104 protein-coding genes, 2 tRNA genes and 1 riboswitch (2 of these 107 only partly in view) are annotated in these 115,343 nt (G+C 37.3%); of the genes, 64 read left to right on the forward strand and 42 right to left on the reverse strand.

The window, feature by feature from the left end; genetic code table 11:
- The 23 genes from rpsS to rplQ all read left to right on the forward strand — a co-directional run.
- Window positions 1-250: the 3' portion of a 30S ribosomal protein S19 gene (rpsS, locus tag ACR30L_RS01095; RefSeq protein WP_435236207.1), read on the forward strand. The gene continues 23 nt to the left of window position 1, outside the view; only the last 250 of its 273 coding nucleotides appear in the window; its start codon lies beyond the left edge, outside the window; it ends in the stop codon at window positions 248-250.
- An 11-nt stretch (window positions 251-261) separates the two neighbouring features.
- A complete protein-coding gene (gene rplV / locus ACR30L_RS01100; RefSeq protein ID WP_435236208.1) occupies window positions 262-597 on the forward strand; it encodes a 50S ribosomal protein L22 in 336 nt (111 codons plus the stop codon).
- A 3-nt stretch (window positions 598-600) separates the two neighbouring features.
- Window positions 601-1,287, forward strand: a complete 687-nt coding sequence (gene rpsC / locus ACR30L_RS01105) for a 30S ribosomal protein S3 (RefSeq protein ID WP_435236209.1) — start codon at window positions 601-603, stop codon at window positions 1,285-1,287.
- 12 nt (window positions 1,288-1,299) lie between these two features.
- Window positions 1,300-1,710, forward strand: a complete 411-nt coding sequence (gene rplP / locus ACR30L_RS01110) for a 50S ribosomal protein L16 (protein WP_435236210.1) — start codon at window positions 1,300-1,302, stop codon at window positions 1,708-1,710.
- Window positions 1,710-1,901, forward strand: a complete 192-nt coding sequence (gene rpmC / locus ACR30L_RS01115; RefSeq protein WP_435236211.1) for a 50S ribosomal protein L29 — start codon at window positions 1,710-1,712, stop codon at window positions 1,899-1,901. Before rplP ends, rpmC begins: the two co-directional genes overlap by 1 nt.
- Window positions 1,901-2,152, forward strand: coding sequence for a 30S ribosomal protein S17 (gene rpsQ, locus ACR30L_RS01120; RefSeq protein ID WP_435236212.1), 252 nt, complete (start codon window positions 1,901-1,903; stop codon window positions 2,150-2,152). Before rpmC ends, rpsQ begins: the two co-directional genes overlap by 1 nt.
- 170 nt (window positions 2,153-2,322) lie before the next feature.
- Window positions 2,323-2,691: a 50S ribosomal protein L14 gene (gene rplN, locus ACR30L_RS01125; protein WP_435236213.1), complete on the forward strand. Its 369-nt coding sequence runs from the start codon at window positions 2,323-2,325 to the stop codon at window positions 2,689-2,691.
- 10 nt (window positions 2,692-2,701) lie between these two features.
- A complete protein-coding gene (gene rplX, locus ACR30L_RS01130; RefSeq protein ID WP_435236214.1) occupies window positions 2,702-3,016 on the forward strand; it encodes a 50S ribosomal protein L24 in 315 nt (104 codons plus the stop codon).
- Between the two features lie 12 nt (window positions 3,017-3,028).
- Complete coding sequence (gene rplE, locus ACR30L_RS01135) at window positions 3,029-3,568, forward strand: 50S ribosomal protein L5 (RefSeq protein WP_435236215.1); 540 nt, start codon at window positions 3,029-3,031, stop codon at window positions 3,566-3,568.
- 10 nt (window positions 3,569-3,578) lie between these two features.
- A complete protein-coding gene (gene rpsN, locus ACR30L_RS01140) occupies window positions 3,579-3,884 on the forward strand; it encodes a 30S ribosomal protein S14 (RefSeq protein WP_435236216.1) in 306 nt (101 codons plus the stop codon).
- A 26-nt stretch (window positions 3,885-3,910) separates the two neighbouring features.
- Window positions 3,911-4,303, forward strand: coding sequence for a 30S ribosomal protein S8 (gene rpsH, locus ACR30L_RS01145; protein WP_435236217.1), 393 nt, complete (start codon window positions 3,911-3,913; stop codon window positions 4,301-4,303).
- Window positions 4,304-4,313: 10 nt separating this feature from the next.
- A complete protein-coding gene (gene rplF / locus ACR30L_RS01150; RefSeq protein ID WP_435236218.1) occupies window positions 4,314-4,847 on the forward strand; it encodes a 50S ribosomal protein L6 in 534 nt (177 codons plus the stop codon).
- Window positions 4,848-4,856: 9 nt separating this feature from the next.
- Window positions 4,857-5,207 (forward strand): 50S ribosomal protein L18, encoded by a 351-nt coding sequence (rplR, locus tag ACR30L_RS01155; protein ID WP_435236219.1) that lies wholly within the window; start codon window positions 4,857-4,859, stop codon window positions 5,205-5,207.
- Window positions 5,208-5,218: 11 nt separating this feature from the next.
- Window positions 5,219-5,719 carry a 30S ribosomal protein S5 gene (rpsE, locus tag ACR30L_RS01160; RefSeq protein WP_435236220.1) on the forward strand — a complete coding sequence of 167 codons (501 nt, stop codon included), beginning with the start codon at window positions 5,219-5,221 and terminating at the stop codon, window positions 5,717-5,719.
- 6 nt (window positions 5,720-5,725) lie between these two features.
- Window positions 5,726-5,902: a 50S ribosomal protein L30 gene (gene rpmD / locus ACR30L_RS01165; protein WP_435236221.1), complete on the forward strand. Its 177-nt coding sequence runs from the start codon at window positions 5,726-5,728 to the stop codon at window positions 5,900-5,902.
- 2 nt (window positions 5,903-5,904) lie between these two features.
- Window positions 5,905-6,339 carry a 50S ribosomal protein L15 gene (gene rplO, locus ACR30L_RS01170; protein WP_435236222.1) on the forward strand — a complete coding sequence of 145 codons (435 nt, stop codon included), beginning with the start codon at window positions 5,905-5,907 and terminating at the stop codon, window positions 6,337-6,339.
- 6 nt (window positions 6,340-6,345) lie between these two features.
- Entirely contained in the window at window positions 6,346-7,674 is a 1,329-nt protein-coding gene (gene secY / locus ACR30L_RS01175; protein WP_435236223.1) for a preprotein translocase subunit SecY, read from the forward strand.
- Between the two features lie 34 nt (window positions 7,675-7,708).
- Entirely contained in the window at window positions 7,709-7,822 is a 114-nt protein-coding gene (gene rpmJ, locus ACR30L_RS01180) for a 50S ribosomal protein L36 (RefSeq protein WP_005417265.1), read from the forward strand.
- Between the two features lie 133 nt (window positions 7,823-7,955).
- Window positions 7,956-8,312: a 30S ribosomal protein S13 gene (rpsM, locus tag ACR30L_RS01185; protein WP_435236224.1), complete on the forward strand. Its 357-nt coding sequence runs from the start codon at window positions 7,956-7,958 to the stop codon at window positions 8,310-8,312.
- 11 nt (window positions 8,313-8,323) lie between these two features.
- Window positions 8,324-8,713, forward strand: a complete 390-nt coding sequence (gene rpsK / locus ACR30L_RS01190) for a 30S ribosomal protein S11 (RefSeq protein WP_019613697.1) — start codon at window positions 8,324-8,326, stop codon at window positions 8,711-8,713.
- Window positions 8,714-8,746: 33 nt separating this feature from the next.
- Window positions 8,747-9,367 carry a 30S ribosomal protein S4 gene (rpsD, locus tag ACR30L_RS01195; RefSeq protein ID WP_435236225.1) on the forward strand — a complete coding sequence of 207 codons (621 nt, stop codon included), beginning with the start codon at window positions 8,747-8,749 and terminating at the stop codon, window positions 9,365-9,367.
- Between the two features lie 25 nt (window positions 9,368-9,392).
- Complete coding sequence (locus tag ACR30L_RS01200; RefSeq protein ID WP_435236226.1) at window positions 9,393-10,379, forward strand: DNA-directed RNA polymerase subunit alpha; 987 nt, start codon at window positions 9,393-9,395, stop codon at window positions 10,377-10,379.
- Window positions 10,380-10,418: 39 nt separating this feature from the next.
- Window positions 10,419-10,799: a 50S ribosomal protein L17 gene (gene rplQ, locus ACR30L_RS01205; protein ID WP_435236227.1), complete on the forward strand. Its 381-nt coding sequence runs from the start codon at window positions 10,419-10,421 to the stop codon at window positions 10,797-10,799.
- A 140-nt stretch (window positions 10,800-10,939) separates the two neighbouring features.
- Here rplQ and oxyR read toward each other — a convergent pair whose 3' ends face one another.
- Complete coding sequence (gene oxyR / locus ACR30L_RS01210; RefSeq protein ID WP_435236228.1) at window positions 10,940-11,845, reverse strand: DNA-binding transcriptional regulator OxyR; 906 nt, start codon at window positions 11,843-11,845, stop codon at window positions 10,940-10,942.
- A gap of 213 nt (window positions 11,846-12,058) precedes the next feature.
- Between oxyR and ACR30L_RS01215 the strand changes: the two genes are divergently transcribed.
- The 5 genes from ACR30L_RS01215 to ACR30L_RS01235 all read left to right on the forward strand — a co-directional run bounded on the left by ACR30L_RS01215 (window position 12,059) and on the right by ACR30L_RS01235 (window position 18,802).
- Window positions 12,059-14,266 (forward strand): hypothetical protein, encoded by a 2,208-nt coding sequence (locus ACR30L_RS01215; protein WP_435236229.1) that lies wholly within the window; start codon window positions 12,059-12,061, stop codon window positions 14,264-14,266.
- 134 nt (window positions 14,267-14,400) lie between these two features.
- The gene (locus ACR30L_RS01220; RefSeq protein ID WP_435236230.1) at window positions 14,401-14,988 is read left to right on the forward strand and encodes a superinfection exclusion B family protein; all 588 of its coding nucleotides are present in this window, start codon (window positions 14,401-14,403) and stop codon (window positions 14,986-14,988) included.
- A gap of 283 nt (window positions 14,989-15,271) precedes the next feature.
- The gene (trmH, locus tag ACR30L_RS01225) at window positions 15,272-15,976 is read left to right on the forward strand and encodes a tRNA (guanosine(18)-2'-O)-methyltransferase TrmH (protein ID WP_435236231.1); all 705 of its coding nucleotides are present in this window, start codon (window positions 15,272-15,274) and stop codon (window positions 15,974-15,976) included.
- 20 nt (window positions 15,977-15,996) lie between these two features.
- Window positions 15,997-17,427, forward strand: a complete 1,431-nt coding sequence (locus ACR30L_RS01230) for a DUF2868 domain-containing protein (protein WP_435236232.1) — start codon at window positions 15,997-15,999, stop codon at window positions 17,425-17,427.
- On the forward strand, window positions 17,420-18,802 hold the full coding sequence (locus ACR30L_RS01235; RefSeq protein ID WP_435236233.1) for a GTPase/DUF3482 domain-containing protein: 1,383 nt from the start codon (window positions 17,420-17,422) through the stop codon (window positions 18,800-18,802). The genes ACR30L_RS01230 and ACR30L_RS01235 overlap by 8 nt, the downstream gene beginning before the upstream one ends.
- On the opposite strand, the gene ACR30L_RS01240 is transcribed toward ACR30L_RS01235, so the two are convergent.
- Window positions 18,797-19,669 (reverse strand): phospholipase A, encoded by an 873-nt coding sequence (locus ACR30L_RS01240; RefSeq protein WP_435236234.1) that lies wholly within the window; start codon window positions 19,667-19,669, stop codon window positions 18,797-18,799. The genes ACR30L_RS01235 and ACR30L_RS01240 overlap by 6 nt on opposite strands.
- Before the next feature lie 81 nt (window positions 19,670-19,750).
- Here ACR30L_RS01240 and recG point away from each other — a divergent pair, with 81 nt between their 5' ends.
- Entirely contained in the window at window positions 19,751-21,823 is a 2,073-nt protein-coding gene (gene recG, locus ACR30L_RS01245; RefSeq protein WP_435236235.1) for an ATP-dependent DNA helicase RecG, read from the forward strand.
- Between the two features lie 57 nt (window positions 21,824-21,880).
- Here recG and glnG read toward each other — a convergent pair whose 3' ends face one another.
- The 4 genes from glnG to ACR30L_RS01265 form a co-directional block, all read right to left on the reverse strand.
- Window positions 21,881-23,281 (reverse strand): nitrogen regulation protein NR(I), encoded by a 1,401-nt coding sequence (glnG, locus tag ACR30L_RS01250; RefSeq protein ID WP_435236236.1) that lies wholly within the window; start codon window positions 23,279-23,281, stop codon window positions 21,881-21,883.
- 12 nt (window positions 23,282-23,293) lie between these two features.
- Window positions 23,294-24,364 carry a nitrogen regulation protein NR(II) gene (glnL, locus tag ACR30L_RS01255; RefSeq protein ID WP_435236237.1) on the reverse strand — a complete coding sequence of 357 codons (1,071 nt, stop codon included), beginning with the start codon at window positions 24,362-24,364 and terminating at the stop codon, window positions 23,294-23,296.
- 110 nt (window positions 24,365-24,474) lie between these two features.
- Window positions 24,475-25,026, reverse strand: a complete 552-nt coding sequence (locus tag ACR30L_RS01260) for a DUF4124 domain-containing protein (protein WP_435236238.1) — start codon at window positions 25,024-25,026, stop codon at window positions 24,475-24,477.
- A gap of 223 nt (window positions 25,027-25,249) precedes the next feature.
- Window positions 25,250-27,424, reverse strand: a complete 2,175-nt coding sequence (locus ACR30L_RS01265) for a glutamine synthetase III (RefSeq protein ID WP_435236239.1) — start codon at window positions 27,422-27,424, stop codon at window positions 25,250-25,252.
- An 886-nt stretch (window positions 27,425-28,310) separates the two neighbouring features.
- On the opposite strand from ACR30L_RS01265, the gene typA reads away from it, so the two are divergent.
- The 6 genes from typA to pyrE all read left to right on the forward strand — a co-directional run bounded on the left by typA (window position 28,311) and on the right by pyrE (window position 36,079).
- Window positions 28,311-30,131, forward strand: a complete 1,821-nt coding sequence (typA, locus tag ACR30L_RS01270) for a translational GTPase TypA (RefSeq protein ID WP_435236240.1) — start codon at window positions 28,311-28,313, stop codon at window positions 30,129-30,131.
- Between the two features lie 120 nt (window positions 30,132-30,251).
- Window positions 30,252-31,118 (forward strand): virulence factor BrkB family protein, encoded by an 867-nt coding sequence (locus tag ACR30L_RS01275; protein ID WP_435236241.1) that lies wholly within the window; start codon window positions 30,252-30,254, stop codon window positions 31,116-31,118.
- Window positions 31,115-31,552 carry a D-aminoacyl-tRNA deacylase gene (dtd, locus tag ACR30L_RS01280; protein WP_435236242.1) on the forward strand — a complete coding sequence of 146 codons (438 nt, stop codon included), beginning with the start codon at window positions 31,115-31,117 and terminating at the stop codon, window positions 31,550-31,552. The genes ACR30L_RS01275 and dtd overlap by 4 nt, the downstream gene beginning before the upstream one ends.
- A 251-nt stretch (window positions 31,553-31,803) precedes the next feature.
- Window positions 31,804-34,590, forward strand: a complete 2,787-nt coding sequence (locus ACR30L_RS01285; RefSeq protein ID WP_435236243.1) for an insulinase family protein — start codon at window positions 31,804-31,806, stop codon at window positions 34,588-34,590.
- A 123-nt stretch (window positions 34,591-34,713) separates the two neighbouring features.
- The gene (gene rph / locus ACR30L_RS01290; RefSeq protein ID WP_435236244.1) at window positions 34,714-35,436 is read left to right on the forward strand and encodes a ribonuclease PH; all 723 of its coding nucleotides are present in this window, start codon (window positions 34,714-34,716) and stop codon (window positions 35,434-35,436) included.
- A 1-nt stretch (window position 35,437) separates the two neighbouring features.
- On the forward strand, window positions 35,438-36,079 hold the full coding sequence (gene pyrE / locus ACR30L_RS01295) for an orotate phosphoribosyltransferase (protein ID WP_435236245.1): 642 nt from the start codon (window positions 35,438-35,440) through the stop codon (window positions 36,077-36,079).
- A gap of 127 nt (window positions 36,080-36,206) precedes the next feature.
- On the opposite strand, the gene ACR30L_RS01300 is transcribed toward pyrE, so the two are convergent.
- The 11 genes from ACR30L_RS01300 to wecB all read right to left on the reverse strand — a co-directional run bounded on the left by ACR30L_RS01300 (window position 36,207) and on the right by wecB (window position 51,606).
- On the reverse strand, window positions 36,207-37,229 hold the full coding sequence (locus ACR30L_RS01300) for a hypothetical protein (RefSeq protein ID WP_435236246.1): 1,023 nt from the start codon (window positions 37,227-37,229) through the stop codon (window positions 36,207-36,209).
- A 139-nt stretch (window positions 37,230-37,368) separates the two neighbouring features.
- Window positions 37,369-37,914 (reverse strand): PEP-CTERM sorting domain-containing protein, encoded by a 546-nt coding sequence (locus ACR30L_RS01305; protein ID WP_435236247.1) that lies wholly within the window; start codon window positions 37,912-37,914, stop codon window positions 37,369-37,371.
- Window positions 37,915-38,574: 660 nt separating this feature from the next.
- A complete protein-coding gene (locus ACR30L_RS01310; RefSeq protein WP_435236248.1) occupies window positions 38,575-41,217 on the reverse strand; it encodes a tetratricopeptide repeat protein in 2,643 nt (880 codons plus the stop codon).
- A gap of 52 nt (window positions 41,218-41,269) precedes the next feature.
- Entirely contained in the window at window positions 41,270-42,631 is a 1,362-nt protein-coding gene (gene prsR, locus ACR30L_RS01315; RefSeq protein ID WP_435236249.1) for a PEP-CTERM-box response regulator transcription factor, read from the reverse strand.
- Between the two features lie 25 nt (window positions 42,632-42,656).
- The gene (locus ACR30L_RS01320; protein WP_435236250.1) at window positions 42,657-43,946 is read right to left on the reverse strand and encodes a hypothetical protein; all 1,290 of its coding nucleotides are present in this window, start codon (window positions 43,944-43,946) and stop codon (window positions 42,657-42,659) included.
- Between the two features lie 7 nt (window positions 43,947-43,953).
- Window positions 43,954-44,709 (reverse strand): polysaccharide biosynthesis protein, encoded by a 756-nt coding sequence (locus ACR30L_RS01325; protein ID WP_435236251.1) that lies wholly within the window; start codon window positions 44,707-44,709, stop codon window positions 43,954-43,956.
- On the reverse strand, window positions 44,706-46,271 hold the full coding sequence (locus ACR30L_RS01330) for an XrtA system polysaccharide chain length determinant (RefSeq protein ID WP_435236252.1): 1,566 nt from the start codon (window positions 46,269-46,271) through the stop codon (window positions 44,706-44,708). The genes ACR30L_RS01325 and ACR30L_RS01330 overlap by 4 nt, the downstream gene beginning before the upstream one ends.
- 2 nt (window positions 46,272-46,273) lie before the next feature.
- The gene (locus tag ACR30L_RS01335) at window positions 46,274-46,885 is read right to left on the reverse strand and encodes an XrtA/PEP-CTERM system exopolysaccharide export protein (protein WP_435236253.1); all 612 of its coding nucleotides are present in this window, start codon (window positions 46,883-46,885) and stop codon (window positions 46,274-46,276) included.
- A 48-nt stretch (window positions 46,886-46,933) separates the two neighbouring features.
- Window positions 46,934-49,012: an XrtA/PEP-CTERM system histidine kinase PrsK gene (gene prsK / locus ACR30L_RS01340; protein ID WP_435236254.1), complete on the reverse strand. Its 2,079-nt coding sequence runs from the start codon at window positions 49,010-49,012 to the stop codon at window positions 46,934-46,936.
- Between the two features lie 149 nt (window positions 49,013-49,161).
- Window positions 49,162-50,412 (reverse strand): UDP-N-acetyl-D-mannosamine dehydrogenase, encoded by a 1,251-nt coding sequence (wecC, locus tag ACR30L_RS01345; RefSeq protein ID WP_435236255.1) that lies wholly within the window; start codon window positions 50,410-50,412, stop codon window positions 49,162-49,164.
- 60 nt (window positions 50,413-50,472) lie between these two features.
- On the reverse strand, window positions 50,473-51,606 hold the full coding sequence (gene wecB / locus ACR30L_RS01350) for a non-hydrolyzing UDP-N-acetylglucosamine 2-epimerase (RefSeq protein WP_435236256.1): 1,134 nt from the start codon (window positions 51,604-51,606) through the stop codon (window positions 50,473-50,475).
- A gap of 503 nt (window positions 51,607-52,109) precedes the next feature.
- Between wecB and ACR30L_RS01355 the strand changes: the two genes are divergently transcribed.
- Window positions 52,110-53,210, forward strand: coding sequence for a GNAT family N-acetyltransferase (locus tag ACR30L_RS01355; protein WP_435236257.1), 1,101 nt, complete (start codon window positions 52,110-52,112; stop codon window positions 53,208-53,210).
- 36 nt (window positions 53,211-53,246) lie between these two features.
- Here the strand turns inward: ACR30L_RS01355 and ACR30L_RS01360 are convergent, their stop codons facing one another.
- A complete protein-coding gene (locus ACR30L_RS01360; RefSeq protein ID WP_435236258.1) occupies window positions 53,247-55,250 on the reverse strand; it encodes an alginate lyase family protein in 2,004 nt (667 codons plus the stop codon).
- 7 nt (window positions 55,251-55,257) lie between these two features.
- A complete protein-coding gene (locus tag ACR30L_RS01365) occupies window positions 55,258-56,739 on the reverse strand; it encodes an exosortase C-terminal domain/associated protein EpsI (RefSeq protein ID WP_435236259.1) in 1,482 nt (493 codons plus the stop codon).
- A gap of 439 nt (window positions 56,740-57,178) precedes the next feature.
- Here ACR30L_RS01365 and ACR30L_RS01370 point away from each other — a divergent pair, with 439 nt between their 5' ends.
- From ACR30L_RS01370 to ACR30L_RS01425, 12 genes are all read left to right on the forward strand, one after another.
- Window positions 57,179-57,994 (forward strand): WecB/TagA/CpsF family glycosyltransferase, encoded by an 816-nt coding sequence (locus tag ACR30L_RS01370; RefSeq protein WP_435236260.1) that lies wholly within the window; start codon window positions 57,179-57,181, stop codon window positions 57,992-57,994.
- A gap of 22 nt (window positions 57,995-58,016) precedes the next feature.
- Entirely contained in the window at window positions 58,017-59,000 is a 984-nt protein-coding gene (locus tag ACR30L_RS01375; protein ID WP_435236261.1) for a sulfotransferase, read from the forward strand.
- A gap of 2 nt (window positions 59,001-59,002) precedes the next feature.
- Window positions 59,003-60,556 carry a lipopolysaccharide biosynthesis protein gene (locus ACR30L_RS01380; protein ID WP_435236262.1) on the forward strand — a complete coding sequence of 518 codons (1,554 nt, stop codon included), beginning with the start codon at window positions 59,003-59,005 and terminating at the stop codon, window positions 60,554-60,556.
- Between the two features lie 33 nt (window positions 60,557-60,589).
- The gene (locus ACR30L_RS01385; RefSeq protein ID WP_435236263.1) at window positions 60,590-61,804 is read left to right on the forward strand and encodes a hypothetical protein; all 1,215 of its coding nucleotides are present in this window, start codon (window positions 60,590-60,592) and stop codon (window positions 61,802-61,804) included.
- A 214-nt stretch (window positions 61,805-62,018) separates the two neighbouring features.
- Window positions 62,019-63,053 carry a glycosyltransferase family 4 protein gene (locus ACR30L_RS01390; RefSeq protein WP_435236264.1) on the forward strand — a complete coding sequence of 345 codons (1,035 nt, stop codon included), beginning with the start codon at window positions 62,019-62,021 and terminating at the stop codon, window positions 63,051-63,053.
- Window positions 63,054-63,270: 217 nt separating this feature from the next.
- Window positions 63,271-64,974 (forward strand): hypothetical protein, encoded by a 1,704-nt coding sequence (locus ACR30L_RS01395; protein ID WP_435236265.1) that lies wholly within the window; start codon window positions 63,271-63,273, stop codon window positions 64,972-64,974.
- A 264-nt stretch (window positions 64,975-65,238) separates the two neighbouring features.
- Window positions 65,239-66,582, forward strand: a complete 1,344-nt coding sequence (locus tag ACR30L_RS01400; protein WP_435236266.1) for an O-antigen ligase family protein — start codon at window positions 65,239-65,241, stop codon at window positions 66,580-66,582.
- A gap of 32 nt (window positions 66,583-66,614) precedes the next feature.
- Entirely contained in the window at window positions 66,615-67,649 is a 1,035-nt protein-coding gene (locus ACR30L_RS01405) for a polysaccharide deacetylase family protein (protein ID WP_435236267.1), read from the forward strand.
- A 48-nt stretch (window positions 67,650-67,697) separates the two neighbouring features.
- Window positions 67,698-68,825, forward strand: a complete 1,128-nt coding sequence (locus ACR30L_RS01410) for a glycosyltransferase family 4 protein (protein ID WP_435236268.1) — start codon at window positions 67,698-67,700, stop codon at window positions 68,823-68,825.
- 8 nt (window positions 68,826-68,833) lie between these two features.
- Window positions 68,834-70,000, forward strand: a complete 1,167-nt coding sequence (locus ACR30L_RS01415; protein WP_435236269.1) for a glycosyltransferase family 4 protein — start codon at window positions 68,834-68,836, stop codon at window positions 69,998-70,000.
- Window positions 70,000-70,881: a sulfotransferase gene (locus ACR30L_RS01420; RefSeq protein ID WP_435236270.1), complete on the forward strand. Its 882-nt coding sequence runs from the start codon at window positions 70,000-70,002 to the stop codon at window positions 70,879-70,881. Before ACR30L_RS01415 ends, ACR30L_RS01420 begins: the two co-directional genes overlap by 1 nt.
- Window positions 70,882-71,339: 458 nt before the next feature.
- Window positions 71,340-72,905 (forward strand): hypothetical protein, encoded by a 1,566-nt coding sequence (locus tag ACR30L_RS01425; RefSeq protein WP_435236271.1) that lies wholly within the window; start codon window positions 71,340-71,342, stop codon window positions 72,903-72,905.
- 100 nt (window positions 72,906-73,005) lie between these two features.
- On the opposite strand, the gene ACR30L_RS01430 is transcribed toward ACR30L_RS01425, so the two are convergent.
- Window positions 73,006-73,986: a sulfotransferase domain-containing protein gene (locus ACR30L_RS01430; protein ID WP_435236272.1), complete on the reverse strand. Its 981-nt coding sequence runs from the start codon at window positions 73,984-73,986 to the stop codon at window positions 73,006-73,008.
- Window positions 73,987-74,301: 315 nt separating this feature from the next.
- Between ACR30L_RS01430 and ACR30L_RS01435 the strand changes: the two genes are divergently transcribed.
- The gene (locus ACR30L_RS01435) at window positions 74,302-75,387 is read left to right on the forward strand and encodes a hypothetical protein (protein WP_435236273.1); all 1,086 of its coding nucleotides are present in this window, start codon (window positions 74,302-74,304) and stop codon (window positions 75,385-75,387) included.
- A gap of 70 nt (window positions 75,388-75,457) precedes the next feature.
- Here the strand turns inward: ACR30L_RS01435 and ACR30L_RS01440 are convergent, their stop codons facing one another.
- Genes ACR30L_RS01440 through ACR30L_RS01450 form a run of 3 tightly spaced genes read right to left on the reverse strand, consistent with a single transcriptional unit; the run spans window position 75,458 to window position 80,295 of the window.
- Complete coding sequence (locus tag ACR30L_RS01440) at window positions 75,458-78,577, reverse strand: multidrug efflux RND transporter permease subunit (RefSeq protein WP_435236274.1); 3,120 nt, start codon at window positions 78,575-78,577, stop codon at window positions 75,458-75,460.
- 8 nt (window positions 78,578-78,585) lie between these two features.
- Window positions 78,586-79,707 (reverse strand): efflux RND transporter periplasmic adaptor subunit, encoded by a 1,122-nt coding sequence (locus ACR30L_RS01445; RefSeq protein WP_435236275.1) that lies wholly within the window; start codon window positions 79,705-79,707, stop codon window positions 78,586-78,588.
- Between the two features lie 9 nt (window positions 79,708-79,716).
- Entirely contained in the window at window positions 79,717-80,295 is a 579-nt protein-coding gene (locus ACR30L_RS01450) for a TetR/AcrR family transcriptional regulator (protein ID WP_435236276.1), read from the reverse strand.
- Between the two features lie 332 nt (window positions 80,296-80,627).
- Between ACR30L_RS01450 and rep the strand changes: the two genes are divergently transcribed.
- Window positions 80,628-82,637 (forward strand): DNA helicase Rep, encoded by a 2,010-nt coding sequence (gene rep / locus ACR30L_RS01455; RefSeq protein ID WP_435236277.1) that lies wholly within the window; start codon window positions 80,628-80,630, stop codon window positions 82,635-82,637.
- 97 nt (window positions 82,638-82,734) lie between these two features.
- Here rep and ACR30L_RS01460 read toward each other — a convergent pair whose 3' ends face one another.
- Entirely contained in the window at window positions 82,735-83,379 is a 645-nt protein-coding gene (locus tag ACR30L_RS01460) for a nitroreductase family protein (protein WP_435236278.1), read from the reverse strand.
- A 59-nt stretch (window positions 83,380-83,438) separates the two neighbouring features.
- Window positions 83,439-84,773: an outer membrane channel protein TolC gene (gene tolC, locus ACR30L_RS01465; protein WP_435236279.1), complete on the reverse strand. Its 1,335-nt coding sequence runs from the start codon at window positions 84,771-84,773 to the stop codon at window positions 83,439-83,441.
- A 103-nt stretch (window positions 84,774-84,876) separates the two neighbouring features.
- Here tolC and nudF point away from each other — a divergent pair, with 103 nt between their 5' ends.
- The 6 genes from nudF (at window position 84,877) to ACR30L_RS01495 (ending at window position 93,724) form a co-directional block, all read left to right on the forward strand.
- The gene (gene nudF / locus ACR30L_RS01470) at window positions 84,877-85,512 is read left to right on the forward strand and encodes an ADP-ribose diphosphatase (RefSeq protein WP_435236280.1); all 636 of its coding nucleotides are present in this window, start codon (window positions 84,877-84,879) and stop codon (window positions 85,510-85,512) included.
- Window positions 85,513-85,690: 178 nt separating this feature from the next.
- Complete coding sequence (gene cpdA, locus ACR30L_RS01475; RefSeq protein WP_435236281.1) at window positions 85,691-86,518, forward strand: 3',5'-cyclic-AMP phosphodiesterase; 828 nt, start codon at window positions 85,691-85,693, stop codon at window positions 86,516-86,518.
- Between the two features lie 41 nt (window positions 86,519-86,559).
- On the forward strand, window positions 86,560-87,129 hold the full coding sequence (locus tag ACR30L_RS01480; protein WP_435236282.1) for a YqiA/YcfP family alpha/beta fold hydrolase: 570 nt from the start codon (window positions 86,560-86,562) through the stop codon (window positions 87,127-87,129).
- A 91-nt stretch (window positions 87,130-87,220) separates the two neighbouring features.
- A complete protein-coding gene (gene parE / locus ACR30L_RS01485; protein WP_435236283.1) occupies window positions 87,221-89,110 on the forward strand; it encodes a DNA topoisomerase IV subunit B in 1,890 nt (629 codons plus the stop codon).
- Between the two features lie 1,026 nt (window positions 89,111-90,136).
- Window positions 90,137-93,424 (forward strand): diguanylate cyclase domain-containing protein, encoded by a 3,288-nt coding sequence (locus tag ACR30L_RS01490; protein ID WP_435236284.1) that lies wholly within the window; start codon window positions 90,137-90,139, stop codon window positions 93,422-93,424.
- Between the two features lie 48 nt (window positions 93,425-93,472).
- On the forward strand, window positions 93,473-93,724 hold the full coding sequence (locus ACR30L_RS01495; protein ID WP_435236285.1) for a hypothetical protein: 252 nt from the start codon (window positions 93,473-93,475) through the stop codon (window positions 93,722-93,724).
- On the opposite strand, the gene ACR30L_RS01500 is transcribed toward ACR30L_RS01495, so the two are convergent.
- Both ACR30L_RS01500 and ACR30L_RS01505 read right to left on the reverse strand, forming a co-directional pair.
- Window positions 93,639-94,118: a GNAT family N-acetyltransferase gene (locus tag ACR30L_RS01500; protein ID WP_435236286.1), complete on the reverse strand. Its 480-nt coding sequence runs from the start codon at window positions 94,116-94,118 to the stop codon at window positions 93,639-93,641. The two genes, ACR30L_RS01495 and ACR30L_RS01500, sit on opposite strands and share 86 nt — an antisense overlap.
- Window positions 94,119-94,169: 51 nt before the next feature.
- Complete coding sequence (locus ACR30L_RS01505; RefSeq protein ID WP_435236287.1) at window positions 94,170-94,517, reverse strand: DUF3024 domain-containing protein; 348 nt, start codon at window positions 94,515-94,517, stop codon at window positions 94,170-94,172.
- Between the two features lie 191 nt (window positions 94,518-94,708).
- Between ACR30L_RS01505 and ACR30L_RS01510 the strand changes: the two genes are divergently transcribed.
- A complete protein-coding gene (locus ACR30L_RS01510) occupies window positions 94,709-95,017 on the forward strand; it encodes an HlyU family transcriptional regulator (protein ID WP_435236288.1) in 309 nt (102 codons plus the stop codon).
- 131 nt (window positions 95,018-95,148) lie between these two features.
- Here ACR30L_RS01510 and ACR30L_RS01515 read toward each other — a convergent pair whose 3' ends face one another.
- The 10 genes from ACR30L_RS01515 to cobT all read right to left on the reverse strand — a co-directional run bounded on the left by ACR30L_RS01515 (window position 95,149) and on the right by cobT (window position 105,372).
- Window positions 95,149-96,162 carry a TonB family protein gene (locus tag ACR30L_RS01515; RefSeq protein ID WP_435236289.1) on the reverse strand — a complete coding sequence of 338 codons (1,014 nt, stop codon included), beginning with the start codon at window positions 96,160-96,162 and terminating at the stop codon, window positions 95,149-95,151.
- 25 nt (window positions 96,163-96,187) lie between these two features.
- Entirely contained in the window at window positions 96,188-96,592 is a 405-nt protein-coding gene (locus ACR30L_RS01520) for an ExbD/TolR family protein (RefSeq protein WP_435236290.1), read from the reverse strand.
- Window positions 96,589-97,578 carry a MotA/TolQ/ExbB proton channel family protein gene (locus ACR30L_RS01525; RefSeq protein WP_435236291.1) on the reverse strand — a complete coding sequence of 330 codons (990 nt, stop codon included), beginning with the start codon at window positions 97,576-97,578 and terminating at the stop codon, window positions 96,589-96,591. The genes ACR30L_RS01520 and ACR30L_RS01525 overlap by 4 nt, the downstream gene beginning before the upstream one ends.
- A gap of 97 nt (window positions 97,579-97,675) precedes the next feature.
- Window positions 97,676-98,476, reverse strand: a complete 801-nt coding sequence (locus ACR30L_RS01530) for an ABC transporter ATP-binding protein (RefSeq protein WP_435236292.1) — start codon at window positions 98,474-98,476, stop codon at window positions 97,676-97,678.
- Window positions 98,477-98,489: 13 nt separating this feature from the next.
- Window positions 98,490-99,527: a FecCD family ABC transporter permease gene (locus ACR30L_RS01535; RefSeq protein WP_435236293.1), complete on the reverse strand. Its 1,038-nt coding sequence runs from the start codon at window positions 99,525-99,527 to the stop codon at window positions 98,490-98,492.
- On the reverse strand, window positions 99,517-100,524 hold the full coding sequence (locus ACR30L_RS01540; RefSeq protein ID WP_435236294.1) for an ABC transporter substrate-binding protein: 1,008 nt from the start codon (window positions 100,522-100,524) through the stop codon (window positions 99,517-99,519). Before ACR30L_RS01540 ends, ACR30L_RS01535 begins: the two co-directional genes overlap by 11 nt.
- Before the next feature lie 59 nt (window positions 100,525-100,583).
- Window positions 100,584-102,452, reverse strand: a complete 1,869-nt coding sequence (locus ACR30L_RS01545) for a TonB-dependent receptor plug domain-containing protein (protein WP_435236295.1) — start codon at window positions 102,450-102,452, stop codon at window positions 100,584-100,586.
- Window positions 102,453-102,598: 146 nt separating this feature from the next.
- Window positions 102,599-102,769: riboswitch (cobalamin riboswitch) on the reverse strand.
- An 80-nt stretch (window positions 102,770-102,849) separates the two neighbouring features.
- Window positions 102,850-103,464, reverse strand: coding sequence for a histidine phosphatase family protein (locus tag ACR30L_RS01550; protein ID WP_435236296.1), 615 nt, complete (start codon window positions 103,462-103,464; stop codon window positions 102,850-102,852).
- Between the two features lie 13 nt (window positions 103,465-103,477).
- On the reverse strand, window positions 103,478-104,344 hold the full coding sequence (locus ACR30L_RS01555) for an adenosylcobinamide-GDP ribazoletransferase (protein WP_435236297.1): 867 nt from the start codon (window positions 104,342-104,344) through the stop codon (window positions 103,478-103,480).
- Window positions 104,344-105,372 (reverse strand): nicotinate-nucleotide--dimethylbenzimidazole phosphoribosyltransferase, encoded by a 1,029-nt coding sequence (cobT, locus tag ACR30L_RS01560; protein WP_435236298.1) that lies wholly within the window; start codon window positions 105,370-105,372, stop codon window positions 104,344-104,346. Before cobT ends, ACR30L_RS01555 begins: the two co-directional genes overlap by 1 nt.
- A 285-nt stretch (window positions 105,373-105,657) precedes the next feature.
- On the opposite strand from cobT, the gene ACR30L_RS01565 reads away from it, so the two are divergent.
- Entirely contained in the window at window positions 105,658-106,557 is a 900-nt protein-coding gene (locus tag ACR30L_RS01565) for a LysR family transcriptional regulator (protein ID WP_435236299.1), read from the forward strand.
- 26 nt (window positions 106,558-106,583) lie between these two features.
- Here the strand turns inward: ACR30L_RS01565 and ACR30L_RS01570 are convergent, their stop codons facing one another.
- Genes ACR30L_RS01570 through rsgA form a run of 4 tightly spaced genes read right to left on the reverse strand, consistent with a single transcriptional unit; the run spans window position 106,584 to window position 111,117 of the window.
- Window positions 106,584-107,645 carry a potassium channel family protein gene (locus tag ACR30L_RS01570; protein ID WP_435236300.1) on the reverse strand — a complete coding sequence of 354 codons (1,062 nt, stop codon included), beginning with the start codon at window positions 107,643-107,645 and terminating at the stop codon, window positions 106,584-106,586.
- A gap of 12 nt (window positions 107,646-107,657) precedes the next feature.
- A complete protein-coding gene (ilvA, locus tag ACR30L_RS01575; protein WP_435236301.1) occupies window positions 107,658-109,193 on the reverse strand; it encodes a threonine ammonia-lyase, biosynthetic in 1,536 nt (511 codons plus the stop codon).
- Between the two features lie 4 nt (window positions 109,194-109,197).
- Window positions 109,198-110,058 (reverse strand): archaetidylserine decarboxylase, encoded by an 861-nt coding sequence (gene asd / locus ACR30L_RS01580; protein WP_435236302.1) that lies wholly within the window; start codon window positions 110,056-110,058, stop codon window positions 109,198-109,200.
- 18 nt (window positions 110,059-110,076) lie between these two features.
- Window positions 110,077-111,117 carry a small ribosomal subunit biogenesis GTPase RsgA gene (gene rsgA / locus ACR30L_RS01585; protein ID WP_435236303.1) on the reverse strand — a complete coding sequence of 347 codons (1,041 nt, stop codon included), beginning with the start codon at window positions 111,115-111,117 and terminating at the stop codon, window positions 110,077-110,079.
- Window positions 111,118-111,219: 102 nt separating this feature from the next.
- On the opposite strand from rsgA, the gene orn reads away from it, so the two are divergent.
- The 6 genes from orn to tadA all read left to right on the forward strand — a co-directional run bounded on the left by orn (window position 111,220) and on the right by tadA (window position 114,479).
- Window positions 111,220-111,765, forward strand: coding sequence for an oligoribonuclease (gene orn, locus ACR30L_RS01590; protein WP_435237858.1), 546 nt, complete (start codon window positions 111,220-111,222; stop codon window positions 111,763-111,765).
- A 170-nt stretch (window positions 111,766-111,935) separates the two neighbouring features.
- A tRNA-Gly gene (locus ACR30L_RS01595) sits at window positions 111,936-112,011 on the forward strand.
- A 39-nt stretch (window positions 112,012-112,050) separates the two neighbouring features.
- Window positions 112,051-112,126 (forward strand) — tRNA-Gly (locus tag ACR30L_RS01600).
- Between the two features lie 435 nt (window positions 112,127-112,561).
- Window positions 112,562-112,996, forward strand: coding sequence for a nucleoside-diphosphate kinase (ndk, locus tag ACR30L_RS01605; RefSeq protein ID WP_435236304.1), 435 nt, complete (start codon window positions 112,562-112,564; stop codon window positions 112,994-112,996).
- 89 nt (window positions 112,997-113,085) lie between these two features.
- A complete protein-coding gene (locus tag ACR30L_RS01610; RefSeq protein WP_435236305.1) occupies window positions 113,086-113,958 on the forward strand; it encodes a prepilin peptidase in 873 nt (290 codons plus the stop codon).
- Window positions 113,958-114,479, forward strand: a complete 522-nt coding sequence (tadA, locus tag ACR30L_RS01615) for a tRNA adenosine(34) deaminase TadA (protein ID WP_435236306.1) — start codon at window positions 113,958-113,960, stop codon at window positions 114,477-114,479. Before ACR30L_RS01610 ends, tadA begins: the two co-directional genes overlap by 1 nt.
- A 41-nt stretch (window positions 114,480-114,520) precedes the next feature.
- Here the strand turns inward: tadA and mltF are convergent, their stop codons facing one another.
- A protein-coding gene (gene mltF, locus ACR30L_RS01620) for a membrane-bound lytic murein transglycosylase MltF (protein ID WP_435236307.1) crosses the window boundary here: on the reverse strand, window positions 114,521-115,343 show its final stretch. Its footprint extends 1,190 nt past the window's final position; the window shows 823 of its 2,013 coding nt (coding positions 1,191-2,013); its start codon lies off the right edge, out of view; the stop codon is at window positions 114,521-114,523.

A 115,343-nucleotide genomic window follows, 5' to 3' on the forward strand; every position in this document is an offset into this window, starting at 1 on the left:
TCCTTTCATTGACCTACACTTGCTGAAGAAGGTAGAGAAAGCGATGGAAAGCGGAGAGAAAAAACCAATTAAGACTTGGTCTCGCCGTTCAATGATCATTCCAGATATGATTGGTCTGACCATCGCTGTCCATAACGGGCGTCAACACGTGCCAGTATTTGTAACCGACGAAATGGTTGGTCAAAAACTGGGTGAATTTGCACCAACTCGTACTTACCGTGGCCATGTCGCGGATAAGAAAGCGAAGTAACAGAGGTATTTATGGAAGCTTTAGCTAAACATTTATTTGCTCGTTCTTCAGCTCAGAAAGCGCGTCTGGTAGCAGATCAAGTACGTGGTCTTCCAGTAGAAAAAGCACTAGAACTTTTAACTTACAGCCCGAAAAAAGCGGCGCTATTAGTTAAAAAAGTTGTAGATTCTGCAATCGCAAACGCTGAGCACAATGAAGGCGCAGACATTGATGAACTAGTAATCAGTAAAATTTGTATTGATGAAGGTCCAACAATGAAACGCATCATGCCGCGTGCGAAAGGCCGTGCCGATCGCATTATGAAGCGTTCTTGCCACATCACAGTAGTGGTATCAGACAGGGGTTAAGCAATGGGACAGAAAGTTCATCCTAACGGTATTCGCCTAGGTATCACTAAGCCATTTAGCTCTACCTGGTATGCCGGCAAAAAAGAATTTGCAGATAATTTATTTAGTGATTTTGAAATCCGCAAATTTCTAACAGAGAAACTGAAAAACGCTTCTTTGTCTAAAATAACAATTGAACGTCCAGCGAAAAGCGTACGTGTGACTATTCACACAGCTCGTCCTGGTGTTGTAATTGGTAAAAAAGGCGAAGACGTTGAAAAACTGCGCACAGCAATTGCCAAAATGGCAGGTGTTCCAGCACAGATTAATATTTCAGAAGTTCGTAAACCTGAACTTGACGCAAAACTAGTAGCAGATTCAATCTCTTCTCAGTTAGAGCGTCGTGTAATGTTCCGTCGCGCTATGAAGCGTGCGGTGCAAAATGCAATGCGTCTTGGCGCACAAGGCATTAAAGTTCAAGTAAGTGGTCGTTTAGGTGGTGCAGAAATCGCACGTGCTGAATGGTATCGTGAAGGTCGTGTACCTCTACATACTCTTCGTGCTGATATCGATTACTCTACTTCAGAAGCGTTGACTGTTTACGGTATCATCGGTGTTAAGGTTTGGATCTTTAAAGGTGAAGTTCTAGGTGGTTTACCACTACAACAAGAACAACCATCTAAACCAAAACGCAAAGGTCGCGGTAAGTAGGAGTATACGCTAATGATGCAACCAAAACGTATGAAATTCCGTAAAATGCACAAAGGCCGTAACCGCGGTCTTTCGAAAGGTGCGGAAGTAAGCTTTGGCGAATTTGGACTTAAAGCAACTGGTCGTGGTCGAATTACTGCTCGTCAAATCGAAGCAGCACGTCGTGCAATGACTCGTCATGTTAAACGTCAAGGTAAAATCTGGATCCGCGTGTTCCCTGATAAACCGATTACCGGCAAACCGTTAGAAGTTCGTCAAGGTAAAGGTAAAGGTAACGTGGAATATTGGGTTGCTCAAACTCAACCAGGTAAAGTTCTTTATGAAATGGAAGGTGTTCCAGAGTCAATCGCTCGTGAAGCATTTGCTCTTGCAGCAGCTAAATTGCCAGTGGCAACAACTTTCGTAACTCGTAAGGTGATGTAATGAAAGCTAACGAACTTAAAGAAAAAAGCGTTGAAGAGCTTAATGCTGAACTTCTTGACTTATTACGTAAGCAATTTGAATTACGTATGCAGTTAAACACAAATCAGTTAGCACAGCCGCATTTGGTAAAAGAAGTGCGTCGTGACATTGCACGTGTTAAGACAGTATTAAATCAGAAGGTAGGTGCGTAATGAGCGAATCTAAAATCCGTACTCTTCAAGGTAAAGTTATCAGTGCTAAAATGGATAAATCCATTACTGTTGCTATCGAACGTAAAGTGAAACATCCGTTATACGGTAAGTTCATGAAGCGTACGACTAAGCTACATGCACATGATGAAACTAATCAATGTACTGAAGGTGACGTAGTTTCTATTAAAGAATGTCGTCCTCTTTCTAAGACTAAGTCTTGGACATTGGTAGAAATCGTAACTAAAGCGTAATCTAATTTTTATTAAATTACTTTAGTTATATATGTATAAGCGGCGTCTATTTTTAGATGCCGTTTTTTTAGACTATCTTTCTAAGAATGTTGGTGGTATGATGCTGCTCCCTGAAAAAAGGGTAAACAACTCTTAGTGAGTAATCAATTGTAATATAGCGGAGCACTGTAATGATCCAAATGCAAAGTGTGCTGGATGTCGCCGATAATTCTGGCGCTCGACGCGTAATGTGTATTAAGGTCCTTGGTGGCTCGCATCGCCGTTATGCAGCAATCGGTGACATTATCAAAGTTTCTGTAAAAGAAGCTATTCCTCGCGGTAAAGTGAAGAAAGGTGATGTTCATTCAGCTGTGGTTGTGCGTACCAGAAAAGGTGTACGTCGTCCCGATGGTTCTGTCATTCGTTTTGATCGCAACGCTGCGGTTATCTTGAATGGTCAAAATCAGCCTATCGGTACACGTATCTTTGGCCCTGTAACCCGTGAACTTCGTAATGACAATTTTATGAAGATTGTTTCACTGGCGCCAGAAGTACTGTAAGGAACCGAAAATGGCAGCAAAAATTAAACGTGACGATGAAGTAATTGTTATTACTGGTAAAGATAAAGGTAAAACTGGGAAAGTTTCTCAAGTTCTATCTAACGGTAAAATAATTATTGAAGGTGTAAATGTTCAGAAGAAACACCAAAAACCAAACCCTCAAGCGGGTGTGGAAGGTGGTATCATCGAACAGAATGCACCAATTGAAGTATCAAATGTTGCGATCTACAACTCGGAAACGGGCAAAGCAGATCGTGTTGGATTTAGACTTGAAGACGGCAAAAAAGTGCGTTTCTTCAAATCTAATAATGAACTTGTGAAGTAACTGGAGTTTACGATGGCGAAACTGCATGATTTCTATAAAGACAACGTAGTGTCTGATTTGCAAAAGCAATTCGACTATACGTCTGTCATGCAAGTCCCTCGAATAGAGAAAATCACCCTTAATATGGGTGTTGGTGAAGCACTGGCTGATAAAAAAGTCCTTGAGAATGCAGCGTCAGATATGGCAGCAATCTCAGGTCAAAAGCCAATGATCACTAAAGCACGCCGCTCTGTGGCAGGCTTCAAAATTCGTGAAGGCTACCCGATTGGTTGTAAAGTAACACTACGTGGTGAACGTATGTGGGATTTCTTTGAGCGTTTGGTAACAATCGCTATCCCTCGTGTACGTGACTTCCGTGGCTTAAATTCGAAATCTTTCGATGGCCGTGGTAACTACTCTATGGGTGTACGTGAGCAAATCATTTTCCCTGAAATCGATTACGATAAAGTTGATAAAGTACGTGGTTTAGATATCACAATTACTACTTCAGCTAAGACTGACGAAGAAGGGCGTGCATTGCTGACTGCCTTTAACTTCCCATTCCGTAAGTAAGGTGTAGGTTATGGCTAAACAATCAATGAAAGCGCGTGAAGAAAAACGTGCGAAGCTTGTTGCAAAGTACGCTGAAAAACGCGCTGCTTTAAAAACAATTATTAACGATGTTAATGCAACTGACGAAGATCGTTGGAATGCAGTGTTAAAGCTTCAAACGCTACCTCGTGATTCAAGCTCAGCACGTCAACGTAACCGTTGTAACGTGACTGGTCGTCCACATGGTTATCTTCGTAAATTTGGCATGAGCCGTATTAAGGTTCGTGAACATATGATGCGCGGAGAAATCCCTGGCCTTAAGAAAGCCAGCTGGTAATCAAATTAATCACGGAGTAAATAGTTATGAGCATGCAAGATCCTATTTCGGATATGCTTACGCGTATTCGTAACGGTCAGGCAGCAAGCAAAGTATCTGTAAAGATGCCTTCTTCTAAGCAAAAAGTTGCAATTGCAGCTGTGCTTAAAGCTGAAGGTTATATTACTGACTTCGCTGTTGCTGGTGACACAAAGCCTGAATTAGAAGTTACTTTAAAGTACTTCGAAGGCAAAAAAGTTATCGATACTTTAAAACGAGTTAGCCGTCCAGGTCTACGTATCTACAAAGGTGCGAACGATCTTCCTAAGGTTATGGCTGGTTTAGGTATCGCGATTGTTTCAACTTCTCAAGGTGTAATGACTGACCGAGCTGCGCGTAAAGCAAGCATCGGCGGTGAGATCATCTGTTACGTATCTTAAGGAGTAATCTATGTCTCGTATAGCTAAGGCACCGATTACTGTTCCTGCTGGCGTAGAAGTTAAAGTAAACGGTCAAGAGATCACTGTAAAAGGTGGTAAAGGCGAATTAGTTCGTACTCTTAATGATGCTGTTGTTGTTACATTAGAAGAAGGCGTTTTAAGCTTTGCACCTGTTGAAGGTGTTGCTGGCGCTTGGGCACAAGCAGGTACTGCACGTGCAAATGTTAACAATATGGTTGTTGGTGTAGCTGAAGGCTTTAAGAAGACTCTTCTTCTTCAAGGTGTTGGTTACCGTGCACAAGTTAAAGGCCAAGAAATTAACCTAACTTTAGGTTTTTCTCATCCTGTTGTTTACACTTTACCAGCTACAGTTACTGCGACGGCTCCTAGCCAAACAGAAATTGTGCTTGAAGGTGCTGATAAGCAACAAATTGGTCAAGTAGCTGCAGAGATTCGTGCATTCCGTCCACCAGAGCCTTACAAAGGTAAAGGTGTTCGTTACGCTGATGAAAATGTGCGTCGTAAAGAAGCGAAGAAAAAGTAAGGTAAGACTATGGATAAGAAAGCATCTCGTCTTCGTCGTGCGACTCGCACACGTAAGAAATTACAAGATCTTGGTGCCACTCGTCTTGTGATAAACCGTACACCTCGCCATACTTACGCGCAGGTAATTACAGCAGACGCACAAGTCGTAGCAAGCGCTTCTACTCTCGAGAAAGAAGTGCGTGCACAAGTTAGCAACGGTGGTAATAAAGAAGCAGCTCAACTAATTGGTAAATTAGTTGCAGAACGTGCGGTAGAGAAAGGAATTACTAAAATTTCTTTTGACCGTAGCGGTTTCCAATACCACGGTCGAGTAGCAGCACTAGCTGAAGCAGCTCGTGAAGCTGGTCTACAGTTCTAAGGGTACTGATGATGTCAAAAGAACAAACTCAAGCCGGTGATCTGAACGAAAAGCTAATCGCAGTTAACCGTGTTTCAAAAGTAGTTAAAGGTGGTCGCATCTTTAGCTTCACCGCACTAACAGTTGTTGGTGACGGAAATGGTCGTGTTGGTTTTGGTTACGGTAAAGCACGTGAAGTTCCTGCAGCTATTCAAAAAGCTATGGAAAAAGCACGTCGTAATATCACCGAAATTCAATTGAAAGGTAACACTCTGCAGCATCCTATCAAGGGCCGTCATTCTGGTTCTAAGGTATACATGCAACCAGCATCTGAAGGTACTGGTATTATTGCAGGTGGTGCAATGCGTGCCGTATTAGAAGTTGTTGGTGTACAGAATGTACTATCAAAAGCTTACGGCTCAACTAACCCAATCAATGTTGTTCGCGCAACGCTTGACGCTCTAGAGAATATGAATTCTCCAGAACAGATTGCTGCTAAGCGTGGCTTAAACGTTGAAGAACTTCTGGGGTAATTCAGCATGGCTACTATTAAAGTAACTCAAACCAAAAGTGCAATTGGCCGTTTACCAAAACACCGTGCAACGTTAACAGGTCTAGGCCTACGTCGTATCGGTCATACTGTTGAGTTGGAAGATACTCCAGCAGTACGTGGTATGGTTAATAAAGTTTACTATATGGTTAAGGTTGAGGGGTAATTATGAAATTAAATACTCTATCTCCAGCAGCTGGTTCAAAACCAGTTGCTAAACGTGTGGGCCGTGGTATCGGTTCTGGGCTTGGAAAAACTGGTGGCCGCGGTCACAAAGGTCAAAAGTCTCGTTCAGGTGGTACAGTACGTCCAGGTTTTGAAGGCGGTCAAATGCCTTTAAAACAACGTTTACCAAAATTTGGTTTTACTTCACGTAAATCTCTTGTTAGCGCAGAAGTTCGTTTGAACGAAATCGCTAAAGTAGAAGGTGAAGTAGTAACTATTGATACGTTGAAACAGGCAGGTCTACTTGTAAATACTGTTAAATTTGCAAAAGTAGTTCTATCTGGTGAGATCTCTCGCCCAGTTACAGTACAAGGTCTTCGTGTAACGAAGGGTGCGCGTGCTGCAATTGAAGCTGCGGGCGGAAAAATCGAGGAATAATAGGTAATGGCTAAGAAACCAGGATCAGGCCCTAAATCTGTACAGGGTAGTAACTTAAGTGAGCTTAAAACACGACTATGGTTTGTTTTAGGTGCAATTTTAGTATTCCGTGCAGGTTCATTTGTTCCAATTCCTGGTATTGACGCCGCTGTCCTAGCTGATCTTTTCCAACAGCAAAAGGGTACCATCATAGAGATGTTTAACATGTTCTCTGGTGGTGCACTTTCGCGTGCATCTATCTTCGCATTGGGTATTATGCCGTATATTTCGGCCTCTATTATTATCCAATTGCTGACTGTTGTTCATCCTCCTTTAGCTGAGCTAAAGAAAGAAGGTGAATCAGGACGCCGTAAGATAAATCAGTACACGCGTTATGGTACTTTGGTACTAGGTACATTCCAAGCAATTGGTATTGCGACCGGTTTGCCTTCTATGATGCCCGGACTTGTTGAAAATGCAGGTTTGAGTTTTTATACAACGGCAGTTGTTAGTCTAGTTACAGGAACGATGTTCCTAATGTGGTTAGGTGAGCAAATAACTGAACGTGGTATCGGTAATGGTATTTCTATCATTATCTTTGTTGGTATTATTGCTGGGTTGCCATCGGCAATCGGGCAAACTGCTGAGCAAGCACGACAAGGTGAAATTCATCTTTTAGTGTTGTTAGCTTTATTGGTTATCGTTTTTGCGACAACCGCTTTCGTTGTTTTTGTTGAACGTGGTCAACGTCGTATCGTCGTTAACTACGCTAAACGTCAACAAGGACGTAAAGTATTTGCAGCTCAAAGCACTCACTTGCCATTGAAACTAAATATGGCTGGTGTAATTCCTGCAATTTTTGCCTCGAGTGTTATCTTATTTCCTGGTACAATCGCGCAGTGGTTTGGTCAGACTGAAGGTTTAGGTTGGTTATCGGATGTTTCTTTGGCGTTACAACCAGGGCAACCGTTGCATATGATGTTATATGCTGCCGCTATTATCTTCTTTTGCTTCTTTTATACAGCGCTTACGTTTAACCCACGTGAAACAGCTGATAATTTGAAGAAAAGCGGTGCCTTTATTCCAGGTATTCGTCCAGGAGAACAAACATCACGTTACATTGATAAAGTGATGACGCGTCTAACATTAGCTGGTGCGTTATATATTACCTTTATCTGTTTGATTCCCGAGTTTATGATGGTCGCAATGAATACACAGTTCTACTTCGGTGGTACGTCGTTATTAATCATTGTTGTCGTAATCATGGACTTTATGGCACAGGTCCAGACTCATTTGATGTCAAATCAATATGATTCTGTCTTGAAAAAAGCTAACTTAAAGGACTACGGTAAATAACCGAGCCTGATAGTTATAATCACGGAGTGTTGCAATGAAAGTTCGTGCATCCGTTAAAAAAATCTGTCGTAACTGCAAAGTTATCAAGCGCAACGGTGTTGTGCGTGTTATCTGTGTAGAGCCAAAGCATAAACAACGCCAAGGCTAATCCAGATTTTGGATATATAATGAGCTTAGGCAGTTAATTCAGTCTAAGCTCTGTTTTGTTTGCTAAATTATCATTTGTCGAGTATCCTACCGGGCTTTTCACAAATGAATCGTTAACTATTAAGGAGTGCATAGTGGCCCGTATCGCTGGCATTAACGTTCCTGATCATAAACATGCTGTAATTGCATTGACTGCAATTTTCGGTATTGGTAAAACTCGCTCACAAAAAATTTGTGCTGCAGCGGGTATTGCTGAAACTGTTAAGCTAAATGATCTGGATGAAACACAAATTGAAGCTCTTCGTACAGAAGTAGCTACATTCACCGTTGAAGGTGATTTACGTCGTGAAGTTTCTATGAGCATCAAGCGTCTAATGGACCTTGGTTGTTACCGTGGACTTCGTCACCGTCGCAGCTTGCCTGTACGTGGACAGCGTTCTAAAACGAATGCTCGTACTCGTAAAGGTCCGCGTAAAGCAATTAAGAAATAGGGTAAGAGATAATGGCTAAGACTCCAACTCGTGCTCGCAAGCGCGTTAAAAAGCAAGTTGCTGATGGTATGGCTCATATCCATGCTTCTTTCAACAACACAATCGTAACTATTACAGACCGTCAAGGTAATGCTCTTTCATGGGCTACTGCAGGTGGTTCTGGTTTCCGTGGTTCTCGTAAATCTACTCCGTTCGCTGCGCAGGTTGCTGCTGAACGTGCTGCTGAAGCAGCAAAAGAGTATGGTCTTAAAAACGTAGAAGTTTTTGTAAATGGACCAGGACCTGGTCGTGAATCTTCGATTCGCGCACTAAACGCGGCGGGTTTCCGTGTAACTAATATTACTGACGTTACGCCGATCCCACATAATGGTTGTCGTCCACCGAAGAAACGTCGCGTTTAATCGCAACTTTCTAAGGCAATTGGAGAAAGAACAATGGCAAGATATTTAGGTCCTAAGCTTAAGCTTAGCCGTCGTGAAGGCACTGATTTATTCTTAAAATCAGGCGTTCGAGCGATTGAATCTAAGTGTAAAATTGATAACGCACCGGGTGTACATGGTGCGCGTAAACCACGTCTTTCAGACTACGGTTTACAACTACGTGAAAAGCAAAAAGTTCGTCGTATGTACGGTGTTCTTGAAAAGCAATTCCGTAACTACTACAAAGAAGCTGCACGTCTACAAGGCAACACTGGTGAAAACCTTCTTCAACTTCTTGAAGGACGTTTAGACAATGTTGTTTACCGTATGGGTTTTGGTGCTACTCGCGCTGAAGCACGTCAACTAGTTAGCCATAAAGCTATCCTAGTAAATGGTAAAGTTGTAAATATACCTTCTTTCAACGTTAAACCTAGCGATGTTATCGCAATCCGTGAGAAAGCTAAAAAGCAATCACGTATTAGCGCTGCACTAGAAATCGCTGGTCAACGTGAAGCCCTTGGTTGGGTTGAAGTTGATACAACGAAGATGGAAGGCGAATTTAAACGTCAACCTGAACGTTCAGATTTATCTGCTGAGATTAACGAACAGTTAATCATCGAGCTTTACTCTAAGTAAAGTTAACTGCTAAGAGAGGACACAAATGCAGGGTTCTGTAATTGATTTTCTAAAACCAAGATTAGTTGATATCGAACAAGTCAACGCTACTAGAGCAAAAGTGACTTTAGAGCCACTTGAGCGTGGTTTCGGCCACACTTTAGGTAATGCACTTCGTCGTATCTTATTATCGTCTATGCCTGGCACAGCGGTAACTGAAGTCGAAATTGATGGTGTACAACATGAGTACAGCACCAAAGAAGGCGTACAAGAAGATATCCTTGAGATTCTTCTAAACCTTAAAGGCCTAGCAGTTAAGCTTGAAGGTAAAAATGAAGTTCTAGTTAGTTTAACTAAATCTGGGGCCGGTCCTGTTACTGCAGGCGACATCATTCATGATGGTGATGTAGAGATAGTCAACCCAGAACATGTGATCTGTAATTTAACGGGCAATGCTGAAATCAGCATGCGTATTAAAATTGAATCAGGTCGCGGTTACGTTCCAGCTTCAACACGTATTCATAGTGAAGAAGATGAGCGTCCAATTGGTCGTTTGTTAGTAGACGCTACTTTCAGTCCTGTAGCGCGTATTGCTTACAGTGTTGAATCAGCGCGTGTTGAACAACGTACCGATTTAGACAAACTTATCATCGATATGGAAACAGATGGAACACTTGATCCGGAAGAAGCAATCCGTCGTTCAGCTACAATTTTAGCAGAACAACTAGACGCATTTGTTGATTTACGTGATGTAAGTGAACCAGTTGAGAAAGAAGAAAAACCTGAGTTTGATCCTATTCTCTTGCGCCCAGTAGATGATTTAGAATTAACTGTTCGTTCTGCTAACTGTTTGAAAGCAGAAACGATTCACTATATCGGTGACCTGGTTCAAAGAACAGAAGTTGAACTTCTTAAAACGCCTAATTTAGGTAAGAAGTCTTTAACTGAAATCAAAGATGTACTTGCATCACGTGGATTGTCTCTAGGCATGCGCTTAGAAAACTGGCCACCAGCAAGTCTTATCGAAGATTAATCAGTCGTCATCCGAATAACGAATAATAAGGATTAGGTTATGCGTCATCGTCACAGTGGACGTCAACTTAACCGAAACAGTAGCCATCGTCAGGCTATGTTTCGCAATATGGCAAGTTCAATTGTTAGTCATGAAATTATCAAGACTACTTTACCAAAAGCAAAAGAACTTCGTCGTGTAGTTGAGCCTTTAATTACAATGGCTAAAACGGATAGCGTTGCTAACCGTCGCTTAGCTTTTGCTCGCACGCGTGATAACGCTGTTGTAGCTAAACTATTTAACGAATTGGGTCCACGTTACGAGTCTCGCCCTGGTGGTTATACTCGTATTATTAAATGTGGCTTCCGCGCCGGTGATAATGCTCCTATGGCATACATCGAATTGGTAGACCGCCCAGTAGTAGCTGAAGACGAAGAGTAAATCTTAGTTTAAAGTTGCATTAAAAAGCCGAACTGATGTTCGGCTTTTTTGTGTCTGAAAGTTAATCTTTAGCTTCAGTTGTTAGTTATAAATTACCCCTGCCACCAATAAACAACTATTAAATTTTTATCTGGTCGTTATTAATTATATTGTTGTAATTTTTTATCTACATTCTCACTGATTAATGCACTTAATTTTTCAAAACAAAGTTTCCGAACACTATTTTTACGGCACAATAACCCAATTTTTCTAGACGGAACTGGTTCACTGAATGGAATATACTTTAAACCTGATTGGTGGCGATTTATGGGAATTGCTAGTTGTGGAAGTAAGGTAAGCGCATTATCCGCGCTGATCATATGGCGAAGTGTTTCTAAACTGGTTGCCTTGAAACTATGGTCTTCAACGGCTCCCGCTGCAACACAAAAGCTCATCGCCTGATCACGTAGGCAATGACCATCTTCGAGCATTAATACTCGTTCACCGTGAAGTTTTTTCAAATCTACAATTTTTTTATTAGCCCACTGATGATTTTCGGATAAAGCTAATTCTAATGGCTCTCTATACAAGTTATAGGTTTGAAACATATCCATATTAGGGAGAATTGCTAAAATTAAGCAATCAAGCTCACCCGCTTCTAGTTGTTTAACTAAGACATCCGTTTGACCTTCATGGAGGTATAATTCTAGATTAGGAAAATGTTCCTTTACTTCTGGAATAATTAAAGGAAGCAAGTAAGGTGCTACAGTTGGAATTAAACCGATATGTAAGTTTCCATCCATCGGTTCTGTATGGCTTTTTGCAATTTCTTTTAATGATTTAGCTTCTAAGAGAATTGTTTTTGCCTTAGCAACAATGTCTAAACCTGCCTTGGTAAAAATTACTTTACGGGATGAGCGCTCCATTAGTTGAATGTTGAGTTCATCTTCAAGTTTACGTATTTGTCCACTCAAAGTTGGTTGGCTAACAAAGCACTTTTCTGCCGCCTTACGGAAATGTTTTAATTCTTCTAATGCAACTAAATATTCTAAATCTCTAAAATTCATAATTTTAAATCCAAAATGAAGGCTTATTTAATTTTACAGATAATTTTCTGTAACTACTATGGCGATTTCTCGCGTTAGTTATGATGTCTATATATTAATGTAATGCACGAATTTGCACATTCAGGTCAATTTATATTGATTTTGTTCTATATTGAGTCTAATTTTATGCTAAATTCATCCTCACTTACTATTTCATTTAAAAAGGAACTTTTTATGCAATTGCATCAAACTTTCACCATAGCATTACTTTCCTCAGTGCTCTTTGCTTGTGGGAGTAGCGAATCAGATAGCATACTTCCAGGAGGAGGGCAAGATATTGATAGTGAAAATGCTGTTGATGCTGTTGATACAGACGATGTAACAAATACCACTGATTATGACGAATCTATAATTTATTTGTCTACTAAATTGTTAAGTTGCCCAAGTGATTGGGCTGAAGATGTTAGTTTATGTTCTGAAACCACAGAAATATCTGCGATTAACTCAGGAACTTTAGCTGTAACGCTTACTCAAGGAGTTAGCCCTTTAGCTAGAGAGATTATATCAGCTGAAACGACAATCGGCTCATTACAAACAGATAGTGCTTTAACAGATGATAATGGTATCGCTTACTTTACTATTGTATCTAATGGGGACGAAGGCGCTGGGCGTATTACACTATCAACAGATGCTGAAGATTCAGAAACAACTTCTTATGTAAATTTTGAAATCGGTGCTTCTAATGTGTCGATGACTATTGATAATAATACAGATGGTATTTCATTGGCTCAAAATTCAACGGCCTTAATTACTGTAAATTTAACTGCAGATGGAGAGGCTTACACTGTTCCAGTAGAAGTTAGTTTTACATCTGCATGTGCAACTGCAGAAACTGCTAATTTGGATACGAGTGTAATAACTAGCAATGGGATTGCTCAAGCTACTTATCAACCTACAAGTTGTGTTGGTGATGATGTTATTACTGCAAGTACTTCTGTTAATGGCTTATCAATGAGCACTACTATTAATGTAGATAGTTCACCTGCCGATAGTATTAGTTTTGTTAGTGCTACACCTTCTAATATTGCTATAAAAGGTACTGGTGGTTCTGGGCGTTTAGAAACGTCACAAGTTTTATTTACAGTGGTTGATCAAAATGGTTCTCCAAGTTCTTTACAAGATGTTGAGTTTGAATTAGATAATGCGCCATCAGGCACAACAATTGATCCTATCACGGCAACAACTAATTCAGATGGTGAAGTTTATACTGTTGTTAGTGCTGGTAAAGTTGCAGGTTCTGTTCGTGTTAAAATTAAACTGGCTGATTCTGACCTTGCAATCTCAAGTGTTTCCTCTGAGCTAAGTGTTTCAACTGGTTTACCTGATCAAGACAGTTTTTCTTTGGCACTTGAAGATCATTCACCAGAAGCTCTCAATATTGATGGCGTAACTGTTTCTGCTAATGTGTTATTAGCTGATAAATTTAATAATGCGGTGCCAGATGGTACGGCTGTATATTTTGTTACGGAAGGTGGTGCTATTCGTGATACTGTGACCGGGACACTTGGTTCTTGTTTAACTTCAGGTAGTGGTTGCTCTTTAGAATGGATTTCGCAAAACCCTAGACCAGATGGGAACAAGCTGACCGATTTTAATTTGGAAGGAGAATGTGGTTATTTTGCTCCTGATCCCTATGGAACAAATACTGGCCCATGTATTAATTCCGGTGGTATGGGACAACCATATGGTGGACGTGTAACCATAACTGCTTTCGCTGAAGGTGAAGAAACTTTTGTGGATAATGATGCTGATGGTTGGTTTACAGAAGGAGATGATTTTTTTGACAAAAACGATTTAGCTGAGGTTTTCTTCGATAATAATGAAGATGATGTTTACAAATGCGATGATAGTAACGATTGCAATGGAAGCGGTGATGAAGAAGAGTATCATGATTTCTCCCCTGTTGATGGCTTATATTCCTCTGTGAACGGCATTTATAATGGACTTATGTGTTCTGATGAAAGTGAAGCGGCTGGAGAGTGCTCAACTGAATTAATTAATGTTCGTGATTCACAAGTATTGATTATGGCTTCTAGCACTCAGTATATAAGATTACAACATGATGGTATTGATATTAGTAGTATTGATATAACAGGTACTGATGTTGAGTCTTATACTGTTAATGCTTATTTTGCAGATATATACAATAACAGGCCGCCAACGGGCACTACAATTAATGTTTCAACGGAGAATGGGGATTTATCTGGAATAACATCATGGGAAGTTGCAAGCAGTAGTGCTTTGGGGCCGTACGGTATTGCATTTACTGTTGTACAAGAAAGTACTCCGAATGCTAAGACTTTCGGTAAACTTAGTATTGAACTTGAAACACCAGAAGGCGGTACGTTAACCATATCATTGAATGTATACGATGCCGGATAGTATTGCTTAATATTTTATCAAGGAGCTTCGGCTCCTTTTTTCTTTCCTATAAAATAATTCCCCTTTTTTAAAATCTCTGGCACAGATCCTGCTGTATACCTGTTATATAACCAGTTTTTGGCGAGGAAGTTTTTATGATGCATTTCATTCAACGAGTTAAACATCAGCAAGGTTTTACAATGACGGTTGCTTGGCTTTGCCTAGTTGGAGCAACATTGTTAATTGTTCCAATGTCTTTATTTAAAAATATAAAATTATTAAATATTTCAGATACATATACACCCTATGTTTTTTTTCTAGTATTGCTTACAGGCTCATATTTATTGACTAAGTTGGTTAATTTACTATTTTCTCATTTCTATAATAAATTTAAAGCGCGTCAACTTTTTGCTGCTCGTAATAAAATGATCCGTCAGTTAGATTTTGAAGAAAAGGCTGTTTTACGTGAGTTTATTATTCAACGTAAAAATGTATTACCATTGCCGATGAAAGAGTTAGCCGTTGCTAATTTGTTACAATCTGGTGTGCTTGTACCTGCTTTTGAGACGCAAGAAATCAAAGGGAGTTCACGTATTATCAAGTTGTCGATTGCTATTGAGGCACGTGAACAATTAACGCATAAAGTCTTGGGATTACCTGTCGGAAAATTGACGGAAGAGGAGGCCGCCATTTTAAAAGCTGCACGTCCTGATTATGCACGTAGTAATTATATCGCGCTATGATTGGTTAGTTTTAACCGATTAGCTCTCAATTTCTATTGAACAGCGAACTTTTATTTCCGATCAATGAGGTTTGTGGTTATCGAAGTTCGCGATCAATTCATTACTTAGCTTTTATTTAACTTTATTCTCTATAAATCGTCTACTAGTCGCTTGTGGTGTTATCACTATTAAGCTTTTCAACCTCCTTTCCTTTCTGTTTCAAGCTCTTTTGTTTTTGTCTTAGCATCTCACATAGGTTTGGGTATAATACTGGTTTGAATTTCATCCTATTTTGAGAACTACTATGTCACCAGAACGCTATGCTCGTATTACACAAATGTTGAATCATCGCCAACCAGAACTGACGGTGTGTATGGAGCAAGTCCATAAGCCGCACAATTTAGCGGCCATAGTACGTACTGCTGATGCTGTTGGTGTGAGTGATGTTCATGCGACTTGGTCTGATAAAGCAATGCGTGTGTCCGGTAAAAGTGCAACGGGTAGCCAAAATTGGGTGACAGTACATTCTCATGACTCTATTTCCGATGCGATTACGGTGATGCGTAAACAAGGTATGCAAATTATTGCTACAAACTTGTCGGACTCTGCGATTGATTTCCGTGAAGTTGATTATACCAAACCGACAGCTATTTTATTAGGTCAAGAAAAAACGGGTATTACCGACGAGGCTTTAGCGCTTGCTGATCAAGATGTTATTATCCCGATGGCGGGGATGTGCCAATCATTAAATGTATCGGTGGCATCAGCACTTATCTTGTATGAAGCACAGCGTCAGCGTCAACTGGCCAATATGTATAATGGAGAGTGTCGTCTTGCTGCTGATGAGGTACACCGTATTTTATTCGAAGGTGGACATCCAATTTTTACGAAGCTGTGTAAAGAAAAGAATTTACCTTATCCGCCTTTAGATGAGATGGGGCAAATAAATGCCGATACAGATTGGTGGAATGCTATTCGATCATCTGTAAAATCGGATAAAAATAAATAAGTTAATTGAAAGGATCCTTTGTGGCGTTATTTGAACAACGTTTATTAGCAGAAGGTATACGTGCGATCGAGGGAGATGTTCCCTCTCTATCGATGAAAGCTTCTAGTGAGTTAAATCAGAGCTTTCAGGAAGCAGTATTAACGCGTGCGCAGGATATCGATAAAACATTACAACTATCGCCATTACTAATGCATTTTAATGCGTTGTCGAAGCGTTTATTTAGTGTGTTAGCAATTCTATTGATTCTCTTAGGCGCCAGCAGTGTTCAACAGCTTTTTTTTACTGAGCAAGGGACACAGATAAACTTTTTCTGGGCATTTGCACTATTTTTTATTCCTAATTTACTTTCACTTAGTGTTTGGCTATTACTTTTTTTTCGTAATAACTTTTTTAATGGTGGTTGGTTATCAAGGCTTAGCCTCTTTTTATTAACTTTCTTTGAAAAGCGATTCAATCCAGCGGCAACACAAAATACTTCTTTTTGGCCTGTCTTTCGTCGTTATTTCCAAATTAACTTCTCAGGTGTGTTAGGACGTTATCAACTGTCGGTCTTGCATCATTTTTTGTGGTTATCTTATTTCCTAGGCGCAACCTTGATGCTGGTGCTGATGCTGGCAACGCATCAAGTCGATTTTGTCTGGCAAACCAGTATTTTATCCCTAGAAAACTTTCAGGGATTAACCAAGGTCTTAGCATACTTACCCGATTTATTTGGCGTTACTGTGCCTGATCCTATGGCTATTCAACATAGTAATATTACGCTTATTAACGCAATGGGCGATGCAGAGCAAAGTCGCTTTGCTTGGTCCAGCTTATTGATTAGTAGTTTATTGATTTACGGGATTATTCCTCGTTTTCTTCTTTGGTTTATCATGCGTATTTTATTGGCTAAAAAGCAAACCTCATTCCAGTTAAATTTTAGTCATCCCTACTATGTTCAATTACGGCAAGAATTAAAGCCGAATGTGACTTCTTTAGGGATAAGTGATCCAGATAATATTAAAATAAAACGCTCGAAACCCTTAGATCAAACATTTGCTCCTAATGCTTTACCAACTCATTTTTTCCCTGTTGCAATCGAATTGTCGCAGGCTGAATTTATACTCTGTGATAATCATGCAAAACAATCTTTACAGTCTAATAGCCATTCCCCGTGCAACATTTGTGATTTTCAAGATCAACAGGCGTTATTACAGGATATTAAAAAAATAGCTGAAAAATCCGTTGTACTTTATGTCAGTATATCTAGAGCACCAGATCGAGGGTTATCCAGTTTTATTACTGACTTAATGAATGAAAGTGATCAGTCGTTTTATCTTTTACTTATTGATCAGCAAGCTAAACCATTAAATTTGCGTCGAAGTGATTGGTATTATTTAGCGCAGAAAGTTGGGATACCTTTAGATAATATTATTCATTTGAAAACAAATAATATGGAAAATTATGAATAGAAAGGGGTTGTCAGTCGCTGTTGTTGGGCATGCTAATGCCGGAAAAACGTCATTAATGCGAACACTTTTACGTGATAGTGAGTTCGGTGAAGTAGCCGATCAGGCTGGAACAACGCGACATGTTGAAGGTAGTGCACTTGAAATTGATGACGTAAATAGCTTTTCTTTATTTGATACGCCTGGGCTCGAAGATTCCATGCGGCTTTTCCATGTATTAAGTCGTTATTTTGAAGGTGAAGATGTTGATGGGCTTGATCGACTAAAATATTTTCTTGAACATTTAAGTGACTATCCTGAGTTCGATCAGGAAGCTAAAGTATTGAATACCTTATTAACTAATGATCTAATTTTTTATGTCATTGATTTGCGAGAGCCGGTACTTGGTAAATATCGCGATGAACTACAGATTCTTAGTTATGCAAGTAAACCTATTATTCCTGTGCTTAATTTTAACCAAGATGAAAACGCAAATTTAGATGAGTGGAAAAGCCAACTTGCCCGTCTTAATTTTCATGCGTTTGTTGATTTTGATAATGTCCATTTCAAATTTGCAGATGAATTAAAAATATACCGCAAAATGCAAACCCTATTAGCGGACAAAGAAGTATTATTAGAGCGTTTTATTACGCAACGTCAGAAACAATGGGATGAGCGTTTACTTGCTGCTGAACATCTTATCGCAAAGCTTTTTGTTGAGTCGGGGAGTTTACGTTTTCGCGCATTAGATAATAATCAACAAATAGAGCAGGCGACAGAACAATTACAAAAGGCTGTTAGAAAAGCTGAAAGTAAAACAGTCGTGCAGTTACTTAAGCTTTATCAATTTCGCAAAGAAGATTTAGAAAATAGTGAGTTGGCCGTTGAACAAGATGGTTGGCAAGTCGATCTTTTTTCCTCCGATAATCTTCAAGAATTTGGTATTAACTTGGGGGGTAATATCGTTAAAGGTGCAGGTGTCGGTGTTGCTATTGACCTTGCTACTGCTGGAATAACGCTTGGTGCTGCTGCATTGACGGGCGGGATTGCTGGCGCGTTGTGGGGAGTTAAAGAACGATATTATGATGAAATATATGCGAAAATTCGTGGGTATCGTTATATATGCCTTAATGATGCAACAATGCAGGTTTTGTGGTTACGTCAAATGACATTGCTTAATCTTTTACAGCAAAGGGGGCATGCAAGCCTATCTAAAATTGACTATCAAGCAATAAACTCTGATAACAGCTTGCCAACTCAATGGTCTAAATGGTTACGGCAGTTACGCAATCATCCTGAATGGTCGTCGCTTAATCACTCTAAATCTGATTTAGATGATAATAAACGTACTGAGTTGATTACGGATGTTGTGACTGAAATGGGCAATATTATTTTATAGCCAATCGGTCAATGAAATACCTAACCCAATCGTATTGGTATATTCATTATATTCAATCAGGCTATTTCCATAGCCGGAAAATACTTGTACATAACCTCTAACATGACTACCTACTGGGAAGCTCCAATCTAGGCTAACGGAGCCTTTACTAAAATCGCTTTCCAAATTATTACGGCTAGTTAAGGTGAATGTATTATTGCCGAGCGTATAAATAGCCGCTAATTTTCCATGCCCGTAATAGTCTAATAAATCAGCATTATCATCTTCATTTGAACTTTCGGGAATTCGATACCAAGGTGTTGCTGTTATTGCTAGGTTATTATTTTCAAAAATAAAATTTCCTTCGATACGATTCCAACTGCGAGATAAGTCGCCTGTTTGCCCATTAGATTGATGTGTAAAGCTTGCCGTTGCAAATTTAAAATCCCAATTATCACTTAATTTCTTATCCGATTGCCAAACAGCAAAAAATTCGGGCTCATAATTACTTTCTCTAAAGGGAGACGAATTATCCGTACTGTAAGCTTGCCAAAAGGAGGTTTGTGTATACCCAAAATAAAAGGCAATAGGGTCATTAAATAGCGGTACACGATCAATAGCAAAGAGGGGAATTTTAAAGCTTACTTGAAACTTCATTTCTATTGATCTTTGTTCCCCTTCTGAATATGCACCCTGGTATACATCGTAGTCTTTGATCATTTCATTATAGGTAAATGGTAATAGGTAATTAGGTTTATGTGGAATGATTGAAAAAGACAGCTCTTTCAGCTTTTCTTCTTCTTTTAGACGCTGATCGATCGAAGAGCTCGCCATAGCTGCACTACTCGTCACTGCTAAAAGAATATATACTGGAAAGAATAAGCGCATAGTTATAGCCTTGATTAATAATGTAATTGCGATAATGTCGAAGATAATAGTGTTTTGTAGTGTAACTGCCTAGGAGGGAAAATGAAATTAGAAAAAGTACCTTTAGATACGCTCAAAGGTGTCGGTGCGAAAGCGTCGGAAAGACTCGCAAAGTTAGGGTTGAATAGTATCGCGGATTTACTTTTTCATTTACCGTTACATTATCAGGATAGAACGCGTCTTTATCCTATGGGCGAACTCAAAGATGGCATGCAGGTGAGTGTGCAGGGAGAAGTTTTCAGTTGTAATGTACAGATGGGTAAACGTCGTATTTTAAAATGCAAAATAAGTGATGGCAGTGGTACGGTGACACTTAATTTTTTCAATTTTAATGCAGCACAGAAAAATAGTTTTCGTGTCGGGCGTAAAGTGAAATGTTTTGGTGAATTTAGACAAGGTTTTCAAGGTTTTGAGGTGACACATCCAGATTATTCATTATTTGATCATATTGAAAATAGTCAAGTGGAAGAATCTTTAACGCCGGTTTATCCTGCCACCGAGGGATTAAAACAAAATAGTTTACGCAATTTAACCGATCAAGCATTAGTTTTTCTTAAACAAAATAAAATAGAGGAATTGCTGCCGACAAATTTATTAGCACACCCGATAAGCTTAACTGATGCGTTATTTTATATTCATCGTCCTCCTCCAGATGCGTCAATTGAGCAGCTAGAAGCAAAAACACATCCCGCCCATCAGCGTTTAATTATTGAAGAGTTATTAGCTCAACAGATTAGTATGTTGTCTATGCGTAATAATGTGCAACAACATAGTGCTAATGCGATCGATTGTTCTGGCGTATTACAAAAACAGCTCTTAGCTCATTTGCCATTTGCGCTAACGGGGGCGCAACAAAGAGTAACTCAAGAGATCCAAGCTGATTTAGTGAAGGCTGTGCCAATGTTACGATTAGTGCAAGGTGATGTCGGATCAGGTAAAACATTAGTCGCTGCATTGGCCGCTTTAAATGTGATTGAATCAGGCTATCAAGTGGCGTTAATGGCACCAACGGAATTATTAGCAGAGCAGCATTTTATTAACTTTACGCAGTGGTTTGAACCATTAAATATTCGTGTTGGCATGTTAAATGGAAAAATGCGAGTTAAAGAAAAACGGTCACAATTAGAGAATATCATTCTTGGGTTATCTAAAATGGTCATTGGTACTCATGCACTGTTTCAAGATAATGTTGAATTTAATAATCTCGCATTAATTATTGTTGATGAGCAACATCGCTTTGGTGTTCATCAGCGTTTAGCGTTACGTGAAAAAGGTCAAAATGATGCACTCGCACCACATCAATTAACCATGACTGCGACGCCTATTCCAAGAACACTCGCAATGACAGCCTATGCAGATTTAAACGTGTCTGTTATTGATGAATTGCCACCAGGTAGAACGCCGGTTCAAACAGTCGCGTTAGCGGAAACTCGGCGTGATGATATTATTCAACGTGTTTATCAATCTTGTAAAAATGAAGGGCGGCAAGTTTATTGGGTGTGCACCCTTATTGAGGAATCCGAGGTACTAGAATGCCAAGCCGCAGAAGATACCGCCAATAATCTTCAACTGGCGTTACCGGATTTACATATAGGATTAGTTCATGGTCGAATGAAAGCGGCTGAAAAGCAATATGTGATGGATGCTTTTAAAGCTGGGGAGCTAGATCTTCTCGTGGCGACGACGGTGATTGAAGTTGGTGTCGATGTGCCCAATGCTAGTCTTATGATTATTGAAAATCCTGAGCGGCTTGGTTTAGCGCAATTACATCAGCTTAGAGGGCGAGTAGGCAGAGGCAGTGTGGCGAGTCATTGTGTTTTACTTTATAAGAGCCCTTTATCTAAAACAGCACAAAGACGGCTACAGATTTTACGTGAAAGTAATGATGGTTTTTATATTGCAGAACAGGATCTTTTAATTCGCGGACCCGGTGAAGTACTGGGGACAAAGCAAACGGGGATAGCAGAGTTTAAAATAACAGACCTAATGCGAGATCAACATTTAATACCTCAGGCTCAACAACTTGCAGTGGACGTTATTCGCTCATATCCGGATTTAATCGAGCCTCTTTGTAAGCGGTGGTTAGGAGATAAAGGAGAATATGTAAACGCTTGATTAAAAGAAAAAATACTAGAGATGATGAAATTTTCTAGTATTTTATCTTTTTGTCGATTAAGGAATATTCAGCTCTTTTAGCTTACGAGTTAAGGTATTTCTACCCCAGCCTAATAATTTTGCCGCTTCCTGTTTTTTACCTTGGGTAAAAGACAGCGCTGCTTTAAGCATAATTCGTTCAAATTCAGGCAAGGCATTAGCCAGCACATCTTTCTCGCCCTGTTTTAATTCAGTTAATGTCCATTGCTCTAAGCTTCTTTGCCATAATGGGCTTTCACTGTTACTTTTTTCTGTTGCTTGGTTACTTAATTCTGGTGGTAGATCGGTGATATGTACTTCTTGACCACTGGCCATCACCATTAACCAACGACAAATATTCTCTAACTGACGCACATTACCAGGCCAAGGAAGCTGACTTAAATACTCTTTTGTTTCCTCGGTAAGCTGCTTGCTTTCTACATTCAATTCAGCGGCTACGTTATTCAAAAAGTGCTGTGCTAGCAAGCTAATATCTTCACGGCGCTCTTTCAGAGGTGGAATATGAATACGGATAACATTTAAGCGATGAAATAAATCTTCACGGAAATCGCCATCTTTGACTTTTTGCTCTAAGTCCTGATGAGTCGCGGCAATAATTCGAACATCTACTTGAATTGCTTGGTGCCCACCTACACGATAAAACTGGCCATCTGCTAAGACTCGGAGTAAGCGTGTTTGCACGTCCAGTGGCATATCACCAATTTCGTCTAAAAATAATGAGCCACCATCGGCTTGTTCAAAGCGTCCCTGGCGATTATTTGCCGCGCCAGTGAATGCGCCTTTTTCATGTCCAAAAAGCTCGGCTTCTATTAATTCCCGAGGAATAGCGGCCATATTCAGGGCAATAAATGTATGGTTTTTGCGTGGGCTATGTTTATGTAATGCATGCGCGACAAGCTCTTTACCTGTACCCGATTGCCCGTTGATTAACACACTCATACTCGAGCGAGACAGTCTTCCTATTACTCGAAAAACTTCTTGCATCGCTGGCGCTTCACCTATTATTTCAGGCATAGAAACAGCAAGTTCAGGCGGCTTTTTCTTTTGCTTTAATTCTAAACTATGGCTAATGGCGCGTTGAATAAGTGCCGTTGCTTCATGAATATCAAAGGGTTTAGGAAGGTACTCAAAGGCACCGCTTTGATAAGCATTAACGGCACTGTCTAAGTCACTGTGGGCTGTCATAATAATAATTGGAATTAATGGAAAGCGTTCATGAATTCGCTCCATTAGTGACAATCCATCAATTCCTGGCATACGCACATCTGAAATAATTACTTCAGGTTGTTCTGTTTGTAATTGTTGCCATAAACATTCCCCATCGGGAAAGCTCGCATATTCAATGTTTTCAGTCTTTAATGTTCGCTCTAATACCCAACGAATTGCATGGTCATCATCGACAATCCAAGCTGTAGCCATTTGCTGCTCTCCTTAAACGTTCATTGGTAAGTAAATTAAAAATTCGGTATGTCCAACAACACTTTGACATTCAATACGGCCATTGTGTTGTTTAATTAGTTCTTGCGCAATTGAAAGCCCGAGTCCGGTGCCATCGCTACGTCCTGTTACCATTGGATAAAATAAAGTATCTTTTAAGCTATCAGGAATACCGGGGCCGTTGTCAATAATGCGTATTTCTGCCGCTACTTTTTGAGGTAAACCATTAATTGTCACTTGATGAGCTGTACGTGTTTTTATGGTGATCTGAGATTTTTGATGCGTATTGGTGCTTAATGCCTGCACCGCATTTTGCATAATATTGAGAAACGCTTGTTGTAGCTGATCGGGTTGCATTTCAATATCTGGAATGCTCGGATCATAATCGACCTTAATTTTGATTAAATCTGGTAGATTCAAACACACTAATTTACGTACTTTTTCAAGTACTAGGTGGATATTATGGTGAGCACGTATACCTGGTTTTTGAGGACCGAGTAAGCGATTAACAAGTGAACTTAAACGGTCTGCTTGCTCTATAATAATTTGAGTAAATTCTTTGAGTTCGGGATCGGCTAATTCATGTTCTAATAATTGTGCTGCGCCTCTTAATCCCCCTAGTGGGTTCTTGATTTCATGGGCAAGTCCTCTCACTAAGTCCTTTGCAACTTTTTGCTGATGATCTTGATAATGTACCTGACTAAATTTACGTTGTTGCTCAATACAGCGCATTTCTAAAATAACGTAATCATCGTCTTTAAAGCTAAGGTGAGTGGCGCTAATCGCAATTAAAATAGGAGAACTATCTATTTTTAAAGTCACTTCATTTTCTGTAAATGAATTTCTATCAACAAATACTTTTTCAATATTACTTGGATTGAAATGATAATACTTGGCAAGTTGCTTTAAATTTAATTGGTAAAGTCGCTGAGTACTTTGGGACAGCAGTAATTCACTCGCAGGGTTCGCATAGACGAGTTTGAGATCTGCATCAATAACAGCAAACGCGGTGTTCGCTTCTTCTAGCAGTGCAAGTGGTAGCGTTTTCTCTTCTTCTGATAACATTATTCATGATTAATTAAGGTAACTTAATATAACATAAGCATTAACTGTGCCATTAATCTTATTGATTCTAAAGGACAATATTTTCTTGCGGAACTATCAAAAAATAGACTCTAATTTGCTCTATTTACGATTGTTCTTTGCATATAAACCGTCACAATTTGTGTTTTTGTGAGTAGATTTCCTGCTTTATCAAGTACGAAAACTTGGATTTGGTGTGTACCTCGGTCAATATTAAGGGCTCGCATCGTTGAAGATAATTGTGGCTCGCCGATTTTTTTACCGTCTAGATATAATTGTAATGTATCATCAATTTTTTTCTCAGGTGTTATCGATACTTGGATATTAATTGTGCCTTCATTACTGTGAATGGTTGTATTTTCAGAGGGGGAAGTGATATCTGCACGATAAGAAATCTTTTTCTGCTCGTTCAGTACTTCTAATTGAATGTCAGCACCTTCGCTTTCTATTTGATTTTTATCGGTATTAATAAATAAATTCTGATTGCGTATATTAACTTCTTGAGAATTACTTTCAGGTGCAGCGGTATCTGAAAAATGGGTTTCTCCATCTTTATCAATCCAATGGTAAATTTTACTTTCCGCTAGGACAGTAGATGAAAAGATAAAAATAAATGTGCTAAACAATAATGTCCAATTTTTCATTGCAGTCATCCTTTGATATAAAAATATTTTTTCTTTTAATATTATTGTTAGCCAAGCTTTATAAGATGGCCACAGAGCACTATAGAGTACTTAATTTAATCACTTTATTCTCATATTGTCCTTAAATAAATAGATATAGTTTGCTCAAAGTAGAAATTTAGTGATAAAAAAAGAGCTTACCAGAAGCTCTTTTTAAATTATTAGGTACTAAATCCGAGAATTATTATTTAATAAATAACATTTCACGATATTTAGGTAGTGGCCATAATTCATCTGCCACTAAACCTTCAAGTGTATCTGCATGCTCTCGAACAGTTGCCATTAATGGTAGAATAGTCTCTGCACAGAAATGCATATGCGCTTCAGTATCTGCAAAATCTTCTTTAGCAATTGCATCGTTAAGTTCTGCAACGGCTGCCATCATGCTGTTTGTTTCAGTTGCGATAGAAATCGTTAGTGAAGTATCAAGTTCAATACCTAAATCAGCCATCGATGAAGATGTTAAGCCTAGTTCAGACAAGTAACTGACTGCAGTTGGGTAGATTTTTGTTGTTGCAATATCCGACACTAGGTTTGCTTCTACATCAATCGTTAGAATGTATTGTTCTGCATAGACTTCGTAGCGACTTTCTAATTCAATTGGAGAGAAAACGCCAGTCTTGTCGAATAAATCAATAACAGATTGATCATGGTAAATAGGTAGTGCATCAGCTGTTGTAGGAATGTTTTTAAGACCACGTTCTTCAACGGCTGCTTTATGCCATTCTTCTGAGTATCCGTCACCACCAAATACTGCATTACCATGAAGTTCCATTAGCTCTTTTAATACGCTAATAACCGCAACACTTTTTTCTGCGCCGCCAGCTAATGCTGCTTCTAGTTTTTCTGCAATCCAATTTAATGAATCAGCAAGCATAGTATTCATTGCAACAAGTGGACCTGATACAGATTGCGAAGAGCCTACTGCACGGAACTCGAAACGGTTACCTGTGAACGCAAATGGTGAAGTACGGTTACGGTCACCTGGATCACGTTCAAAATGTAAAATTTGTGATAGACCTAAATCCATCAAGCCGCCAGTCGCTGATGTTGCGATTTTACCTGCTTGGATATCTTTATATACGTTTTCTAATTGCTCACCTAAGTAAACAGAAAGGATAGCTGGTGGCGCTTCATTTGCACCTAAACGATGGTCATTTGATGCCGTTGCAACAACCGCGCGTAATAAAGGACCGTATTTATGTACACCACGAATTACCGCACCACAGAATAGTAAGAAGTTAAGGTTTGAGTGTGGTGTGCTACCTGGATCTAAAAGGTTACCTTGTGTACTGTTACCCACTGACCAGTTAACGTGTTTACCAGAACCATTGATACCAGCAAAAGGTTTTTCATGAAGTGTGCAAAGGAAACCGTGTTTTTTCGCTGTGCTCTTCATAACAGTCATTAATAATTGTTGATGATCGGCTGCAACGTTTGCTGCTTCGTAGTAAGGTGCAATTTCAAATTGACCAGGAGCTACTTCATTATGGTGAGTTTTAGCTGGGATGCCTAATTTATAAAGCGTATCTTCAAAATCTTGCATGAACACTTGTACGCGTGCAGGGATTGCACCGAAGTAGTGGTCATCAAATTGTTGGCCTTTCGCAGATGGTGCACCAAATAATGTTCTACCTGTTAATAATAAATCAGGGCGTGCATTAGCAAAGTTTTCATCAACAAGGAAGTATTCTTGTTCTGCACCACAACTTGAGTTTAGCGTTGCTATTTCTTCTTCACCCATTAATGAAAGTACTTTTTGTGCTGCATCATTCATTGCTGAATTTGAACGAAGTAATGGGATTTTTTTATCTAGTGCTTCACCAGTCCAAGACATAAATACACTTGGAATCATTAATGTAGCACCATTTTCAGTGTGCATAATATAAGCAGGGCTTGTTGGATCCCATGCTGTATAACCACGTGCAGCATTGGTCATACGTAGGCTACCATTAGGGAAAGAAGAACCATCTGGTTCACCTTTAATTAATAGGCTACCTGTAAATTCAGTAATTGCACCGCCATCAGAGTTAGTAATGATGAAACCATCATGTTTTTCAGCAGTGATATTTGTCATTGGGTAGAAAATATGAGAGAAGAATTTAACTCCTTTACCAATTGCCCAATCTTTCATTGCTGCTGCAACAACGTCTGCTGTTGCTGAATCTAAAGCAGTACCTGTTTGTACGGTTTTCTTAATTGCTTTAAATGCATTTTTTGATAATGCTTCTTCCATTTTTTGAAGGTTAAAAACGTCTTCAGCCCAAATTTTACCTAGTGCTTTAGGTTTATCTACCGCAGTCGGTTGGCGGTTTGTGATTATATCAATTGCTTGAAGACGGGTTTGATTTCCACTCATGTGGGGCTCCTTGCTTATAAAATGTGGGCTCGTGATAGAGCAGCTTTGTTTATTGAAAATAATTAAGAAATTAAATCATAGAAAATAGAAAGCAATTATTAAGCCAGATGCATTATTTTGGGGCTAGTGTTTTTGTATTACTAATTTACAGTGTATAGAATTAATCATAACCATATGAATTATAATTGATTGTTTTTTAATTGTAGGCGTTTTTATATATTTATTTATATCTGTATTTCTCTATTTATCACTCTGTCGCTTAAAAATTATTGGATGTTTGTTGTTTTTTTTGCACTTGGTTGGTGCGGCGAGGGTGAAATAAATTATTTAATAATAATCATTTTTATTTATTTTCTGTTTCCATTGCGTTTTTTGGCTATTTGATGCGTTTATATTTAAATATTAGTTTTTATAGTCTTTGATATAAGTAAAAAATTGCATTTGCCTACGAATTTTTAGACGTAAACAAAAATAAACTTAAATTTTGTGGGTAAATGGTGCAAAGAAATTTTCTCTCACCAAGAAATTGCAACATTTAAAAATATTTAACAGTAAAAATATTTTTAAAAAGACCAATTTAAAGCAAGAGATGAATTTTAGTGGGATAAATCCAAATCAACGCACCTTATTGGTGCTTGCGTGGATCTTTATGGTGCGTGATGGGTCGGCTAAATGAATTAGATTATTTTAATCCCAGAAATTGCTTTATTTGATAAATAATAAGCGACTTATCTTAATTGTGACATACTTAAAACTTTCTATTTTTCTAATAATGGTTACAATGTGCGCGTTATACCAATTAGCTGAGTTCAGTATGGATAAACCCAAATTGCTAAATTCATCTAATTGGTATTTTTTTCATCAATTGAAACTTTTGAGGCGCATCATGTCGTTAGATAAATTAAGAAATATAGCCATTATTGCTCACGTTGACCACGGTAAAACGACCTTGGTTGATAAATTACTTGAGCAGTCGGGAACATTAGACTCTCGTGGTGGTACTGAAGAACGCGTTATGGATTCTAACGATCTAGAAAAAGAACGTGGTATTACTATCCTTGCGAAAAATACTGCAATTGAATGGAACGATTACCATATCAATATCGTTGATACTCCTGGACACGCCGACTTCGGTGGTGAAGTAGAGCGTATCATGTCAATGGTAGACAGTGTGTGTTTAATCGTTGATGCAGTAGATGGTCCAATGCCACAAACGCGTTTTGTAACTCAAAAAGCGTTTGCTTACGGCTTAAAACCAATTGTTGTTATTAATAAAATTGATAAACCTGGTGCACGCCCTGAATGGGTAATGGATCAAATATTTGATTTATTCGATAACCTAGGTGCAACGGATGAGCAGTTAGATTTCCAAGTAGTTTATGCTTCTGCATTAAACGGTTGGGCAAGTACTGAATCTGAAGAAGCAACAGAAAATATGGAACCATTATTCCAAGCAATCGTTGATGGTGTTGCTCCACCAGATGCTGATCGTGATGGTGATTTCCAAATGCAAATTTCACAACTTGATTATAACTCTTATGTTGGTGTTATTGGTGTTGGTCGAATTAAACGTGGTAGCGTAAAAGTTAATCAACAAGTTACTATTATCGGTAGTGATGGTAAAGAGCGTAAAGGTAAAGTTGGTCAAGTATTAGGTTACTTAGGACTTGAGCGTCATGATGTTGCTGTCGCTGAAGCGGGTGATATCATTGCAATTAGTGGATTAGGTGAGTTAAAAATATCTGATACTATTTGTGACCAAAACAATGTTGAAGCAATGGAACCATTAACTGTTGATGAACCAACGGTAACCATGACGTTCCAAGTAAACACTTCTCCATTCTGTGGTAAAGAAGGTAAATATGTTACTTCACGTAACATTCTTGACCGTTTACAAAAAGAATTAGTACATAACGTTGCATTGAAAGTTGAAGAAACTGATGACCCAGATAAATTTAAAGTATCAGGTCGTGGTGAACTACACTTAGGTATTTTGATTGAAAATATGCGTCGTGAAGGTTACGAGCTAGCAGTATCTCGTCCTGAAGTTATTGAACGTATGATTGACGGTAAATTGCATGAGCCAATGGAAACGATGACCGTTGATGTTGAAGATCAACATCAAGGTAGCGTGATGGAGCAACTTGGTATTCGTAAAGCCGAGTTAACTAACATGACTCCAGATGGTAAAGGCCGTGTACGTCTAGACTTTATGGTACCAAGTCGTGGTTTAATCGGTTTCCAAACTGAATTTATGACATTAACATCAGGCTCAGGTTTGTTATACCATAGCTTTGATCACTACGGCCCACATAAAGGCGGTACAATTGGTCAACGCCAAAATGGTGTAATGATCTCTAACTCAACAGGTAAAGCGGTAACTTACTCGTTATTCTTCTTACAAGATCGCGGCCGTTTATTCCTTGGTCACGGTGTTGAAGTTTATGAAGGTCAAATTATCGGTATTCATAACCGTAATAACGATTTAACCGTAAACTGTGTACGTGGTAAGCAATTAACAAACGTACGTGCATCAGGTACAGATGAAGCACAAACACTTTCACCTGAAATTAAATTAACGCTTGAACAGGCGTTAGAGTTTATCGATGTTGATGAATTGGTAGAAGTAACACCTGAAAGTATTCGTATTCGTAAGAAATTATTGACAGAAAACGAACGTAAACGTGCAGCTCGTCCTGCAAAATAATAATCGATTAATAAATTGATTATTAATAAGGTCTTACTTCGGTAAGGCCTTTTTTTTGTGCTAAAACAAGACTAGAGTTAGTGAAATATATTCCCTTTTAAGATAGCCAAAGGAAACATTGTGAAATTAGATAAACAAACAGTAATGGATAAAGGTAAAACAACTTACGACTACTTTGTTTTTTTATTTAAACGTAGTCGAGAGGATAATCTTAAGGTGCCTGCAGGGCATTTAGCCTATGTTACTTTACTTTCTCTTGTGCCGTTATTGGCCGTTATTTTTTATATACTTTCAGCTTTTCCGATGTTTTCAGAGCTGAATCAAATCATCGAAAACCTTATTTATAATAATTTTGTGCCGACTTCTAGTGATGCAATTAAAATGCACATGAGTGGTTTTATTGAAAATACCAAACAGATGAGCATGATGGGGATTGCTTCATTAATCGTTATTGCATTACTGCTTATTTCAACTATTGATCAAACGATTAATCGTATTTGGCGTTGTACTAAAAAACGCTCACTCATTCAGGCATTTACAATTTATTGGACGATCTTAAGCCTTGGTCCCATTATTATCGGTGGCAGTATTGCACTGAGCTCTTACCTTTTTGCTTCATTTCGTGAATCTGGTTTTCTTTCCTTTGGCCAACAACTGCTAAGCTTAATGCCGTTTATCTTCGCTTGGTTGGCTTTTACTGGAATTTATGCGGTGGTTCCACATCAACGAGTGACCTTTCGTCATGCATTAATTGGTGGGCTGGTTTCTTCATTATTATTTACCTTTGCGACGGATCTGTTTCGTTTATATATAACCAATTTCCCCACCCAACAACTCATATATGGTGCATTGGCTGTTATCCCTATTCTATTTGTTTGGACATATTTTATATGGCTAATCGTTTTAATGGGCGCTGAAGTTACCGCAACGTTAGAAGAATTTAATAAAGAAAATGAATTGGTTGTGCAGAAGGAAGATGAATCATGATTGCTTTAATTCAACGTGTTAGCCATGCTCAAGTCGATGTTGGAGGTGAAACAGTTGGGCAGATAGAAGGTGGTTTATTAGTTTTACTTGGGGTTGAGAAAGGTGATGATGAACAAAAATGTCAACGACTTGCTCAGCGAGTGTTAGCTTATCGTATTTTTTCTGATGAAAACGATAAAATGAACCTTAATGTTCAACAAGCAGACGGTCATTTACTCGTCGTTTCACAATTTACATTGGCAGCCGAAACGAAAAAAGGCAATCGTCCTGGCTTTTCAAATGGTGCTGATCCTGCTGAAGCAAACCGATTGTATGAACTGTTTAATACGTATTGTCGAGAAATGGGCATTGTTGTGGAAAATGGTATTTTTGCTGCAGATATGCAAGTTTCCTTGACTAACGATGGGCCGGTTACATTTTGGCTACAAGTGTAGGTTGAAATTTTAAGTCGTTGATAAATAGTTTTATTTTTGTTGTTTAATGATGTTTACTTAGGCTCGTTAGTTTAAGTTCTTTTATTTTTATTGAACTTGTAGCATAGTGAAAGGTCTGATTTATTTACTTTTAACTGCATAAGAGAGCCTAAATGTTCCCAACTAAATTCATTGCTCCATTATTTCCTTGCTTCTGTTTGATTTTCGCTAATGCTTCCTTTGCAGTTTCACATACACCATCTGGGGCCGATATGGAATCGTTTAAGATTACCAATACATCAATAACAAAAAGTCCTAATGATCCGCGTTTATACCAAGTTATTCGTCTCCAGAATGACCTTGAAGTATTGCTTATTTCTGATCCAGATTTAGAAAATAGTGCTGCGTCGTTATCAGTGTCAATTGGTAGTGTTAATAATCCGGATAAACAATTAGGGCTTGCTCATTATTTAGAACATATGCTGTTTTTAGGCTCAGAGCGTTACCCTGTTATTAATGAATACAGCAAGTTTATGAGTCAGCATGGCGGTTATACCAATGCCTATACTGCACAGGACAGAACGGTTTATGGTTTTGAAGTTAATGATGAATTTTTAGGGGAAGCGTTAGACCGGTTGAGTGATGTAATGCGAGCACCATTACTCGATCCTAAATATGCAGAAAAAGAAAGGCATACGGTTGATGCTGAAAATGAAACTTATGTTGATAATGACATGCGAAAGCTCTATGCATTGCAACGTTATACGTTAAATCCAGCACATCCCATTGCACGTTTTAGTACCGGTAATTTAACCACTCTGATTGATAAACCCGATAGTAAATTACAGGATGAATTAGTCCACTTTTTCAATGAAAACTATTCCGCTAATTTAATGAAAGTTGCGCTAACTGGACCGCGTTCTCTTGAGCAATTAGAAAAAGTTGCGAGTCAATATCTTAGTCAAATTCCGAATAAAAACATAGCGCAACCCGTTATTACCACACCAATGTTGACCGATAATCAGCGCGCAATTAAAGTTGAAGTAAAACCAACTGCGGATGTGAAATTATTAGAAGTTAACTTCTTAGTGCCAAGCATGAAAGATAAGTATATGTTTCAACCCGGCGGGTATATTAGCCGTTTATTAGGTTCGGATCATCATGGTGGCTTATCGGATTATTTACAACAAGCAGGCTTGGTTGAGTCGGTGATGAGTGGTTTTTATCCATCGTACAGTAAAGAATATTCTCAGTTTACAATGGACTTTAAATTAACGAAAGCGGGTGTTGATCATCAAGATGAAATTATCGCTAGTATGTTTTCCTTTATCGAGTTAGTAAAGAAAAAGGGCATCAATGAATTGCAGTTTCAAGAGCAAAAGAAAAGTTTAGATACGCGGTTTAAGTTCTTAACCAAACAATCGGGTTTCGATTATGTCATGTCCTTATCTGCAAATATGCAAAGTTACCCAAATCAAGATTTACTTTTCTTTCCATATCGTCTTGATAGTTTCAATAAAACATATATTACTGCGCTACTCGATGAATTAACACCGGATAACGTTAGGGTTTTTGAATTGACCCCGAATGCAAATGGCGATACTCAAATCCCATTCTATCAAGGAAAATATACGAAGACGGTTATTGATAAAGAGGTTCAGCAAGATTGGCTGAAGGAAGCCAATAAAATTTCGTTATCACTGCCACGTAGTAATAAATGGATGCCAGAAAATTTAGCGTTGGTCAAAAAAACAGATACAGATCAAGCGGTCCAATTGATTGATAAACCTGGACATTCCGTATGGTTTCAACAAAGCCATTATTTAGATGAACCAAAGGCAAGTCTTAAGTTACAACTCAATAGTAATATTGCAGATCAAAGTGCTAAATCTCGGATTGTGATGAGTTTGTTTTTAAATATGATGAGCAAGCAGTTGGCTGAACTTAATTTTGTAACGCAAGAAGCGGGATTGAATTTTTCAATTAATAATGAAAATGGTTTACAAGTAAACACATCAGGATATAGCGATAAACAAGATAAATTATTATTGCAGATATTGAATGATATTAAGCAGGCAGAATTTGATCAACGGGAACTTGAATTAGCTAAACAGGAAATTCAAAGACGTCTTAGTAATAAAGTGAAAAGCAAAGGAATGAACTTAGTTCTGAATGGCTTTAGACAAGTTGTCAGAGAACCTTCATGGTCAGATGCAACATTGCTTACTGAAATCAATACGGTCACGCTAGATGATATTAAACAGTTTACGAGTCGAGTATTTAGAGAATCGAGTTTGCGTTTATTAGCGTTAGGAAATCTAAGTCGTGAACAGGTTTTGAACCTAGATACCGAGCTACAGAGCGTGGTTAATATTCAAACGAAACCTTTTTATAAATTAGCGCGAATTAGTGCGAAAACGAAACAGGGTCCATTAAATTATTCATTAAACTCAGAATTACAGGACGATGCTTTAGCGGTTGTCTTTTTAACGGACAAACAAGGCTATAAAGCGTTGGCGACGGCAGAGTTGTTAAATAAATTTTTACGGCCTGCCTTTTACGATCAAATTAGGACACAGGAGCAGTTAACATACTCTCCTTTTAGTGCAAGTTTTCCTATTAATGATTCCGTTGCATTTGGTCTATTTACGCAAAGCCCAGTAGCGAGTAATGCGCAGTTATATAGTCGATTTAGTGCCTTTATCGAAGGGTTTAGCGAATTGTTAAACTCAACCACGGAAGATAAGTTCTTAGCGGTTAAAGATGCGCATATTGCTAATTATTTAGCGAAGCCATCATCATTAGGCTCTGAGTTTTCGTATTTGAGCAGTCAGTGGCTGAGCATGAAATCAAATATTAATACCAAGCAAGAATTTATTAAATCTCTACAGAATGTGAGTTTAAACGAAGTAAAGCGTTTTTATAACGATATATTTTTACGTGGTAAAGATAGACAAGAGATTTTAGTGCAAGTGCAAGGGGAAAAATTTAGAGGGAAACCATTATTACGCTTACAGGGAGAGCAAAATATCACTGATATTGATCAGTTACCTAAATAATTTAGCCTACGCTTTTAAGCTCGAAAACGCTGGTTTTCGAGCTTTTCCACTCAATTCTTCTCGTGACCTCTATTTAGTTTACTTTTATACTATGCCTTCATTTTTTAAAAGGCTTTTTTATCTATGCGTCCTAGCAATCGCTCCCCACAACAAAATCGAGATATAAAAATAACCCGACATTATACAAAATATGCTGAGGGCTCGGTGCTTATTGAAATAGGTAATACAAAAGTGTTGTGTAATGCCTCTGTGAGCACATCTGTACCACCGTTTATGCGCGGAAAAGGTAAAGGCTGGGTGACCGCAGAATACGCGATGCTTCCTCGTGCAACGCATACACGTAATCATCGGGAAGCTTCGAAGGGAAAACAAGGTGGGCGGACACTTGAAATTCAACGACTGATTGCTCGCTCGCTTCGTGCGGCGGTGAATTTGAAGGCGTTAGGTGAGAATATGATCACCGTTGACTGCGATGTTATTCAAGCTGATGGTGGTACTCGAACGGCTGCTATTACAGGTGCCTGCATTGCATTGACCGATGCGCTAAACTGGATGGTAAAAAAAGGTAAGTTGAAATCGAGTCCGTTAAAACAGATGATTGCTGCAGTTTCCGTTGGGATATACAAAGGAACCCCCCTTTGTGACTTAGATTATGCTGAAGATTCCAATGCTGAAACCGATATGAATGTGGTAATGACAGAAACAGGCGGTATGATAGAGATTCAAGGAACAGCTGAAGATGGTGCATTCAGCCATGAAGAATTATTAGAAATGCTAAGTTTAGCAAAAGGTGGCATTGAGACGCTGATTAAGGCGCAGAAAAAATCATTGGAGATAGAGGACTAACATGAAAGATTATCAGAAAGAGTTTATTGAATTCGCATTAGAAAAAGAAGTATTAAAGTTCGGAGAATTTACTCTAAAATCAGGACGAATTAGCCCTTATTTCTTTAATGCAGGGTTATTTAACACCGGGCGAGATTTAGCACGTTTAGGGCGCTTTTATGCTGCTGCATTAATGGATTCTGGTATCGACTATGATTTGTTATTTGGTCCCGCTTATAAAGGTATTCCTATTGCAACAACAACCGCCGTTGCCCTGTCAGATAGCTATGGTTTAGATTTGCCATATTGCTTTAATCGTAAGGAAGCAAAAACACATGGTGAAGGTGGCAGTCTCGTTGGCTCTGCATTACAAGGAAAAGTCATGCTGGTGGATGATGTGATTACAGCGGGTACGGCTATTCGAGAATCGATGGACATTATTCAAGCTCATCATGCTGAATTAGCAGGTGTCTTGATTGCATTAGATCGTCAAGAAAAAGGGAAAGCAGAATTATCCGCTATTCAAGAAGTTGAGCGAGATTATCACGCTAACGTTATTTCTATTGTTCAATTAAGTGATTTAGTGACTTATTTAGAAAGTAAACCTGAAATGAAAGTGTACCTTGAATCGGTTAGAAATTACCGTGAGCAATATGGCATCTGATTTTCGCGAATGAGTTGTATTTTTTTTAGCCACTTTGCCAGTGGCTTTTTTATATGTCGAATTTAAAATTAACTGTAAAGAAACCTGACAAAAATGAATATTCATTGATCATTGGTATACAACAATATTACTGTTTATTTTTAAGGTACAGAAGGTCTTGGTAAGTTATTGAGCATAATTCTTGATGGGCTTTTATAAATGCTTCTAACTTCATTAATGAATAGGGAGAGAGGGTTTTTGGATGACCCATTGCATTGAAAATCGCATTTTCGTCGGCTTTTTTTAGATGCTCTCGATAAGCTTGTTCTAGTTGGCCTGCCTTAAGTCCGTCAATCATAACAGGACCGTAGGTTGTTTTAGTTAACCGTTCGATATAATAACTGCGGCTGGCACGCATCGCTTGACCATCGCTAAACGGGGCGAATAGGTGGCTTGCAAACTTTTTACGAAGAGCTAATTTCCAAAAAAATAACGGTGATGTTTTAGTCGCGCTAATTGGCAATTCAGTGAAATATCCGTCTTCTTTAGAAGTAAGGGGATCATCATCAAAGTGCCAATAGCTTTGTTGAGGCATATTTTGGAAATTAAACCAACGAGTTGGATCATCCGAATGACCATCGGAAAAAACTGTACTATCTAGCCAAATACCATTTTCCTTGAGTGCTTGTTTAATTTTATCGAAAGGTTGTAAACACCAGCCCCCAGCGCGAAAAGCAAATACTGGGTGTTTACTGCACGATTCAAGTTCTTGCTTATAGCTTTTGACTATTTGATTAATTTCTTGTGGATTAAAGTCATGTAAACGATAGCGTTCAGTATTAATTTCCCAGGTTTCGCCATTGTAATAACTATCTTGCCAGTGAGGATGGATATGCAATTGTATATCGTGCCCTTGGGAGGAAAGTTGTAGTAATTGCTGTTTAATTTGTTGGTATTGTGCGGTTAATTGCGGGAATTTTACAGCCTGATTCTTAAGTTGAAGTAAAAAACCGGCATCCACAAATAAGCTCATCTTATAATTATATTTATCTAAGATGGTTAATAAAAGCTCGGTTGGTTTGATTATGCAATGCTCAACACTGCCGCATTGTTTTCCAAAAAAAATTTCATAGTCGAGGCTTAGCAGTATTTTAACAGATTGTTTTTGCATAATTTTATTCTCAGTAAAACAAGTAGGCTCATTATATACCTTTCTTGTTTTAAGATGCATTAAACAATATAGGGTGTCGAGGGGCCCTAAGGTTTTGAATAACCTTAGGGAAATTGCAAATTAAATCTAAGTATTGGTTTTATACACTTTTACGGCGGGAAAAACCAAAACCTAATAGTGCTAAACCTAATAACGCGGCTCCAGTTGGAGCTGGCACTGATGTTGAAGTTGCAGAGAATGTACTTCCGCTCGCTTGGTTGGTATATATCCATGAATAAAGGGTATCTTCATAGCCTTCATAAGAAATATATCCAGTACCTGAGACCGTTACAGAAACGGCATCCCCATTATCATCGTAGTCAACTTCATTATCTGTAATACTGACAAGATCAAATGAAAAGCCTAATGCAGTCCATAGTGAATCAATGGAATCGATTGAGGCTAAATCTAAGTCTGTAAATATTGCTTCTGTACTCCATCCGATAAGGCCTTCATCAGCAAAAGTGCCCGTTGCTGTTGTTACCAATGCGTCACCAAAATAGATTGAGATGACTTCTGTATCGGTTGCGTCATAAGTCGAGCTACCTGCAAATTCAATGGTGCCTGTTATTTGTGTTGCAGAAGCAGTTGCCGATGCAAGTATTAGCATCAATGCCATTGTGAATAATGAGATGATTTTCTTCATTGTAATATCCTTAGTTTAAATTTCACACTTTATTAAACATTTAAATTTAATTTGCATTTGATGTTTTGCATATGTTGTGCCATTAATTATTATCTATATTTATCAGTTACTTATTTGTTTTTGTTTATTTGTTTTCTTTTTAGTGTAAATGTTGCTGACACTTAGTGATCTATGTTTTGTTTTTTGATTGCTTTTTTATTGTCTTTTTATGTGTTCAGAATTTTTTTATAAAAATAATGGGGCATTTAGTACAAAGTAGGAGGGGATGCGAGATTGATATATACCCGTTACCATTCAAGATGCAGAAATCAGCAAGACGAGAGGTGAGCAGATTCGAGGCATAAAGGTGAAGATCTAACGGGTTAAATCGAGACTTTATAACAACGAAGATGTTTGCCTCTCGTCTTGCCCTGCGGGTCACCAGCTCGAACACCAATACTGCGTTATAACATTCGATAAGGACTAGCCATTAAAGATGTAAAGTCTTGTTTTTACATCTACCGATAGAGGATTAACGCAGTTAATCGCTCGAAAGGTCATCATGTTACGCCTTGCCTTGGTATCCGAGTTAGCGACTGATAAACGCATCTTGATTGGTAACGGGTATAGAAGGATTCACCTCCCTTTATTCTAATTAAAGGGAGGTGAAATGCGTTGAATTTAACTTTTATTTACAATGTCAAAGTGCTCTTTAATACTTGGTTCATTAGGTATTAATTTAATCGCTTGTTCAATTAATATTTTACCTTGTGCTTTATCACCATTATTAAATAAAATCCAGCCGTAGGTGTCGGCAATTGCACCATTATTCGGAGCTAATTGATAAGCACGTTTAGCCAGTGTTAATGCACGAGGGTTCTTATCCTGCGAATATAACCAAGCCGCATTATTTAACGTGATGACATCATTTGGGTTTTTAGCTAAGATTTTTTCATAGTTTTTCAATGCATCTTCTATTTTTTCTTCGCTTTGTAATTCGATCGCCTGGTAACGTAGTGCTGTTAGGCTATTTGGCAAATCTTTCACCCATTGCTCTAAGAATGTAGATGCTTGCTCAACATTGCTTCTTAATAGCTGAATATATAACTGCTCAGCGACTTTATCATCTTTGTTTGTTGTCCAGTAAGTATCGAGTACCGTAATCGCTTGTTGTCGTTCTCCTTTGGCTACAAATGCTTCGGCTGTTAACAATGTAGATAACGAACTGTCCGGTAATATTGTTTGAATTTGCTCGGTGATTTTTTGAGCTTCATCATATTGGCCGGATGCGATTTCTATATGGACTAATAAGCTTAATAGTCTTGTATCTTCAGGCGCCGTTTGAATTGCTGCCATCAATATTTTTCGTGATTCAGGGTAATCAGTTTGTGAATAGGCACGAATGGCTTTTTTCAGCTCAATTTGAAGTGTTAATTCAGCGAGTGCGCCTTGATATTTACTCGGTAATTCATTTTCCGCTGTTTCAATGTATTGTGCTGCTAAGTCGAGCTTATTTTGTTGCAGTGTAAAACTCGCTAAGGTTAATGCAAGTACGCTTGCTTGGTAGTTCTTCGGTAAGTATTCATTGGGTGTTAAAGGATCCCTTTTTAATTGCACTAAACTGATCATCAGCCCTTTGTAAGCATTAATATCTTCAGGGCTAAGCGCAATAATCTTTTTATAAGTGCTAAGTGACGCGGCCCAATCTTTGTTTAGATTCTCTATTTTAGTGAGAGTATAGAGTGCTTGAAGATTGTTGCTATCCGAACTAAGTAGTGTCTCTATAATTTGTTTTGCTGCGTCTGTTTTTTGTTGATAAATATAATAATTGGCGATAATTAATTGCGTTTCATTGGCATTGTTTTCGCCTTTACGTAGTGTTTCTACATAGTTATCAGCTTGCTCTTTTTGTCCAAGGCGTAACAATTGGCGTAGATATAAATTTTGAATCATTGCGTTATCAGGATCTGCCGATAGTGCTTTTGATAATGCTTGTAATGCAATCTCAGGTTGAGGTTCTGGCAAGCTGTTGTAATAAAAGTTTTCTAATAAAATAACTTTGATAGATGTTGGATCTAATGCATAAGCTTTATCTAATGCCATTTTTGCATCGGTGAAGTTTTTCTCTTGTAATGCGGCATTACCATAAAGTACCCAAGTATCTGCATTTCTATTTTCTTCTGGAATATATTTTAGCAGTGGTAGTACATTGTCTGGTTTATTTTGTTGTAGTTGAGTCGCAATATAAAGCTCTGTTAATTTGAGAGGGGATACTTCAGGATCAACGATATCAGCAAGGTATTTTTCTGCGTTTTGTGGATCACCTTCTTTGTAATAAATAAGGCCTAATAGTGTTGATGCTTTTTTGTATTGTGGTGCATTGTCTAGAATTTCCAATAACACTTCTTTGGCAGCAGAAAATTGCTGATTTTCAAATAACTCGACGGCACGATTATATTGGATAGTAATGGGTTCTGCGGCCGGGAATTCTTCTGCCAAAATACGCGAGTAAATCATCGCTTCTGCACTGCGTCCTTGTTGCGTCAAGACATTTGATAAACTTTGGATAATTTGAATGCGTTGAGTTGTGAATATATCGGTTGTTGGTAAGCTACTTAATGCTTGTGTTAGCAGTTTTTCTGTATTTTCTAAATCATTCTGATTGAGATAAATAGCGCTTTTTAAGAATAGTGCTTCAGTGTTTTGATCGTCGATAGCCAGTATGTTATCGAGCATACTCATCGCATCGTCCATATCGTCATTTGTCGCTGCTATTTTAGCTAAAGCGAGCATACTGTCGACTTTGTAATCTGCAGAATCAAGTAATGCTTCAAAGGCTTTTTTAGCTGGAGTCAGTTCTTTCTTAAAAAGTAACTGCTGAGCTTTTGCATATTCAAAGCGCTGCGGTTGTTTTTGTAATAATGCGAGGTTATCGTCAATCAATTGTTGTGATGAAACGAGTTTGCCTGATTTTTGATAAGCATTTAATAGGGTAAAGTAATATTCGCTATTAGGTGTGCCTTTATAAGCTTCTAGTAAGTCTATGTTTTGCTGTGGGCGGCCTAACTTTTCATTTACTTTAGCAAGGGCTATATAACCTTCAATTTGGGTTGGATCTGCTTTGATTGCATCAGTTGCAGCACTAATTGCAGGCTTAAATTGACTTGTTTGTAAGTAAGATTGAGCTTGCTGAATATAAGGTTCGATATTGATTGTTTCTACTTTTGTCTCTGCTTCACCGCAACCAGTCAGGACGATTGCACTTGATAGTAATAAAGTCGTTAAGGCCTTTTTTACTTGAATATTAAGCGTAGTTTGTTTCATAAGTCTTTTCCTAGTTTAAATGATTTTACTCATTACTTTTAAGGGCGATTAATTAGTGAGAATTTTCATCCGTATTCAAATTATGTTTTTTAATGAGGTCGTATAATGTGGGTCTCGTAATACCTAATAATTTAGCTGCCGCAGATACATTATATCCAGTCGCACTTAATGTTGTTTTTAATGCGTTTATTTCTGCTGATTCTCTGACTTCTTTTAAATTTAATGGCGATGAATCGACTGACTTTAAGCCAAGGTCTTCAGCATTAATATATTTTTGTTCACACATAATTGCCGCACGTGTTATTTTATTTTTTAGCTCTCGAATATTACCTGGCCAAGTGTACGACTCAATAGCATTAATGGCATCTTCACTGAAGCCACTTATTTTTAGTTTTTCTTCCTGAGTGTATTTTTTCAATAAGTAATTCGCCAAAAGTACTTTATCGGAGCTGCGTTCTCGTAAAGGCGGGATATCAATTTGTATTTCAGCAACACGGTAATAAAGATCTTCTCGGAAGCTGCCGTTGGCCATCATTTCATCAAGGTTTCTATTGGTTGCACAAACAATACGGACATCAAGTGGAATGAGTTTTCGACCGCCAACTCGTTCAATCACTTTTTCCTGTAAAAAACGCAGTAATTTAGCCTGTAGTAATAATGGCATTTCACCTATTTCATCAAGAAATACAGTGCCGCCATCGGCTAGCTCAAATTTACCAGGCGTACTTTTAACTGCACCTGTAAATGCGCCTTTTTCATAGCCAAACAATTCACTTTCAAATAAGTTTTCAGGTAAAGCGGCGCAATTTATTGCAACGAAAGGATTGTCATTGCGTGGGCTTAAGGTATGTAGCGATTTTGCTAAGACTTCTTTACCTGTTCCGCTCTCTCCCAGTAAAATACAAGCTGCACTTGTAGGTGCTACTTTTTCTATTAATCGACAAACTTTTAACATTTTGTCATTACTTGTAATTAAGCCTTCTAGATTACTGCTTTGGGATAAATTAAAGGTTCTATTTTTACTTTCAAGGTGATGCATGTGAAAGGCGCGTTCGACTATAAGCTCTAACGTTTCAGGGTTAACGGGTTTACTGTAGAAATCGTAAGCTCCCAAGCTAACTGCCTTTAATGCATGTTCGTTAGTATCATTCCCAGTCATAACAATCAGTTTCATATGTGGGTTTATTTCTAAAGCTTGTTGTACTAATGCAAATCCTTGGGTAACACCTTCTGGATCTGGTGGTAAACCCAGATCCTGAACCATAACTTGAGGTTCATGTAAGCGTATTGCTGCAATGGCATCATTTAAGTTCGCTGCAACAGCGACGTTATATTGGGAAAAATGCCATTTAAGTTGGGTTTGTAATCCAATATCATCTTCAACAATTAATAAGTTTTGAGTCTTATTTTTCAAAAAATATCCTTAACAAAGTCTTATGTTAGTAAGTATAGGCAATACGAGTCGTATAAACCTGTTCTTGATAGTCGTTTGAACTGTCGACATATTGTAGGTTTTCAGAAGCTGCTGAAAGTTGTAAATACAACGAGGAGGTAAAGTTATATCGAGTACTAATTTCAGTATCTGTATATTTTTTAGTACCGCTACTTTCGTAGTGTAATTCGTAATAGTTAAAGGCAACGTTCCAGCTCCACTTATTTGTTAGTGCCCAATTAACTCCACCATAGATACCGTATTGATCTTTATCGAGTGAATCACTGTCATCGATATTTTGGTCGTTGATATAATATAAGCGCAATGAATTTGTTAGTCGTTTATTACTTGAACTGTATTGATATTGTACTGACAAATTCGTTTGTTCGTAGATTTCATAATCCGTTGAATCTATATCGTTACCAGTGCCAATTTGGTCTGCGGTGTTGGTTAGTTCATAGGATGCGTTGAAGGCTAAGTAATGTTGTCGGATTGTTGCATCAATATTAAAGCCATAATTGGTACTGGTATAGTCACTACTGTCTGTCTCTATCCAGCTTTGTCCGATATCGAAAGAGTAATTACCTAGTTTATATTCACGAACTAATACAGCATCGATATTGTGTTCAGTATAAGTGTAATCAACATTATTAAAGTCTTTTTGGCTACCCGTATAAATGAGTTGTAGTTGCGATCTTTCATCAAGAGCATATTGCCAGCTTGCTTTACCTATATTTGAACCGTAGTCATTTGAGTCGTTATCATCATACCAAACTTGTGAACGCGTTAGACCAAGTACAAAAGACGATTTAGCCGAGTAGGGAATTGACCACTGTAGCCCGCCGCTTAATGAATCTTTTTCATCGGTATTACTTTCTAGCGCTGCTTCATTTTGATTAAGAATATAGCGCTGACGAACATGATTTAAATTGAAAACAAGATTTTTGCTAAATACTTGTTGAGATAGTGCAGAAACACCAATCCAATAATTGCTATCATCGAGATCATCTTCACTGGTATCTGAATACTCTGCATTGTATTTCAATGAAATATTGGTTGTCGGTAATACTTTTTTATAGCCAACACTGATATCGGCACTTTTTGTATTACCGGTTATTTCATCATCAGATGCCTTATAAATATTGTCACTGTATTCGTAACTAGTGCCTATTTCGATAAAGTCTATAAAGCGGTTTTCGCTTTCATCATCATCTTTTGCGAATACATTACTCGCTAAGACTGAGTTAATGATAAAAAAACAAATAGATATTCGATTGGTATTTTCATTGGTAATCATATAAGTATCACTTATTGTTAAGAACAATGCCCATGAGTTTATCGCTACTAATCAGGTCAATACTGGTTTGTACCTGTGTTGCGGTCGCCGCTGCATATGGCACAACTAAAATGGCCATATCACAAATAGACGCTAAAATTTGGCTTTCTACATACAGCCCAACCGGCGGGGTATCTAAAATAATAAACCGATCGGGGTAGCGCAATTTTACTTTTTCTATGAATAACTTCATTTTCTCAGATGAAAAGTTTTCTGCTGCATATTCTGTACGAACGCCTGATGGAATAACACGTATTCTACGGATTCCAATCGGGTGAATAATATCTTCAATTTCATCGATATCTTCTTCAAGGAAGTTTGAGAGACCAAGGTATTTATCATCTTGTAGGTAGTTATGCAGGCTTGGCGTGTAACTATTACAGTCGATAATCAGTGCTGTTTTACTATGATCGAGCGCAATGGTTGCAGCTAGGTTCATTGCTACATGACTTGCCCCCGCTTTAGCGCGAATACCAGATACCATGCAAACGAAGTTTTGATTATTACTTGCATGCAAAAGCTTGGTGCGAAGTTCTCGGTAGTCGTTCAGTGATTGTTCATCTTTGCAGCCAGGGTAAATGATTTTTAGTTCTTCAAGTTGATCGGCAGTCAGTAACCATTCATCATTCATTTGACGAATTTGAAGACGTTTATCAGCGCTGCCTGTCGCGAGTAAACCTGTTTTTGGTGTTTCTACTTGTGGATCTAAATTATTATCGGTCATTTCATTAACTCCATTAATTTTGAAGACAATGGGGTCATTAGGTTCAAGATAGAAATTTCATATCTCTCTGCTATCGCGATGCCTACGTAGATTACAATGATCGCTGATGCTAATAACATTAGGGTTATATTTTGGCGTCTTTTTTTACGACGTTCAGATTCATTTGTCGTGTGTTTAATACTAATCAACAATGGGGTATTGGTGAACGCTTCAAGTTGTGATGCGAAACGAAGTTTGTTATCTAGAATAACTTTAACCGTAAATAGCCCAATTAGTATTAATAATCCAACGATCGGGCCTGCAAGGAAAAAGTGAAGGAATCTAAGACCCGATGGGACTGTTGGGTAGTTTGCTGGTTCTTGGATTTTGTAGTTTACGCCTTGCCCTTCAATATCAAGTACCATCGAAAGACGTGCTTTTTCTTTATTAGCGAGCATATCTTCATAGAGTTTTTTAACAACTGAATAGTCACGGTTTAACTCTGAAAGCTCGGCTTGATTGTTCGCCACGCGTTTACGACGCTCATAAGCTTCTTCAAGTAATTTTTCAAATGCTTCAAGTCTATTTCGTATGGTGTTGTGTGCAACTTGAGCATCGGATAATTTACTGCTAATTTCTTGGTATAGCGGATTGAAATCACTGCCATCATTTTGAGTATCAGCTTTTTCTGAACCAAGGTTTTTGATGGTTTTTTTCATATCTGCAATTTGATATCGAGTCTCAGAAACAGCCGGGTAATCATCCTTATAGGTCAACAGTAATGTTTTTAACTGCTGTTCTAATTCATTGAGGCGACTATGATAAAGCGATGCTTCATAATCATTCGATGAAAATTTATCTTGGGAGTTCAGCTGTTGTTTGAGGGAGTAAATACGGGTCATACTCTCCATTTCTTGAATTTTCATGTCTTCAATATCATTACGAAGTGTTGAAATTCTTGATTCAACCTCAGCTTCTGTTCCGTCTAAATGCGTTGATTTAAACTCTTTTAATCGCTCCTCTGCAGATGATAGTTGAGTTTTGTAGCTTTCGACTTGTTGTTCAATAAAGTTAAACGCGCTTCGGCTTTCATCTTTTTTAGTGTTTGCGCTGTCCTCAACAAATAAACGCACGGTTTCATTCAATATTGAAAAAGTGATTTTGGGATTATTATCTTGGTAAGATATTTTAATATAATTACCAGATAAACCTTCAATTGAAAGTTTACTGCGTAATTCTGCTATTTTTTCAGCACGATCTGCCGCGTTAGAAAAAGCACCTCTACCATAAATACTATCGATTACCTTACCCATTTGACGAGGTGAGTAGATAATGTCACGTACTTGTGCAGTTCGGCTTTGTTTAACGCTGGTGACTTCTGCTTGTTTGCCTAACAGTGGTTTAATAATGTTCTGAGTATCAGCGAAAATAGTGACTTCGCTGTTATACACTGCATGATTAAAAATACCTGCGATTAAAATAGCAAAACTGATTAAACTGACGAGAAATAAAGATTTAAATTTCCGCAGAGTAATTTCATGCCATATCGCAGCTATATATTTAAATATCTCATTTAATTCCATAATTAAAATACACTCTCGGGAACAATTAATATATCAGATGGGCGAAGTTCGTAGTTTGTCGATATATCGCCCTGTTTTATGATGCGATTAAGTTTAACCGGATAACCTTTTGTACCTTCGTTAGTTTTACGGTACAAAATAGCATCATCACCATCAGCAAAGGGGGTTAAACTGCCCGCTTGCAAAACAAGATCAAGTATTGTCATACCTTGTCGATAAGGAATTGACTGCGGTGCTTGTACTGCTCCAGTGATGCGAACTCGGGTAAAAAATTCGGCACTAACAGGAGAGGTCACAATAACGGTGACTTTCGGGCTGCGAATAAATTGGCTCAAGCGTTTACTTAATTGCGTTGATAGTTCTTCTGCTGGAATACCAACCGCACTGACATCGCCCAAGAGAGGCACGGATATTTTGCCATCGGGACGAACAAGCATACTTAATGATAGATCTGGATTTTGCCAGACATTGATATAAAGCTGATCACCAATACCTATTTCGTATTCAGCCATGGTGGTATTTTCTTCGGGAGCACTGTTTTCAAGTGTCGCATTGTGCGATGAACAACTTGCAATCAGTAACACAGAAAATATGATGATAAAAAATTTATTCATGCTGGCCTCTTTTTAGTTTATTAGCATATGCTTGATTTATTATTAGGTTCAAGATTGTATCTTAATTTGTTCTTTATTTGTGCTATTTAGTGGTAAATAGATTGAAAATGTTGTTCCTTCACCTACTGTACTTTCAACAAAAACCTCACCCTGTAACGAGTGTATCAGTTCACGTATCTGATACGCACCTATTCCCATTCCTTTATTTTCTTTAGTGCTGGAAAAGGGTTTAAAGAGTTGTTCTTTGATAAATTTGTCATCCATACCAGAACCGGTGTCTTTGACTTCTAGCCACATTTTTTTATTTTCGGTGGTTAATTTGACCGTAATTTCACCCTCATTATCAGTAGCATCTTGGGCATTTTTGATTAAGTGATAAAGTGCCATTTGTAATTTGTCTTTATCGGCCATAATAAATGCGTCATCACAGTGTATCGAAACCGTTGGTAATGGTAATGCAGAAGCATTCATTTCAACTGCATTTTCAAGTAGTACCGTCACGTTGACTAATTCAAGGCTACCATGTGGATTGCCCTGTAATTTCACTAATAATTGATCCATCTTTTCGACAGAGTTGCGAATAGTTAAAATAATATCGTCGACAAAGTCAGGGTGGTGCTTGAATTTGTCTGCATTGTTAACCATTAAACTTTGTTGTGCGATAAGGTTCTTAATGTCATGAACTGCAAATGCGGTGATCTTATTAAATAGATCAAATTGTTGATTTTGAATTAGTTTTTCTGATGCTTGGTAACTATTAATATAACTACCAATTTGTCGGCCAGTTAATTTTAATATATCCAAATCTTCCCATGTTAATGGGGTATTAATTGAGCGTTGGCATAATACTGCAAAACCAATATTTCCCTGGACTGATTTGAGTGGGACAATTGTCCAAGCTTCTTTATTATTGGCAAACCATTTAGGTAAATATTGGTTTTTCTCTTTATCGTAGAGACCATTATTTTGAGGAGCCTGAAATATCCATTCTTCATTTTCAAGCAGTTGTATAAAAGGGCTATCATTTGCCTCTATGGCACGTGATTCCGGTAAGTCGAGTTTTTTCAATGCAACGGGTGAATAGAATTGCAATCCCTTAAGCCAAATACCGCCACTGTTGCAGTTGAATAGTGTTGTAATTGCTGATAATGCTATTTCGTAACCATTATGATCGTCACTTTTTTGTGCAAGTAATGCATCTAATTTTATCCATTGTTGTTGGTAATCATATTTATTAGCAAAGAAATTTTTATTGATCCAAACGGCAACCGTTAGGCGAAATTTTTCAAGACAAGACAGGGCAGCGATTGCAAAAAGGGACATAACATAAAGTAAAATTTGAGAGACTTCTGTCCACGCAATATCAAAAAGGTTAACGACTAAGCCTAAAATTGCCATGCAAATAAGAAATATACCTGCCAAAATAAAGCTAGTATTGAAGATTATAATTGAACGAGACAGTTGGAAGTGACTATCTTGGCGTTGTTGAAATGGATAGATAATAAGTGACAGAGCTAAAATAAACGAGGTTGCCGTACTAATTACACCTCTCGCATGCCAGAGATTGTAGTTTTCGCTGGTAAATAATAGCAGGTTGGAAAAAACCAACATATCATAGGAAAGTTGAGTGATTGCAACCAATGCGACTAATCGACTGACTCGACTCGAATGGCTGTATCTTAGCAGTTGTTCCGCAGTAACAATGGCTGCCAAACATAAGATTATTTTAACATATATCCATGATTTTGGATGAAATATATAAGTTAAGGGCGCCGTAAGTTGATAGGCAAAATAAGCTGCTGTAGACGCAATGATGACGTACATTGATATTGCATAATTATTTGGTAATCTTTTTTCCTGTGAATACATGAGAAGAGAGATGAGCACAAAGAACCAGCCCATATAACGGAGTGTTTCAAGTAGTTGAAATTGATCGCTAGAGGCTAATAATGAAAATGGGTTCTCATTGAGTGTTAGGTGCCAGATCGTCGCAAAACAAGCAAATAAAGCAAAACTACACTTTATTTTTAAGTTTTCTATTTTGATTAATGCCGTTAAAAAAAGTGCAATTTCTACACAAACGACTAAATAGTCAAATATACTAAGTGTTAAATAATAATCGATCATACGAAGACTACCTTGTCTATGAGTACTTTAATTATCCATTATACTGCTGCGTGTCTAAAGTGAAAACACTGCGTAGGGTTGTATCATTAGCGATTAAGTATTGCTAATGATACCTTATCCAATACGGCTGTTAATTATTACTTATCTTTTTATAACACCCCACGCGTGTCAATAACCACTTTTGTTGCAAATAATGTGCTATCCGTATCTTTGAACTCTTTGTGGTCGACAAGTACAACGACGACATTAGCGACTTCTAACGCATTTTCAATCGTTGCAAATTCAACACCAGCTGATGTTAAATTAGTCGGCAATGATTTAATATTCGGCTCAACTGCGATTAATCGGCCTAATTTTTTAGCTGCCAATTGTTCGACTATTTGTAACGCTGGACTTTCTCGCAGATCATCAATATCAGCTTTAAATGAAAGTCCTAGACAGGCAATAACTGGACGTTTAAATTCATCTGCGGCATGGACAATTTGTTTAATAACATAATGCGGTTTGTGATCATTAATTAAACGTGCTTGATGAATTAATTTCGCTTCATCAGGGCAGCTATCAACGATAAACCATGGATCGACAGCAATACAATGACCACCCACACCAGGGCCTGGATTTAAGATGTTTACACGTGGATGACGGTTTGCTAAACGAATTAATTCCCATACATTAATTTTTAATTTATCACAAATAATGGAGAGTTCATTGGCAAAGGCGATATTAACATCGCGGAAGGAGTTTTCAGTCAATTTTGACATTTCAGCGGTACGAGCATGAGTAACGATACATTCACCTTTTACAAAGGTTTTGTATAGTTCTACTGCTTTATCACTACATGCTTTACTCAGGCCGCCAATAACACGGTCATTAGAAACTAGCTCTTGCAGTACGTAACCAGGTAAAACCCGTTCAGGACAATGCGCTACTTTTATATCTGCGGCATCTCCTTTCTCTTGAGGAAAGCTTAAATCGGGACGTTCTGCTGCTAACCATGCGGCTAATTTCTCAGTCGTACCGACGGGTGACGTTGATTCTAGAATGACCAAATTACCTTTTTCTAGTACAGGACCAATCATTTTTGCTGCAGACTTTATATAATGCAAATCGGGTTCGTGACTGTCATCGTCACTGTGTACAAAAGGTGTTGGTACCGCGACCATAAATGCATCGGCTGGTTCAGCGACGGTAACTGCGCGCAAATGTCCCATGGAAACAACGCTACGAACGACAATATCAAGATCCGGTTCTACAATATGAATTTTCCCAGCGTTAATAATATCGACGGTTTCTTGTTTGACTTCAACACCAACAACACTCATTCCGCGAGAAGCAATTAAAGCTGCTGTTGGCAGGCCAATATAGCCAAGACCAATCACGGATACTTTCTTAATTGTCATTATAATCCCTTAACGTATTCATACTTAATATTTAAAAATGTGCTAATAAATGTTCTTTTCTTAACTTGAAAAGTGATTTTTTATTTTTGCTATTATTTTAGAGCAAGCTTGTCCATCACCATAAGGGTTAAAAGCGTTACTCATATTATTATATAGTGTTTGATCTTCTAATAAATTGTCTATGGCTTCAATAATGTTATCTTTATTCGTACCGACCAATTTTATTGTACCAGCAGCAAGTGCTTCTGGACGTTCGGTAACATTTCGCATTACTAATACCGGCTTACCTAAGCTAGGTGCTTCTTCTTGAATACCACCTGAATCTGTCAAAATAATATTAGCTTTATTCATTAAATAGACGAAGGGGAGATATTCCTGCGGCTCTATTAATAGAATATTATTTAAGTTTGATAATATTCTATTAACCGGCTCACGCACATGTGGATTGAGATGTACGGGATAAACGATTTGAATATCATCATGTTTATTTGCTAACGCAGATAACGCTTCACATATCTGTACGAATCCATCACCGAAGTTTTCTCGGCGATGTCCAGTGACTAATATTAATTTTTTAGTGTTATCTAACTTCGCAAATTTTGTATCTAGTAATGCAGAAAGTGATACATCGTTACTTAATTTATCCGTTACTTTCATTAAAGCATCTATCACTGTATTACCTGTCACTGCAATGGAATCTGCTTTTATACCTTCATTCAACAGGTTCATTTCAGAGTCCGTCGTCGGTGCAAAATGAAGGGTTGTGATGGCGCTTGTTAGTTTACGATTACCTTCTTCTGGCCAAGGGGAATTTAAATCGCCTGTTCTCAACCCCGCTTCAACATGCCCGATAGGAATTTGTTGATAGAAAGCAGCCAAACTTGACGATAATGTTGTTGATGTATCACCATGAACCAATACTAGGTGCGGTTTAAATTCTGTCAAAATGGGGGCTAAACCCGCTAATATATGTGCTGTTACACCAGAGAGAGACTGCCCCGGTTGCATAATATCAAGGTCATAGTCAGGCGTGATAGCAAACAATTCAAGCACTTGATCAAGCATTTGCCTATGTTGTGCTGTAACACAAACTCTTGCTTCTATACCGGCTTCATTTTTTAATGCGTCAACGAGTGGGGCCATTTTTATTGCTTCAGGTCTAGTGCCGAAGATGGTTAATATTTTTATCGACATTATAAATCCTGATTATGTCTAAGCCTTGTAAATATATGCTAGGCAACGGTGATGACAAACGCGATAAACTATATTTCGTTCGCATCGTGAAAATTAGTGATGGAATTTTACACTGTGTAATGGATAGTTTAAAGCACAATTATAATTGAGCTGATATTTGATTCCTTTAAATTTGATTGAACAATGTTATTTTGATTGTGCTAAAAAATATTTATCAAAAATAGGCGCAAGCTTAGCACAAGTTGGTTAGATTATAGGGTAATATCGACAACTTCTGAGTAATGACTTTTCTACCATTGGTATTGTTAAGCCGGATGCTAAAATATGATGTTAAGCAACTGTACATAATCGTTGTTAGTATTATTCAATACAACAGTATTTCCTTTTGTTTGTGCTCATAAAGAACTTAATTGATATAAATTTATAATTAAGGTTTTATTACTTCACTTTATGCGTTTTTTGATTGTAGTTTGACATAGGTATTTGGAAGTAGAGATAAGAAAATGATGATAAAAGTGATAAATAATTGGAAAGACTTTGAATTGCTAAAGCCCATTTGGCAAACGTTACTTCAACAGTCGGATACTGATAATCTATTTTTAACTTGGGAATGGATTGATTGTTGGCGAAAAACACGACTGGAAGATGTGAAACCTTTTATTATTATTATTGAGGATGCGAATACCGTGGTTGCGATTGCACCTTTTTATCTACAAAACTATCGTTTACTCAATACTCTAAATTATCATGCATTAAGATTTCTTGGCGATCAAAGTAGTGGTTCTGAATATTCCAATTTTATTGTCAAAAAAGAAGCTAGTTTGGAGTTAAAAGAGCAACTATGGCGTTATTTATTAAGTCATGAAATTAAATCTGCTTGGGATTTTATTTGGTTTATCAATATATCTTCTTGGACTCAAGGTGGAAAAACACTTTTACAGGCACTCGCTAATGTAGATGAGTTATATTACCACTCTCGAACGGTTGAATTTTCTCAAGTTAGTGTAAAGCAATTACCGGAGGATATCTTACCTATCCTGTCTAAAAGTTTACGTACCAATATTCGTCAAACAGGTCGACGCCTTGATAAATTGGGCCCTTGGGAAATAGATATTGTAGATCATACCTTTGATATTCAAAATGAACTTGAACAATTATTTCTGCTTCATAATAAGCATTGGGAAAACGCAGGGGGAGGAACGTTTCAACGTCGTCCTGAATTGACTGAATTTTATCGTTTATTTGTTCCTGTTGCATTGGAGAAAGGTTGGCTGAAGTTGTTACGACTTGAAAGCGAAGGGGTGGTACAAGCAATGCAACTTGGTTATGTTTATAACAATCGTTTTTTAGCCATTCAAGAGGGATACAACCCAGATTTTTTACCTGGTGTGGGGCAAGTGCTACGACATTTTTCATATATGCATTGTCAAAATGAAGGCATCGATGAGTATGATTTTCTTGGTGTTTATACGGATCATAAACGCCGTTGGCTAGCAGAAAAACAATTAGGTGAAAATTTATTTATTTGGCATAACAAACTTAAAAATATGCCCTTTAGAATAAAGAAAATATGGCCAACAGGGCGCTATTTAACACCATCTTAAGGATGTAAATAACGACCTATTTTGATGACACAATAATTAAGTCCATTCGATTAACGTCGTTAACTGTTGAGCATTTGCTAATTCTGCTTCCGCGACTAAAGTCGTGATTGGTGTTCGTTGATGATAACCTCGGCTCACCCAACCCAGTGAAACATGATCTGGATCCGTATGCCATTTACCTTTAATTGCTTTTAATTTTAAACATGCAGGTAGTGTGAAGGTAGCTTGTTTACCGTCTAAAAATAGTGAGCAGACATTACCTGAAATAACGATATTCTCACAGTATTCAGATAAGTGAAAATACAGCGCGACTTTGTGTGAACTGTCGGTTTGTAAGTTATCTGTAATGATTAATTTTCTTTTATTGTTATCAAGTTCTAATTGACGTTCATGTGTGACTGGTGATGGTAATCGTTGATAACCATTGTGCGATCCTGATACGATTCCACCGACTTCTGTTGGAGCCCATCTGTTAAGTTGAGCTTGTGCATGTTGCTCCCACATAAAAGGACCCGTCATGACGGATTGATCTAATCCATCAATTTCGATGGTGTTATGTGCTTGTGTCTTCCTAAATTGGTCTCGCCAATGCGGGAAACTATAGTAATCGTAGGTACCACTATCAACCAATAAATCTTTACCATTTAAACGCATGACGATACTTAATGCATCAGCATGACCATGTGCCGCAATAGCGGTATAGCCTAGTTCAGCACAATCAAATAAAATACTGACTTGATTATGTTCCGTTAAATGTCCTGTTTGTAATAACAAATACCCAGATTCTGTAAATTTATGAGAGGTTAATGGTGGCGTTTGTTGTAAAGGCTGGTGGTGCCGAATAATACGTTGATTAAATAACCAGAAAGCAGCTTCACTTGGTGTGTGGTAATTGATCCTAAATATTTCATTATTGAATAAGTGAGCAGATAAATCACAAAAAGCGTTGATATCATGCACATGATCGCCAAGATCTAATGCGTAGCCATCATCTTGGTCACCGAGCATGGGATAATCTTCTCCACCTCGTGCAATAAGTGCAACAAATTCTGCCAATTTATTTAAGGTATGATGATAATCTCGTGAAAATGGATTATTGTGCCAACTTCCAATTTGTGAACAAAAAAGGTAGAACTGAAATACAAAGAATTGGTAACTAAACCCATGTTCCTTGGAACAACCATCGGCAAAGGTTTGTGCTTGTATTTCTCTTTCTAAGATTCTTTTACTTTGTTGTTGCCATTGTTTTGCATCTTTAAATATCGAAAAATAACTGCTTGCAATAAAAACACCCGCAGCTTCACCCACTAAGTGGTTGTTTGCGGAGGAACCTTGGGAGAATTTACTACTGACATCGCGACAATGAAGAAATACGCTATTCAAAACGCGTGTTTTAAATTCACCTGAAAAAAGCCCTGATTCAAGTATGAGATCGATTGCCCATACCCAGTTGATCATACGGATCCCAAGTTCAAGTGGATTTTTCCAATTCATACCATAACCGTACGGGTTTGCATCAAGCCAACTGGTAAACTGCGTGACGACACCTTGCGCATATTTCAATTCACCTGTTATTTTGTAAGCTCTTGCTAATACTACAAATTGATGATGGCGGTTAGGCTCCCAAACTAATTTACAATCACCATTAATAGCAATATCACGATAGTTGACAGAAAGAATAGGTGCACGACTACTTAATTGTCCCGTTGCATGATCTTTATGCCAGTTAATTGGTGTTTCTAAGTCGTGGTCTTTTAAATCAAAATAACTGAGTTTATGGTTTAAAATGTTATCGGCTTTTTCACGTAGTTTCGGTAACCAGCTTGGATTAAACTCATTGACTTCACCAATGAAAACATGGAAGGGTGGGGTAAAGGTAGTTTCTGGTTGATAACTTGAAACAAAAGTTTCCTTAGCAACACAATGCGTTTTTACACGAGTATGTTCAATAAAAGCGGCAGATAATGATGTTAATCGCCATAGGATTTCTTTAGGCGACATTGTTTTAAGGCGTTTTACGTACCATGAGAAAGTTTGCATAGGTTACTTATAAGGTTTTTTGTGTGTTAATCGGTTGCTGAATAAATGCTTCAACAAAATTTGAAATATCTGTAACTGCTTGATCTTTATTTTCATTTTTAAAATCAAAAGCTACAGCGATTAATGTAGCGCCAGGTTGGCCTTTTAATGCGGCTTTCACCTCAAGTAATTTAGCGGTTTTTTTGCTACTTACATATTGGCCATCAACTAAATACCAATAAGCAATTAAGCGAGAGCGGTGATTATTTTTTTCTAATGTCACTAGGTTTAAATTTTCGAATTTAGAAGAATATTTAAAGGGAATTGATTGTTTATTAATATTATACCAACGACTTTTATCGTATAAGCTATTGCCGATAAAGATCATTTCATTGCCTTGGCTTTGTTTTATATAGTTTGCTAAATAAATTTGAAATAAATTATCGTCTTGTGAAAAATAACTAAATATTTCGCTACTCGCCCCATTTGATGTTGGAAACCAACTGTAATTAGTCACGTTATTGGTATTTATATGTGTGTATGTCGGGATTTGAGGCAGAATAAGTTGATACTTTTTATCAAATGATAAAGATACCGTTAATGTAGCTATTGCAAATGCAAGGATAATGAAAAAAGAAGTGAGCGGGAGCCATATAGCAGCTTTTTTATTGTTAGTTAGCGTTGGTTTAGTAGGCGCTTCTTGTTCATTAAAGTAGCGATGTCCAATAATGATGATCGGTATAAAGCAAGCCATAAAAACAAACCATCCAAAGGTTAAGTGATCTTGGACGATGAAATGCTGCATATGAGTTTTGGCCCCCACAATGACAATAATTATGATGCGCAACCAATTTGCGATAATCGAAAAAGAAATTGCCAATAGAAAATAAATAAAGGTCGACTTACGAGATAAGTTATTAACTTGTGAAACAAAAATGGCATATAAAGCCGATGTTAAAAAGAAGCCAAGTCCTGAGCATGCAGGTTCAACAATAAATACCCCTCCTGGCGTGATTAGGTCATGTCCTTCTCTAATAATATCCAAATCGAATAGTTGTACTGCATAAAAACTAGCCCAAGTTGAAAGGTCTTGTAGTGGTAGTTGTAATAGGTTCCATATTGGCAGTGTTAATAGCAACATCATCCAGGGCTTTATGAATGTTTTTATAACAGAGAAACCGTAAATGGAAATCAATAAACAGACGATAGCGAGCGATAATGAAAGGATTTGTAATTGACCAATGTTCGCTAAATTCGCAATAAGCAGAATTATATTTATGATGAGTAACAGGATGACACCGAGTAGGTTTGGTCTAATCGACAGAAAGAAGTCTTTTTTGGTCCAAAAAATATAGAGCGTGAGCGCAAAGCCAAGTAGACCATGATTATAGGGGCCTGGATCGTACCATTCATTGAACAGCTCAATCATTACCGTATAATTGAATGCAATAAGAATGGCAATATTAATGATAAAATAGAGTGTGATTATTTTGCTACTGAGTATGCGCATTCTACGGTCCCTATAATCACGCTTAGCATGTCTTATTTATAAAATGTTTATGTGTGATGATAAACTTTTCGTCGGTTTACGGTCACGATTATTTCTTTATTGTAACCAAAAAATCATCAAAAACCTATTTGCCAGTAAGACGCTTTATTGAATAAGTGTGTTTAAAGCGCTTCTGATAAATCATTAAAATATAATTTAAAGTATTTTTGGGTGGCTAACAATATTATATTAGCTTGCTTAAAATGTAGATAACTATCACGGTTAACGCTTACTGTCGCTTTTGTCACTCATTTTCATAAGTAGGTTGATATAAATTTAGAGATATATAGTTTGTTAATATATAATAGACATTAGGCTGTAAATTAAGTGTATTTGGGAAATGGATCTCCGTACATGCGGTCTCTTGTTAAAAATACCAATCAAGTAAAGGGAATCGGTAATGACAGAATGTAGCAACACAATAAACTCACTTAATAATGAGTGTTCCCTCCCTCGTTTTGATATAAAACAAAAGTATACATATTTATTCGGCATTAAAGTTCATACTCTTTCTTTTATACAAGCAATTGATACGATTGATGATGTCATTAAAAATAAACACTCATTGCATATTGGTATGTTGAATGCCGCTAAAATCGTCAATATGAAACGTAATCGAGAGCTAGACCATGATGTGCGAAGTTCAAATATGATACTTGCAGATGGTAGCTCAGTGGTTATGGCAAGTCGAATATTAAGAAAGCCTTTACCAGAAAGAGTTGCAGGTATTGATTTAATGCACGGTATCTTAGAAAGAGGTAGTAAAGAAGGTTATCGCGTTTTTTGTCTTGGTGCGACTCAGGAAGTATTAGCAAAAACGATTAACCAAATATCTAAATTATATCCTGGTGTTATTATTGCGGGATCTCAAGATGGTTATTTTAGTGAAAGCGAAGAGAAAGCTGTCGCTCAAAAAATTGCAGACTCTCATGCTGATGTATTATTTGTTGCGATTACTTCCCCTAAAAAAGAAAAGTTCATGGCTCGATGGAATAAAGTAATGCGTGTTCCCGTTGTGCATGGCGTTGGTGGGTCATTTGATGTTGTTGCTGGAAAAGTGCAACGTGCTCCACTTATTTGGCAGAAGTATGGTATGGAATGGCTTTATCGTGTAAAGCAAGAGCCGACTCGATTATGGAAACGTTACTTAATTACTAACACGCTGTTTTTAGGTATGTTAATTAAAGAAATGTTTGCACCTGAAAAGCAAGACTAACCATAAAAGATTATTCCACATTATGAAAAATAAAAAACAGCAATTAATTTACTTAGCGGCTGCTAGTCATTCAGGTTCAACAATGACCGCAATGTTGCTTGGTGCACATCCTGATTTATGCAGTGTCGGAGAATTAAAAGCCGCTCACTTAGGCAATAAAGGCAGTTATTTGTGTTCTTGTAAAACGTTAGTCACTGAATGTAATTTTTGGCAAGGCGTTAGTACACGGATGACTGAACGAGGCCAAACTTTTTCTATACTCGATGCTCAGACTGATATTCGTACTCACGCAACGCCTTATATGTTGAAATTACTTAAGCCTTTAGTACGTAGTCCTTTTATGGAGTTGATTAGGGACAGTTTGCTTTTCCTTTCTCCGACTTGGCGTAAACAATTTCCTATTTTACAAAAACGTAATGCAGATTATATTGTTGCTATTGCGGCACAATCAGGTGCAGAAGCTGTTGTAGATTCCTCTAAAATTGGTATTCGTCTTAAATATCTTCTTAAAAATAAAGAATTAGATATTAAAGTGATCTGGGTCGTTCGCGATGGAAGAGGGGTGTCTCTTGCCTATAAAAACCCCTCTGAGTATGCCGATGCAAAAAATCCTAAATTACGCGGCGGTGGAGCAGGAAAAACCCAAGAAAAAGGTCGTGGAATTGAACACGGCGCTCATGAATGGGTACGTTGTAATCAAGAAACTCAGGCAGTATTAGCAACCATGGATAAAGATAAATGGATGCAAGTGCACTATGAAGATATTTGTAATGATACTGAAAAAACACTCGATAAAATTTTTGAATTTATTGGCGTTGATCCCACTAAAAAACGATTAGATTTTAAAGCGGTGGAGCACCATGTTGTTGGAAATGGAATGCGGCTGGATGATTCCGATGAAATTAAACTCGATGATAGATGGCGAACAGAATTAACGAAAGAAGAGCTTGCGCAATTTGAACTGGTTGCGGGTAATTATGCTCACTCGTTGGGTTACACGGAATAAAAATGACTGAAATAGTGAAAAATAAAAAAACGGAGGATTTAACGGGTCAAGACCGATTTGCATGGAATTTATTTGTTAGTTGGGCAAGTCAATTTGTATTGATTTTTTCTGGTTTCTTGATGCCTCGTCTAGTAGATGAAAAAGTCGGCCAAGTTGCCTTAGGGATTTGGGATTTTGGGTGGTCTTTTGTTTCTTATTTAGCCTTTGTTGGTTTAGGAATGGGCGCTGCTTTTAATCGTTATATCGCAAAGCATCGTGCTGAAGGCGATTTTCTACGTTTAAATAAAGTGGCTAATTCTGTCGCATTAGTACAGTTTACGTTAGCCTTTGTCGCTTTCTTGGTGACTATTTTATTTTATTTTCTATTGCCAACTTTTTTTGCTGATACCTTAACAGAACATACTCATATGGCTCAGGGAGTTGTCCTGTTTTTAGGGTTTAGTTTAGTGATTGATATGGCGTCTGGCTCTGCAAGAGGATTGCTAACCGGTTACCATCGTTGGGACATTCATAATGCCCTCCATGCAGGTTCAAGTGTATTCTCTCTTATTTTAATGATGTGCGCGCTCTATTTTAGTGACTGGGGCGTGGTTGGAATGGCGATTGCTTATTGTCTTTCTACATTAGTGTTTGAGTTGTTGAGATTTGTTTTTGTTGCCAAAGTTTGTAAAGAATTTAGTTTTAATCTACGCTTGGCAAATATTAAAACATGTAGGGAAATGATGTTTTTTGGCATCAAAAGTATGGTATCAAATATCCCTCCTATCTTATTATTACAGACCATTAATATTCTTTTAGTGAGTACCATTGGCCCTGCCGCATTAGCTGTGTTTGCTCGTCCGATGGCGTTGACCAAACAAGTCCGGACGTTTATGTCTAAATTTACGTTAATGTTGGCCCCAACAACAGGATCTATGCAGGGAAAGAATGATATAGCATCTATTCGCTCTCTTTTTATGAATACTACTAAACTAAGTTTTGCCTTTGCCCTTCCTAGTTTAGGATTCTTGTGTATCTATGGCGATGTAATTTTAAAGTATTGGATGGGGAATGATTATGCCTTATGGCACTTAATTATGATTCTATCCCTAGGGGGAATATTGCCTATGTCACAAGATACATCACTTCGCATATTGATCGGAATGAATCAACATGGTCGTATTGCTATTTGTGCCTTTATTTCTTTATTTGTTATTTTTTCTTTTGGGCTTCTTTTTTCCGGTATTAATAGCTGGGAATTAACAACCGCTGCTTTACTTTATATTGTACCAATGAATATTGTTTATGGTTTCCTAGTGCCTATTTATACTTGTCGAGCGTTAAAGCTTTCATGGTTAAGTTATGCTCGAAATAGTTTACTTGTGCCTGTTCTTTATATATTGCCTTTCTTTATGTTACTTTGTGCTTCTCGATATGAATTGAGCAATGGTAATGCGCTTTATGCTTCGTTGCTATTTGTTGCTGGCTTATTGGTTACTGTATTCATATATTTTAAGTATTTATTAGCTAAAAAAATGCAATTAAAATTCTTATCAAAATGTGGTTTGAAAGCATAATATATTAAAACTTTATTTATTAAGGTTAACTAAATGGACGTTAGTTTACGTAAATATCCTTATCCTTACAGTGCAATGCTTGCTATCTGTAGCGATTTGGATGAAACACCCAATAAAGACATTTACTTTGAAACAGCACGTTACTTAAATACGACAGAAGAAACGCTGCTAGGCAAAGGAGTCGGTCTCGAAGTTGGCAATACAATATATTTTGATATGCCTGAGCATAATTTTTCGTATACCAATACCGATGATGATGGGCGTGAAAAAATTCATCAATTAATACAATCGGGGCATATTGATTGCTTTCATTCATTTGGCGATTTTGTGAATTCTCGAACACGAATAGAAGAGTGCTGGTCAGAAATACAAAGAGGCCCTCGTAAAATAGAGGTTTGGGTTGATCATGCTCAAGCACCCACTAATTTAGACGACGATATTATGGAAGGCAGTGGGGCGGTTAATGGTTCTAAAGCATTTCATGCCGATATGACAGTGCAAACTGGTGCTTTGCCTTTTATTTGGAAAGGACGAGTAACAAGTATTGTTGCTCAAAATTCATCACGTTGTTATGCAGCTATTCTTAATAAAAAGAATATTTTAAAGTCCACTAAAACGATTCTTTTGGAATTTATTAAAGGCTGGCTTGCCCGCTTGGGTAATGTTAAGTATGCAATGCATAAAGAAAATAAGGTGATAAGAAAAACAAGATTGATTGATGGTTCATCGGTCTATGAATTTATGCGTTGTAACCCATCTTGTGGCGGTGTTTCAAGTAATGATAAAGCACGAGGTATTCATCATGTCTTAACTAAAAAAGTTTTGGATACGTTAGTTAAACAAGAAGGCGCTAGTGTTTTATACAGCCATTTAGGCAAGGTGTTTAGTGTGGATGAGCCCTTTAAAGATGAAACTCGCCAAGCTTTTGAATTATTAGCTGAATATCAACAAAAAAAGAAGATATTAACGACGACGACAAGGCGTTTACTAGGATATATAAGAACTTACGAAGCATTAACTTATATTATCAAAAGAGTTAATGACGAAACTCATATTTACCTGTCAACTGACTTTGTTGGTGAAGATCTTCAAGGTCTAACATTGTATGTAAAACAGCCTCAAAAAACTAAATTATATGTTAATAATCAGTTGATTAATGAAATCGTTATTAATCCACCAGATACTACTAAAAAACCTAGTATATCAGTCCCATGGATTTCCTTGTCATTACCTAAGTTGAGTAAATAAATAGTTTATGTATAAAAATGTAAATAATAAATGGATCATTATCAAACGAAGTGTTTATCGTTACTTTTTACGTTTAGTTTTAATCGGTTATCATTTTTTGATGCTTTTTTGTAAGTTCATTCCTAAACGAAAGCCTAAAGTTAAGTCGGGCGTCAATGTAATGGTGACCGGTACCTTTTATTCTGACCATTGGTTAATTACTCACTTACGGCCGATGGCTAATGCAGGAAATTGTCATAACCTAACAATGGTTGCGGCTTCCCCTGTTCCTTTTATAAATAATGTTGATGCAGTTTATGCACCTAAATGGTTACAAAAATTAGCCGGAAAAGTTGGGGCCAGATTATTATATTTCTGTTGGTTAGCGATTAAAAATAAACCTGATGTATTAGTTGGATTTCATTTGTTATTAAATGGTTTATTTGTTGCAATTTTAGCTAAAATCATTGGTGCAAAGTCGGTTTATATTTGTGGTGGTGGTCCTCGAGAAGTTGCTGGTGGAGGGGTTGCTACGGAAAATAGAATATTTAGTCGTATTGGCCAAGCTGACTATTTTATAGAGGCCCAGTTATTAAAAGCGGTAAATGAAATGGATTTAGTCGTCTCCATGGGTTCGAGTGCAATTGAATATTTTAAGGAAAAAGGGGTAAGTACTCATTTTGAAATTGTTCCTGGCGGTTTTGATAATTTTTCTTTTACTCCAAGTGAATCCATATCAAAAGAATATGACTTAATTCTTATTGGTCGTCTTTCTGATATCAAGCGAGTTGATCGTTTTTTACATGCAATTAAAATTGCAAAAGAAAAATTACCTAATTTAAATGCGGTAGTTGTAGGCGATGGCCCTAATCTTGAATCATTACAAGCATTATCCGTTAAATTGGATATTTCTTCCGATGTTGATTTTGTTGGTTGGCAAAATGATGTCCATATTTGGTTACAAAAATCAAAATGCTTTGTACTTACTTCTGATTCAGAAGGGTTGTCGCAAGCTCTCATTCAAGCAATGATGACAGGACTTGCTGCAATAACTTCTGATGTTGGGGATCTTGATAATATATTGGAAAATGGGAAAAACGGTTATTTAATTTTCAATAAAACGGAAGAAAACTTTGCAGAAAGTATTGTAAATTTGTTAGGAAGTCCTGAGCGATTAAATACTTTTTCTAAAAATAGTTTAAAAAGTGCTGAAAAATATTCAATTTCGAATGTTGAAAGTGAATGGAATCGAATTTTTTCTTTTTATTAAAAATATGTTTCGTAGGCTCTTTTTTATCTCTGCTGTATATATTGTTTTTTTGATTGCGGTATATATAAAGTTATCCTAGATTTATATAAGTAAATTTTTACAAGCATTAAATTAATCGAATGAGAATAAATCATTTGTTGTTAATTTTAAGTTAAACATTACATTTTATAAAATATATTTATTAGTATTTAAATACTTAAATATATAAGAGGTTAATATGAATAAATTATTTTTGAGCCAATTATTGACCTGTGTATTAGGTTTAGTTGTATCTGGACCAATTTTAGCTGATTTTTCGCTTCCTCATGGAGTGCCTAATCCAAATGATACTTGGTTTATTGGTGATTCTACAGAAAGTGTTGTCGATCCTCTATCTGGTACAGCCCCTGAATCGTGGTCTATTGCAAAAGAATTAGGCCACCCAGTTTATTATATTGATAATACTAGTTCAGATGCAACTAATAGTAATAATGAATTTGGGTCTCCAGATAAACCTAGATTATCAATTCCGGAAACAACTTTTGAAGCGGGTAGTTATATCGAAATCCATGGTGGTCCTTATGATGGTGGAGGGCAAATTATATTTACTGGTAATGGTAATGCTTCTCAGCCTATTTGGTTTAGAGGAAAAAGTGCTGATGATAAAGGAAATATTAATGGTCAGATAATTGCCAAAGGTCAGTATATTTTTTTCGAAAACTTAGAATTTACAGAGGGTGGAAATTTATCTCTTAGAACTCATAAAAGCAGCACTATCTCAAATGTTGTTGTTAGAAATTCTATTTTCCATGGTGATGGCACTGTCGATGGAAATGGCTCTGCAATTTCTATTTACAGTACATCATCGGACGATCGCTTTCATGATTTTGTCGTGTACCAAAATGAAATTTATGAAATGGGAAATGATTTTAATGATGTCGATACTGCTTTGGGATTATCTGAGGAAAATGATGTTCATGGGATTCACCCAGATATTAATGTAGATAGGGTTTGGGTTCTTAATAATAAAATTCATAACATGGGGGGGGACTCTATTCAAATTGGTCGCGCATCTACTTCTGATGAAAATAGAGCAAATTATATTTATGTTGCAGGAAATGAGTTCTATAGTAATTTAGAAAATGCTGTAGATATTAAGAAATCGGACTATACATTAATTATTGATAATAAAATTTATGATTGGCGACAACATGTAGGTAATTCTTCTACTGGTACCGCTATCGTTATCCATAATGGAGCGACTAATAGCTGGATTGTTAACAATGAAATTACTGATGCCGCGAATGGTATTTCTGCTACGGGGGGGTCTTCTGAAGTTTGGATTTTAGGTAATTATATAAGTCAAATAAAACATCCTAACTGGGATACAGATTGGAGTAGTCAAAGTATTTATTCTTCTGGCTCTGCAATTCACTTCCGTGGTGGTTCGTATGGTGGAGCAGTGAATAATACGTTAATGTATATTGACAAACCGATTGAATCAGCAGAGGGAGGAAGTCAATTTATAAATAATATCATATATGAACGTAATGAAAGCTCAAGTTATGATATAAATATTGGGTCATCAAAAGTGACTAACATTATTAAAAATAATTTGATTTATCATTCAAATGAATCTAAAAGCTTAAAGAATGCAACATGTACTTCTTGTTTATATGATGAACCTAAATTTGAAACAGGAAATGATGTGGTTTATTTAACAGAAACTAATAGCAGTGTTATTGGCGCGGGTACTTCGATTGATAATATTCTAACACAATTTGAAAGTACATTTGGTACTGAGTTGAGCTTAGATATTCAAGGGGGCCTAAGAGTATTTGGGGATATAGATATTGGCGCTTATGAAAATCCTAATTCTAGTAATACCTCTTTTACATCTACACCCGAAGCACCTTCGAGTGTCGGAGTAGCTGAGAATTAATATTTAACTCTATATTATTGAAGAGCAAGTCTTAATAATAAAAAGATCTCTATTCTTAAATGACAGAGGTCTTTTTTTTTAGATGTGATTTATTATTTGCGTTGAACGTTTTGATATAGATTCGGGTATAATGTAGCTATGTTTTTGATATCGTTTTAGGTAGTTAATTTGATTCGTCTTTCTTTACTTACATTGTTGATTTGTTATTTGTCAGTTCTTGCCTGGAAAGATTGGTTTAAGTCCGCATGTTGGTTGGTTCTTTTAATGGCTGTTTTTCAACATCCAGATATGCCTAAATCGATTGCTGGAATTCCTGGTTTTAATCATTGGAATTTTTTATTTTTAAATGTCACTTTTTCATGGATGGTGAATAGAGGAAAACAACATTTAACGTGGGAAATGCCTGTTAAAATAAATTTGTTATTATTTTTTTATGGCTTTTTTATTGTATTAAGTGTTCTGCGTTATTTAAATGATATGAGTGGTGCGGTGGAATTTAATACTGTTTATGGTAGTGAGATGGATTCAACTCTAAGTATTATAAATGAGTATTTAATAAATTGTTTTAAGTGGGTAATACCAGCGATGATTATTTTTGATGGTTGCCGTGATCGTAAGCAATATAATTTTGCAATTCTTGCGATTGCCTTCTTATATGTACTACTTGCATTACAAGTGATTAAAGCGATGAAATTCGGTTCATTAACTCTTTCAGGTAATAGCTTACAAAGAAAGGCTTTAAAGATTTTATCTAGTAATGTCGGATATCATCGGGTTAACATGTCAATGATGATGAGTGGGGCTTTTTGGGCTGTATTTTGTTTGAAAGAATTCGTTAGTAAGAAGCTATATCTATTTTTAATAATTCCTTCTTGTTGCTGTATTTTGCTTGCAATGGCGATGACGGGGGGGCGAATGGGGTATGTTACTTGGGTTTGTTTAGGAGCCTTTTTTTGTATATTAAAATGGCGTAAATATTTATTGTTAGCGCCAGTTATATTGGGAGGGATTTTAATGGTGGCCCCTTCTGCAATAGATAGAATGGAATTTGGTATCACTTCTGAACCTGATGTTAATCAGACTGATACAATTAATTTTGAAGGCGAGGGAGTCGACACACATTCCTTAACTTCTGGTCGTGTATTAATTTGGCCCATGGTTTGGGAATCTATACAGGAGGCACCATTTTTTGGTCATGGTCGTAATTCAACCGTAAATGAAGGTATTACGCTGCAGCTTTTAATTATCTCAAATGGTCAAGAGTTATTTCCACACCCACATAATGCCTATTTGCAATGGATTGAAGATAATGGTTTTATTGGATTAATCCCTGTGTTCTTGTTTTATTTATTAATTATTAAATATGCATGGAGTTTGTTTAAAGATAAAAGAGAAACTATTTATGTAGTAACAGGAGGGCTGTGTTTGTCTTTAGTGTTAGCTTTTTTAATTGCCTCAATTGGCAGTCAGAATTTTTATCCTAGAGAGGGGGCTGTCGGAATGTGGGCAGCTATGGCGTTGATGCTTCGAGTGTACATTGAAAGAAAAAAAGTTGAAGATAAAAAACAAAGTAATTTGATTAATTCATTTATTAAAAAAGAAGTTTAATAATAGTTTCATGATGAGACAGGGAGTCTTATGTGTTAAATAAAATCAAATGTTGTTTGAAAAAAACTATTCTCGATTGTTTATCTTTATTAGGAATTTTAAACTACTTACATTATAAAAATAGAAATAAAGTAACAGTTTTAATGTTACATGGTGTGATGGCTCAAAATGAAAGCGTAAAATGGACCCCATTACGTCAACAACTCTTACCCAGTGAATTAGAACGGGTATTAGTCATACTATCTAAATATTACCATTTTATAACAATAGAACAGTGTGTTGATTTATTAGACGGAAGAATTGCTCCTATTGATAATGCGTTATTGATTACTTTTGATGATGGATATCGAAATACCTTGGATTATGCATTGCCTATTTGTGAGCGTTTTAATATTAAGCCAATGTTTTTTATTACAACGGGACATATTAATTCTGGTTTACCTTTTTGGTTTGATCGTTTGGATTATGCACTGCAACAAAATATGGGGGAAGAATCAATAAGATTTAATTATCATGGTGTTCAGTACGTTTTTGATACTAGTTCTCGACAAGCTTTGACTGATAGCTATAAAAAATTTAGAGATCAATGCAAAAACACATTTAATAATGATGCGGATCTGAATCAGTTATTTACTGCGTTATCAGAAATGCTTGAATCACGTTCAGGAAAGGCTTTAGCAGATATTTGTAAAGAAGATGATTGGTCTGCGATTGCTTCATGGCAAGAAATTGATAATGCATTTAAACAAAAACGAATTGATATTGGAAGTCATACGGTTAATCATTGGCGAATTGATAGTTTGTCTAAAAATGAGATATTAGAGCAATTGGTTAATTCTAAAAAAGAAATTGAAGCTAACTTATCAACTAAGTGTCATTATTTTTGTTATCCTAATGGTGATTACAATCAATTATCAATTGATTTACTAAAACAAACCCATTATAGGGCTGCTTTTACGACGGATCTTGGGCTATGTAAATCAAAAGATGAGTTAATGACGCTAAAGCGTTTTAATTTCCCTGTAAATAAAACGAAATCAGAAATTTTATACTTACTTAATCACTGAGCTAATTCATGAAAATTACTGATTAAATTTTAAAGAAAAGGTTAAATAATGGTAAAAATTTGTCTAGTGGCCCATCTTGCTTATGGTGCTATTACTGGTGGTTCGAAAGGTGCAATTGGTGGCGTAGAAAGACAAACAAGTCTAATGGCTAAATGGTTAGTTAAGCAAGGCCATAAAGTTTCATTATTAACTTGGACTGAGGGGCCGGCAGAAGATGAAATAGTCGATGGTGTGCAGGTTATTAAAATATGCCGTAAAGACTCTGGGTTGCCAGGTGTTCGGTTTTTTTACCCGAGGTGGACGGGGCTGATTGCTGCAATGAAACGAGCCGATGCTGACGTTTATTACCAAAATTGTGGTGAGTATGTGACAGGCCAAGTGGCGATGTGGTGTAAAGCTAATAATAAGAAATTTGTTTACTCATTGGCTAATGATGCAGATGCAGAACCAAGTCTCGCTGTTATGCATACGTTGAGAGAGCGTTGGTTATATAAATATGGATTATTAAACGCAGATCAAGTTATAGCTCAGACGAATACTCAAAAAAATTCGTTAAAAAAAGGTTTTAATCTAGATTCTATTATTATGCCAATGCCCTGTCCCGGGCCTACTCCAAGTGAATACAAACCACGGTCTTGGGGTGAAAACAAACCATCAATACTTTGGGCTGCGCGGATGCATCGAAGTAAGCGTTTGGAGATTTTATTGGAGGTGGCAGCTGAATTGCCTGAATATAATTTTGTTGTTGGTGGAAGCCCTGGTAAAGAGAGTGGATATTCTCAAGATTTAATAGATTCAATGAATAAAGCAGATAACATTGACTATTTAGGTATGGTAGCTCGAGCAGATATGCCTGCGCTTTATCGTTCTAGTACGCTGTTTTGTTGTACCTCTGAATATGAGGGATTCCCTAACACATTTTTAGAAGCATGGAGTCAAGGATTACCCATCGTTTCGACATTCGATCCTGATTCTTTAATTGAAGAAAAACAGCTAGGTTTAAGAGCAAAAAACAAAAATGAATTAGTATCTGGTATTCAGACCCTTTGTTCAGATAAAAAGCTTTGGGAAACTCATTCAAGTAATGCAAGAGAGTATTATCAAACAAACCATTCTGTAGATAATGTAATGGAACGGTTTGAAAATATTTTTATAAATATAACCAATCCGGTTTAAGGTCTATTATGGCTGTTATAAAACTTGCCTTTGTGACTCAGTTTCCTATTGATATAAATAAGCCACTGGGCGGCGTTGAAGCTGTCAGTGTTAATTTAGTCCGTTCTCTTTCTACGTATCAAAATCTTGATATTCATGTGATTACGCTATGCCCTGAAGTTTCCAAAAGTACTAAAGCGTACTGGAATAATGTGCTTGTCCATCGTTTGCCTAAACCAGTGGGAAGTGAATTGCTGAATGCAATAACTAAAAGTAAAAAGTTAATTTCTGATTATCTGTCAAAACTAAAACCAGATTTAATTCATGCTCACGATACATATGGAATCATGGTACAAGATGTCCATATTCCGAAAGTCTTTACTGTTCATGGTTTTATTTATGGTGATACGTTATTAGCGGGTGGAAAATTTAAATGGCTTCGATCTAAACTATGGGAATATGTAGAGAAAAAAAGTTGGTCAAAACAGCCTAATATTATTTCAATCAGCCCCTATGTGAGAGAACGAGTGTCATCCGTATCTCCGGCTATTATTTATGATATTGATAACCCTATTTCAAATACGTTTTTTTCTGTAAAACGTCAGGAAATACCTAATACCATTTTTACATCAGCTGTTATTTGTCCACGTAAAAACAGCCTTCAATTAGTTAAAGCCGTTAATTTATTGATTAAGATGGGATATGACATTCAGCTCAGAGTTGCAGGCAGTATCGGCGATAAAGATTATGCACAATCACAACTTGATTGGATTCAACAGCATAAACTAGAAGATAACGTGAAATTTTTGGGAAGAATATCCACTCAACAGGTCATGCAAGAGTTAAGCACTGCTTCTATTTATGCTTTAACTTCCTTAGAAGAGAATTCCCCGATGGGAATTGAAGAGGCTATGGCTGTTGGAGTGCCTGTTATTACATCGAATCGATGTGGAATGCCTTATATGGTAAAAAACAGTGAAACAGGTTATTTGATTAACCCATTCGACGAAAAAAATATTGCAGACAAAATAAAGATAATACTAGATAACAAAAAGTCAAAGCTGGATATGGAAAGTAAATCGAGGTTGATAGCTACTGAATCATACCACTCAGAGAAGGTAGCTGAACGGACTTATTTTGTATATGAAGAAATAAATAAAGCCTTAATTAATGAATCTAATTTAAAGAGGTTGTAATGAAAGATGTGTTAGTACGCCCGATAATATTCATTGGTGTTCCTCGGTCTGGAACGACTATTATTGCTGAAACAATTTTGTCGAATAACACATTAGCATGGCCAAGTAATTATAGTGATCGCTTTCCTAAGCTAGTTAGCCTTAATGTTTTAAGACGTTTTTTCCAAAATAAATATATCGATATACATGGTAATAAGAGCCAATTACATAAAGTGGGTATTTTGAACAAATATGCTTTTAAAGCAGATGAAAGTTACCCTATGTGGGATTATTTGATTGGTGAAGAATTTTCAAAGGGAGTCATAAATAGAGAAGCAACAGAGATTGAAAAGAAATCAATACGTCGTTACTTTTCGTCGTTAGTGCGAAAACAAGGAAAAGAAAGGTTAGCTTTTAAAATTACAGGTCCATCTCGAATAAAATTTCTTCAGTCAATATTTCCCGATGCTTGTTTTATTCGTGTTAAACGTAAAAGCATTCCGACTATTAGTTCATTGATGAATGTTGATTTTTGGAAAAATGGAGGGGCTAATAATATTTGGTGGAATGGTTTAGTTGACTCAAAAAATGAAAAAAAAATTAACGGAATTAAGAATTCACAGTTGCAGCTCACTGCTTACCAAGTTTATAAATTAAATGAACTTACATTAAAGGAAATTAAAGTAACGAAAGCTAATATCATCGAGTTAAATTACGAAAACTTTTTAACAAACCCAGACTCTGAAATACAAAGAATATGTGTATTTTGTGGTCTAGGTTTTTCAATCGAAATAAAGAAATATTTAACTTGTAATCCACTCATTAATCGAAATAAAGAAGATACAGAATACTTCAGTCAAAAAGAGCTTGAGCAAATTAAAAATATTAAAGCATTTATATAGAATTGTTGGGATATTTGTAACGTGTTGTTATTTAAAACTAATATTTTTGTGTTATTAGTTTATACATGATGTAAATCGTACTTATTATCTGAATATGAGTTTTAATATAACTTTGCTTATTTTTTATTAAAATAGCTCCACTAAGCAGATCAACTGATCTCAGTTATCTTTGTTAAGTTCGTTAAACTACTTATTTAAATTGTGTGTCGGTTAGCTTAAATTTGTTAGTGCTCTGATATTAAAGTATGTATCCATAGGCTGCTTTATTAAATCGTGACCTGTTTAAATTTACCTTTTAGAAAAATAAATATGAATAATTGAATAAATTAATATATTAGCTGTTTTATTCTGGGTTAATTTAATTGGAAAGTTAGATTATTAATATTATTAATTTGTTTTATTTAGAATGTGAGGCTAATTTTATTGGAGGAAGTTTTATCTAATGTGGGAGTAAGACAATGCTCAATATACTAAAAAAAGGACTTTTTAACTTTTTAGTTGAAAAGTCTACTGGGTTAAAAATAGCTACAGTTGTAGCTGTAGTTCTGTGTGGGGGGGTTATATATAAAGGTTGGCAAAACCATCAAAAGAACGAAGTGTTTAAACTAGTAAATGAAAATATTGAAGTCTTACCAACAGCATCAGGTAATCAATGGGTGGTTAATTGGGTCGATAATGCCGATGATGAAACAGGTTTTAAGATTGAACGAAAGCAAGGGGTAAGTGGCGATTTTTCTCTTATTGCGACTGTTGATTCGGATATGACTTCATATACAGATTCAGATATTACGAATAGTGGTACGTATTGTTACCAAATAGGTGCATTTAATAATGCAGGAACCGCTTATTCAGATGAAGCATGTATAGATGTGACTGTTATGGAAGATGAAATTTTAGATTCATCTAATACTTTATCTGAAGTTAGCGAAAATGTTTCTAGTTTTGAAGCTGGGAGTGCAGATATTTCGTATGATTTTGTAGACAAAATTACAGAAATAAATCTTGAGGGTCGAGAATTTTATAGTTTTAAATCTGATGCTACATATAATTCTGAATTTAGTGATGATAGTGTAAGTTCTATTAATTATAAAATAAATGATGGAAAAATGTATTATGTGGATTCATCATCTTTATTTGTTTTAAAAGATCAGGAGGAAGAATTAGATAATGGTTTTGTTAGTATGAATTATGATTCATCTAATAATGTTGATTTTACTCTTAACGGTAATGGGGAAGAGCAGGTTGCTTCAGTTTATTTATCTATTGGGGCTTGGACTGATGATGAAGCAAGTATTCTAATTTCTGCCGGAGAAAATAGTGAAACCATTACTTTACCTAAAGGTTATACTTGGTATTATTTAAAGATTGATATAACTTTTGATACTTTAGCACAAGTAACTATCAAGCCTCTTGGTAGCTTTGGCGGCTATAGTAAAATAAAAGTGGCTGGTGTTTTGTTAAATAATGCGACAGAAGGTTATGTTGTTGAAGATGAAGTTAGCGAAAGCGAACCAGGTGTTGCATATTTTAACTTTGCTAATTTAGATAGCGTTGCGGAAATTGATATAACGGATACAGAATATGTTACTTCTGAATTTATTACGGGTAATACTGATTTAAGTTCTGGTTCTGTGAGTGCAATAAATTATGAGGGCACTAGTAAATATGCAGATGGTATCTATACCTTTATTGATAATGGAGATACTGTCGCTCTAGGAAATACTCAAATTTCTTGGGATAAAGATAGTTCTATTTCCCTTAAACTAAATAGTGATAATGACGATTTCGTTCAAGCATCACTATATCTTCAAGCTGGAGCTTGGGTAAGTACTGATATCAAGACGATTGAATTAATATTAACACTGAATGGTGAAGAGCATATAATTGAATTAACGAAGGGGTATAAATGGTTTTATATACGCATTGATTTTGAATTTTCAGGAGAGGTTGAGGTAAAATTAAACCCAGAAAGTTCAATTGGTGGGTATAGTAAAATCAAGTTCGCTGGGTTAACTATGCAGTGATGAGTAATATGCATTAAACGGTTAGGCGATAGAACTATATAAATTGAGCTAATTGATTAAGAATCCGATGTTATTAGTAACATCGGATTTTTTATGAGTATTAATTAACTCCATGAATTTTTTTTAATACATTTATGTTTGGCATTCCATTTTCGCCATACAACTCATGTAACTCAAAATGTTTCATAATGTTCAACCCATCTTCAATAATATTTAATGGTATTTCGTCTTTCCAAGACAAAATTGGAGAGGTACCGGATAATAAATTACTGTCTTTTCCAATAACATGACTGGGTTTACTAAGGAATTCATCGGTAAAAGTAATGTTTGTTTTTTGAGGGGATGATGTGCCCCATAAAAACTCAAATATTTTAGTTATTTCATCATTTGGGTTTTCATAAATGCATTCATAAAAACATATGTGAATACTGCTTGGTTTGAATTGTTTAAGGGGAATATAGTTAATAATTGACCAGATCAAAATTTGATTTAATATATAGTTATTTCTAGCACTAACCTCTTTTATTAAATCTTCAAAAGGGAGTAGATAATCTTCTCGTAATGAAGCTTGATTTAATAGTTCTAATGGGTCTGTCCCCCAAAACCAGTTTTTCTTTTTGGACTTTGATAATGCAACTGAAAAAGGGTTCCTAATTAATAATATAGGTTTGATATTAGGAAATTCGAGTGATGTTGGATAACATAATAAGTTTGCAAAAATATCTTTTATCAGTAAACCTTTATATAGAAGCGTGTGGCTTCCTACATCAACTTTCTTATTTGTGTATTTACCGCTGAAGAGTGTAGATGAAATGGATTTCAATTCTTCGTTTATCTCATTCGGACGGTAATATTGATGGGGCACTATAAAGTGCATATCAATATTACGTTTTGGATGAAAAGGCTCAAATATTTCTCTAAATTTTTTGTCATGGTTGATGAGATTTGCAACCCATGTTGTTCCGCTTCTTCCATCACCCAAAAGCCAAATAATATCGTTGTAATTGTTAAGGATATAATTCGCCTTGAAAATTAATTTCAAACATGCTTTTTTTATGTTTGATTTAATATTACCTTTCATTAATTTTGACATCCTTTTCTGGTTCTCATCAGAGATATAAAGAAGAGAGACTACCTTTTTTTTTACTTTTTTTAAATGGTTAAATTATAGATACAATGCGTAATTTATGATTATTTTAAGAGGACAAAGCTTTATTTACTGATTGAGTTGATGTTTCTTAATATAAATATTGTTGTTATATTATATGTTATAAATTCTTTAAAAATTATATAGATATAATACATGTAACGTACAAATGTATTATTATACTGCTTTGTGTTTTGGGAGGCATTCATAAAGTGCAATATACTTCATCAACTCTAAGGGATGAGCCCCGTGTCAAAAATAAAATGTAAACTAATTTCCCATTCATTGAGTCATCATTTAAGCCAAATTTATACAGGTTTTTTGTTGCTAGCTAAACGGGGTCTTATTGAGTTAGAGCAGGAGTTAAGTGATGATGTCATAATTGATAAAACAAGAGCGCAACATCTTCAAGATGCGCGTCATGCTCATTTAACCGTTGTTTTAAATGACCAATTGACTATTCATTATGATACTCACGATGCAATTGAAGTAGATGAACAGTATCTTCAAAATTGCGATATTTATTTTAAACGCTCATTTTCGGAGTCTTATATTGGTAAAACACCTAAATACTCGAATAAGATATTTCCATTAGGGCTTAACTATAAAGTTTTAAGTAATGATGTTGATTGGCTTGCTGTTAAAAGAGTATTTGGATTAAATTATAAGTTAAACCAAAAATGCGCGGCTTTATTTGAATCTCTTGATGTATATAATTTTATTAAGGCCACACCTAGGTTAAAAGCATTAGAGGCATTACCCTATAACCTGCCTGCTAAAGCTTTGTTTTTGGTGACTGCATATGATCCTTATAATAATCCAGAAAGAAGTGAATTTAAGGCCGAAGAAAGAGCGCATATTAATGAAAGTAGAGCAAATTGTATCCGTTTGTTGAGAAGAGAGCTCGGTGATAAATTCTTTGGTGGTTTTCAACAAACTGATTTTACCGTTAAGCATTACAAAAACTTGTTGGTTCCAGATAATAGAATCACCCGAAAAGGAAATTACCTTAAAAACTTAAGATCTTATCCTATCTGTATTGCAACGACGGGACTGCATGATTCGATAGGTTGGAAATTTGCTGAATATGTTGCACTTTCTAAGGCGATTGTTTCTGAGAAACTAATGTTTGAAGTACCAGGTGATTTTGCTAAAGATAAAAACTATCTTGAATTTACTACACCTGAAGAGTGCGTTACACAGTCTTTAACATTGATGGAAGATCCTCAATTGAGATATCAAATGATGATAAACAATGCTCGTTATTATCAATCTAATCTTAAACCTGATTGCTTAATCTTAAATACATTACTGAAATCACTTTCTCTGTTGTAATTTATTAAAAAAGCCACTGTTATAGCAATAACAGTGGTTTTTTATTTTGCATGATTAACCCATTGAGCTTTTAACTTTCTTGTTCTTTATTTTCTAGCAGTTTAGGTTTTCTTCCTTCATGTATCTTATGCACAATCGTTTCATCAAAGACTTGTGTTTCTTTGTGTGAACTTGCAACAAAGGAATAAATCACTGGTAATATCAGTAGCGTAAATAACGTTCCGATTGATAAACCTGCCACGATAACGATACCAATATCAAAACGACTGACCGCACCTGCGCCACTGGCGAATAGTAATGGTATCAGACCCGCAACCATCGCGGCGGTTGTCATTAGAATTGGGCGTAACCGAACGGTTGCTGCTTTTTTTACGGCATCAATACGACTTAATCCATGATTTAATTGTTCTTCCTTCGCAACTTCAGCAATCAAAATACCATGCTTAGTAATTAATCCTACCAAGGTAATTAAACCTACCTGTGTGTAGATATTCATGGTTGCCGCTCCCCAAGCAAGTGCGACTAATGCACCACTGATCGCAAGAGGAACCGTCATCAAGATAACTAATGGATCACGAATACTTTCAAATTGACTCGCAAGTACTAAGAAAATAATCAATATAGCTAATATAAAAGTGATGTATAACGCGCCGCCTTCGGTAACGAATTGACGTGCTTCCCCAAGATAATCATGACGATAACCCTGTGGTAATTTAGTTTCAGCAATATTCTCAAAGAAATCAATTGCATCGCCCATTGCTACTCCGGGTGATAATACGGCCCCGATGGTGGCACTGTTTAATTGATTAAAGTGAGGTAAAGAGCGTGGCTCAGCAACGACATCGATGCTAATTAAGTTACTTAATGGCAGCATATCGCCATTTTTAGCGCGAACAAAAAAGTTACCTAGCTTATCAGGAGAAAGACGATATTTTCGTTCAACCTGAGCGATTACTTCATAACTACGGCCATCAAGGTCAATACGGTTTAAGTAACCATCACTTAATAAGGTCGCTAAGGTCGCACCGATATCTTGCATAGTGACACCATAGGCGCCTGCTTTATCACGATCTACTTTAATATTCATGGTGGCAGAGTCAAAGGCCAAATCCAGTTCAGAATAAACAAAGTTTGCATTAGCTTGCGTTTCTGCAAGTACATCCGTTGCAATACTCACTAAGCTCTCAAATGAATTACCTGTTGTAATAACAAACTGTACCGGTAGACCGCCGGATGAACCTGGTAATTCAGGCATTTGGAAAGCGGTTGTTGCTACTGCTGCTACATTATTAAAGACAGGTTGAAGTTCAGCCGCAAGTTGTTTTGGATCTTTATCGCGTTGACTCCAAGGTTTTAAAATAGCAATCCCGAATGCTTGGTTTGCATTAGGTACACCAGATATCGCCAAAGTACTATGTACTTCTGGTTGTTCGCCAATTTCGCTAGTGATTGCTCCAATACCATTTTGAATATAATCAAGGTTGGCGTTAGAAGGCGCTTTAGCCATCATCATAAATGCACCATTATCTTCTTTAGGCGCTAATTCAGAGGGAATAAATTTGAATAAAAACGGTAAAGAGACAAATACTAAAATAGCAAATATGATAATTGCAGGGCGTCGTGTCATTAACTTATCGAGTAAACGAGAATAAGCATTCGTTAGGCCCGATAAAGTTGATTCCACTCTGCGTTCAAAGGCATTGGGTTGATGGTTGCTCTTAAGCATTGCACTACACATCATTGGTGATAATGTTAGTGCGATAATCCCAGAGACAAAAACCGAGCCGGCAAGGGTTAATGCAAATTCCGAGAATAATGAGCCAGTTATGCCTCCCATTAATGCAATCGGAGCATACACAGCGGCAAGGGTAATCGTCATTGATATAACCGGGACTGCGATTTCACGTGTACCGATAATTGCAGCTCGGAAGGGATCTTCACCTGCTTTTATATGCCGGTCAATATTTTCAACCACCACGATCGCATCATCAACCACCAAACCGATTGCGAGTACCATTGCTAATAATGTCATCAGGTTTAGCGTAAAACCAAATAGTTGCATTACCACCATAACACCAATCAATGATAGAGGAATCGTGACGATAGGCACGATAACTGCGCGCCATGAGCCTAAAAAGAGAATCATGACGAATAATACAATTAAACCCGCTTCAACAATCGTCTTGATTACCTCTGAAATTGATTCTTGTATCGCCAAGGTTGAATCGTATAGCACATTCATATCAATGGAACTTGGGTTGTTTTTCTCAAGTCCTGGCAGCATTTCACGTACACCGGCTGTAATGTCTAATGGATTAGCCGATGGTGCCGCATCAATTGCAACGACAACGGCTTCATTACCATTTGCCATAGTACGAGTGACATCATGGCTTTTTTCTAAAGAAACGCGCGCAATATCTTGTAAACGAATCACTTTACCGTCATCACGAGTAGCGACAATGAGATTTTCTAGCTCAGACGTTGTAGTAACTTGCGTTTTTGTATTCCCATTCACTAGGGTGAAATAGCTGTTTGCTTGTCCTGTCGCCGATTGAATATTGTTGGCTTGTAGGATTTGCGCAACATCACTCGTTGTTAAATTAAAACCAGCCATACGTTCCGGATCAAGCCAGATCCGCATTGCAAATTTAGTTCCTCCATAAAGGTTAACTTTAGCGACACCATTAATACTGAAGAATTGTGGTTTAACAACACGTTCTAGGTAATCGGTGATCTGACTTGCATTTAACTGTTCACTTGAAAAAGCGATATAGATAACCGATGTTGTTGAACCCGTACTCATATCAATGGTTGGATCTTCAGCTTCGCTGGGTAGTTGAGAACGAACACTGTTTACCTTAGCAAGGATATCGGCGACTGCACCATTAGGGTCAGTGTTTAGTTTCATATAAACTTTAATGCTGGAGCTACCCATAAAGCTTTGCGATGAAATAAAATCGATATTGTCTGCCTGAGCAATGGCTTGCTCAATCGGTTGGGTAATAAAGCCTTGAATTAAATCAGCATTTGCACCGTAATACCCGGTTGAAACCGTGACTACCGTATTGGTCATTTTAGGGTATTGACGCACTTGCATACTGTTTAAAGCCTGTAAACCAAGTAAAACAATCAACAGGCTTAATGATACTGCCAAAACGGGTCGGCGTATAAATATATCTGTAAAGTTCATAGGTCCGCCTACAGTGCTGGAATTTCAGATGGAATATTTAAAAGATCAGATTCAATAACTTTTACATGTGCACCATTACTTAAACGAACTTGTCCACTGGTAACAACAATATCTCCTGAATTTAACCCACTTAATACATGAACCGATCCATTTTGACTTTTGCCTAAGGTGACGATCCGTTGGGTGACCTTTTTAAATGTGTTTCCTTGGTCATCTTGTTGTTCGGTTAGTAAATAAACTGTTTCACCATAGAGTGTATAATTAATAGCCGTTTCAGGAATAGTGATCTGATCTTTTAATGTAGGAAGAATAATATTGGCTTTTGCGAACATGCCTGAACGTAGTTTTTGGGCTACATTTGGAATGTCTGCTTGAACTTGAATGACGCCACTTTGAAAGTTAACGGCAGGTTCAATTGCTGAAATTTTCCCAGTAAAAGCAGTATCGGGCTCTGCATCGACAAAGATATTCATTGGTTGGCCAACGTAGATTTTATTCAAATCATTTTGGGCAACGGTAAAGCGAATGCGCATGCGGCTTACATCTTCTAGGCGAACTATTTCAGTACCTGCGCTTAAATACTCACCCATATAAACATTACGTAAACCAGTGATACCATCAAAAGGAGCTTTTATTGTGCGGCGATTAATTGTCGCTTTATAGCTTTCAATTTGCCCCTGTAGGCTTAATAGCTCTGCTTCTGCATCATCAACTTGGCCCTGAGAAACGGAGCCTTTACTTAAAAGTGATGTCATACGTTTGTAGTTGCTTTGAACAGCTGAAATACGTCCCTGTGCAGCCTTCAAGTTAGCTTGTTCAACATTTGAATCAAGTGAAAGCAGTAGATCGCCCGCTTTTAGTTTTTGACCGGATTCAAAATTTATTTTGACAACTTTACCTGCTACTTCACTGGCAACCGTAACCCCTTGAATGGGTTCAATGAAGCCAATGGCACGTAGATGAGGAGTCCAATCTTCAAGTTGGGCCGTTGTGACCGTAACAGGAAGTTCAGGGATAGGGCGATTGGCTAGGTATTCCTTTATTTTTACAGCTTTAAACGCATTGAAGCCAATGACGCTTCCAAAGACAAGTATTGCGATAAGTATTGCCGAAGCGATCCATTTTTTCATTTTTTTTCCTTAATGATTGGACTGAAAATCTTTTTGAATAATTAACCAAGAAGCATTTCTTACTTGATTGATTTGTGTTTGATCTAAGTCGATGCAGTTATTCATTACTTTTTTAGCAAGCGTGATGGCACTGTTAAAACTTAGGGTCATTAATGCAGGTATTTTCCAGTTATGAAAGCGTTGTTCGTCTATTCCCTGTTGAAAAAATTCCATCAAAGGAAAGAGCGTTTGACTGTCAAAGAAAGCAGCTTGTTCTTTAGCTAAACTGGGTTGTGAAAACAGCATTTCAATAACGATGGTGCGTTGTGGTTTTTGTAATACAGCATTAAAGGCGTTATCCCATAGTTGCTTATATTTATGTTCAGGCGTTTGTTCATCGGACCAACCTTCAAAAAAAACTTCAGCCGTTTCATGGGTAATATGTAGGTATAGCTCATTAATTAACGCTTCTTTATTTTCGAAGTAACGGTAAATCGTTCCCGCTGCAACACCGGCAGTATCGGCTAATAATTTCATGGATAAACCATATAAACCACGCTCTGCGAGCAAGGTTTCTGCTGTCATTAATATTTTTTGTCGTTTGCTCATAAAGCCCCCGAGTGAATGAACGTTCATTATCGTTAGTTTTTATAATTATGCAACAGTAAAATTCATTTAAACGACAAATTAATGGTCAGAAACTTGTGAATGGTTTTGTGTTAACAGTATTTAAAAATTGTGAGCAATGACACAATTATAGAGACGAACTTTTAAAATGCATTAAAAACAAAATATTTATTATTTTGTTTTTTTTTATATTGATGAGTAACAATGTTTTTTGATACGTAATGGTTTAGGAATAGGTGAGATCCTATTGTTGATTGGTATTCCAATAAAAGTGACGTAAAATCTTTGGCTGTTATAAGTATTTAGGAAAAAACATGAAGCTTAATCCCGGACAAGATGCAGCAGTAAAAATGATTTCTGGTCCCTGTCTTGTTTTAGCGGGGGCTGGAAGTGGTAAAACCCGTGTAATTACCAATAAAATAGCTCACTTAGTGCAGAAATGTGATTATCAGGCTAAAAATATTGCCGCCGTTACATTTACCAATAAAGCTGCTCGCGAGATGAAGGAACGTGTGAGTCAGACCCTAGGGCGAAAAGAAGCGCGAGGATTAATGGTTTCGACCTTTCATTCGCTAGGATTAGATATTATTAAACGAGAATATAAAACCCTAGGGATGAAAGCGGGGTTCACTTTGTTTGATGATCAAGACACCTTGGCACTTTTGAAAGAGTTGACAGAAAAACAATTACAGGAAGATATGGATCTGCTTAAGGCATTGATTACACAGATATCAAACTGGAAAAATGCTTTAGTGTTACCGCCACAGGCGATTAAACATGCGCAAGGTGAACGAGATGTTTTATTTGCGCACTGTTATGATCTTTATCAACGTCAATTAAAAGCTTATAACGCCTTAGATTTCGACGATTTAATTGTATTACCGACGTTATTGTTAACTCATAAGGAAGAAGTGCGTTTACGCTGGCAGAAAAAAATTCAATATCTACTGGTGGATGAGTATCAAGATACGAATACCAGTCAATATGAGCTAATTAAATCATTGGTTGGCGAAAGGGCGCGTTTTACCGTTGTAGGTGATGATGACCAATCTATTTATTCTTGGCGTGGTGCTCGGCCTGAGAACTTAATGCTATTACAACGTGATTTTCCACAATTAAAAGTAATTAAACTGGAACAAAATTATCGTTCGAGTCAGCGCATATTAAAATCGGCCAATGTCCTGATTGCTAATAATCCCCATGAATTTGATAAGCGCTTGTTTAGTGAGCTTGCTTACGGTGAACCGATAAAAGTGCTGTTTGCTAAAAATGAGCAACATGAAGCAGAGAGGGTCGTGATGGAGTTATCGGGTCATAAATTTATGAATGGCTCATCCTTTAAGGATTATGCGGTGCTTTATCGAGGCAATCATCAAAGTAGATTACTCGAAAAAGTCTTAATGGAAAACCGTATTCCCTACCGTATTAGTGGAGGTACGTCGTTCTTTGCGCGCAGTGAAGTAAAAGACATCATGGCTTATTTAAAACTTTTGGTAAATCATGAAGATGATAATGCTTTTTTAAGAACTGTTAATACACCACGTCGTGGGATTGGTCCTGGCACATTAGAAAAATTAGGCAGTTATGCGAATATGCGTCAAAGTAATTTATTTGCCTGTAGTTTTGAAATGGGACTTGAGCAAACATTGTCAGGTAAAGGATTACAATCGCTACAGTCTTTTACGCGATGGTTAGTTGAATTAAATGATCGTCTAAAACGGGAAGAGCCCGTTGATGTTGTTCGCGATCTTATTCGGGACATTGGTTATGAAGATTGGTTATATGAAAGTAGCCCTAGCCCGAAAGCCGCAGAAATGCGTATGAAAAACGTATCGACGTTATTTAAATGGGTAACTGAAATGCTTAAGGGAGATGATCTCGACGAAGAGATGACCCTTGAGCAGGTTGTTGCACGATTAACGCTACGCGATATGCTTTCTCGTAATGAAGAAGATGAAGAGCTAGACCAAGTGCAATTAATGACTTTACATGCATCTAAAGGTTTGGAGTTTCCATTTGTATATATGGTCGGCATGGAAGAGGGAATTTTACCGCATCAAGTGAGTATTGATGAAGATAATGTTGATGAAGAGCGTCGTCTTGCCTATGTAGGTATTACGCGAGCTCAACAAGAACTCACTTTTATATTGGCTAAGGAGCGAAATCAATATGGTGAGATAATTAAGCCAACACCAAGTCGATTTTTATCTGAATTGCCACAGGATGATTTAGATTGGGAAAGCGGTCCTAAGAAAAAAACAGAAGAGCAAAAAAAACAAGTTGCTGAAAAAGGAATGGCAAGTTTGCGTGCTTTGTTTGATTAGTGGAAGTTTGGGAAACTTATAAGCGAATAGGCTGGAAGCCATGTTTAGACTCCAGCCCTTATTGATTTCGTTAGATGTTTTAATAACTTTCTTACTTTTAATTTATTTCCGTAATCATCTTGTTACGAGGAAAGCGGATTTTTGCTGCTTTGTCTAATGTATTAAAATCATCTGGTGCACGTTCGCCGATGACGGCACTTACAACAGAAGTTAAGCCTTTTTCTTTTAAGCCAAGTAGCTCATCCATTGCCTTTTTGTCGAAGCCTTCAATCGGACAGCTATCGATACCTAATAATGCACAGGATGTTAAAAACTGTCCAAGCACAATATAGACTTGACGAATTAACCATTCTTGGCATTCATCGGAAGGCATACCTGCAAGGTAGTCCGTTAGCATCGCAACCCGTTCTTGATTGACTTCCACACCACGAATGTTAGCCGTGAGTGCTTCTAATTCTAATAGGTCTTCTTGACTAAAGTCCGTTTTAGCGCAAAAGATGAAAAGATAAGCGCCGTCTTTGTACTTACCTTGATTGTTTGGCCAGCTGGCTTCTGCTAAGCGTGCTTTTTCTGCAGGATCGCTGATTGCGAACAGATGCCAAGCTTGTGAGTTAATCGACGTTGGTGCAAGTGTTAAGCTATTTAATAAAGCGTCTACTTTTTTCTTATCAATGGTGGTGTTTTTTTTAAATACTTTAGTGCAATAACGTTGTTGAAGTGCCGTTTCTAATGTTTCTAACATTCTTTTATCCTTCCTATTCGCCAGAAAGGAGGGCTTTCTGGCCTATTGATTTATTGTCATTATTGTTGAATAAGACCCGCTGAGATATCAATAATATCTTGTTCTTTTAATGTTCCAGCAGAGAACTTGAGGTTTAGCATATTAATAATGTAATCGTATCGTGCATTAGCGAGTTCGTTTTCAGAATCGTATAAGCTACGCGTCGCATCTAAAACATCGACAATCGTACGTGTACCTACTTCAAATCCAGCTTCTACTGCTTCGAGTGCACTTGATGATGATTTAACGGTTTGTTCGTAGGCGCGAATTGAGCTAATTGAAGCGCGTACATTGTTAAATCCACTGCTTACTTCTGATTCAGTACTACGATAGGTTGAGTTTAAATCTTCACTAGCCATAACATAGTTATATTGAGCCTGTTTAACTAATGAATTTGTTTTACCACCCGTGTAAAGCGGCACGCTTAATTCTAGGCCGATAGTACCTGTATTTAAGTTATCGTAGTTGTAAGACGAAGACGAAAAGTTGGAGTCAACATCGCTATCATTGTATTGTCGGCCGTGGTGATCCAACCCAGCGGTCAATGCTAAAGTCGGTTTATTACCTGCTTTGGCTAGATCTATTTGCATTTTAGCTAGCTCTTTTGCAATCCGTTTACTGTGAAGTGTTAAGTTATGCTCAAGTGAAGTGCTGCGCCAGGTTTTTATATCGCCTTCAAGTTGTTGTGTTGAAAACGTATTGGTATTAAGTTGTGCAACGTTTTTAACTTCTTCACCCGTTAATTCATGTAAGGTGTAGTAAGAGTTTAATAATGTATTTTCAGCATTGATTTCATCGGCAACGGTACGGTCATATTCTGCTTGTGCTTCATGTACATCGGTAATGGCAATGAGCCCCACTTCAAAGCGTTGTTTCGTTTGCTCTAGTTGGCGTTCAACTGCACGTTTATTGGCTTGTACAGATTTAACCGCTTCATCGGCACGTAGTACATTAAAGTAAGCTGTCGCAGTTCTAAGTAGCAAATCTTGCGCACTAATATTGTAAATAACTTCGTATTGAGTCGCTTCTTTTTCTGCAAGATCTAATTGTTGCCAGTATGAGCTGTTATACAGTGATTGGCTTAAAGAAATTGTTGCACCGTATGTACCGTATGAGTAATCATTATTGGTCGCGTTATAACTGGTATCCGCAGAGAAACCGATTTGGGGTAATAAAGATGCATTCGCTTCATTTACTTTTTCTAGAAAAGAATCGTATTGGGCTTTGCTTTTTAATATTGTGGAATCATTAAGTTTAGCTGCTTGATATATTTCCAATAATGTATCAGCATGGCTAGAGTAACTAATACTCGTTAATGCAATTAGCGAAGCAATAGAAAGTTTATTTAACATCATGACAAAGAGTCCTGTTATGTAGTGAAAATGTGTTGTTATTATTGGTTAACGAGCCCTGATTTTTTAGTAGTATAAGGGATATTTTTTGCAAGGGGAATAATAAATGAATGACCATTCACTTTTAAATCAAGAAGCACCAATTAACTATACTCATGATGATGTAGAAGTCATTAATAAAGTACCGTTATATAAAGGTTTTTTTAAATGTAATAAATACACGTTAAAACATAAGTTATTTGCTGGTGGTTGGAGCGAAGTCATGGATCGTGAATTTTTTGAACGAGGCCATGCCGCTGCATTACTTCCCTATGATGTTAAAAACGATACTGTTGTGTTGTTAGAGCAATTTCGTTTTGGCGCGATGGAAACTAAACAATCACCTTGGTTGTTCGAACTAGTTGCCGGAATGATCGAAGAGGGTGAAGTCTCGGAAGAGGTAGTGAAGCGCGAAGCGATGGAAGAAGCGGGATTAGTGATCGATTCCTGTAAATTTATTACTAATTATTTAGTCAGTCCGGGTGGTACCACCGAGCAAATCGACCTATATGTCGCCAATGTCGATAGTTCACTTGCAAGTGGTTTACATGGGCTAGCCGAAGAAGGTGAAGATATTCGTGTTCACGTGGTTCCTAGAGAAACGGCTTATCAATGGGTTGTGGAAGGTAAAATTAATAATGCAGCCAGTATTATTGCTTTGCAATGGCTTGAGTTAAATTGGAAAAATTGTCAAGATTTATAGAGATATAAAGCAACTAGTGATGAGAAATGAGGTTTCAGTAACGTTTTTCATATTTAGTTAACGGTTTCTGAGCACTAAATGATAAAATAATATGTTCGTACAAATAGCTAAATTATCAGCTTAATGTACATAACTTATGAAAACTCGATATTATATATTAAACCGATACCTGGATGTTATGAATACAAAAGTTACACAGTTAAAAACAGATGTCCAAGGCAACTTACCACTGTTACAGATAACCGATACACATCTTTTTTCCGATAGAAATAAAGATTTATTAGGGATCAAAACAGTACAAAGCTTTGAGGCTGTGATTGAGCATGCAGCAAAATATGCTTCGGAATGTCGAGCTGTTTTATCTACCGGCGATTTATCTCAAGATCATTCTGCACAATCGTATATTGATTTTACTGATAATATAAAAAAATTAGCCTTACCATGTTACTGCATTCCGGGTAATCATGATCTCCAATCGATTATGATGCCTAACTTAATAGAGCAAGGTATTTCTCAGGTTACTCATATTATGAGTGATTTCTGGCAAATCATTATGCTTGATTCACAGGTGGAAGGATTAGTGCATGGGGAGTTGGTTGATTCAGAACTTGAATTCTTGCAACAAGCGCTAGCTGATAATCCTGATAAACATACCTTAGTCTGTTTGCACCATCATGTATTACCAGTGGGATCTAATTGGTTAGACCAACATATGTTGAAGAATAGTGAACGTTTTCTTGAAACAATACGCCCATTCAATAATGTTTGTGCTGTATTGTCAGGACACGTCCATCAGATGGTAGATGTTTACCATAATGGGGTTCGCTTTATGACAACACCTTCAACTTGTGTGCAATTTAAACCGAATTCCTACGACTTTGCCGTTGATAATAAAGCACCTGGATATCGTTATTTATCCTTAAACCAAGAAGGTGATATAAGCACTCACATTGAGCGAATTGAGTCGGATAAATTTATCATTGATAGTGATGCGTCGGGCTATTAATAAAGTAAATGAGGGTATCTGATATTTAGGTATTTATTATAATGACGAAAGTATTATTAGCATTACATGGTTTTCATAGCTCCCCTAATTCATTAAAAATACAACAAATGTCGGCTTATTTGGCCGACCATTATCCTGAAATAACCCTTATCGCACCCCAACTTCCCTGTCTACCTGAAGATATGTGGAAAACGATTGAGGCTGTGTTTGCAGAACACGTGGGGGATCAAATAGCGGTGATGGGGAGTTCATTAGGCGGGTTTCTCGCGACCAAAGCAGCGGAAGCGTATCAAGTCAAAATATTATTGATTAATCCGGCCGTTTCTCCCGGTCGTTTGCTTTCCTATGCAGGCCAACAGCAGCACCCTTATACATTGCAAAATTATGTTATAGATGAAGTTTATCTTAACCAATTGGAAGCCCTGTCTAGTTCATATATTGGTACACTAGAACAATGCTGGGTTTTATTGCAGGAGGGCGATGAAGTTTTAGATTATCAGCAAGGACTAGAACGATATAAACAGTGTACAATAACCTGTGAACCAGGAGGGAGTCATAGTTTTAGTGGTTTTGAACGCTTTCTGCCGGATATTATAAATTTTTTATTTTAAACCCCGTTAATAAGCTGATATTTTAAACAAATCTATTATTCTTTCTTACTTTTTCGTAAGACAATCATTTAATTTTCAAATAGGCGATAACATGAGCGAACAGTACAATTCCGATTCCATTGAAGTTTTAAACGGCCTTGATCCTGTTCGACATCGTCCTGGTATGTATACCGAAACATCGCGTCCTAATCATTTGGCTCAAGAAGTTATAGATAATAGTGTGGATGAAGCATTAGCAGGCCATGCCGATGCGATTCAAGTGATATTGCATGAAGACCAGTCTATTGAAGTCACTGATAACGGTCGTGGTATGCCGATTGATATTCACCCAGAAGAAAAAATATCTGGGGTTGAATTAATCTTTTGTAAACTTCATGCTGGTGGTAAATTTTCCGGTAAAAACTACGAAATTTCTGGTGGTTTACACGGCGTTGGGATTTCGGTCGTTAATGCATTATCTAAACGTGTTGATGTCAGCATTCGTCGTAATGCTCAGGTATATCAGATCGCATTTGAAAATGGCGAAAAAGTCGAAGAATTACACGTAACAGGCACCTGTGGAAAACGTAACACCGGTACTAGTGTTCACTTTCATCCTGATCCGACTTATTTTGATAGTGCCCGTTTTTCTGTTTCTCGTTTATTGCACTTATTAAAAGCGAAAGCGGTTCTCTGTCCTGGCTTAACCATTAAATTTAAAGATAAAGTCAATAAAAATGATTATGAGTGGTGTTATCAGGATGGTTTGAATGATTACCTGCTTGAAGCCGTAGAAGAGAGTGAGTTGTTACCTTCTTCGCCATTTATAGGTCAGTTTACTGCTAATAAAGAGATGGTCGATTGGGCGATTGTTTGGTTGCCAGAAGGCGGGAATTCGCTCTCAGAAAGTTACGTAAACCTGATCCCCACTATACAAGGTGGAACGCACGTCAATGGCTTTCGACAAGGCTTATTGGAAGCGATGCGTGAATTCTGTGATATTCGCAATCTTCTACCGCGTGGTTTGAAACTAACGCCTGAAGATATTTGGGATAAATGTGCTTATATCATCTCCGTCAGAATTAAAGATCCGCAATTTGCGGGACAAACGAAAGAACGTTTATCATCAAGACAATGTGCCGCTTTTGTTTCTGGTGTGGTTAAAGATGCCTTTAGTTTATGGCTTAATGCCAATGTAACTGAAGCTGAATCATTGGCTGATTTTTGTATTAATAATGCACAAACCCGTACGCGCAAAAGCAAAAAAGTCGCCCGTAAGAAAGTCACACAGGGGCCGGCATTACCTGGAAAACTTACCGATTGTTCTGGACATGATCCTGCACGAGCTGAATTATTCCTTGTGGAAGGTGATTCGGCTGGCGGTAGTGCAAAACAAGCGCGTGATCGGGAATTTCAAGCCATTATGCCTTTACGTGGGAAGATAAAAAATACCTGGGAAGATGAGTCCGATATTATTTTAAACTCCGAAGAAATTCATAATATTTCGGTCGCGATCGGTATTGATCCGGCATCTTCTGACTTGTCTGGTTTACGTTACGGAAAAATTTGTATTCTTGCCGATGCGGACTCCGACGGTTTACATATCGCGACACTTATATGCGCTTTGTTTGTTCAGCATTTTCGTCCTGTCGTTGATGCTGGCCATTTCTATGTTGCGATGCCGCCCCTATATCGTATCGATATTGGGAAAGAAGTTTTCTATGCGTTAGATGAGTCTGAAAAAAATGGGATTTTAGATCGCATTGAAAGAGAGAAAAAGCGCGGAAAAGTTAATGTGCAACGATTTAAAGGGTTGGGTGAAATGAACCCATTACAACTACGTGAAACAACGATGGATCCGAATACGCGTCGTTTAGTTCAGTTAACCACCGAGGGCGCTGATAAAATGATAGAAGTGATGGATATGTTACTGGCTAAGAAAAGAGCTGGTGACCGTAAAGTATGGCTTGAAGAAAGCGGTGATATGGCTTCTGTGGATTAGTGTTGTTTAAAGCATAAGTTGATATGGCATTAACTATCAATTAGTTACAGTTATTTTGGTTTGAATATTATGCCAGCTTATGCTTTTAACTACTTAGAAAATGACAACTTATGGTTTATTTGAGGTTCATTCAAAACAATGCGAGTAAAGTAAATCAATAACTTAAAGCTTAACTAATGCAACTTTGTTCTTTAAATAACAATTAATTGTTTAGTTAACGTTTCAAAAAAGACCGTGCAGCTTAGTATCGAGAAGCTTTGCAGCTCGTTATATATTAAAGAAATTTAAACATGAGTGTTGCTTAAGATACAAAATAAAACCTTCATCCTATCAAATCTTAACGTTCGAATGTTATCCATAAATGAATGTACTTAGTATTAAGGGGGTTAAATTGAAACCAAGAAAGCATTCGTCTTTCGTTAATGATCCGTTCAACCATTTGTCGCCAGAATAAAGTTATCTTTTTCCTGTAAATCACTTAACAACATTAATGATGAATCGTGCCGTTCATATATTAGATATTTGTAATAAGTAGATTGCTGATTTTTGCATCTTGAATGGCAATGGGTATATATGTGCATTTATTTCTACATCACTAACTCCAGAAGATTTATTTTTCTAAAATATAAAAAAAAATTATAAGTTTTAGTTTTTTAATATAATTTTCAACCAATAAGCACATTTTTTATATTTCCGATGAGCACATCGGTCTGAAAAATGTTAGGGTCGGTAGTTGCTAATGATATTACTGTCAAGTTTATTATTTAATAATTATTTTAATGGTTAATTAACGACTGAAACAGAGTGAATAGTTATGTATTACGTATTTTATACGGAAAATGCAGATAAGAGATTTAAAACGAATATTTAGAGAAAGACAAAATGGGTAACCGATATTATAAATTTTAATAATCAATATCGGTAGTTTGTTTTATAAGTTGGCCAATAATTGATGGCAAATAAGTAAACCGTGTCGTTTAAAAAGTTAAGGTTTATTAAAACGCTCACGTTAAAGGGATTTTTATTGTGGAACATGTTAATTCAGGAAAAAATAATAATTCAATACCGGTTGATGACTATACTAGCGGTCCTGAAATAGTTGCAAAGAATGATCAATCAAGAACAACGTCTAGTGCTTTTCTAAATGTTATCTCACAGATGAACATTGATTCTCAAGACGTTTTTCAAGAAAAATATCAACAGCTTTGGCAAGAGGCAAGTAATGAAAATAAGTTACTTTCATTACTGTTATGTGATATCGATTTATTTGATGTCTACACTGATCATTATAGTGAGCAAAGTACCTCTTTTATGTTGTTAGTGGTTGCATTAGCATTGAAAAATGTGTGTCAAACACATGGTTGTTTACTCGGTCATTATCATAATCATGAATTTATGGTGTTATTAAAAGGTGGTAATGAATTAGAGGCACAGAACATAGCTGATGCATTACGCCAAGCGGTTGCCGATTCAAAAATAGAACATAAATTTTCAGATCTAAGTGAAACCGTCACATTAAGTGTTGGTATAACAAGCTTGTATCCTACCTCCATAAAACAGATGATGGAAAAGGCAGAGAAGGCTTTAGTTTCAGCAAAAGAAGCGACTATCAACGATGCGAAAGGAATTAAAGCAAAGGGAAAAAGTGAGAGTGAAGATCAAGTTCCTATAAGCGAAAAATCCGGTGTGGTAGCCGAGAGCCAAATGAAATCGCTAAATCGGGCCATAACATCTACTTCAACGGAACAAGATGCTAGTCAGAATAACCTTACTCATCAAGCGAAAAAACAAATTGAACACGTAGATTCATATCATGTTGAAGATGCATCAGCGAAACAGTTAATCTCTGCTAAGGGGCCGAAAAAACAACGCTTCTCTGGGTTAAAAGCACTTGTTTCTAAAGCAAAAGATAAAAAAGACGTAGTTCAAAAGAACAATGATATAAATACATTAGAAATGCGTGCTGATGAGAATAAAACTGATATTAATCCATTACCTTTAACTGATTCTGCTATTAAAAAGAAACCAGCTGTTAGCAACGTTATGATTGATAATGATGCGAATAAAAACGATTCATTATCTGCTCCACAACAAAAAGTTAAAGAATCTGCCAGTCAGAATATCAATAGCGTCAAGCAAAAAGAGTTGGATAGAAATAAAGAAGTAGTCGCAGGTAAGCGTGACGGTGGTATTAGTGAGGTTAATCAACATGATAAATCGACAATAGTAAAAGACAAGCCACAGAGCGCGATAGAAAAACATATTATTGCTTCAAAAGCATTAGATAAAAATAAAGAAACAGCAATAGTTGTAGATAAGCATGAAGACGAAATTAGTAAGGTTGATGAATCGACAATAGTAAATAGCAAACCACAGAGCGCAATAGAAAAACATATTGCAGCTTTAAAAGCGTCGGATAGAAATAAAGAAGCAGTCGCAGGTAAGCGTGAAGATGGTATTAGTGCGGTTAATCAACATGATAAATCGTCAATAGTAAATGACAAACCACAGAGCGCAATAGAAAAGCATATTACTGCTTCAAAAGCATCGGATACAAAAAAAGAAACAGAAAGAGTTTCAGGCAAGTACGAAGATGATACGGGTAAGGTTGATGAAGGTGATAAATCGTCAACAGTAAAAGACAAACCACAGAGTGCAATAGAAAAACATATTGCGGCTTTAAAAGCGTCTAAAGAAGCTGCCGCAGGCAAACATGACGGTGATATTCGTGCAGTTAATAAAGATGACAAATCGACGGTAGCAAAAAATAAACCACAGAGTGCGATAGAAAAACTTATTGCGGCTTCAAAAGAATCGGATACAAAAAAAGAAACTGCAACAGTTGTAAGCAAGTGCGAAGTTGATACTAATGTAATTAATGAACGTGATTCGGCGATAGTAAAAGGCAAACCACAGAGTGCGATAGAAAAGCTCATTGCGGCTTCAAAAGAAACTGATAAAGAAGCCAAAGTAGATGCAAACAATCCGGCAGCTCATAAGTTAGAAGTGGATAGCGAAATTATCAATGAGGAGTTCGTCTTTCAGGTCACAACAAATAAATCTCGGATCGCCACTATTGAAAAACAGAGCACAGCCTCCAAAAATGCGAAGTTAAATACAAAATTAAAGCCTGCTGCAAGCCTGCATAAGAAAGTGGAAAATAGAGATGCGATAGAAAGTGCTCCTGTCAAAGATGATTTACACGTTACCGATAAAGAAAGTGAGATCGCATTAACACTCTCTTCAACTCCTAAAGCCGAGACGTCTGGAATGACTCAGCAAACAAGTAAAGGAGAACATCTAGATAACGTAAATATTGACTCTTCTGGTTCCTTAGAAGCGTTAAATACATTAGCTAATATAACAAGCAATCTTGAATTTGATTCCTCGATAGAGGCTTCCTCCGCTCAACAGGTGGATGATAGTATTGATTTAACAGAGAAGGTTGAGTTAACACTTGAATTACCAGAGTCTCAGGAGAAAATTGATAGTAGTGCAGCGGTTATTACCCCAAACAATGCGCTTACATTAGATCTTGAAACACAATCTCCGAAGGATGCTCCTGTTCAAAAAGAACAAAAGCAAAAGGACATTAAGCTAGACGATTCAGTCAGTATTGATGAGTCAGAGGCGGCGTCTCAATTGCAAGCATCTCTCTCTAAGCAGGTGAGCGAGCCTAAATCAATTGCTCCTGTAAAAGGTGAGGTTGAAACCCCAGATGTGAAGAATATTGAGATTGACACTAAATATTCAAAGGACGCGCAATTAACAGGTGTTGTCGAAACCATTAAAAATCGAAAACTAGTCAGTAACTTACAGCAAGATTTGTTAGCGTTGAATATTGGTGGACGGGCTGAGTTTGATAATAAATTTGCTGAAGTTTGGCAGAATTGTTGTGAAGAAAAAGATTTTTTATCAATGTTTATTTCTGAAGTTGATTTCTTTTCTTCTTATACTGAGCATTATGGTAAAGCAGAAAGTGAAAAAGCACTGTTAGCAATTGCTTCTGCTATTAATAAAGCCTATGCAAAGCATAATGTATTTATTTTTTATCTTGGTAATGGAAGTTTTGCGGGATTAGTAAAAGGGGGCAATGCAACAAAAGCATTGCGAGCATCAGAAAAAATTTGTAGCTTAGTTGCTGGTTTATCGATCAAGCATCAATTATCTAATGTGAGTGAGGTATTAACAATGAGCCTAGGTTTAACGCATTTATTTCCGAGTGATAGGAATAGTATGAAAGACTTAAAGGATGAATCTAACTCGGCACTTGATATGGCGATTCTACTAGGGCGAAATCAGGTAAGCTTATAATCGTAACGAAATAACTTTTAAATAGACATAGAAGATCGTTATAAATACTTGAATGTTCACGTTTCTTTTTTGGTTGAAGGACAAATAGAAGTAGTGATCGTTTATGTAAATACACTGGTTTATATCAATGATCTGCTTGGAAAGGGATACATATTCTTCGTTATTCCATTCCATAAGTTTATCAAATTGACGACTCTAAAAAATGAGAGTCGTTTTATTTTATTATTTTTTGCATCCGTATTAAGTCCCAGCTTTTATTATTATTACGAATGTTATTTAGCTCAATGTTATAGGGAATAAAACCGAGTTTTTTGTAGCACTTAATGGCTGCTGTGTTTTGGCTATAAACCGCTAATGTAATGAACTTGAAGTTAAAATTCTGTTTTGCGTGATTTAATAATAATGAGATCATTCCCATTGCATAATGGTTGCCACGGTAGTTAGGCGCAATAAAAACACGGCATATTCTATATTCTATTTCTGAGATTTTATAAAGTTCAACATAGCCGCTTGGTTTGTTATCAATCATAAATAGAAAAGGGGATACGCAGGCATTGGTATAATGTTGTTTGAGCTGTATTTCTGTTAGTGGAAACTGGAAAGAATGGCCGCTCCATAGGATGTTTAGCTCTTTGTTATCTATCCAGTCAATAAGTTGTTGATTGTTCTTTTCAGAAAACCGAATTAGTTGCATATGGCGTTGTATCTGCTGAGAAGGCTAAAAAATACCTTTGTTATAATAAGATTAACCAAAGAATATACCCGTTTCATCACAATCGATAATAACAAATACTTCTTCAATGGTTTTAGCTGATTTATGTAATCGATAACTCTTCCAGGTGAGATTACTGCTCATATAAAAGATTTCCCATTCTTTTTTAGTTTTAACATAGGTCATTTTGGCGAGTGGGTATTCATTAAATACATCAGTATTATTCCATTGAGGCCGCTGTTCAAAAACTTCGACTGTTTGATTGGATAGACGGCAATCCAGATCGCATTTATCACGAACACTTGGATGAGGGCGGCGTTTAAGCAGAAACTTCTTTTTTGCTATTTCATATCTTTTTATTTCAAATTCACTTAATGGCATAAAACAGTTGCTCTCCTAAATGGTATTTTTAAATTTAGTTAGATTAAAACAATAACTTAAAATCACAATATGTCCATTATTGAATACTCAATACAGTGTATTTTAGAACTGAGCATAGGATCTGGTATAAATGATGACTGCGGGTTATGCTATGAACATAAACTACTTAACTAATGATAATAAGGGATCCCATGGGCTTTTTTTCTACAATTGGTAAATTATTTACCGGTTCAGCACAATCAAATGCTTCTGAAAAATCAACAAAAGGCTATCCAAGTCAAGAATACAAAGGTTTTACGATTACCCCACAGCCACTTGCAGATAAGGGGCAGTTTCGTGTCGCTGCATTGATTGAAAAACAAGGTGAGACGGAAGAAGAGACGAAGCAACACAAATTTATTCGTTCAGACACTGTTGTCAGTGCAGATCAAGCGACTGAATTAGCGATGACTAAGTGTAAGGTTTTTATTGATCAAATGGGCGATAATATTTTTAATTAATTAACTTTTTAATCTAGGTAATATCAATTGTATTAAATAGTTTACCTAGATTAGGTTGGCTCATTTTTCAGGTTTTGTCTGCAGGTGCTTTCTAATGCAAATACTTCTCGCATTAGAAAGGAGTATTAAGTTTATTTAAGCTCAAAGCGGAATGAGAAAATTTGTTCACTGTCGATTTTTTCTTCCCCTTTGTGTGCGGGCATAAACAACTCTTGTTTAACAAAATCCATAATGGCATTGTCTAAAATTGGGTAACCGCTTGATGTGACAATTTCTGGGTTTTTACCTTTTCCTTGCATACTTACGGTTAATTTAACTACCACACGGCCCTGTTGGTTGCGGAGAATGGCACGTTGTGGATAAGTTGGTGTGTTGCCTGAAACAACGATAGCTTCCTGTAATACACCTTGATTTTGAGCGGCGCTACTTTTGGCTGGTTCTTTTTTAAAGACCGCTTTATTTTTTGACTCTTGTTTTACTGGTGCTTTAGCCGTATTCGTTGGTGCCGGTTTTTTGTTTTCTTTACGCTTGGTGGCAGCAGGAGCGGGCTTAATGATTTTAGCTGTCGGTGCTGGTTTGGCTGTTTTTGTTATTATTTTTGGTGTTTGTGATTTTTTAGGGGCTTTTTTCGGTTTTTGTTTTGTTAATTTTGCTGGACGGCCTAAATCTGAAGGGGGAAGGTGAAATTCAGTTTCAAAAAATTCGGCTTTAAGCATCGCATCGCTGTCAGCCGTTGTGTTTTTAATGGCTTTATTTAATTGTTGTTTTGCTACTTTAACGGTTGAACTCAATTGGGTTGTTATTTGTGTTTTTGCTTTTGTTACTACAGGTGTTGCCTCTTCAGTGACTGGTGTATTTGCTCTCTCCACCGGTGTTTTTTCTGACGCTATTGCTTTTTCAATGGTAGGTGCTTCAATTGGCTTTGAGTCTGCAGGTCGTTGTTCCGGTTCCGTTTGCATTTTTGGCTTGGACTGAGCTTGTGTATCTGTTTCTGTTATTTCTACCAACTCAACTTGCATGGATTGCTGACCGGAGTTAATAGGCAGTTCTGGGATTACTGTCGATTCTTTATGAAAATGGAAAAAGAAACCATAAATGACAAGAGTTAAAATAAAAAAAGGAAAGTAATGGCTAATATATTTCATAATTAAGCTCTCATTAAACGGGGTTTTATTTATTATTTTCCGTTGCAAATGCCACTTTTTCAAACCCCGCCTGACGGAGTTTGTCGAGAATATTAAGGGCGATACCAAGATCTGATTGTTGATCTCCACGAATGAGAATTGGTTTATGTGTCCCTTCCGCTAATTGTAACATTTTTTCTGTAAGTTCTTGTATATCAATGTCTTGTTCATTAATAAATATCTTATTATTAGCGTTGATACTGATCATAATACTTTCTTCAGTTTGTTGTTTGCTTTCAACCAACTGTGGGAGATCTACTTTTATATTGCTTTGCATGGTCATTTTTAGCATGACGAATATAAAGAAAATAAGTAATAAAAATATAACATCGATTAATGGCAGGAGCTCAAAACGTGCAGCCTGTTGAAACCGTGATTTATTCAGTTTCATAGTTGCTTCTCTTTAACGGTAGTGTTTTTTTTCTGTTCTTTTTTCAGGTGTTTATTTTCCTGCATTTCCTGAAGTTTTACTTCATCAATCCCGTAAAATTCATCTTTATCATCGGCTTCATCGGCATACATTTCGAGTAATGAAGCCTGTGTGGCTTTGTTGATATTTTGCATTTCAGGATGTAAGGCAACTTCGACTTCATCGGTACCTTCCTTAAACTCGTAGTGATAAGGCATTTCGCTTTGTTCTGCAACGGTATTGGCGTGATGCATTTTTAATTCATCATTGCTCATGCTGGCTTCTTGCTCTAATGCTATTTTGCTAATTTGATTATTGATTAGCCTTTTTTGTTGGCAAATATGATTAAATTCACTGCCAATGATTTCTAAATGGAGAGTTAGTTTTTGAATAAAGGAACGAAATAAGTTGTAAGGGAGTAGAGCGATTAAGGCAACAACCAGCCCTGCTGCTGTTGAAATGAGTGCTTGTGCAATCCCACCAACAACTGCAGTTGGATTGTCGACACCTTCTAGGCTTAAGATATTGAATGAGTCAATAATGCCTAATACGGTGCCTAAAATTCCCAGCATGGGGGCTAATGTAATGACTGTGTCGAGTAAGGATTGTCCACGAGACATTAATCCTATTTGCTCTTCAGCATAGGATTCCATTTTTTCGTTCGGTGAAAAAGGTAATGCATTAATACCGTGGGCAAGCATATTGAGCGCAGGCGTATCGAGGGTTTTTGCAAATTGTAGTGCACGATTTTTTTCGCGTTTATTGAGTGATGCAAAGCAATCTCTTAGGGCAAAACGTTCTCTTTTTAAGTGGTAATGCATCCAAATAAAAATACGTTCGATAGTGACTAATGTACTTAAAAATGAAGCCAATAATAGTAACCACATTACAACGCCGCCTTGTTGAAACCATTGTGGCATTGCCTGTTGAAGCTCTTGAAAGTTTGTTGCGTTGAGGATCATATCCATTGTTGGTGCTTTCCTATCATTATTTCCGGTGTTAAGGCTAGAACACACTAAGGTGCTCATATTAACCTGTTCTCGCATGGGGAGCAATTTAGTCCTTTTAGTAATGTTTGAGTGCTGTGATATTGGTTAAACTAATGATGTTATTTAGTTTGTTAATATCCGCATGGATAGAAAAACAATTAGCTAAATTGGTACTGTTTAATACCTGTTCTGGAGTCCCATCGGCGATAATTCTTTTTTGCGGGTTATCGGTTGTTTTCCCAAGTAAAATTAATCGGTCGCAGTAACGTGCTGCTAGGTTAAGATCGTGAAGCGCTGTAATGGCTAGTTTCCCCGTTTGGGTGAGTGTTCTTATTAGCTCAAGCGTTTCTATTTGATGACAAATATCTAAACTCGCAATTGGTTCATCAAGTAAAATGGTTTGAGCCTGCTGGGCTAATGCACGTGCAATAATAACTCGCTGTTTTTCTCCACCAGATAATGTATTTACTAATCGATTTTTAAGATGAGTGATATCGGTTTGATTCATGGCTTCATCAATAATTTTTTTATCTCGTGCCGTTTCTAGTTCAAAAGCACCTAAATAAGGATTGCGTCCCATGGCGACTAGTTCTTGTGCATTAAAGGCGTAGGGCAGTTCGATAGATTGTGGGACAAAGGCAAGTTGTTTGGCAATATCACGGCGTTTGAGTGTGTGGATATCGGTATTATCAACCAACACTTTGCCCGATTGTTGTTTAATTAATCCTAGCAGTAGCTGTAAAAGTGTACTTTTCCCTGTGCCATTCGCACCAATCAAGCCAACAAACTCACCCGCTTTAAAATCTAAGGTAATATTTTTTAACAGCGGTTCTTTAGTATAAGAAAAGCTGAGATTGACGCAATTTAACAGTGACATGAATACCACTCCACTAATGTAATAGAAAGCGTTGCTTAACTAATAGGAATAGAAAAAACGGTGCACCTAATGCTGCGGTAATGACGCCTAAAGGAATCGCCTGACCGTTAAAGAAAGTATTAACAAAAAGATCCGCGCCAAGTAAGGTGATACCGCCGGCAAATAGGCAAGCAGGTAAAAGGTACCGATGTGTTGGGCCGAGTAAAAGACGCATAATATGCGGTACAACTAATCCGATAAAACCAATTCCACCGACGACGGATACCGATGCACCGACCATTGCGGTGCTAATAATGAGCAAATTTCGGCGTACTCTTTTTACATCGACACCGACTGAGAGTGCATGTTGCTCACCGAGTAAGAGCAAATCTAATTGTTTACTGTAGAAAAGTAATAACGCAAAGCCACTTAAGACAATTGGGAGAATAATGAAAATATGATCCCAAGTCCGGCCATCTAGCCCGCCCATGGTCCAATAAATAATCATGCGAGCAACATCCCAATTGCTTAATGATAAGGCGAGTAATAGTGATATTGCAGCTACGTTAAGTGCGCTGATTGCAACACCGGAGAGTAATAATGTGGCGATGCTAGTTTGCCCTCGATTTGATGCGACTCGATAAACAATAGCGAGTGAAATACCGGCGCCAATAAAAGCAAAAAGCGGGATTGCCCAGGCAGAAATAAGTGAAAATCCAAGATAAATGGCAATAACGGCGCCTAAAGAGGCACCCGAAGAGACACCCAATACCGAAGGAGAGGCGAGCGGATTACGAAACATGCCCTGCATCACTAAGCCACACAATGCTAAGCTCGCACCTGCAAACAATGCAATAATCACTCTCGGTAAACGGACATCCATGATAATGCTGCTTTGCCACTGGGGAATATTCGTTGTCTGAGATGTGACGATTTGTTGCCTAAGAATTTCACCGATATGGTTTAATGAAATATCAGCAGGCCCCTGCAAAATACCTAATAGACTTAAGATAAAGAAGGTAAATAATAACCCGAAAAGAATAATCGGAATGGCTCTCGAATTATTGAACATAGTCACTCTCTTGAAACATGTGTATTTCAGGGTGTAATAATTTTGCGATAGCTTCGACACCTTTAATTCTGTGTTGTGACACACTGCGTAGCCATGTACCAGGAACTGAATATAAACGCTTGTTTTTGACTGCCGGCACATCAGCCCAGGCTTTCTTATTGGCAAGGATCGCGGTAGGGGAAGACTCTCCATGACTTTGATTGAAGACCCATTGGTTCATTACAATGACATCGGGCTGTAGGGAAATAGCGAGTTCTTCGCTTATTTTATTTTCCCCATTACCTAAAACACCATTAGCAACATTGATACCACCGGAAAGTTGAATGGCCTCATCCATTAGTGAGTGCCCACCAATACTATAACCGTTAAGATCATAATAAAGCACTTTAGGACGCGGTTTATCTTTAACTTGCGCTTTAATGAAATCGATTCGTTGTTGTAGGTGGTGAATAATCACTTCACCTTGAGCTTCTGTATCTGTGACGTTTGCAACGATACGAATATTATTAAATATATCAGAAAATGAATTAAACTCACTGAGTCTCACGATCGGAATACCACTGCGTAATAAATACCGTACGGTTTCAGGATTACTATAGGAGGCAACAAAAACAAGATCCGGTTGTAGCGACAGAATGGATTCAATTTCTCCCGCTGTACGTACGATGTTTTTATCGTAAAAATTGACGATATTCGATAGGCTTGGATAGTCGACATAATTGCTCACTGCGACTAAACGCTGTTGATCAATAAGACCTGAAAGAATGTGGTCGGTTGCTAAGGTTGCAGAGATAATTCGTGTGGGGGGCTTGTCTAGTGTAAAGGTAATACCTGTTTTATCGATTAAGGTTTTAGGGTAATGATCACCTTTGATTTGGGTGGTAAAATTGCCTATTCCCTCTTCAAAAAGAGCAAATAATGGGCCTTGTTTGTGGTGGATAAAAGTAATTAACAGCAATAAAAAAAGGATGAAAAAAACTAATTTAAAATTATTCATTTCATCCTCTTTTGTATTAATTATTTTTCTATTGGGTTTAAAACAATCCTAAAATTGTATTATTTAAAGTTAACGCCGACATAAATAGTACGGTCTGCCGTATTGTAACCACTTACTTCTTCGTAATTTTCATTGAACGCATTCTCTAATCGAGCAGACAAGCCAATATGTTTATGGATTTGATAAGCAACGGCAATATTCGTTAGCATGTAGCTATCGAGATTTGAATCATCACTATCAATACGACTACCAACATAATTGAAGCCAATATTGGCACTTAATTTAGGCGTATATTTGTAATTAGCGTTGATGCTTGCCGAATTTTCTGGGCGACGAGATAATTCATTACCGTCACCATCATCCGTTTTCATATAGGTGTAACTTGCATTCAAACGGAAATCTTGGGTGATTTTTAGACTACCAGTAAACTCAAGACCACGTGCTGTGGCATCATCATCAAGATTAACATAGGTACCATTATAATTAGAATCAGATTCATAATCGATCATATTGGTGTAACGTGAATCAAAGTAAGTTAAATCAACGTAGGCGTCAGCATCACTGAAGTTGTATTCAACCCCTGCATCCCAACTGCGGCTTTTTTCTGGTGTTAGATTTGGATTACCTGTATAGGCGCTATAACCAAAAGATTGATAGCCATATAACTGGCCTAATGTTGGATTTTTAACGCCAGTTCCATAACTTGAATGTATGCGAGTGCCATCATTAATCCATCCTGCAGCATCTAAGTGATAGGTTGTTGTATCATCAAATCTATCATTAAAGTCATGGCGAATCGCCGCATTTACAAAGACTAATTTTTTCCAATCGGTGCCATAACCTAGAACAATACCGGTTGCTTCGATACGTTCTTTTTCATCCATTGACCAGCTTTGGTAATTATCATTTTCATGCTCTGCAAAAAATGAAAGGCGTTGCGTGAAGTTATTAATAGGGGTTAGGTAATAATCACTCTGCAGTTCTGTTTTTATTTTCTTACCTTCATAGGAGGTATCGCTATATGAAAAATCTTCATTTTTTGTATTTGATAATCCAACAGAAAGTCGATTCTGCCATTGTTTGTTGAACAAGTTTAAATGGCTATTTAATTTTGCTTGATACTGTTCATTTGTTGCGTAATAGCCAGAGTCTGCATCGGTACCATAAGCATTATCATATTCTGATTCTGATTGTCCGTAACGTAGTATGGTATCCATCGTAAAAACATCAGTGAATTGGTGCCCCATTTTTAAAGAAATCGTTTGATTTTCATAACGATCATCATCTGATTCATTATCTAGTGCACTGATACCGTCCGTTTTAAGGTTTGTTGCAGAAAGAGAGTAATTGGTATCGCCTTTTGCACCACTGATATTAATATTTTCTTTGTAGTAATCATTTTCACCAAGTTCAAGGCTGCCCGTTGGGTTAAACCCGGATGTTCCTTTTTTGGTGACAATGTTAATAACACCACCAATGGCATCACTGCCCCAAAGCGCACTTTGAGAGCCACGTAAAACTTCAATACGTTCAATATTATCGGCCATAAGATCATCAAAGCTATAACCGCCACTAATGCTTGATAGATCGCTTACTTCGACTCCATCAATGACTACAAGTGTTTTATTAGAATCAGCACCACGAATAAAAACAGAGGTTGCTTTACCGATGCCACCCGTATTGGTTACACTCACTCCTGGTACATCCTGCAGTAGCTCTGCAACAGTACGTGATTGGTTTTCTTTTAGGTAGGCTTCATCGAGTACGGTAATAGAGCTGCCTGTTTCAACACGTTTGGTTTCAACACGACTAGCGGAGATTACGATATCATCGTTATTGTTATCGGTAATGGTTTCATCTGCAAAAGTTGTAGGGCTAATAAGGCTGCCAATGATTAGGGCTAATGGCGTATATTGAGGTTTAAACATAGTTCTTCCTTGTTATTTAAATAAGAAGAAAGTTTGCTTGAACAGGTTTTATAGACTGAGCAACAAAGACTTTCTTTGGCTCGCCACTATTACGAAATACCGCTATTTGGTATTAGCCCGTTCCAAAAAAGCCGACCCGCTTGATGGACAGTGACGCTCTCTATGCTGGTATCTGACTTATAATGCGATTATTTGATAAAGCAATATTTACAGTTGCGGGGGCAGTGCAGGCTTGTGTTAACGTAACCGTTAAACCCTGCTTCCCATTTAAGCTTGCTTTATATTATTAGCGAAGCACATAGTGAATGGCGATTATAGGTAAACTATGATCGGTGTCAACCTTTCAGTTATTGACAAAAATTGAAGTGATTAATATTAAAAGACTTCTTTTAAACCTTTATTCCAGTAGGTCGGCTGCAATATTCTTTACACTGATATAGTACTGGTCTGTTTTACTAATTTGAATATGGGTTAGTGAGGCATTGCCAATCGCTAAATTTGCATGCCAAACAGGGTTTTTCCAATCAACGTTTAAGGCCATTGCTAATATCATACGAATTACACCGCCATGGGTAATAATCAGTGTATTCGCATTATTAGTTTGAGTGATGTGGTTCCAAGCTGAATGAATCCTTTGATGAAATGCTGTTAATGTTTCAGCATCAGGTAAGGTATTCTTATAAGGATCTTGCCAAAATGCATCGAGTAATGGCCATTGGTCTTTTATTGTTTCGAATGGTTGGCCATCAAGTTTCCCGAAAGACATTTCTTGAATTTGCGTATTAAGGGTATGCGTTGCCTGTGGATAATCAACCTGCAATAGCGTCGCTAAATCAGCACAACGTTTCAATGGAGAACTAATAATATGGTCGAAGGGGAGTCTTTTTTTCGTTAATGCTTTTCGGATTTTTTGTTGTAAATCAGGGCATGTATTACAATCAGTATGGCCGTTTAATGCTGGAGCACCATTCACTTTTCCATGACGTAATAAATAAAAATGACAAACTTGCACGGCTAGTCCCTTTTTAATATAGAGCAAGAACACTGTTTGGGTTTAATGTTGCTAACAATAGCAGATAAATAATTAGCTCCATTAATTGTTGTGCTGCACCTAGGCAATCGCCCGTAAAACCACCTAATCTTGCTAATAACCAGCGTTTGAATAACAGTCGAAATACTAACCCTGCGATGATTAATAATAATGTGATCAATGGATGAATGAATAAACAAGGCACTAGGCTGCAGAATATAATAAATATTAGCTCCTTAGCGGACTGTTTTTCGGCTAACGGTTTGCTTTTGCTTTTATCGAGATCACTCACATAGGGAGTATTAAATATAAAACTAGCGGCGACGCCTCGACTGACGGTATAGGCAAGGAGCCAAATAATAAAAATAGTGATTAAAGGAGAATCATTATGTATTGATAACAACGGGATAAATTCACTGTTTATATAACCCAAACTTAATTCTCTGAGTAACAAAAATTTGGCTAATAGACTCATCACCAATGCGCTTGCACCATAGGTACCAATACGGCTATCTTTCATGATAGATAGTCGGCGTTCAATGGTCATTCCTCCGCCAATACCATCGGCCATGTCTGCTAAACCATCTTCATGAAAGCAACCTGTTAGTAATAAGCTAAATACTATAGTTAAAAAAACGGCGATATCAGGTGAGAACAGGTATGTAAAAATAATAAAAATGGAACCACAGAGCATACCTAACACTATGCCAACAAGTGCAAAGTAACGTCCTGCCTTATTCATACGTTCAGCGGAGTAGGGGACATTATGACTCATTGGTATTCGAGAGAAAAAGCCAAGTGCCAAGAGAAATAACTCAACTTGATAACCTAGCGCTTGTTGAATTTTCTCACTAAGAGGCATTAAACTGTTACTCCTGCACTTTCAAAGCTTGCCATATTATTATAAAACTCAGCAGCAGCTCGAACTAATGGGACCGCGAGTGCAGCACCAGTCCCTTCGCCAAGGCGCAGCGATAAATCGAGAAGAGGATTGGCTTGTAATAAGTTGAGCAGGATTTTATGGCCAGATTCCTGTGAACGATGCGCAAAAATCATAAACTCTCGACAATCAGGTTCAATTAACGTTGCAACATAGGCCGCTGTGCTGACAATAAATCCATCAACAATGACTGGCGTTTTATTTTCAAATGCAGCTAAAAATGCGCCGACCATTTGTACAACTTCATATCCGCCTACTTCAGCAAGTACGCTATAGGGATCTGCGTTTTGACAACGGGCGACGCCAAGTTTGATTACCGTTATTTTTTTCTCTAATTGCTCTGAGGTAATACCAGTTCCCAATCCCACGCACTTGTCGACGGATTCCCCGGATAAAGCGGCTAAAATAGCAGAGGCACAGCTGGTGTTTGCTATGCCCATTTCGCCAAACATAATTAAGTTACAACCTCCGTTAATGGTGCTATGGATGATTGATTTACCTAATTCGATACCTCGTATTACTTGCTCTGAACTCATTGCAGGTTGAATAGCAAAATTGTGGGTACGTGTTCCTAGTCGTTGCTCAATAAAATTAGGGTTGTTGGTTTCAACCGGAATAAGAATACCCGTATCAACAATTTTTAGTTCGATATCATTCGCACGGCAAAAACAATTGATGGCGGCACCGCCAGCTAAGAAATTTAAGACCATTTGTTGAGTGACTGCGCTTGGTGCGATACTGACGCCTTCATCTGCAATACCGTGGTCACCTGCAAATAAAATAGCGGTAGGTTTAGTTATTTCAATGTGAGAAATGAGTTTTCCTGCATAAACGCTTTGAATTAGGGCTAATTGATGAGCTATATCTTCTAATAAACCGAGTGCTCCAACAGGTTTAGTTTTTTGATCAATTTTTTGTTGGATTTGAATGGATAAATCGTCTTTAGACATTGGTTTTTCTCTTTTTATTATGCAGTTCCGTATTCTCTAGCATAACTTATAAAAGTAAGTTTACAGGAAAGAGGATTTTTTTATTAAGCATCTAGGGGATTACAATGCTATCAATATTGATTAATTTAAGTTTGTTTTTCTAGTGCTTTAACAATGACATTTGCGGATGATTATAGGTAAAGCAGAATCACAGTCAATGGCAGCTTGTTAATATTAGATTTTCCACCTTTAATAAGTAACAATAGTTTTAGGGCAGTACTATTTTATCGTTTTATTGAGAATTAAATGAATATTGAACATTTAAAGTTATTCGTACGTTTAGCGGCGACCCATAATATTAGCCAAGCTGGACAAGAATTAAATTTATCGCCAGCTGTTGCCAGTGCGCATATTAATAAACTCGAAGAGGGTTTGGGGATTCGGCTTGTTCATCGAACAACACGAAAGGTTTCGTTAACTGAAGAAGGGCTCGTTTTTCTGCCTCATGCCCAGGAGGTTTTAGCAAGTGTTGAGGCTGCTTGTGCCTCGGTCGGCTCAGGTGAAGTATCCCCAAAGGGAACGCTAAGAGTGACTGCCTCTTCTTCATTTGGACGAATGCATTTGGTACCGGCTTTAAAAGGGTTTCTTGATAAATACCCTGATTTGTCCGTTGATTTACGTTTGAGCGATACCATCGTCGATCTTGTTGAAGGTGGGTTTGATATTGCAATCCGAAATGCAGAACTTAAAGACTCAAGTTTAATTGCTCGTAAATTAGCCCCCGATGATCGTATTATTTGTGCCTCTCCCGATTACTTAGCAAAATACGGTGAACCGATGACACCGAAGGAGTTATATCAACACCAATGCATTAATATTATTGGCATGGACGGTTGGACTTTTAATAGTCATAACGGAGCCATTACCATTAAAACGCAAAGCAGAATGCGTATAGACCATGGTGAAACCGTTCGAGATGCCTGTGTCAATGGGATTGGTATTGCATTGAGTGCAACCTGGAGTGTGTACGAACACCTAAGGAAAGGTGAGTTAGTACAGATTTTAAAGAATTATCCCTTAGCCTCAGATACTGCGATCTGGGCTGTTTATCCAAGTTCTCGCTTGCTTGCTCCAAAAGTACGTGTATTTATTGATTATTTAGCCGAGTGCTATGCAGAGCCTTTGTATTGGCAAGCAACTCAGTAAATAAACGGACAATTATTCGTTATAGTTTAGATATTTTCCCAATCGATTTCTCCTGCTGCGATCCTTTCATTTGCAATATAATGTAGGTAATCATTTGCCTGTAGAAGGTCATCCATTTCAGGGTTTAATGCCATTTTATCACCATTTTTAAAATGGCTTAGACCAATCAAAATCATTCCGTGACTTATTTTAAGTTTATTAAATGCTTGGCCAAATGTTAGTGTGTTTGTCAGTTCGGGGACTTGCATGCAATACAATGTTGGCCCTTTTAAGGTTGATAATAAGCGCTCGGTAACTTGACTGGAGCCAGGATCTTGCATTGATCTCACCATCATTTGTGCACTCGTGTCGGTGCTGCATTCTATTTGCGGGCAATGATTTTTGAGTAGATCTGCTTTGGTTTTATCAAAAAAGTGAGCTGAGATATTCGCCATTTTATTTGCAAAAGTGGCAATGCTAAGTGCAATAGAAAGTGTTTCATCATCTGACTTTCCATCAACAATAATACGTTCTGCTTTACTCAGCGCAATACGTTGTAGCTCGTCGGGATCTGAAAAAGAACTTAATCGAACGAAAGAGACTTCTTTAATTTCGGGAAATGGATTTTCAATCATTTCAGTAACACATAATAATATATGACGCTTTTCACGATTTTTATCGCCAAGTATTAAATTGATGATCTGTTCGGTTGAATTCTCATCCCAGCAAAGTAGTAGAATGTGGCCTTCAAGGTGATAAAAATTATGGTTACCGTTCATATTGGATCTCGCTATATCAATAAATAATTGGGTGATTTTACCGATAAAAGTGGCAAAAATAATTAAGCCGGAAGGGATTTGAAAAAATGCAACAACAAGCTTTCCTGCATCGTTAACGGGGCTAAGATCTCCGAATCCAACGGTAGAAATAACCACCATGTTGTAATAAATGAATTGTAGAGGATCTTGGATTAATGCTTGCTCACCTGAAATGGCAAGCAATACATAGGTAGTAAAAGTTTGTCCCACGATCAGTAAGAACATAACTGGCCAAGTTAATTCAGAGGTGATGAAGCGTAGGTATGTTTTTAGTTTCAGGGAAAAAAACATAATTTAACTGCCTTAATCGGTGTCTTGTTGGGATAAAAAGAAACGATAAGATTGATTATCCGTTTCATCTTTATAATGATAGCCAAGCGCATCGAGGTGCTTATTAAACTCCTCTACACTTTCACTTAGTTCAAATCCTGCCAGTACTTGGCCATAAGCTGCACCATGATTACGATAATGGAAAAGTGTTACATTGCCATGTGTACCAAGCATGTTAAGGAATTTAATCAATGCGTTGGGGTGCATTGGGAATTCGAAGCTATAAAGGCGTTCTTTTAATCCTTTGATTGATGTTCCGCCAACCATGTAGCGAACATGTAATTTTGCCATTTCATCGTGACTGAGGTCTGCAACATCATAACCTGCTTCGCTTAAGTTTTCCGTTAAGGCTAAGATGCCACCTTGACCTAAGGGAGTTCTGACACCAACAAAAATATTGGCTGATTTACGCGAATTTAAACGATAATTAAATTCGGTTATTTCTCGACCATCTAGTTGATTACAAAATGCGAGAAATGCACCAGGCTGTTCGGGAATAGTGACCGCAAGTATGCCTTCTTTTCGTTCACCGAGTTCACAGCGTTCTGACACATAACGCAAGCTATGAAAGTTAACATTGGCACCACTTAAAATAGCGGCAAGGTGCTGATCCTGTAATTCATTTTTGCGGCAGTATTTTTTTAGTCCAGCAAGTGATAGGGCGCCAGCAGGCTCGGCAATCGCGCGCGTTTCTTCAAAGATATCTTTGATGGCAGTACAGATTTCATCACTACTTACTGTGATGACTTCATCAATGTACAGCTTGCATAGGCGAAAGGTTTCACTGCCAATTGTTTTGACTGCGACACCATCGGCAAATAATCCCACTTTACTAAGAGTGACGGGGCCGCCATGATCGAGAGATACTTTTAAGCTTGCCGCATCTTCTGGTTCAACACCAATTACTTTAATATTCGGTAACAGTTGTTTAATATAAATCGCGATACCTGCCGCTAAACCGCCACCGCCTACGGGAACAAATATTTTATTCAGATGCACATTTTGTTGCAGCAATTCTTTGGCAATTGTGCCTTGTCCGGCAATCACATCGGGATCATCGAAGGGATGGATAAGCGTGTATCCATGCTGCTCTGCAAGTTCACGACAATGTTGGCTTGCCGCATCAAAGCTATCACCATGTAGAACCACATTACCACCAAATGAGCGTACTGCATCGACTTTAATATCGGGCGTTGTACAAGGCATGACGATGGTTGCTTTTAATCCCATTTTTTTAGCAGAAAGGGCAACGCCTTGTGCATGATTCCCCGCAGAAGCAGCAATCACACCATGTTGTTTTTGGATGTCGCTAAGGTTTGCTAATTTATTGTAGGCACCACGTAATTTAAAGGAATGAACGGGTTGTAAGTCCTCTCGCTTTAAGGAAATATGATTATTTAAACGTGTCGATAATTTGTTGAGTGGCTGTAGTGGCGTTTCAACTGCAGCTTCATAAACAGGTGCAAGTAAGATTTTTTTTAAGTATTGTGATGCCGATAATGTGCTCATTTGCCTATTCATTTCCTGATTTTGTTGCAAAGAGTTCACCTAAGCGTGTTGGTGAGCCTGCCTGTAATGTGTCTGAAAAATTAATACTATCTTTGGGAAAAAGAGCAACAATGGTACTACCTAGTTTAAATCGTCCCATCTCTTCGCCTTTTTCAAGGGTAATATTTTGTTTACTGTAATCCCAATATTGTAATGTTTTGTTTTTAGAGGGGGCGATTGTTCCTCCCCAAACGGTTTCAATACTAGCGACAATGGTTGCGCCAACTAATACCATTGCCATTGGGCCCACATCTGTTGAAAAAATAGCAACCGCACGTTCATTCCGAGCAAATAAATTAGGCACATTTTCAGCCGTTAACGGATTCACCGAAAATAGATCGCCAGGAATAAACACCATTTGTTCTAATTTACCTGCAATTGGCATATGAATGCGATGGTAATCTTTAGGTGCCAAATAAATTGTTGAAAATATACCATTATCGAAAGGCGCGGCAATTTCATCTCCGCCTCCTAGTAATTCTCGTAAGCTAAAATCATGACCTTTAGCTTGAAAAATTCGTCCTGCTTTAATTTCTCCCAATTGACTCACTTGACCATCAACTGGCATACATAGATTTTCTTCTCCCTCATAAATCGGTCGAATACCGTCACGAAGTTCACGAGTAAAAAAGTCATTGAAGGTTTTGAAATATGCCGGATCAGAGTGTTTTGCTTCACTCATATCGATATTGTATTTAGCGATAAATTTTTTAATTAAAAAAGTGGTCAATTTACCCGCTTCTATTTTCGCTAATGCACCTGTTAAACGTGACACAAGATGTTTAGGTAATAGGTATTGGCCAATAATTTTTAGTGAATCAATCATAATAAATCTCTTTTATTATTAATAAGTATTCGGATTACGATTACGTGCATTTTTTGCATCGTCCATCGTGTCCAAAATACGCAAGAAACTGCGATAACGGGCATCATCTATTTTACCCTGTTCTACTGCAGCTACTAATGCACAACCTGGATCGCCCTGATGAGTACAATCGCGGAATCGGCAGCCTCCTAAGAATGGTCGAAACTCAATAAATCCACTAGCAATACGTTCTGCTTCTAAATGCCACAGGGAGAACTCTCGGATCCCTGGGCTATCAATAAGGTCGCCCCCATCAATAAAGTGATAAAGACGTGCTGTTGTTGTGGTGTGTTTACCTAATCCTGAGTTTTCTGATATTTCGCCGGTTATTGCATTTACTTCCGGTAATAACATGTTTAATAACGAAGTTTTGCCGACGCCGGATTGGCCAACAAAAATATTAGTTTTGTCTTTCATTACGCTTTTTAATGCATCTAGTCCATGGCCGTGCATTGAGCTGTATAACACTTGATAACCAATATCGCGATAACTTTGAAGTTCCTGTTCGATGATCTTTGCGGACTCTGGATCTAATAAGTCACTTTTATTTAAAACGATAATGGGTGTAATACCGATATCTTCGCAGGCTACTAGGTAGCGATCAATAATATTACGTGAAAATTCAGGCGCAATAGAACTGACAATAATGATATGATCAATATTGGCGGCAATAGGTTTAATACCATCGTAATAATCTGGGCGTGTTAATACGGTTTTACGCGGATGTACGGCTTCAATGACTCCGCTGATACCATGAAAGGCTTCATTACCCGCTCGCCAAACAACGCGGTCACCGGTGACTAATGATTTAACGCCTCGACGCAAATTACAGCGTTCAATTTTACCATTTTCGTCTTCGATATCGGCATGTTGACCAAATCGACTAATGACAACGCCTTGAAGTTGCGGGCCAAGTTCAGATTCGTCCCAATGTTTTTCGTCTATTTTTTTTAGACGTTTATTTTGATTGCTTTGTACACGGCGAACTTGGTTTTTACTGAGTCGTTTTTTCTTAGCCACTATTTTCCTTAGGTATCGCATAGGGGATGAATGTCGTATCATACTATATTTTTGAGTGAAGTTAGTATTAAACAGAAACTCTGACTAAAGAAAAGGGCCATTATAGTGACGAATAAAAATAACCTTGTTTGGATTGATTTAGAAATGACCGGTCTCGAACCCGATACTGATAAAATAATTGAGATTGCGACCATTGTGACTGATAGTGATTTAAACATCCTCGAAGAAGGGCCACAATTGGTTATTCACCAAAGCAAAGCGGTGATGGATAGCATGAATGAATGGTGTATAGATCATCATGGGCAATCGGGATTAACCGAACGTGTACTTGCTAGCAATATTAGTTGCGCACAGGCTGAGCAACTGACCATTGAATTTCTGAAAAAATGGGTAGAAAAGGGGGCATCTCCTTTATGTGGTAATAGTATTGGACAGGACCGTCGTTTCTTAGTGCGTTATATGCCTGAGCTTGAAAGTTACTTTCATTATCGCAATATTGACGTTAGCTCAATAAAAGAATTAGGTTGGCGTTGGGCACCGGATATGGTTGCCGCTCATAAAAAAACAGGTGCTCATTTAGCCTTAGATGATATTAGAGATTCAATTTCAGAGCTTCAGCATTATAAAGAACATTTCTTTAAGTTTTAGTCCGATTTTGATGTTTAAATGTCTAAAAAGATTAAAAAAGCAGCAAGTGAACTTAGGTTGTATTATTTTGAATAAAAAAAGCTTGCATTCATCAAGCTGCTGTCTATAATGCGCAGCTCATAAGGAACAGGTAATACCAACTTACCAAATAAGTTTCTTATGCCTATGAAGCGGTACTAGCTCAGTTGGTAGAGCACGACCTTGCCAAGGTCGGGGTCACGAGTTCGAGTCTCGTGTACCGCTCCAACTTCTCCTCCAGAAGCCAAATGCGAGCATAAATTTGATGCGGTACTAGCTCAGTTGGTAGAGCACGACCTTGCCAAGGTCGGGGTCACGAGTTCGAGTCTCGTGTACCGCTCCAAATTTCCTTTAAGTAAACTTCCCTCAGTAATATTCTAACTAACTATTCAGTGTAGTCTTTTACGACATTGACCATTAATCGTCTAATATATCGTGTCAAACTTACTTTTAATAAATCGACCAAAATATCTTTCTAAAAAGCACTAAACCAATCACTTTCTTTTCTATTCATTTGCTGGCTAAAAATTATTATGTATCTAAGGCATTCTCCTGTTAATAAAAGCCTTAAGAGGGCCGCATTTGAATATGTGCTTTTGTTTGGTTAATTTAATGCAGAGATAAAATAAAACAGTAAATTCATAAAGATATAACGATGTGAATTTAATGTACAGAAATGTGATATAGCGTTTTTTATGTAAAAATTTCTATTGCTGCGATGAAATTATGTGACTATATTGTTAATACAATTCAATTTATTATATTTAGGTCCTATCTTATGGCATTAGAAAGAACACTATCGATTATGAAACCGGGTGCAATTCGCAATCGTCTTACCGGTACCATTTTACAACGTTTCGAACAAGCTGGCTTAGTATTAGTGGGTTCTAGAGTCGTCCATTTAACCAAAGAACAGGCAGAAGGTTTTTATGAAGAGCATCGTGGAAAACCTTTTTTTGAATCACTTGTTAAATTTATGACTTCCGATACTATTTTGATTGAAGTGTTTGAAGCAGAAGATGCGATTGCAAGTTATCGTAAGGTTATTGGTAATACAGACCCTGATATTGCAGCGCCAGGTACTATTAGAGCTGACTTCGCAAAAAGTAAACAAGAAAATGTAGTACATGGTTCTGATAGTCCAGCATCGGCAGCCCGAGAGATTGCTTACTTTTTTAATGATGATGAAATTTTCTCCCCAGTAAAATCCTGATATAATCCTTGTCGTTTTACCTGTAAAATCCAAAATATTGTGCGATATTTTGGATTTTATCGTGTCTGTCTTCCCCAGGAATAAAGATCATGAATGAATTAGCGATGTTAATGGAGCAGATCCCTGCTTTAGTGTATGTCATAGCAACTGTAGTCGGTGTGCTTGTTGGCTCATTTTTAAATGTCGTTATTTATCGCTTGCCGATAATGATGGAAAGAGATTGGAAACGGGAATGTTCTGAATATTTTCCCGAAGCAAACCTTAAAACCGAAGATGAAGTTTTCAATCTTGTTCTTCCTCGTTCACGTTGTCCGGAATGTGGTCATTTAATTGGATCTACTGAAAATATTCCTATTATTAGCTGGTTGATTCAAAAAGGTCGTTGTAAGCATTGCAGTTGTAAGATCAGTAAACGTTATCCATTTATTGAATTATTAACGGGTATTTTATCGTTTACGGTAGCTTATTTTATTCCCTTTGGCTGGCCATTATTATTTGCCCTTTTATTTACTTGGGTGTTAGTCAGTCTTACTTTTATTGATTTTGATACCATGCTATTACCTGATCAACTTACATTGCCGCTCTTGTGGTTTGGTTTGTTGATTAATATTAATGGGTCTTTTATTGGGTTAACTGATGCAGTATTAGGGGCAGCCTTTGGTTATTTGAGTTTATGGTCTATTTATTGGATATTTAAACTGGTCACTGGTAAAGAAGGAATGGGGTACGGTGATTTTAAATTATTAGCTGCCTTAGGTGCTTGGTTCGGTTGGCAAGCATTACCGCTGGTTATTTTAATCTCTTCCTTGGCAGGTGCCATTATTGGAATTGGGTTGATTGTTGCTTCAAAGGATAAAAAAAGCAAACCGATGCCTTTTGGTCCTTATTTGGCTATTGCAGGCTGGGTTTACCTGGTTTACGGTGATGTGATTAATCAATTTTATTACTCGCTGGTTTTATAATGGAAAAGATTAATGCTGCCGTCGAGCAGGCGTTAATTGATAAAAAGTGGATGAAGCATGCTTTATTGTTGGCTGATAAGGCGGCGGCCTTAGATGAAATTCCCGTTGGTGCTGTATTAGTTAAAGATGAGCAAATCGTCGCAGAAGGTTGGAATATCTCAATTGCTAATCATGATGCCTGTGGTCATGCTGAGATTCGCGTGCTACGAGAAGGTGGGCAAGTCCTTAAAAATTATCGACTTATTGATTGTACCTTGTATGTGACATTAGAACCTTGTCCGATGTGTGCTGGCGCACTGGTTCATGCTCGGGTTAAGCGTGTGGTTTATGGTGCAGGCGATTACAAAACCGGGGCGGGTGGCTCTGTATTTAATTTACTGTGTCATGATAAGTTAAACCATAAAATAGACGTGACAGCGGGTGTGTTAGCTGAACAATGTGCTGAAAAGATAAGTGCCTTTTTTAAACGCCGTCGTAAAGAGAAAAAACAGTTAAAAAAATTACAGTCCAATCAAGCCTAATAAACCTGCGATAAAGCAACCCTCATTTATTTTCAATGTTATTAAGGTTTGGCTTCAGCCGTATCTTCTATGGCGACTTCCTTTTCTATTGGCAGTTGCTCATCTTGAGTGGGATCCGATCCATCTTGCTGGACATCAGATTCAGTTTTTTCATCTTCAATTGTTTGGTATTGCGCTTTTTTAAGCAATGCGGCTTCCTTTTGCTTTTGATAAGCCTGTTGGTTAGCTAATACTTTGTCCTTGGCCTGTTGATAAGACTGTTGGGTTGAAAATGCTTTGTCTCGAGCCTGTTGATAAAGTTCTATTTTATTACGTGCTTCGTCTTCTGCCGTTTGCAATATTTTTTGTTCAGCTAATAGTTTTTCTTTTTCTAAACGAAATGCTTTTTGAGCAGCTAAGGCTTTTTCTTCATTTTGTTTTAATGCTTGTTGCAGGGATAATAATTGCTGTGTCGCTAGGTCCTTGGCTTTTTCTTCAGCTAAGGTTTTTTCTTTGGCTGAGTGTAAAAATTTATCGAGTGAAAGCACTTCGGCCTCAGCTTGTTTAAGCGCACTTTCCTTGGCTTTTATTTCTGATTCGACCTGTGTTAATAATTGTTCTTTGGTTAGTGTTTTTTGTTTTTCAATTTGTTTTTTCTCTGCTTGTTCTTCTGCAAGACGTTGTTCTTTTTGCTTTGCAGCCTCGTTAGCTTTCACCGTCATAAACCACGTTAATGTTTTATTATATTGACGTATATTGTTGACGTAATGTTGTGCTTCTTTCCCGCGTGCATAACCATAACGAGTTTTCTGATACCATTTTTTTTGATGCAGCAGCGGTAAATTATCTTTAACGTCTGTCCATGAGTCCGGGTTTTGTTTTCGC

Source organism: Psychromonas saccharinae (genome assembly GCF_051201515.1).
GTDB lineage: Bacteria > Pseudomonadota > Gammaproteobacteria > Enterobacterales > Psychromonadaceae > Psychromonas.

Coding starts and splice junctions, on each gene's coding strand:
- rplV (WP_435236208.1), top strand. CDS start 262: ATGGAAGCTTTAGCTAAACATTTATTTGCTCGTTCTTCAGCTCAGAAA.
- rpsC (WP_435236209.1), top strand. CDS start 601: ATGGGACAGAAAGTTCATCCTAACGGTATTCGCCTAGGTATCACTAAG.
- rplP (WP_435236210.1), top strand. CDS start 1,300: ATGATGCAACCAAAACGTATGAAATTCCGTAAAATGCACAAAGGCCGT.
- rpmC (WP_435236211.1), top strand. CDS start 1,710: ATGAAAGCTAACGAACTTAAAGAAAAAAGCGTTGAAGAGCTTAATGCT.
- rpsQ (WP_435236212.1), top strand. CDS start 1,901: ATGAGCGAATCTAAAATCCGTACTCTTCAAGGTAAAGTTATCAGTGCT.
- rplN (WP_435236213.1), top strand. CDS start 2,323: ATGATCCAAATGCAAAGTGTGCTGGATGTCGCCGATAATTCTGGCGCT.
- rplX (WP_435236214.1), top strand. CDS start 2,702: ATGGCAGCAAAAATTAAACGTGACGATGAAGTAATTGTTATTACTGGT.
- rplE (WP_435236215.1), top strand. CDS start 3,029: ATGGCGAAACTGCATGATTTCTATAAAGACAACGTAGTGTCTGATTTG.
- rpsN (WP_435236216.1), top strand. CDS start 3,579: ATGGCTAAACAATCAATGAAAGCGCGTGAAGAAAAACGTGCGAAGCTT.
- rpsH (WP_435236217.1), top strand. CDS start 3,911: ATGAGCATGCAAGATCCTATTTCGGATATGCTTACGCGTATTCGTAAC.
- rplF (WP_435236218.1), top strand. CDS start 4,314: ATGTCTCGTATAGCTAAGGCACCGATTACTGTTCCTGCTGGCGTAGAA.
- rplR (WP_435236219.1), top strand. CDS start 4,857: ATGGATAAGAAAGCATCTCGTCTTCGTCGTGCGACTCGCACACGTAAG.
- rpsE (WP_435236220.1), top strand. CDS start 5,219: ATGTCAAAAGAACAAACTCAAGCCGGTGATCTGAACGAAAAGCTAATC.
- rpmD (WP_435236221.1), top strand. CDS start 5,726: ATGGCTACTATTAAAGTAACTCAAACCAAAAGTGCAATTGGCCGTTTA.
- rplO (WP_435236222.1), top strand. CDS start 5,905: ATGAAATTAAATACTCTATCTCCAGCAGCTGGTTCAAAACCAGTTGCT.
- secY (WP_435236223.1), top strand. CDS start 6,346: ATGGCTAAGAAACCAGGATCAGGCCCTAAATCTGTACAGGGTAGTAAC.
- rpmJ (WP_005417265.1), top strand. CDS start 7,709: ATGAAAGTTCGTGCATCCGTTAAAAAAATCTGTCGTAACTGCAAAGTT.
- rpsK (WP_019613697.1), top strand. CDS start 8,324: ATGGCTAAGACTCCAACTCGTGCTCGCAAGCGCGTTAAAAAGCAAGTT.
- rpsD (WP_435236225.1), top strand. CDS start 8,747: ATGGCAAGATATTTAGGTCCTAAGCTTAAGCTTAGCCGTCGTGAAGGC.
- ACR30L_RS01200 (WP_435236226.1), top strand. CDS start 9,393: ATGCAGGGTTCTGTAATTGATTTTCTAAAACCAAGATTAGTTGATATC.
- rplQ (WP_435236227.1), top strand. CDS start 10,419: ATGCGTCATCGTCACAGTGGACGTCAACTTAACCGAAACAGTAGCCAT.
- oxyR (WP_435236228.1), bottom strand. CDS start 11,845: ATGAATTTTAGAGATTTAGAATATTTAGTTGCATTAGAAGAATTAAAA.
- ACR30L_RS01215 (WP_435236229.1), top strand. CDS start 12,059: ATGCAATTGCATCAAACTTTCACCATAGCATTACTTTCCTCAGTGCTC.
- ACR30L_RS01220 (WP_435236230.1), top strand. CDS start 14,401: ATGATGCATTTCATTCAACGAGTTAAACATCAGCAAGGTTTTACAATG.
- trmH (WP_435236231.1), top strand. CDS start 15,272: ATGTCACCAGAACGCTATGCTCGTATTACACAAATGTTGAATCATCGC.
- ACR30L_RS01235 (WP_435236233.1), top strand. CDS start 17,420: ATGAATAGAAAGGGGTTGTCAGTCGCTGTTGTTGGGCATGCTAATGCC.
- ACR30L_RS01240 (WP_435236234.1), bottom strand. CDS start 19,669: ATGCGCTTATTCTTTCCAGTATATATTCTTTTAGCAGTGACGAGTAGT.
- recG (WP_435236235.1), top strand. CDS start 19,751: ATGAAATTAGAAAAAGTACCTTTAGATACGCTCAAAGGTGTCGGTGCG.
- glnG (WP_435236236.1), bottom strand. CDS start 23,281: ATGGCTACAGCTTGGATTGTCGATGATGACCATGCAATTCGTTGGGTA.
- glnL (WP_435236237.1), bottom strand. CDS start 24,364: ATGTTATCAGAAGAAGAGAAAACGCTACCACTTGCACTGCTAGAAGAA.
- ACR30L_RS01260 (WP_435236238.1), bottom strand. CDS start 25,026: ATGAAAAATTGGACATTATTGTTTAGCACATTTATTTTTATCTTTTCA.
- ACR30L_RS01265 (WP_435236239.1), bottom strand. CDS start 27,424: ATGAGTGGAAATCAAACCCGTCTTCAAGCAATTGATATAATCACAAAC.
- typA (WP_435236240.1), top strand. CDS start 28,311: ATGTCGTTAGATAAATTAAGAAATATAGCCATTATTGCTCACGTTGAC.
- dtd (WP_435236242.1), top strand. CDS start 31,115: ATGATTGCTTTAATTCAACGTGTTAGCCATGCTCAAGTCGATGTTGGA.
- ACR30L_RS01285 (WP_435236243.1), top strand. CDS start 31,804: ATGGAATCGTTTAAGATTACCAATACATCAATAACAAAAAGTCCTAAT.
- rph (WP_435236244.1), top strand. CDS start 34,714: ATGCGTCCTAGCAATCGCTCCCCACAACAAAATCGAGATATAAAAATA.
- pyrE (WP_435236245.1), top strand. CDS start 35,438: ATGAAAGATTATCAGAAAGAGTTTATTGAATTCGCATTAGAAAAAGAA.
- ACR30L_RS01300 (WP_435236246.1), bottom strand. CDS start 37,229: ATGCAAAAACAATCTGTTAAAATACTGCTAAGCCTCGACTATGAAATT.
- ACR30L_RS01305 (WP_435236247.1), bottom strand. CDS start 37,914: ATGAAGAAAATCATCTCATTATTCACAATGGCATTGATGCTAATACTT.
- ACR30L_RS01310 (WP_435236248.1), bottom strand. CDS start 41,217: ATGAAACAAACTACGCTTAATATTCAAGTAAAAAAGGCCTTAACGACT.
- ACR30L_RS01320 (WP_435236250.1), bottom strand. CDS start 43,946: ATGATTACCAATGAAAATACCAATCGAATATCTATTTGTTTTTTTATC.
- ACR30L_RS01325 (WP_435236251.1), bottom strand. CDS start 44,709: ATGACCGATAATAATTTAGATCCACAAGTAGAAACACCAAAAACAGGT.
- ACR30L_RS01330 (WP_435236252.1), bottom strand. CDS start 46,271: ATGGAATTAAATGAGATATTTAAATATATAGCTGCGATATGGCATGAA.
- ACR30L_RS01335 (WP_435236253.1), bottom strand. CDS start 46,885: ATGAATAAATTTTTTATCATCATATTTTCTGTGTTACTGATTGCAAGT.
- prsK (WP_435236254.1), bottom strand. CDS start 49,012: ATGATCGATTATTATTTAACACTTAGTATATTTGACTATTTAGTCGTT.
- wecC (WP_435236255.1), bottom strand. CDS start 50,412: ATGACAATTAAGAAAGTATCCGTGATTGGTCTTGGCTATATTGGCCTG.
- wecB (WP_435236256.1), bottom strand. CDS start 51,606: ATGTCGATAAAAATATTAACCATCTTCGGCACTAGACCTGAAGCAATA.
- ACR30L_RS01355 (WP_435236257.1), top strand. CDS start 52,110: ATGATGATAAAAGTGATAAATAATTGGAAAGACTTTGAATTGCTAAAG.
- ACR30L_RS01360 (WP_435236258.1), bottom strand. CDS start 55,250: ATGCAAACTTTCTCATGGTACGTAAAACGCCTTAAAACAATGTCGCCT.
- ACR30L_RS01365 (WP_435236259.1), bottom strand. CDS start 56,739: ATGCGCATACTCAGTAGCAAAATAATCACACTCTATTTTATCATTAAT.
- ACR30L_RS01370 (WP_435236260.1), top strand. CDS start 57,179: ATGACAGAATGTAGCAACACAATAAACTCACTTAATAATGAGTGTTCC.
- ACR30L_RS01375 (WP_435236261.1), top strand. CDS start 58,017: ATGAAAAATAAAAAACAGCAATTAATTTACTTAGCGGCTGCTAGTCAT.
- ACR30L_RS01380 (WP_435236262.1), top strand. CDS start 59,003: ATGACTGAAATAGTGAAAAATAAAAAAACGGAGGATTTAACGGGTCAA.
- ACR30L_RS01385 (WP_435236263.1), top strand. CDS start 60,590: ATGGACGTTAGTTTACGTAAATATCCTTATCCTTACAGTGCAATGCTT.
- ACR30L_RS01390 (WP_435236264.1), top strand. CDS start 62,019: ATGGCTAATGCAGGAAATTGTCATAACCTAACAATGGTTGCGGCTTCC.
- ACR30L_RS01395 (WP_435236265.1), top strand. CDS start 63,271: ATGAATAAATTATTTTTGAGCCAATTATTGACCTGTGTATTAGGTTTA.
- ACR30L_RS01400 (WP_435236266.1), top strand. CDS start 65,239: ATGGCTGTTTTTCAACATCCAGATATGCCTAAATCGATTGCTGGAATT.
- ACR30L_RS01410 (WP_435236268.1), top strand. CDS start 67,698: ATGGTAAAAATTTGTCTAGTGGCCCATCTTGCTTATGGTGCTATTACT.
- ACR30L_RS01415 (WP_435236269.1), top strand. CDS start 68,834: ATGGCTGTTATAAAACTTGCCTTTGTGACTCAGTTTCCTATTGATATA.
- ACR30L_RS01420 (WP_435236270.1), top strand. CDS start 70,000: ATGAAAGATGTGTTAGTACGCCCGATAATATTCATTGGTGTTCCTCGG.
- ACR30L_RS01425 (WP_435236271.1), top strand. CDS start 71,340: ATGCTCAATATACTAAAAAAAGGACTTTTTAACTTTTTAGTTGAAAAG.
- ACR30L_RS01430 (WP_435236272.1), bottom strand. CDS start 73,986: ATGAAAGGTAATATTAAATCAAACATAAAAAAAGCATGTTTGAAATTA.
- ACR30L_RS01440 (WP_435236274.1), bottom strand. CDS start 78,577: ATGAACTTTACAGATATATTTATACGCCGACCCGTTTTGGCAGTATCA.
- ACR30L_RS01445 (WP_435236275.1), bottom strand. CDS start 79,707: ATGAAAAAATGGATCGCTTCGGCAATACTTATCGCAATACTTGTCTTT.
- ACR30L_RS01450 (WP_435236276.1), bottom strand. CDS start 80,295: ATGAGCAAACGACAAAAAATATTAATGACAGCAGAAACCTTGCTCGCA.
- rep (WP_435236277.1), top strand. CDS start 80,628: ATGAAGCTTAATCCCGGACAAGATGCAGCAGTAAAAATGATTTCTGGT.
- ACR30L_RS01460 (WP_435236278.1), bottom strand. CDS start 83,379: ATGTTAGAAACATTAGAAACGGCACTTCAACAACGTTATTGCACTAAA.
- tolC (WP_435236279.1), bottom strand. CDS start 84,773: ATGATGTTAAATAAACTTTCTATTGCTTCGCTAATTGCATTAACGAGT.
- nudF (WP_435236280.1), top strand. CDS start 84,877: ATGAATGACCATTCACTTTTAAATCAAGAAGCACCAATTAACTATACT.
- cpdA (WP_435236281.1), top strand. CDS start 85,691: ATGAATACAAAAGTTACACAGTTAAAAACAGATGTCCAAGGCAACTTA.
- ACR30L_RS01480 (WP_435236282.1), top strand. CDS start 86,560: ATGACGAAAGTATTATTAGCATTACATGGTTTTCATAGCTCCCCTAAT.
- parE (WP_435236283.1), top strand. CDS start 87,221: ATGAGCGAACAGTACAATTCCGATTCCATTGAAGTTTTAAACGGCCTT.
- ACR30L_RS01500 (WP_435236286.1), bottom strand. CDS start 94,118: ATGCAACTAATTCGGTTTTCTGAAAAGAACAATCAACAACTTATTGAC.
- ACR30L_RS01505 (WP_435236287.1), bottom strand. CDS start 94,517: ATGCCATTAAGTGAATTTGAAATAAAAAGATATGAAATAGCAAAAAAG.
- ACR30L_RS01510 (WP_435236288.1), top strand. CDS start 94,709: ATGGGCTTTTTTTCTACAATTGGTAAATTATTTACCGGTTCAGCACAA.
- ACR30L_RS01515 (WP_435236289.1), bottom strand. CDS start 96,162: ATGAAATATATTAGCCATTACTTTCCTTTTTTTATTTTAACTCTTGTC.
- ACR30L_RS01520 (WP_435236290.1), bottom strand. CDS start 96,592: ATGAAACTGAATAAATCACGGTTTCAACAGGCTGCACGTTTTGAGCTC.
- ACR30L_RS01525 (WP_435236291.1), bottom strand. CDS start 97,578: ATGGATATGATCCTCAACGCAACAAACTTTCAAGAGCTTCAACAGGCA.
- ACR30L_RS01530 (WP_435236292.1), bottom strand. CDS start 98,476: ATGTCACTGTTAAATTGCGTCAATCTCAGCTTTTCTTATACTAAAGAA.
- ACR30L_RS01535 (WP_435236293.1), bottom strand. CDS start 99,527: ATGTTCAATAATTCGAGAGCCATTCCGATTATTCTTTTCGGGTTATTA.
- ACR30L_RS01540 (WP_435236294.1), bottom strand. CDS start 100,524: ATGAATAATTTTAAATTAGTTTTTTTCATCCTTTTTTTATTGCTGTTA.
- ACR30L_RS01545 (WP_435236295.1), bottom strand. CDS start 102,452: ATGTTTAAACCTCAATATACGCCATTAGCCCTAATCATTGGCAGCCTT.
- ACR30L_RS01555 (WP_435236297.1), bottom strand. CDS start 104,344: ATGCCTCTTAGTGAGAAAATTCAACAAGCGCTAGGTTATCAAGTTGAG.
- cobT (WP_435236298.1), bottom strand. CDS start 105,372: ATGTCTAAAGACGATTTATCCATTCAAATCCAACAAAAAATTGATCAA.
- ACR30L_RS01565 (WP_435236299.1), top strand. CDS start 105,658: ATGAATATTGAACATTTAAAGTTATTCGTACGTTTAGCGGCGACCCAT.
- ACR30L_RS01570 (WP_435236300.1), bottom strand. CDS start 107,645: ATGTTTTTTTCCCTGAAACTAAAAACATACCTACGCTTCATCACCTCT.
- ilvA (WP_435236301.1), bottom strand. CDS start 109,193: ATGAGCACATTATCGGCATCACAATACTTAAAAAAAATCTTACTTGCA.
- asd (WP_435236302.1), bottom strand. CDS start 110,058: ATGATTGATTCACTAAAAATTATTGGCCAATACCTATTACCTAAACAT.
- ndk (WP_435236304.1), top strand. CDS start 112,562: ATGGCATTAGAAAGAACACTATCGATTATGAAACCGGGTGCAATTCGC.
- ACR30L_RS01610 (WP_435236305.1), top strand. CDS start 113,086: ATGAATGAATTAGCGATGTTAATGGAGCAGATCCCTGCTTTAGTGTAT.
- tadA (WP_435236306.1), top strand. CDS start 113,958: ATGGAAAAGATTAATGCTGCCGTCGAGCAGGCGTTAATTGATAAAAAG.